At 62.6% G+C, this 83,071-nt stretch carries 65 protein-coding genes, 1 tRNA gene and 3 pseudogenes; 40 read left to right on the top strand and 29 right to left on the bottom strand.

Going from position 1 to position 83,071, the window contains the following annotated elements:
- Positions 1-897: 897 nt before the first annotated feature.
- Positions 898-1,767: a LysR family transcriptional regulator gene (locus CAG22_RS23980; protein ID WP_085706315.1), complete on the bottom strand. Its 870-nt coding sequence runs from the start codon at positions 1,765-1,767 to the stop codon at positions 898-900.
- A gap of 143 nt (positions 1,768-1,910) precedes the next feature.
- Here CAG22_RS23980 and CAG22_RS23985 point away from each other — a divergent pair, with 143 nt between their 5' ends.
- Positions 1,911-3,083 (top strand): multidrug effflux MFS transporter, encoded by a 1,173-nt coding sequence (locus CAG22_RS23985; protein WP_085706316.1) that lies wholly within the window; start codon positions 1,911-1,913, stop codon positions 3,081-3,083.
- A 259-nt stretch (positions 3,084-3,342) separates the two neighbouring features.
- Here CAG22_RS23985 and CAG22_RS23990 read toward each other — a convergent pair whose 3' ends face one another.
- Positions 3,343-4,113 (bottom strand): NYN domain-containing protein, encoded by a 771-nt coding sequence (locus CAG22_RS23990; RefSeq protein WP_085706317.1) that lies wholly within the window; start codon positions 4,111-4,113, stop codon positions 3,343-3,345.
- Between the two features lie 633 nt (positions 4,114-4,746).
- Here CAG22_RS23990 and CAG22_RS23995 point away from each other — a divergent pair.
- On the top strand, positions 4,747-4,974 hold the full coding sequence (locus CAG22_RS23995; RefSeq protein WP_015268870.1) for a hypothetical protein: 228 nt from the start codon (positions 4,747-4,749) through the stop codon (positions 4,972-4,974).
- A gap of 200 nt (positions 4,975-5,174) precedes the next feature.
- Positions 5,175-5,387: a hypothetical protein gene (locus tag CAG22_RS24000; protein WP_139833513.1), complete on the top strand. Its 213-nt coding sequence runs from the start codon at positions 5,175-5,177 to the stop codon at positions 5,385-5,387.
- Positions 5,388-5,477: 90 nt separating this feature from the next.
- Here the strand turns inward: CAG22_RS24000 and CAG22_RS24005 are convergent, their stop codons facing one another.
- A complete protein-coding gene (locus CAG22_RS24005; RefSeq protein WP_085706319.1) occupies positions 5,478-6,755 on the bottom strand; it encodes a flavohemoglobin expression-modulating QEGLA motif protein in 1,278 nt (425 codons plus the stop codon).
- A 174-nt stretch (positions 6,756-6,929) separates the two neighbouring features.
- Between CAG22_RS24005 and CAG22_RS24010 the strand changes: the two genes are divergently transcribed.
- The gene (locus CAG22_RS24010) at positions 6,930-7,859 is read left to right on the top strand and encodes a malate dehydrogenase (protein WP_085706320.1); all 930 of its coding nucleotides are present in this window, start codon (positions 6,930-6,932) and stop codon (positions 7,857-7,859) included.
- Between the two features lie 59 nt (positions 7,860-7,918).
- On the opposite strand, the gene CAG22_RS24015 is transcribed toward CAG22_RS24010, so the two are convergent.
- From CAG22_RS24015 to CAG22_RS24035, 5 genes are all read right to left on the bottom strand, one after another.
- Positions 7,919-8,236 carry a DNA-binding transcriptional regulator gene (locus tag CAG22_RS24015; RefSeq protein WP_075043684.1) on the bottom strand — a complete coding sequence of 106 codons (318 nt, stop codon included), beginning with the start codon at positions 8,234-8,236 and terminating at the stop codon, positions 7,919-7,921.
- Between the two features lies 1 nt (position 8,237).
- The gene (locus CAG22_RS24020) at positions 8,238-8,465 is read right to left on the bottom strand and encodes a type II toxin-antitoxin system RelE/ParE family toxin (protein WP_371916864.1); all 228 of its coding nucleotides are present in this window, start codon (positions 8,463-8,465) and stop codon (positions 8,238-8,240) included.
- A gap of 530 nt (positions 8,466-8,995) precedes the next feature.
- Complete coding sequence (locus CAG22_RS24025) at positions 8,996-9,949, bottom strand: arsenic resistance protein (RefSeq protein ID WP_085706322.1); 954 nt, start codon at positions 9,947-9,949, stop codon at positions 8,996-8,998.
- 167 nt (positions 9,950-10,116) lie between these two features.
- Positions 10,117-11,370: a serine hydroxymethyltransferase gene (glyA, locus tag CAG22_RS24030; protein ID WP_025337620.1), complete on the bottom strand. Its 1,254-nt coding sequence runs from the start codon at positions 11,368-11,370 to the stop codon at positions 10,117-10,119.
- 284 nt (positions 11,371-11,654) lie between these two features.
- The gene (locus CAG22_RS24035) at positions 11,655-15,485 is read right to left on the bottom strand and encodes an EAL domain-containing protein (RefSeq protein WP_085706323.1); all 3,831 of its coding nucleotides are present in this window, start codon (positions 15,483-15,485) and stop codon (positions 11,655-11,657) included.
- A 248-nt stretch (positions 15,486-15,733) separates the two neighbouring features.
- Here CAG22_RS24035 and CAG22_RS24040 point away from each other — a divergent pair, with 248 nt between their 5' ends.
- From CAG22_RS24040 to CAG22_RS24065, 6 genes and pseudogenes are all read left to right on the top strand, one after another.
- On the top strand, positions 15,734-16,141 hold the full coding sequence (locus CAG22_RS24040) for a hypothetical protein (RefSeq protein WP_085592554.1): 408 nt from the start codon (positions 15,734-15,736) through the stop codon (positions 16,139-16,141).
- A gap of 210 nt (positions 16,142-16,351) precedes the next feature.
- A complete protein-coding gene (locus tag CAG22_RS24045; protein WP_085706324.1) occupies positions 16,352-18,082 on the top strand; it encodes a ShlB/FhaC/HecB family hemolysin secretion/activation protein in 1,731 nt (576 codons plus the stop codon).
- Positions 18,083-18,105: 23 nt separating this feature from the next.
- On the top strand, positions 18,106-31,176 hold the full coding sequence (locus CAG22_RS24050) for a hemagglutinin repeat-containing protein (RefSeq protein WP_085706325.1): 13,071 nt from the start codon (positions 18,106-18,108) through the stop codon (positions 31,174-31,176).
- Between the two features lie 14 nt (positions 31,177-31,190).
- Positions 31,191-31,565: a barstar family protein gene (locus tag CAG22_RS24055; protein ID WP_025337627.1), complete on the top strand. Its 375-nt coding sequence runs from the start codon at positions 31,191-31,193 to the stop codon at positions 31,563-31,565.
- Positions 31,566-31,760: 195 nt separating this feature from the next.
- Positions 31,761-31,991: an HNH/ENDO VII family nuclease gene (locus tag CAG22_RS24060; protein WP_256582448.1), complete on the top strand. Its 231-nt coding sequence runs from the start codon at positions 31,761-31,763 to the stop codon at positions 31,989-31,991.
- A gap of 2 nt (positions 31,992-31,993) precedes the next feature.
- A pseudogene (locus CAG22_RS24065) lies at positions 31,994-32,456 on the top strand (SMI1/KNR4 family protein).
- 48 nt (positions 32,457-32,504) lie between these two features.
- Here CAG22_RS24065 and CAG22_RS24070 read toward each other — a convergent pair.
- Positions 32,505-32,792: a helix-turn-helix domain-containing protein gene (locus CAG22_RS24070; RefSeq protein ID WP_200900017.1), complete on the bottom strand. Its 288-nt coding sequence runs from the start codon at positions 32,790-32,792 to the stop codon at positions 32,505-32,507.
- On the opposite strand from CAG22_RS24070, the gene CAG22_RS24075 reads away from it, so the two are divergent.
- From CAG22_RS24075 to gdhA, 10 genes and pseudogenes are all read left to right on the top strand, one after another.
- Entirely contained in the window at positions 32,776-33,606 is an 831-nt protein-coding gene (locus CAG22_RS24075; RefSeq protein WP_139833515.1) for a hypothetical protein, read from the top strand. The genes CAG22_RS24070 and CAG22_RS24075 overlap by 17 nt on opposite strands.
- 99 nt (positions 33,607-33,705) lie before the next feature.
- Positions 33,706-34,011 carry a site-specific integrase gene (locus CAG22_RS24080; protein WP_046616158.1) on the top strand — a complete coding sequence of 102 codons (306 nt, stop codon included), beginning with the start codon at positions 33,706-33,708 and terminating at the stop codon, positions 34,009-34,011.
- Positions 33,989-34,605 (top strand): annotated as a pseudogene (locus CAG22_RS24085) (IS5 family transposase); the annotation flags it as partial. The gene CAG22_RS24080 and the pseudogene CAG22_RS24085, both read left to right, overlap by 23 nt.
- The gene (locus CAG22_RS24090) at positions 34,538-34,852 is read left to right on the top strand and encodes a DNA/RNA non-specific endonuclease (RefSeq protein WP_085706329.1); all 315 of its coding nucleotides are present in this window, start codon (positions 34,538-34,540) and stop codon (positions 34,850-34,852) included. The pseudogene CAG22_RS24085 and the gene CAG22_RS24090, both read left to right, overlap by 68 nt.
- The gene (locus CAG22_RS24095) at positions 34,852-35,181 is read left to right on the top strand and encodes a hypothetical protein (protein ID WP_085618661.1); all 330 of its coding nucleotides are present in this window, start codon (positions 34,852-34,854) and stop codon (positions 35,179-35,181) included. Before CAG22_RS24090 ends, CAG22_RS24095 begins: the two co-directional genes overlap by 1 nt.
- 568 nt (positions 35,182-35,749) lie before the next feature.
- Positions 35,750-35,977: a hypothetical protein gene (locus tag CAG22_RS28270; protein ID WP_139833516.1), complete on the top strand. Its 228-nt coding sequence runs from the start codon at positions 35,750-35,752 to the stop codon at positions 35,975-35,977.
- The gene (locus CAG22_RS24100) at positions 35,977-36,528 is read left to right on the top strand and encodes a hypothetical protein (RefSeq protein WP_085706330.1); all 552 of its coding nucleotides are present in this window, start codon (positions 35,977-35,979) and stop codon (positions 36,526-36,528) included. Before CAG22_RS28270 ends, CAG22_RS24100 begins: the two co-directional genes overlap by 1 nt.
- A gap of 57 nt (positions 36,529-36,585) precedes the next feature.
- Complete coding sequence (locus CAG22_RS24105; RefSeq protein ID WP_075043697.1) at positions 36,586-36,840, top strand: MafI family immunity protein; 255 nt, start codon at positions 36,586-36,588, stop codon at positions 36,838-36,840.
- A gap of 827 nt (positions 36,841-37,667) precedes the next feature.
- Entirely contained in the window at positions 37,668-39,335 is a 1,668-nt protein-coding gene (ettA, locus tag CAG22_RS24110) for an energy-dependent translational throttle protein EttA (RefSeq protein ID WP_015268893.1), read from the top strand.
- A 314-nt stretch (positions 39,336-39,649) separates the two neighbouring features.
- The gene (gene gdhA / locus CAG22_RS24115) at positions 39,650-40,990 is read left to right on the top strand and encodes an NADP-specific glutamate dehydrogenase (protein WP_085592570.1); all 1,341 of its coding nucleotides are present in this window, start codon (positions 39,650-39,652) and stop codon (positions 40,988-40,990) included.
- 139 nt (positions 40,991-41,129) lie between these two features.
- Here gdhA and CAG22_RS24120 read toward each other — a convergent pair whose 3' ends face one another.
- From CAG22_RS24120 to CAG22_RS24135, 4 genes are all read right to left on the bottom strand, one after another.
- Positions 41,130-41,627 carry a GreA/GreB family elongation factor gene (locus tag CAG22_RS24120; protein ID WP_085706331.1) on the bottom strand — a complete coding sequence of 166 codons (498 nt, stop codon included), beginning with the start codon at positions 41,625-41,627 and terminating at the stop codon, positions 41,130-41,132.
- A gap of 67 nt (positions 41,628-41,694) precedes the next feature.
- Entirely contained in the window at positions 41,695-42,051 is a 357-nt protein-coding gene (locus CAG22_RS24125; protein ID WP_085706332.1) for a hypothetical protein, read from the bottom strand.
- Positions 42,052-42,272: 221 nt separating this feature from the next.
- On the bottom strand, positions 42,273-44,126 hold the full coding sequence (locus CAG22_RS24130; RefSeq protein WP_085706333.1) for a DUF4105 domain-containing protein: 1,854 nt from the start codon (positions 44,124-44,126) through the stop codon (positions 42,273-42,275).
- Between the two features lie 74 nt (positions 44,127-44,200).
- A complete protein-coding gene (locus tag CAG22_RS24135; protein ID WP_003256313.1) occupies positions 44,201-44,689 on the bottom strand; it encodes a DUF3015 domain-containing protein in 489 nt (162 codons plus the stop codon).
- A gap of 253 nt (positions 44,690-44,942) precedes the next feature.
- Here CAG22_RS24135 and CAG22_RS24140 point away from each other — a divergent pair, with 253 nt between their 5' ends.
- From CAG22_RS24140 to CAG22_RS24160, 5 genes are all read left to right on the top strand, one after another.
- Positions 44,943-47,381 carry a Lon protease family protein gene (locus CAG22_RS24140; protein ID WP_085619571.1) on the top strand — a complete coding sequence of 813 codons (2,439 nt, stop codon included), beginning with the start codon at positions 44,943-44,945 and terminating at the stop codon, positions 47,379-47,381.
- Positions 47,382-47,542: 161 nt separating this feature from the next.
- Positions 47,543-47,881, top strand: coding sequence for a hypothetical protein (locus CAG22_RS24145; protein WP_003247487.1), 339 nt, complete (start codon positions 47,543-47,545; stop codon positions 47,879-47,881).
- A gap of 200 nt (positions 47,882-48,081) precedes the next feature.
- A complete protein-coding gene (locus CAG22_RS24150) occupies positions 48,082-48,570 on the top strand; it encodes a TIGR00645 family protein (RefSeq protein ID WP_003247486.1) in 489 nt (162 codons plus the stop codon).
- 158 nt (positions 48,571-48,728) lie between these two features.
- Complete coding sequence (locus tag CAG22_RS24155; protein WP_015268897.1) at positions 48,729-49,034, top strand: DUF6482 family protein; 306 nt, start codon at positions 48,729-48,731, stop codon at positions 49,032-49,034.
- Positions 49,035-49,119: 85 nt separating this feature from the next.
- Positions 49,120-49,737 (top strand): FKBP-type peptidyl-prolyl cis-trans isomerase, encoded by a 618-nt coding sequence (locus CAG22_RS24160; protein WP_025337633.1) that lies wholly within the window; start codon positions 49,120-49,122, stop codon positions 49,735-49,737.
- A 118-nt stretch (positions 49,738-49,855) separates the two neighbouring features.
- Here CAG22_RS24160 and CAG22_RS24165 read toward each other — a convergent pair whose 3' ends face one another.
- From CAG22_RS24165 to CAG22_RS24175, 3 genes are all read right to left on the bottom strand, one after another.
- Entirely contained in the window at positions 49,856-50,101 is a 246-nt protein-coding gene (locus CAG22_RS24165; protein ID WP_003256316.1) for a hypothetical protein, read from the bottom strand.
- Positions 50,102-50,185: 84 nt separating this feature from the next.
- The gene (locus CAG22_RS24170; RefSeq protein ID WP_009686103.1) at positions 50,186-50,527 is read right to left on the bottom strand and encodes a zinc ribbon domain-containing protein YjdM; all 342 of its coding nucleotides are present in this window, start codon (positions 50,525-50,527) and stop codon (positions 50,186-50,188) included.
- 187 nt (positions 50,528-50,714) lie between these two features.
- The gene (locus CAG22_RS24175) at positions 50,715-51,683 is read right to left on the bottom strand and encodes a polyprenyl synthetase family protein (protein ID WP_003256318.1); all 969 of its coding nucleotides are present in this window, start codon (positions 51,681-51,683) and stop codon (positions 50,715-50,717) included.
- Positions 51,684-51,927: 244 nt separating this feature from the next.
- Between CAG22_RS24175 and rplU the strand changes: the two genes are divergently transcribed.
- The 5 genes from rplU (at position 51,928) to CAG22_RS24200 (ending at position 55,624) form a co-directional block, all read left to right on the top strand.
- A complete protein-coding gene (gene rplU, locus CAG22_RS24180; protein WP_003247466.1) occupies positions 51,928-52,242 on the top strand; it encodes a 50S ribosomal protein L21 in 315 nt (104 codons plus the stop codon).
- Positions 52,243-52,280: 38 nt separating this feature from the next.
- Positions 52,281-52,538, top strand: coding sequence for a 50S ribosomal protein L27 (gene rpmA / locus CAG22_RS24185; protein ID WP_003247464.1), 258 nt, complete (start codon positions 52,281-52,283; stop codon positions 52,536-52,538).
- A gap of 189 nt (positions 52,539-52,727) precedes the next feature.
- On the top strand, positions 52,728-53,954 hold the full coding sequence (gene cgtA, locus CAG22_RS24190; protein ID WP_025337634.1) for an Obg family GTPase CgtA: 1,227 nt from the start codon (positions 52,728-52,730) through the stop codon (positions 53,952-53,954).
- Positions 53,955-54,039: 85 nt separating this feature from the next.
- Positions 54,040-55,158, top strand: coding sequence for a glutamate 5-kinase (gene proB / locus CAG22_RS24195; protein WP_025337635.1), 1,119 nt, complete (start codon positions 54,040-54,042; stop codon positions 55,156-55,158).
- 22 nt (positions 55,159-55,180) lie between these two features.
- Complete coding sequence (locus tag CAG22_RS24200; protein ID WP_038407896.1) at positions 55,181-55,624, top strand: CreA family protein; 444 nt, start codon at positions 55,181-55,183, stop codon at positions 55,622-55,624.
- Between the two features lie 142 nt (positions 55,625-55,766).
- Here CAG22_RS24200 and mksF read toward each other — a convergent pair whose 3' ends face one another.
- Genes mksF through mksB form a run of 3 tightly spaced genes read right to left on the bottom strand, consistent with a single transcriptional unit; the run spans position 55,767 to position 60,584 of the window.
- Positions 55,767-58,601 carry an Mks condensin complex protein MksF gene (mksF, locus tag CAG22_RS24205; protein WP_015268901.1) on the bottom strand — a complete coding sequence of 945 codons (2,835 nt, stop codon included), beginning with the start codon at positions 58,599-58,601 and terminating at the stop codon, positions 55,767-55,769.
- Complete coding sequence (gene mksE / locus CAG22_RS24210) at positions 58,598-59,305, bottom strand: Mks condensin complex protein MksE (protein ID WP_025337638.1); 708 nt, start codon at positions 59,303-59,305, stop codon at positions 58,598-58,600. Before mksE ends, mksF begins: the two co-directional genes overlap by 4 nt.
- The gene (gene mksB, locus CAG22_RS24215) at positions 59,295-60,584 is read right to left on the bottom strand and encodes an Mks condensin complex protein MksB (protein ID WP_024086237.1); all 1,290 of its coding nucleotides are present in this window, start codon (positions 60,582-60,584) and stop codon (positions 59,295-59,297) included. Before mksB ends, mksE begins: the two co-directional genes overlap by 11 nt.
- A gap of 285 nt (positions 60,585-60,869) precedes the next feature.
- Here mksB and CAG22_RS24220 point away from each other — a divergent pair, with 285 nt between their 5' ends.
- From CAG22_RS24220 to CAG22_RS24235, 4 genes are read left to right on the top strand one after another with little or no spacing between them, the layout of a single operon-like run.
- Complete coding sequence (locus CAG22_RS24220; protein ID WP_085665090.1) at positions 60,870-61,655, top strand: energy transducer TonB; 786 nt, start codon at positions 60,870-60,872, stop codon at positions 61,653-61,655.
- Complete coding sequence (gene rimI / locus CAG22_RS24225) at positions 61,652-62,107, top strand: ribosomal protein S18-alanine N-acetyltransferase (RefSeq protein ID WP_046616794.1); 456 nt, start codon at positions 61,652-61,654, stop codon at positions 62,105-62,107. The genes CAG22_RS24220 and rimI overlap by 4 nt, the downstream gene beginning before the upstream one ends.
- Before the next feature lie 49 nt (positions 62,108-62,156).
- Entirely contained in the window at positions 62,157-62,795 is a 639-nt protein-coding gene (can, locus tag CAG22_RS24230) for a carbonate dehydratase (protein WP_025337641.1), read from the top strand.
- A 46-nt stretch (positions 62,796-62,841) separates the two neighbouring features.
- Positions 62,842-63,417 (top strand): D-Ala-D-Ala carboxypeptidase family metallohydrolase, encoded by a 576-nt coding sequence (locus CAG22_RS24235; protein ID WP_085706334.1) that lies wholly within the window; start codon positions 62,842-62,844, stop codon positions 63,415-63,417.
- On the opposite strand, the gene CAG22_RS24240 is transcribed toward CAG22_RS24235, so the two are convergent.
- Positions 63,357-64,274: a LysR substrate-binding domain-containing protein gene (locus tag CAG22_RS24240; protein WP_085706335.1), complete on the bottom strand. Its 918-nt coding sequence runs from the start codon at positions 64,272-64,274 to the stop codon at positions 63,357-63,359. The two genes, CAG22_RS24235 and CAG22_RS24240, sit on opposite strands and share 61 nt — an antisense overlap.
- 244 nt (positions 64,275-64,518) lie before the next feature.
- Between CAG22_RS24240 and CAG22_RS24245 the strand changes: the two genes are divergently transcribed.
- Positions 64,519-65,133 carry a LysE family translocator gene (locus CAG22_RS24245; RefSeq protein ID WP_075043724.1) on the top strand — a complete coding sequence of 205 codons (615 nt, stop codon included), beginning with the start codon at positions 64,519-64,521 and terminating at the stop codon, positions 65,131-65,133.
- A 98-nt stretch (positions 65,134-65,231) separates the two neighbouring features.
- On the opposite strand, the gene CAG22_RS24250 is transcribed toward CAG22_RS24245, so the two are convergent.
- Together CAG22_RS24250 and CAG22_RS24255 are read right to left on the bottom strand one after the other, a co-directional pair.
- A tRNA-Met gene (locus CAG22_RS24250) sits at positions 65,232-65,308 on the bottom strand.
- A 100-nt stretch (positions 65,309-65,408) separates the two neighbouring features.
- Positions 65,409-65,999, bottom strand: a pseudogene (locus CAG22_RS24255) (FecR family protein); the annotation flags it as partial.
- A 182-nt stretch (positions 66,000-66,181) separates the two neighbouring features.
- On the opposite strand from CAG22_RS24255, the gene CAG22_RS24260 reads away from it, so the two are divergent.
- Positions 66,182-67,396, top strand: coding sequence for an MFS transporter (locus tag CAG22_RS24260; RefSeq protein WP_085592589.1), 1,215 nt, complete (start codon positions 66,182-66,184; stop codon positions 67,394-67,396).
- A 514-nt stretch (positions 67,397-67,910) separates the two neighbouring features.
- Positions 67,911-69,068: an MFS transporter gene (locus tag CAG22_RS24265; RefSeq protein ID WP_025337647.1), complete on the top strand. Its 1,158-nt coding sequence runs from the start codon at positions 67,911-67,913 to the stop codon at positions 69,066-69,068.
- Positions 69,069-69,175: 107 nt separating this feature from the next.
- Here CAG22_RS24265 and CAG22_RS24270 read toward each other — a convergent pair whose 3' ends face one another.
- The 3 genes from CAG22_RS24270 to CAG22_RS24280 form a co-directional block, all read right to left on the bottom strand.
- Positions 69,176-71,644 carry a TonB-dependent receptor gene (locus CAG22_RS24270; protein ID WP_085706337.1) on the bottom strand — a complete coding sequence of 823 codons (2,469 nt, stop codon included), beginning with the start codon at positions 71,642-71,644 and terminating at the stop codon, positions 69,176-69,178.
- 96 nt (positions 71,645-71,740) lie between these two features.
- Positions 71,741-72,697 (bottom strand): FecR domain-containing protein, encoded by a 957-nt coding sequence (locus CAG22_RS24275; RefSeq protein ID WP_085706338.1) that lies wholly within the window; start codon positions 72,695-72,697, stop codon positions 71,741-71,743.
- Positions 72,684-73,199, bottom strand: a complete 516-nt coding sequence (locus tag CAG22_RS24280) for a sigma-70 family RNA polymerase sigma factor (RefSeq protein ID WP_085706339.1) — start codon at positions 73,197-73,199, stop codon at positions 72,684-72,686. The genes CAG22_RS24275 and CAG22_RS24280 overlap by 14 nt, the downstream gene beginning before the upstream one ends.
- Positions 73,200-73,371: 172 nt before the next feature.
- Between CAG22_RS24280 and CAG22_RS24285 the strand changes: the two genes are divergently transcribed.
- The 3 genes from CAG22_RS24285 (at position 73,372) to CAG22_RS24295 (ending at position 77,607) form a co-directional block, all read left to right on the top strand.
- Positions 73,372-73,998, top strand: a complete 627-nt coding sequence (locus tag CAG22_RS24285; RefSeq protein ID WP_085706340.1) for a DNA-3-methyladenine glycosylase — start codon at positions 73,372-73,374, stop codon at positions 73,996-73,998.
- An 85-nt stretch (positions 73,999-74,083) separates the two neighbouring features.
- Positions 74,084-75,139 carry a bifunctional DNA-binding transcriptional regulator/O6-methylguanine-DNA methyltransferase Ada gene (gene ada / locus CAG22_RS24290; RefSeq protein WP_085706341.1) on the top strand — a complete coding sequence of 352 codons (1,056 nt, stop codon included), beginning with the start codon at positions 74,084-74,086 and terminating at the stop codon, positions 75,137-75,139.
- A gap of 56 nt (positions 75,140-75,195) precedes the next feature.
- On the top strand, positions 75,196-77,607 hold the full coding sequence (locus CAG22_RS24295; RefSeq protein ID WP_085617319.1) for a DUF3772 domain-containing protein: 2,412 nt from the start codon (positions 75,196-75,198) through the stop codon (positions 77,605-77,607).
- Between the two features lie 111 nt (positions 77,608-77,718).
- Here the strand turns inward: CAG22_RS24295 and CAG22_RS24300 are convergent, their stop codons facing one another.
- The 4 genes from CAG22_RS24300 to CAG22_RS24315 form a co-directional block, all read right to left on the bottom strand.
- Complete coding sequence (locus CAG22_RS24300; RefSeq protein WP_085706342.1) at positions 77,719-78,936, bottom strand: DUF3422 domain-containing protein; 1,218 nt, start codon at positions 78,934-78,936, stop codon at positions 77,719-77,721.
- Between the two features lie 326 nt (positions 78,937-79,262).
- Positions 79,263-80,693: an aldehyde dehydrogenase family protein gene (locus CAG22_RS24305; protein WP_085706343.1), complete on the bottom strand. Its 1,431-nt coding sequence runs from the start codon at positions 80,691-80,693 to the stop codon at positions 79,263-79,265.
- A gap of 13 nt (positions 80,694-80,706) precedes the next feature.
- A complete protein-coding gene (locus CAG22_RS24310; RefSeq protein WP_046616768.1) occupies positions 80,707-82,206 on the bottom strand; it encodes a cytosine permease in 1,500 nt (499 codons plus the stop codon).
- A gap of 94 nt (positions 82,207-82,300) precedes the next feature.
- Entirely contained in the window at positions 82,301-82,690 is a 390-nt protein-coding gene (locus CAG22_RS24315) for a nuclear transport factor 2 family protein (RefSeq protein ID WP_015268917.1), read from the bottom strand.
- Positions 82,691-83,071: the final 381 nt, after the last annotated feature.

Consider the following 83,071-nt stretch of genomic DNA (forward strand, 5'->3'; position numbering starts at 1 on the left):
AGCGATAATCCACAGGCCAAGCTGTCGGCCGTGATCAACTAAACGGCAAGCTCAATGGCCAAAGCCATGATGAGTTACACCACTTCCCGGGACACGATCTGCCAATTCTGCTTTTGGCCGATCAGGCTACCTTCAGCCCACCACTTCGCTTGAGTGAATGCTCCGCGGCTTTTCACTTCCGATTGCACGGGTTTCAAGATAATGGGTGGCTCGCATTTGGCTTTCGCCCAGTGTTTTAGGGGCGTTTAGCGAATTTTTTTTAGATAGTGCTTTCACCGGTTAGAGATATTTTCAGATTGCCAAGCCTTCCATCCTGATCTACAGCTGCTGACCCCGCCAGGTCACACAACCCGTAGACCCACTGCATACCCTTCGGGAGAGATGGCCCAGCCCTTCGGGCTGCGCCGCGGGCCATGGTCACCACCACAGCAAAGGGATGGTGGATATCATCACGACCTTACGGCAAAGGTGTCTCCGAAACGGAGATACCCTGAACGCTGTGGGCATTGCCTGGGTCTGGCCAGCCTCGACGAAACTACCAATATCGATCGACTCGATACGCGCCAGTGTGTGGAAGACGACACTGTGGGCTGGTTCTCGACGCGGTACAGAGCCGGGCAAGTACGTCCGCCGCCGTCCGCGGGAACCAAGTAGACCTGGCAGCGGAGCAGGGGCAGACCTAGGGCGACCTGACCTTGGCGGCGAACGTGCGTCAGGCCAGGATGGGCCAGCAGGTCTGACGAGAAAGCGCAGGAGCAACGAAAATGTGCAGGTGGCGCAGGCCCAGCAGGTGACCGAGCTGCCTGCCGTGAACTACCCGTATCAGATAATCAGGCGCCCAGCTCTCCAGCCTGAGCATCGCGACTAGTGTCTTCCCGAGTGCTGCATGGGCCGCCATCAGTCACTGAAAGCGGCCATGATTGCGTTCACGACCACACGTACTCTGGTGGTGTGGGCCAAGTCCTGATGTAGAACCAGCCACGCTTCATAGGACTTGGCCCGATGACGATCAGGCCATAACCGCACCAGTTCAGAATCACGCTGGGCTACATATTCTGGTAACTCGCCTAAGGCCAGGCCAGCGCGGACGAAGGTCGCCAGCATCAGGCTTGAATCCAGTTCAGCGACCACGCGGCCTTGAGCTCTGGATTCGCCTGCCAGTGTCTCGTCTTGGCGCACCGTCACACCTTCTTGGTAAAGCGCAATGTCGTGGCCTGCGAAAGCTTCTCCAGGCCTCGGCTCCCCGTGTTGCTCCAAGTAACTCCGGGTTGCGTACAGGCCAACATCCCAGCGAGCGAGTTGTCGCACGATCAGGTCGGGTTGCTCCGGTCGCAAGGTGCGCACGGCTACATCGGCTTCCCTGCGTCCTAGGTCGAGCAGCCGTGTGGTAGTGGTCAAGATCACGCGCACCTCGGGGTGGCTGGCACGTAGCCGTTCGATGGCCGGTACAACGAAATCCACGGCGAGTGCATCGGTGGTTGTCACACGCACCTCGCCAGAGGCGTGCGTGTCGGTTCCTTCACCGCGCCGCTCGAAGGAGACGGCCATGCGCTCCATGCCTTCGGCCATACGCACTACCTGCTGACCGGTGTCGGTCAACACCAAGCCACCAGTGCTGCGCAGGAACAGCCGACTGCCCAGAGCCTGCTCCAACCCGGCCAGGCGCCGGCTTACCGTAGTCTGGTCGATGGTCAGATGTTGGGCCGCACCGCGGAGGGTGCCGGCACGCTGTACCGCCAGGAAAATCCGTATGTCGTCCCAGTTCATCTCCGTTCTTCACCTTGCTGCAAATATGCAGCCATAGAATGCTATTTCATGCATTTTCGCATTTAAGGCAACTCCTTAACATAGTGTTCATTCCGTTGAACCCTTGATCTGCAACTAATCCAAACCGGTTGCTTGGGAGCGCCATGCCTCGTTTATCTTTTATCCTGACCGTTGCCATGCTGAGTACCTTTGGTCTCATTGCTTCGGATATCTACCTTCCCGCCATGCCGAGCATGACCACCGAGTTCGATATCGCCGACTGGCAAATGCCGCAGACGGTTTCTTTCTACCTGCTGGCACTGGCTATCTCGCAACTGGCTTACGGTCCGTTGTCTGACCGTTACGGCCGCAAGCCAGTAGTGCTGGCCGGTGGTGTGCTCTTCCTGATCGGTTCTCTGGGCTGCGCGGCGTCGGGCAGCTATGTAGGCTTCCTGGCTTGGCGTATGGTTGAAGCGGTTGGAGCTGCAGCGGGACTGGTCATCGGCCGGGCGCTTATCGCCGATACCTGCGATAAGCGCATCTCGGCCAAGGTCTATGCGGTGGTTTATCCATTAGTGTCGCTGTCGCCGGCTTTGGCTCCGGCTATTGGCGGGCATTTGGCCGTCGCGTTTGGGTGGCGGGCCGACTTCCTGTTCGTGGCGGCCTTTGGCGCTGTGGCGCTGCTGATGGCGTTGACGTTACTGCCTGAAACGCTGCCCGTGTCGGCGCGCACTCGGACTTCTCCTTTTGCCGGATTTAGCCATGTGCTACGAGACCGGACCTTTCGCCGCTATACGCTGGTGGTTTGCACGATCTACTGCGCGTGGTTCGTATATCTGACGCAGTCGCCGTTCCTATTCGAACGGGCGGGATTGAGCGAAGAACAGAGCGGCTGGCTGTATTTGCCGCTGACGGCAGGCATCGTTGGCGCGAACTTGCTGGCGAAGCGATTGCTTGACCGCTGGCCCTACGACCGCATCGTCACTGTCGGCATTGCATGTTTTGTACTCGGCGGCGCAGCGTTTCTCACTGCCGCGGCATTGGGGTGGTCTGGCGCGGCGGCTGTGGTACTGCCAATGTGCCTGGTCAGCCTTGCTAACGGATCGTCGCTGTCGCTGGCGGTCTCCGGTGCCATCGCCAGCGAGCATGGGTATGCGGCTACCGCGTCGGGATTGGTTGGGTTCTGCCAGATCGGCAGCGCTGCGCTTATGGCAATGGGCGTGAGCGCGGCTTTCGGCACGAGCTTTAGCGTACTCGGCGGCGCGGTACTGGTGTTTAGCCTGCTCGCATTGTCCGCATGTTTACCATTCTCTCTGCAAACAACATCGGACGCGTAGTTGATAGCTCCATGAGATAGCCCTCACAAGGTTTCTTCAGGATGGCCTTTGGTATTGGCTCAGGCGCTTCGGTCTGGCGATACGTGTGGTAGGCACTGGCTATCCCTGCCGCGTGAGTGAGAGGGGTGTCATCCCAGCGGCTGAACATAGCATCAACCCGTGTTCAACCAGCGAATAACCTTGCTGGTAATTCTGTGCTGATGGCCAACGGCAATTCACAGAGCGTAAATGAGGATACCCCAGCAGCCGAAGCACGAATTCATGAGATGGATACCTCAGTTTGGGAATGCAGTACCGGGTTTGATTTCCGAGCAGCTTTGATGAACATCGCCGTTCCGCCATTCCGCATATCGATCTCGAACAGCCCTGAGGTTCGAATAAGATCGCCAAGGGTCCGATGCCCGTAGTTCACGGCTGAAAACGAGCTGTTGTTGCGGATAAAATTACCGACCTGGCTGAGGCGCGACCAACCTGTGTCATCGGCGGTCTTCTCAGCAGCCGTTCTCAGCAAGCGCACTAGCGCCGTGTCACTGCGTAGCTCGTTTCGGGTGCGTTTACTGCATTTCGCTTCGCCTTCAACAACTTTTTCCTGATCATCGCCAAGCAGGTTCTCTGTGTAGATAAACTGCGAGCAGGCATCTACAAAAGGCTTCGGTGTCTTTTTCTCCCCAAAGCCGTAGACCGGCAAGCCGCTTTCCAGCAGCCGAAGCACCAACGGGGTGAAGTCGCTGTCGCTTGTCATGAGCGCAAAGGCGTCGACGTTTTTGCTGTACAGCAAGTCCATCGCATCAATGATCATCGCTGAGTCAGTGGCATTCTTGCCCTTGGTGAAAGCGAATTGCTGCATGGGGCGAATGGCGAACGGGTGAATCTTTTCGACCCAGCCAGCGAGGAGGGGAGAACTCCAGTTCCCGTGTGCATGCCTGATGTTGACCATTCCGTACTTGGCCAACTCATCGAGCACACCCCCGATGGAAGCATGGCTCACATTGTCGCAGTCAATCAGCAGTGCTATCCGTTTCGACTCCACGGTGAATCCCCGTCAGTCCCTGTGTCACCAAACTCTAGCTCAACTGCCCTGGCAGCACTTTCAATGTTTATAGCGTGCACCTCATCCCTCTTTGGCGATTTCAGCTGAGCCTATGTCGCTGCATTCGAAGTTTGAATGGATTTTTTATGCAGATGATCGGATATGGACTTAATCGCTACATTCAACGCTGTTCGCACATAATTCAGAGACGTTTCCTACAACATCGACACTTGCTTGGCCGAGATATATGAGGCTAAATTTCCTCCGTCGCGGAAAATTCCGTGACCGGGCGTAGGAACCCGTTGGTAAACTTGGCGCACGCACTAGGCGCCCCTGCACCACAGCTGGCGCTTTTTTTGTGCCTGCCGTGCTGTGTCATGGCGGCTGTGTGTGGGCAGGCTTCGGCCTGGCCGGGTTTCCAAGTTTCCCGGTATTCCTACCCCATACACAGCTGCCACCCAATCCCGTAGGAAGGATCGTGGCAGCTCCAACTAAAACTTGGAGTGTCATGCATGCTTATCTCAAGTCTGTCCAGGATCCTCGCATTCGTTCTCCACCGTCGTTCCTCGACGGTCCTCAGCGATCTTACCTCCAGTCAATCTCGCTCCGTCTCTGCAGCCAGGGAGGTGCACCATGACTGACCAAGAACGCCTATCCACCATCCAAAGCTACGCCTGGACCCTCGAACTGCTAGGCGAAGCCCTGGTCCAGCACGACGAAATGCTGGAGTGCGAACACAACCCACACCTGAGTTTTCGCAACACTGCCGGTATCCATCAGGCGATCCGGATCATCAGCCGTTTGGCCAGTGAGCAGTGTGGGAAGGTGATGGAGCGAAACGGGCAGGACCCTGTTAGTTAGGCAGGATCATTGATGAGCGGCGGGGCCAGATATAACCATTGCGGCTGGCCCTCTGCTCAAGGCCGCCTGGTGGTTTATTTCTGTCGGGTAGGGTTATGGGGCTGCTGCGCAGCCCATCGCAGGCAAGCCAGCTCCTACAGGGGGCGCATTAATTCATGGATATGTGTTTTACCTGTGGCAGGGTGCAGGTGGTGGTGTGGATGGCACTGGTACCTGAGCACGACAAGCTGGCTTACCGGAAGAAAGTGGATTTTGTTGTTTGGCGGATTCGAGGCTGGCGGATCGTTCTGGCCCAGGTGCGGGTTGGCCTTTTGCTCGGTGGCCGGAAGTATTTCAGATGCGTTGTTGGGGCTGCTGCGCAGCCCATCGCGACGCAAGGCCGCTCCTACAAGTACTGCGTGATTTTTGAATAATGGTCATGGCAAGTGGCGGTGGGGGATGGCACGGGCTTCGCCCGTGTTCGCGAGTGAACTCGCTCCTACAGGAGTAGTGATGGCTCCAGGTCACTGGGCACTGGCATCCGCTTCGTGCTCGTCGGCAAAGGCCATGAACATCTGCAGGTCGAGCACATCCAGTCTGATCTGGGCAATGAAGGCCGAGAAGGCCAGGTTGGCGGCGAGGCGGCGCATGTCGCTGGCCCAGGCTGGTACATAGGTCGGCGCTCGGAGCCAGCCAGACTCGAACAGCGGCGCAAGGCGCACGGTATCGGCCAGGCTCAGGCGCCCTGCAAACAGGTGGCCCACCAGCTCCGGGCGGTTGTCACGGATCGCCACGCGCAGCAGGGTATGCACACCCAGCAAGCCGGTCAGGTAGGCGGCGTCCTTGGTAAAGGCCGAGCCGCCATGCAGATCGGCACCGCGGAAAATCCGTTGGGTGGAGCGGAAGGATTCTTCCGGCGACTGGCCAGCTTGCAGAAAACCCTCGAATACCTGGATGAAATCCGCGCCATCCAGTGCCTGCTGCACCGCGAGCACGCGCAGGGCAACACGGCGCAAGCGGTTGATGTCCATGCTGCCAGTGAACAACTCGGCCAGCGTGGCAATGCCCTCCTGGGTCTGGGTGGTGCGCGGCGCACCAAGGCCCAGGCACTTGAGGTTGGGCTGGTTGGCGCCATTCTGTGCGGTGGCCACATGCACGAAGGCTTCGTGCTGCAACAGTTGCTGCTTGTCCAGTTCGCTGAACAGGGCACTGGCACGCAACCGGATGCGGCTGCTCCCGGCGATCGCCTTGGCGGCCAGGGCCTGGTCCAGCACGATCCTGACCCGGCCGGCACCGAAGAATTGGTCCAGCTGGGGCTGCATCCAGGCGGCGAAATCCTCGGCCGGGATGTCGGCTTCGCTCGGCGGAATCTGGTCACCGCCGAGCAGGGCGTCGGTGGTCGTGAGGAAGAAACGGGCCGCGTCGAGCATGGTCAGTTTCTGCTTGGGGTAGAAAAAGTCCGGGCGGCGGTACAGCGCCGAGGAATATCGAGTAAATGCGGGCGTGCCGATGGCCCCCAGCATGCGCCCGGCAGTGGCGTAGCTACGCGCTGTTGTGGCCAGGAAGTGCCCAGCCGGGTGCCCCTGATCGCACTGCCCGATAAAAGCCTCCAGTGCGGCAATGTCGGTGCTGTGGTCGCGTGGTTGCAGCGCCACCTTGGGCAACTGCGCCTTGCCGGTGCGCCATTGCCTCAGGAATTCCTCTTCGACGCCGTCCGGCCAGGCCAGTGCCTCGAGCACGCGGATTTTGCGAGTCAGCCCTGGCAATGCGGAATCGAGTTCGGGCAGCGAGGCAGCACTCATGGAGGTGTCCTTGGGAGACCAGCTTTGATCGCAACAGCATAGTTGTTGCCGACCCGCTGCGCGGTAGCAGCGAGAGCCTCACATCACCTTCGAGTGGCCTTTTCGCCTCAGCGGGCAATACTTCTGTGTATTGCAGGCGTGTTCCTGGTGGCGCGCGCCGCTGGGAGGTGTCACGTGAACAAACTGACAATCGTGGGTGCCGGCATGGTCGGCGAGGCGGCGGCGCAGATCATCGCCCGGGAAGAGTTGTGCCGTGAGCTGGTGTTGATGGATGTGCAGGGTGAGTTGGCCCAGGGCAAGGCGCTCGACGTGTGGCAGGCGGCAGTCGAGTCGGGTTCCGACACCCGGGTTCACGGCGGCGCCAACGCTGAAATGCTGAGCGGGTCTGAACTGGTGGTCATTACCGCAGGCGTGCCGCGCAAGCCGGGGCAGTCGCGTCAGGACGTGCTGAGCATCAACCTGCCGATTATCGATAGCATCATGGCGGACATCAAACAGCATGCACCAACGGCGACGGTGCTGGTGGTGTCGAACCCGGTCGATGTGCTGACCTATCGCGCCTGGAGCCTCAGCGGGCAGGGGCGCAGCAAGGTGTTTGGCCAGGCAGGGGTGCTAGATACCGCGCGCATGAAGTGTTTCATCGCCGAGCAGACCGGGTTTTCTGCCCGGGATATCACGGCGCTGGTCCTGGGCGGGCATGGCGACAGCATGGTGCCGCTGATGCGCTATTGCCAGATCGGCTCGGTGCCGCTGTCGCACTTCCTTTCCAGCGAGCAGATCGAGCAGATCGTCGAACGCACCCGCAAGGGTGGTGGCGAGATCCTGGGGCTGAAGAAGCTGGGCAGCGCCTGCGATGCGCCGGGCGTGGCGATTGCGCAGATGGTGGATGCGATCGCCAATGGGCGAAACCGCATCTTGCCGGCGGTGGCGATTCTGGAGGGCGAGTACGGGCGAACGGATATCGCCATGGGTGTGCCCTGTGTGCTGGCAGGGGAGGGGCTGGCGCGGGTTATCGAGTTGCCGTTGGATGCGCAGGAGCAGGTGATGTTCGACCATTCTGCAGATCAGGTGGCGCGGGATATTGCTGAGATGAAGGCGCTGTGAATGGGGAAATGCTTGATCGCCGACGCACAGCCGGCGATCAAGCCCAATTGGGCCTGTGGTCAGATCGCGGCCAGCTCCAGTGACAGCTCAGGATGCTTGAGGATCAGGCGCATCAGGCACAACACACCGCCTGGCGGCACGAAGCGACCTTGCTCCCAGTCACGCAGCGTCGCGACCGGTGTTGCAATACGCTCGGCGAATGATGCCTGGGTTAGCCCACAGCGTTCGCGGGCCTGGCGAACCAGAATCTGCTCCGGCGTGGTTACTCGCCCAGCGCCAATCTTGGCTTCCTTGAGCGCTTGGCGCAGGTCAGGCAATGGCTCACCCGCATCAGCCTCAATGGCCTTGGCAACACTTTCTATATCGATGTCACGCATTTCACACCACCTTGCTGATTTCAGCGGGGCTCATGTTGGCACGTTCAGCCTTCGCATAAACCGTAAGCAACAGCACAATTTCATCTTCATTCAGGTTGAAGTAGATCACCCGTGTGCCACCGGACTTACCAGAGCCTGCGCGGGTCCATCGAACTTTTCGTGCGCCGTCCGCACCGGGTACTACATCCCCCGCGAGCGGATTGATCGCAATCCAGTCGATGAAAGCCACGCGTTCTTCGTCAGACCACAATTTGGCAGCGGCTCTTTGGAACGTAGGCGTTTCAATTACTGTATGCATATGAATGTACGGGATTCCCTTATAGCATGCAACGTTGAATGCGGATGCTCAAAGGGCGGAACGGCGATGGGATGAACGCTGTAGCGTGCCAGGTCAATCCTGGCGCCAGCCACTGAACCCGCTCCCTGAGCTCATCGAGCACATGCTGCATGCGCTCGTCCGGATCATTCTCCAGACTTGGTAGCAGGGAGGCCTTGTCGGTTGATTTGCCGGATATGTCCGAAGTGGCGTTCGAGCAGATTTCTACTCGGGCGTTTGAGTGATCATTCGCCTCGCTGTGGCGAAGTGAGGCTTCGACTTCTGGAATCTTGGGGCCGCGTCGCGGCCCTTTCGCGACACAAGGCCGCTCCCACAGGTACAGCGACAACCTCGAGATCAGCGCTGCACCTGTGGGAGCTGGCTTGCCGGCGATGAGGCCAGCGCAGGCAGCACAGACTGTTGCTCTGGCGTGCGCTGGCGGATCAGCGTACGAACAGCGGCACTGCCCTTACGTAAACCAGTTCACACACCAGCTCCACCAGCGTCTGGGTAATCACCGCAGCGGCGGCCAGCCCGCGCATTTCTTCTGGCAGCGCCAGCGCCAATGGCAGCACCACCAGCGAGTTGCGCGTGGCGGCGCTGAAAGTTACCGAGCGTGCCTCGGTCACCGGCAAGCGCAGCAAGCGCGCCGCAACAAACCCAAGCACCGGCGCCAACAGCATGAAGCCGATGTACACCGGAATCACCGGCAGCAAACGGTCGAAGTCATGCAGCACCACGGCAATCTGCGAGGCGATCACTACCACCAGCACCAGGGCCATGGTGGGTACCGGCATCCACGCCCAGGCGTCGTTCCAGGTCGAGACCGTGCGCGAGCGACGGGCACCGGCGCTGGTGAGCACGGCAAGCGCCATCGGCAGCACGATCAGCAGCACGAAGGCTTCCACGAACGGGGTAATGGAGATGGCCACGTTGCTGCTGTCACCCAGCATCAGGGCCAGGTAGAGCGGCAGCAGCACCAGTTGCACCAACAGCAGCACGGGGGTGGCGGCCAGTGTCAGGCGGGAGTCGCCTTTGCCGATGTGGGTGAACACCACCACGTAGTCGATGCACGGCGTCAGCAACACCAGCAGCGCGCCGATGAGGATCGCCGGGTGTTCGACCAGCCCACGGGTGATGGCCCATACCAGCAGCGGCACGAGGATGAAGTTGGCCAGCAGCAGGGCGGCGATGAAGCGGCGGTTGCTCAGGCCTTGGCGCAGGTCGAGGAAGGGGATCTGCAGGAACATCGCGTACATCAGCGCGGCGATAGCGGGGGTGACCAGCGCTTCCAGGAGCTGCGCAGCGTCGCTGGTCAGCAGGCCGAACGTGACGGCGGCGAGCACGGCGACGAAGTAGATCGGGACCTGGTGGGTTTCGAGTTGCTCTCTGGTCAAGGTATGGCCTGTGCTTGCGGGTATCAAAGGGGCACAGGGTAATACGCGCTACCAGCAGAGTGTCGCGTTTTTTTGTAGGAGCGCGACAGTGCTGGAAAATTGCTTATGGCTCGACAACGAAAAAGCCCGGCACTAGGCCGGGCTTTTTCCTGTCAGGCCATCGCCAATCAGTTGCCGTAAACCGGCAGCTTCTTGCAGATGGCCTTGACCTTCTCACGCACGGCGTCGATCACCGCTTCGTTGTTCAGGTCAGCCAGGATGTCGCAGATCCAGCCAGCCAGCTCGCGGCACTCGGCTTCCTTGAAACCACGGGTGGTAACGGCTGGGGTGCCGAAACGCAGGCCCGAGGTGACGAACGGGGAACGTGGGTCGTTCGGTACCGAGTTCTTGTTGACGGTGATGAAGGCTTTGCCCAGGGCGGCGTCAGCGTCTTTGCCGGAGATTTCCTGCTTGATCAGCGACAGCAGGAACAGGTGGTTCTGGGTGCCACCGGAAACCACGTCGAAACCACGCTCGATGAACACGCTGGCCATGGCCTGGGCGTTCTTCACTACCTGCTGCTGGTAAGCCTTGAACTCAGGCTGCAGGGCTTCCTTGAAGCAGATGGCCTTGGCAGCGATGACGTGCTCCAGCGGGCCACCCTGGGCGCCAGGGAAGACGGCGGAGTTCAGCTTCTTCTCGATCTCTTCGTTCTTGCGAGCGAGGATCAGGCCGCCGCGCGGGCCGCGCAGGGTCTTGTGGGTGGTGGTGGTGACCACGTCGGCGAACGGAACTGGGTTCGGGTACACGCCAGCGGCAACCAGGCCGGCAACGTGGGCCATGTCGACGAACAGGTAGGCACCGACCTTGTCGGCGATGGCGCGGAAGCGAGCGAAGTCCAGCACCTGCGAGTAGGCAGAGAAGCCGGCAACGATCATCTTAGGCTTGTGCTCGACAGCCAGGCGCTCGACTTCGTCGTAGTCGATCAGGCCGTTGCCGTCGATGCCGTACTGGATGGCGTTGTACAGCTTGCCCGAGGAGCTTACCGAAGCACCGTGGGTCAGGTGGCCACCGTGGGCCAGGCTCATGCCCAGGATGGTGTCACCGGCCGACAGCAGGGCCAGGTAGACGGCGGCGTTGGCCTGGGAGCCGGCGTGCGGCTGGACGTTGGCGTAGTCGGCGCCGAACAGTTCCTTGGCACGGTCGATGGCCAGCTGCTCGACGACGTCGACGTACTCGCAACCACCGTAGTAGCGCTTGCCCGGGTAGCCTTCGGCGTACTTGTTGGTCAGGACCGAGCCCTGGGCCTCCATGACTGCCGGGCTGGTGTAGTTTTCCGAAGCGATCAGCTCGATATGCTCTTCCTGGCGCAGAGCTTCTTGCTGCATGGCTTCGAAGAGCTCGGCGTCGTACTTGGCAATGGTCAAATCACGGCTGAACATGGCGGTCCTCAAGGATCGGGGTGAATTGGGGGGGCATTCTAACCGATTGATTCGCGGCTGGCATATGAAGTGGCATCAAGTCGCGGACCAATGGGCTTCATGTTGCATCCCGCGCCGTGTCTGGGCTGGGCGGGGGTTGGAGTTGACTCGCAGGTCCGTTTTTGGGGGCGCTTTGCGCCCCATCGCCGGCAAGCCAGCTCCCACAGGTACTGCACAGGGCTTGAGGTCTATGCGGTCGAGGTGGGAGCTGGCTTGCCGGCGATAGGGCCAGTGCAGGCAACTGCTCAATGGAACATGAACAGCGTTTCGTTGGCGAACTGCGCCTCGAACTGGTTTGCCGGCATCGGCCGCCCGAACAGGTAGCCCTGCACCTCGTCGCAACCATGCTCGCGCAGGAACTCCAGCTGCTCGTGGGTTTCCACCCCTTCGGCGATCACCGCCAGGTTGAGGCTGTGGGCCATGGCGATGATCGCCCGGGCAATCTGCGCATCCTGCTCGCCTTCAGGCAGGCCGTCGACGAAGGTGCGGTCGATCTTCAACACGTCGATCGGGAACTGCTTGAGGTAGTTCAGCGACGAGTAGCCGGTACCGAAGTCGTCCACCGCGATGCTCAGGCCGAGGTTTTTCAGGCTGGCGAGAATCTGCATGGCTTCGTTCACTTCGCGCATCAGGATGCTTTCGGTCAGCTCCAGCTCCAGGCACGCCGGTGGCAGGCCGGTTTCTTCCAGAATGGTGGCGATGCGCGTGCCCAGCTGGCCGTCGGAGAACTGCCGCGCCGAGATGTTCACCGACACCTTCGGCACGCGCACCTTGGCCTTGTGCCAGGCCTTGAGCTGGCGGCTGGCCTCGCGCAGCACCCAGTCGCCCACGTCCACCACCAGGCCCAGTTCTTCGATCACCGGGATGAAATCGCCCGGCGGCACCAGGCCGCGGGTCGGGTGGCGCCAGCGCAGCAGGGCTTCGGCGCCTGTCAGGCGCTTGCCGTCGCCGCTGAACTGCGGCTGGTAGTAGAGGATGAACTCGTTCTGCTCCATGGCATGGCGCAGGTCGCTCTCCAGCTCCAGGCGTTCCAGGGCACTGGCGTTCATCTCCGCCTGGTAGAACTGGAAGTTGTTCTTGCCGCGCTCCTTGGCGTGGTACATGGCGGTGTCGGCGTTTTTCATCAGCTGGCTCAGCTCGCTGCCGTCCTGCGGGCTGAGGGCGATGCCGATACTGGCGGTGACGAAGAACTCGCGGTTTTCCAGCACGAACGGCCGCACCAGGCTGCCGAGGATGTTCTCGGCCACGTGGATGGCGCGGTTGAGTGCCATCTCGCGGCTAGCGCGCGGTTGCAGCAGCAGGGTGAACTCGTCGCCACCCATGCGCGCCACGGTGTCGTCGTTGTCCACGCAGGCCAGCAGGCGCTGGGCCATGTCCTTGAGCATGCGGTCGCCGGCAGCGTGGCCGAGGGAGTCGTTGATCGGCTTGAAGCGGTCCAGGTCGAGGAACATCAGCACCACCCAGGCCTTTTGCCGCTCGGCCTGCTGCAGGGCGTTGTACAGGCGGTCCTGGAACAACGTGCGGTTGGGCAGGTGGGTGAGGGCGTCGTAGTAGGCCAGGCGATGGATGCGCTGTTCGCTGGCCTTGCGCTCGCTGATGTCGGTGAAGAAGCACACGTAGCTGGCCAGGTCGCCTTCGTCGTCCAGCACCGCGGTAATACCGACCCAGGCCGGGTAGTGGTCGCCGTCGCGGCGCTTGAGCCACACCTCGCCCTCCCAGCTGCCGCGCTGGTAAAGCTGCTTGACCACGTAGCGTAGGTGGCCTTCCTGCTGTTCGTCGACGGTAAGCAGGCCAGGCAACTGGTCGAGCACCTCGCTGACGGCGTAGCCACTGACGCGGCTGAACGCTTCGTTGGCCTGGACGATATAGCCGGCCGGGTCGGTGATGAGAATGGCCGAGGTGGAGTGCTCGAATACCGTCGCGGCCATGCGCAGGTCTTTTTCGGCGCGGCGTTGCTGGCTGATGTCGCGGCCTACCCCGAGCACGCCTTCGAAGCGTTCTTCATCGTCCCACACCAGCACCAGGCGCAGTTCGATGGGGATCTTGCGGCCATCGGCGCGCAGGCAGTCGAACAGGAACAGTTGGGTGGGCAGCTGGCTGCGTAGCTGGGCCAGCTGGGCCGGGTCGCCCATGGCCTTGCTGACGCGCTCCATCAGGCTGTAGATACCGGTGAGCTGGGACGGGTTGGCGACGATCGACTGCCAGCCGTTGGCAAAGATCCAGTCAGCCTGGTAGCCCAGCACGCCCTGCACCGAGGGGCTCACGTAGTTGAGCTGCAGCATCCTGTCGGTGGAGAAGATCACGTCGCTGATGCTTTCGGCGAGCATGCGGTAGCGCTGTTCGCTGTCGCGCAGCGACTGGCTGGCCTCGATCTGCACCGTCACGTCCTTGCCTACGCCGATGATGCGCGTCACCAGGCCGTCGGCGTCACGGGTCAGCACTTGTTCGCGGATGTCGTAGCAGCGCCAGCCGCCATCACGGTGGCGGAAGCGCAGCTGGCAGTGCAGCGGCTGGTCATGGCCGCTTTCGCGCTGTTGCTGGCGCAGCGCCTGGTAGTGCGCGGCGTCCTCGGGGTGCAGCAGCAGCTCCCAGAAGCGGTCGCCCATCTGCGCCAGCTCGGTACGGTCGTAGCCCAGCGTCTGGCCGAGGTGGCGGTTGCTGAAGATCATGCGCTGGCTGAGCACGTCCTGCACGTACAGCTGGTCGGGCACGGTGCGCACCACGTCCGACCAGAAGCTTTCGCGCTCCAGCAGCGACAGCTCCACCTGCTTGCGGCTGGTGATGTCGCTGATGCTGAGGATGACTGCCTGGTAATCGCGGCGCTGCTGCGGCAGGCGGGCCATCAGCCACAGGTGCAGCTCGCCACCCAGCGGCGCCGGCAGGCGCACTTCCAGCTCCAGCAGCGGGCGCTGCTCGATCAGCGCGTCGATCAGTTGCATGCCAATGCTGTCGCGGCCATCGCCAGTGCCGTCGATCAGGCGCTGCCAGGCGCCTTCGTGGCTGTCGATATTCAACAACTGGCGGGCCACCTGGTTGATCTCGGTGATCTTCAGCTCCAGCAGCAGCGAGCGGCGCAGGCTGGGGTCCAGGGCCAGGCTGTGCTTGAGCGCGGCAGGGTTGCGCAGGTGGTAGCGGTCGAGTTGGCCGGGCAGGCTGGACAGGTCGAGCACACACAAGGCCACGCCGGTGCCTTCGAAGATTTCCTGGTAGCGCCGGCGGTCTTCCTGCAGCGCCCGTTGGCGGCGGCGCATGTTGATCAGGGCCAGCACTGGCAGCAGGGCGCAGAACAGCACCAGCAGGCATTTGCCGAGCAGCGCCGGCAGCAGCTTCTGCTGGGCCAGCTTGGCGTCGAACAGGCCGCGCAACTGCCAGGTACTGTTGTCGATGAAGGCCAGCATCACGCTTTGCAGCGGCTCGTTGCTGGTATCGGCCGGCGCATGGCTTTGCAGTACCTCGCCGTTGCGGCTGTTTTCCAGCAGCCATAGCGGGTGGCCGGCACCATCCAGATGGAGGGTGAGGGTGCGGTAGTAGTACGGCGACAGGCGCAGCAGCCAGTAGCCGCGGCCCTGTTCGGTGGCCTGGCGTAGCAACAGGTAGAGGGTGCGGTTGTCGGCCGAATTGGTGAAGAAGTACGGGCTGCCCTGGTTCAGCCTGAGCAGCTCGTCAAGCAAATGGCGGTCGGGGCTGCCGGCCAGGCTGTCGGCCTGCACCTGCCCGGTAGCGTCTAGCCAGGCCATGCTCTGCAGGGCCGGCAGGCGCTCGCGCAGGGTGCCCAGCAGGCTGGGCAGGGCCGAGGGCGTCGGCGCCTTGACGTAAGGCTGCACCACATTCACGGCCTGCTGGGCCTTGAACGCCATGTTCAGGCTCAGGTGGTCGGCCAGTTCGGCGGTGGCATCCAGGCTCTGTTTGCGCAGGTCGGCCTGGGTATGGTTGAACTGGGCGAACAGCTGCCACAGCAGCAGGCCCAGCAGGATCAGGGCCAGCAGCGCCAGCGCACCCTTGATCGACCCGCGCAGCGAGGCGACGGGCGCCTGTGGCGCGGAACGCAATGACGACGGATGAGTAAGATTGGTCAAGCGTTGATCCTGCGATTGGGCTGGCGATGGCAGGGATGGATCATGCACGGTGTGTGCCGGTGTCTGGTTGCCAGACAGCGGTGGCGCACTATAAGGCCGGACACCCGAAACGAGCTAGCATGCCTAGGATTATGGCAAAGTGCCAGCCAATGTGACCGGTGGTGCCTGCCCGGTGGTTCGGCAAGCCCCTGCAACCTGTGCGAGAATAGCGCCCGCTTCAAATGACAACGCATCGGAGATGTTCGGTTTTGGTTACTCACTTTTCCTCCAATGGCCTCGATTCCGCCTGCGGGCGCAGCAGTCAGACCCTTGTCAGCACTGCCGTGACCGAGGACGTATCCTGCAAGTCTTGCCAGCGTTCGCTGAGCAAACCCGAGGCGGCAACTGTCGCCAAGAGCAAGAGCCCTTCGCTGGCTGAACTGCGCAAGACCGCCAAGGCGGCAGCTGAGCCGGTGGTGGCTGTGGCTGCGGCCAGCAAGCCCGCCGCCAAGGTCGTCGGTACTGCGCCTGCGGCGGTCAAACCTGCCCAAGTGGCCGAACAGCAGCCTGCCCGTAACGGTGGCTTCAGCGTGAAATCGGCCTGGGCCGCGCGCCTGGCCGAGCAGGGCGAGCGCTGCCGGTTGCCGCGCGGCAAGGCCAGGCAGCGTCACGTCTGAGCCATCTCAAGACCTGTGCGGTCCCTGTGTGGGGCTTCAGCCGCGAAGAGGCCGGCACAGGTCATGAGTTTTCCAATCATTCAATCGATCCTGCCTCCACCTTCAACCCTTGCTTACCCTACCGTGCGTCGATGGCTTATTGATGCCATGGGAATGCCCGAATAAACTTGTCGGCTTTTCGCTCTACCGCTCTATTTCGAAGGATCGAACATGTTTTTCCCCTCTCTGGGTCAGCGCGGCATGGGCTGGCTTGCATGCGCGTTTCTTGCCACTTTGGCAAATGTTGCCTCCGCTGCGCCGATGGGGACACCCGGCGACCAGGAGCTGATTCGTGACCGTCAGAACCGCCTGCTTGAAGAGCAGCAGCGGCGTCTGGAACAGTTGCAGGAGCTACCTGGCCGGGGCGCCGAGCCGGTCGCGCCGGTCAAACCCGATGACAGCCGCTGTTTTCCGATCAGCGATATCGTGCTGGAGGGTGCTGATGCGCTCTCCACGTCGGAACGCGAGCGCCTGCTCAAACCCTATCTTGGCCAGTGCCTTGGCGTCACGCAGCTGAACGCGCTGCTCAAGAGCGTTACCGATCTTTATATTCAGAAAGGCCTGGTCACCAGCCGTGCCTACCTGCCCCAGCAGGACCTGTCCAACGGCCGCCTGAAGGTCATCGTGGTGGAGGGCCGTCTCGAAGGCCTGAAGCCGGCAGAAGGCAGCAAGCTTTCCCCTCGTGAGCTGGCCATGAGCTTTCCGGGCGGCACCGGCGAGCTGCTGAACCTGCGCCAGATCGAACAGATGGTCGATCAGCTCAACCGCCTGCGATCGAACCAGGCACAAATGGAACTGACCCCGGGCAAGGCGGTGGGCGGCAGCGAAGTGGTGGTGCGCAACGCCCCACAAAAGCCATGGCGCGTGGGCCTGTCGCGAAGCAACGATGGCCAGCGCAGCACCGGCGAGCAGCAATGGGGCAGCAGCCTGGAATGGGACAGCCCGCTTGGCCTGGCCGACCAACTGGTTTTGCGTGGCAGCCACGATGCCATCAGCGACCACCAGAAGACCTCGCGCAGCGCCATGCTCTACTACAACCTGCCATTGGGCTGGTGGAACCTCAGCTACAGCTACAGCCAGAGCGAGTACCGTTCGCTGGGCGAGGCTTCAGGCTTCAATTTCAAGCAGGACGGTGACAGCCAGAACCACCAGCTGCGGCTGGAACGGGTGATACACCGCGATGCAATGAGCAAGACTTCGCTCAACACCGGCCTGAGCTACTTGCGCACCAACAACTTCATCGAAGACAGCAAGCTGGACACCAGCAGCAACCGCTTGAGTGAAGCGCAGTTCGGCATCAACCACGGGCGGCGGGTCGGCAATGCGTTCGTCAACGTCGACCTGGGCATGCAGAACGGCATCGGTGCCTTCGATGCCCAGGGCGAAGACCAGCGCAGCAGCACCGGCAAGCGCCTGCCCAACGCTCGGTACCGCAAGTACACCGCTACGGTCAGCTACCTCCAGCCGTTCAAGCTGTGGGGTGAGTCGCTGGTGTTCAGCAGCCTGGTCACTGGCCAGCGCAGTGAAGACCTGCTGTTCAGCTCGCAACGCATGAGCCTGGGCAGCCAGTCCTCGATCCGTGGCTACAAGGACCAGAGCCTGAACGGAGACAGTGGCTATTACTGGCGCAACGATGTGCGCTGGAGCCGGCCGGTGGCCTGGGACTGGCTGCAACCCGTGCTGGCCGAATACGGCCTGGGGCTGGCCTACGACGTCGGCGCGATTCGCCATGATCGCTACAACAGCGGACAAAGTGGCCGGCTGTCCAGCGATGCGGTCGAGCTGTTCGCTCGCGGCAAGCACCTGTCCGCCAGCGTGACCTTTGCCCACTCCCTCGAGCGGCCCGCCGCAATCGAAGCACGCGAGGCACCGGTTTACTTCCGCCTGGACATCTTCCTTTAACAGCGCTTTTCCCGAGTACCGACATGGACGTTCGTCAATTCGCCTTCCTGGCCCGTCAGCCTTCGGCTGCCCTGCAAACACGCCGCACCTTCTGGGGCCTGTCCAAGCGTGGGCTGGCTTTCATGCTGGCCAACATGATGTTCTGGCAGCCGCTGGTGGCCATGGCCGACGGCATCGTGGTCAACGGCAGTGGCACCAGCCTCGGCCAGGCAGGCAACGGCGTGCCCATCGTCAATATCGCTGCACCCAGCGGCGCTGGGCTGTCGCACAACAAGTTCAGTGACTACAACGTCGGCCAGCAAGGCGTAATCCTCAACAACGCCACCGGCCGCACCCAGGCCACCCAGCTGGGCGGCATCGTTCTCGGCAACAGCAACCTGGGCGGCCGTGCGGCCAGCACCATCCTCAACGAGGTCAATGGTGGCAACCCGAGCCAGCTCAAGGGTTACACCGAGGTGGCCGGGCAGTCGGCGCATGTCATTGTCGCCAACCCCTATGGCGTAACCTGCAACGGCTGCGGTTTCATCAATACGCCCAGGGCCACGCTGACGACCGGCAAGCCGGTAGTCGAAAATGGGCAACTGCAGCGCTATCAGGTGGAGCAAGGCAGTGTCGCCATCGAAGGCGCCGGGCTCAATGCCAGCAACATCGACCAGTTCGAGATCATCACCCGCAGCGCCAGAATCAACGCCCAGATCCAGGCCCGCCAGCTGGCGGTGGTCGCCGGCAGCAACGACGTCGATGCGCAGAGCCTGGCCGCCACCGCACGTGCCGCCGACTCGGCCCAGGCGCCGCAGTTGGCCATCGATTCCTCGGCACTGGGCGGCATGTACGCCAACACCATCAAGCTGGTAGGTACCGAAGCCGGCGTGGGGGTGAAGCTCGACGGCAAGCTGATTGCCAGCGGCGGCGATATCCAACTCGATGCCAACGGCCAGCTGCGCATGGCCGAGGCCACCGCAGCCAAGGGCTCGGTGGCGATCACGGCCAGCCAGCTCGATGCCCAGGGCGGGGTATATGCCGGCAACGAACTGAAAGTGCGCACCCAGGGCGACCTGAACAATCGCCAGTCGCTCGCTGCCGGGCAACGCATCAGCCTGGACAGCGCTGGGCGGCTGAGCAACCAAGGCATCATCGAAGCGGGCGTCAACGCCGACAACAGCCGCAACACCACCGGCGACGCACGCCTGAACGCCAGGCACATCGATAACCATGGCAACACCGTGGTGGCCAGCCGCGATCTGAGCGTCACGGCGCAGCAAAGCCTGAACAACCAGGGCGGTACGCTCGGCGCCCGGTCTCGCCTCAGCGCAAGCGCCGATACCCTCGACAATCGCAACGCCGGCAGGCTGCTCAGCAGCGGCCAGGCGGACCTCACAGCCTCACGCCTGAACAATGCCCAAGGCGGGCTGATCGACGGCGCCAGCGTGAACGCCAAGGTTGGCCAGCTGGACAACGCCGCCGGTAGCGTGCGCGCGGGCCAGCACCTGGCTCTGACGGCCAGCGGCGCGGTGGATAACCGTGGTGGCCAGCTGACCAGTCTGCAGACCCTGAACCTCAACGCTGGCCAGGTAAACAATAGCGACAGCGGGCGCATTGCCAGTAACCAGGCACTAAGCGCCAGTGTCACGGGCCTCGACCAGCACAACGGCGGCAGCCTGACCAGCGTCAGCGAGCTGAGCCTGAACCTGAACAAAGGCCACCTGAACAATCAGGGTGGCCTGATCAATGCGCCACGCCTGACCCTGAACAACCTCGACACGGTGGATAACCACAAGGGCGAAATCTCCAGCGCCCAAGCGTTTGCGCTGGTGGCGCGCAGTCTCGACAACAGCCTTGGCAAGCTGCTCGGCAACCAGAACCTGAGCCTGCATCTGGACCAGGCACTGAACAACGACGGCGGGCTGGTTTCCGCTAACGGCATCAATGTGCGTGCCGCCAGCCTGGATAACCATGCGGGTACCCTGACCAGCCGTGCCGACCTGGCGCTGCAAGTGACCGGTAACAGCAACAACCAGTCAGGCGAGATTTCCAGCGTCGGTACCACCACCCTCAAAGGTGGCAGCCTCGACAACCGCGGTGGCCAGGTCACCGGCGATGCGGCCTTGCAGGTAGCGCTGGGCGACGCCCTGGACAATCGCCGAGGCCTGCTCGGATCGGCCGGGGGCGTCCACCTGCAGGCCGCCAGCCTGGACAACCGCGAGGCCGGCAACCTGGTCAGCGACGCGGGCCTGAGCGCCGAGGTCACCCGCTTGCTGGACAACCAGCAAGGCGAGATCAGCGCCAAAGGCAACATCGACCTGCGCGCGGCCAAACTCGACAACCGTGCCGGCAAACTGCGCGCCGGCCAGCAGGCGAGCCTGAATGTCGAGCAACTGGACAACCGCCAGCAAGGGCTGCTGAACAGCCTGGCCGCACTCAGCTACAAGGGTTTGCAACTGGACAACCGTGGTGGCCTGCTAAGCGCCGCCGGGCCGGTGCGCCTGCAAGCCGGCAGCCTGGACAATAGCGGCGGTCGTATTTCCAGTCAGCGCACACTGGTGGCCCAGTTCGGGCAAATGATCAACCAAGGTGGCGAGCTGGTTGCCCAGGGCGACCTGTTGCTGGCCGGCAGCCACCTGGACAACCGCGCCAAAGGCTTGATCGGTGGCACCAGCGCGTTACGGCTGAATGTTGCCGAAATCGACAACCGTGGCGGAGAAATCTCCACCACCAAGGCGTTGGCCATGCAAGGCACCCGCCTGGACAACAGCAACAGCGGCAAGGTCCTGGCCGGCAGCGCCCTGCAACTGCAGATGACCGAGGTGCTCAACCGCAACCTGGGCCTTCTGTCGGCCACCGGGCCGCTGACCCTAAGCGGCCAGCAGCTGGACAACGGCCAAGGGCGTCTGGTCAGTGGTGGCGACCTGGACGTTGGCCTGGTTGGCGGGTTAACCAACCAGCAGGGACTGATCAGTGCCGAAGGGCGCCTGGGCGTTACCGTCGGCAAGCTGGACAACAGCAGCGGCAAGCTCTCCAGCGCTGCCGGCCTTTCGCTGACCAGCGCCGGCACGCTGCTCAACCGCAACGGCTCGATCACTACCGACGCCGGTCTGGCGCTGACCAGCCAAAGCCTCGACAACGGCCAGGCCGGCTTGCTCAGCAGCAAAGGCGCGGCCAAGGTCGTTACCGGCACCTTCGACAACGGCGAGGGCGCGCAACTGGTCAGTGGCGACCGCCTCGACCTTGAGGCCGGCCAGCTCAATAACGGCCAGGGCAGCCGCATCGCCAGTGAAAAGGCGCTGGTCGCCAGCGTCACCGGCCTCGCTCAGGACGGTGGCCAACTGTTCAGCAAAACTGCGCTGACCCTCGACCTGAACCACGGCCAGCTGCGCAACCGGCAGGGGTTGATCAACGCGCCACTGCTGGTGCTGAACAACCTTGCCAAGGTGGATAACCAGCAAGGCGAAATCTCCAGTGCCCAAGCATTCACCCTGGCAGCACGCAGCCTGGACAACAGCAACGGCCGGCTGATCGGCCAGCAAGGCCTGACCCTGCGCATCGACCAGGCACTTAACAACCTCAAGGGCCTGGTAGCGGCCAGTGGCCTGGACCTGCGCAGCGCCAGCCTAGACAACAACCTGGGCCTGATCAGCAGCCGCGCCGGCCTGGGCCTGGCCGTCGACGGCGAACTGCGTAATCAGGGCGGTACGCTGATCGCAGATGATCGCCTGCACATGCAGGCCGGCAGCCTGCTGAACCAGCAGGGGCAGGTTTCCGCTGCGGGCGAGTTGCAAGCGCGAATTGGTACCCTCGATAACCAGGCCGGTGTGCTGGTTGCCTCTGGGTACCTGAAACTGTCCGGTGACCAGCTCGACAACCGCCAGGGTGGCCTGATCGGTGCGAGCCAGGGCCTGGACTTGCAGGTGGCGGCGGTAGACAACCGCGCCGGGGAGCTGTCGAGCAAGGCAGACGTCATCCTCGGCGGTACCCGCCTGGACAACAGTGACGGCGGCAAGGTGCTGGCCGACGGCAAGCTGCAAGTCGCCGTCGCCGAGGTGATCAACCGTAGCAAAGGCATGCTCTCGGGCAAGGCCGGGCTGGGCTTGACCGGCAACAGCCTGGACAACGTCGGCGGCCTGCTGCTCAGCCAGCACGCCATCGATGCCACGCTACAAGGCACACTCGACAACCGTCAGGGCCTGATCAGTGCCGAAGGTAGCTTGGGCCTGGCGAGCAACGCACTCGACAACCGCGGCGGCAGTGTTTCCAGCGCGGGGGCGATGACCCTCAAGCACACCGGCAACGTCCTCAACCAGGGCGGGGAATTGGTCACCGATGCGGCGCTGCAACTGAGCGCGGGTCAGGTCACCAACACCGACCTGGGAACCATCAGCGCCAAGGGGCCGGCCAGCATCGACGCCGGCAGTCTCGACAACAGCCGCAAAGGCCGGATCGACAGCGGCGCCAGCCTGGGCCTGATCACCGGCCAGCTGAGCAACCGCGATGGCGGCCGAATTGCCAGCGTCGGCGCCCTGTTGGTCAACGCCAGCGGCCTTGACCAGCAAGGTGGACAGCTGTTCAGCAACAGCGCATTGACCCTGGACCTCAACCATGGCCAGCTGGATAACCGCCACGGGCTGATCAACGCCCCGATGCTGGTGCTGAAGAACCTCGATGGGGTGAACAACCAGGGCGGCGAGATCTCCTCGGCTCAGGCCGTCACCCTGGCTGCTCGCAGCCTGGACAACAGCAGCGGCAAGGTGCTGAGCAATCAGGCGCTGACCCTGCGTATCGACCAGGCCTTGCAAAACATCAAAGGCCTGGTCGCTGCCGAAACCCTGCATACCCGTGCTGCAAGCCTGGACAATACCGGTGGCACGCTGACCAGCCGTGGTGGCCTCGACCTGCAGTTGGCCGACAGCCTGAACAACAGCCAGCAAGGCCTGATCAACGCCGCTGGCCTGCTGGACATTGCAGCCCGCGCTGTCGACAACCAGGCAGGCTCGCTGTTGGGCAACGCCATCCGCATCGATTTCGGCAGTGCCACTGGCGACCTGAACAACGATGGTGGCCTGATCACCACCGATGGCCCGCTGGCTCTCGACCGCCTGCGCGACCTGAGCAACCGCGGCGGTGAAATTTCCTCGCGGCAGGACCTTGCCCTGGCCGGCCGTGCCCTGGACAACAGCGCTGGCAAGCTGATCAGCAGCGGCCAGCTGAATGTCACCGCCCAGCGCCTGCTGAACCAGGGTGGACTGGTCTCGGGCTGGCGAGGCCTGGGCGTAAATCTGGGCAGCCTCGACAACCGCAACCAGGGCACCCTGTCCAGCCGCGATGGCGCGTTGGACGCCGCAGTCAGCGGCGACCTGCAGAACAGCGCGGGTGGCGCGCTGGTCAGCCAGCAAACCCTGAACGTGGCAGCGGCGAACCTCGATAACAGTGGTGCCGGCATCCTGTCCAGTGGCGGCGCGCAGCGCCTGACCATCAGCGGGCTGCTGAACAACGGCCAGGGTGGCCTGATCGACAGCGGCGCGGCGCTGGCCCTCAACGCCATGGCCCTGGGCAACGTCGCCGGCAGCATCAGCGCCCGGCAGGCACTCGAAGTGAATGCCGGTAGCCTGGACAACAGCGCCGGCAGCCTGATTGGCAATGCGGCCGTCACCCTCAAGCTGCTCGGCGCCCTTGCCAACAACAACGGCAAGCTTGCCAGCGCCGGCCCCCTGCGCATCGACAATGCCACGCAAATCGACAACCAGGGTGGCCAGATCGCCAGTCAGGGCCTGCTGAGCCTGTTCGCCAGCAGCCTGGACAACCGCAATCGCGGTACCGTGGCGGCCAGCCAGCAACTGACCTTGGCCGTTGACGGCCAGCTGCTCAACAGCGCCGACGGCCTGATTTACAGCCAGAACGGCGGCGCCGATGTGCGTGCCGCCAGCTTTGGCAACACCAAGGGCACTTTGCAGAGCCAGGGGGCCTTGCAACTGGTGACCGGTGATGTCGACAACCAGAGTGGCCGTATTCTGGCCGACGCTGGCAACCTCGACGTCACGGCCGGCAACCTGGACAACCGTGGCGGCGTGCTTTCCAGCCTGCAAGGCAAGTTGGTCGCCGACCTGCGCGGTGTGCTGAACAACGGTTATGACCTGAACAACAACCGCCAGGGTGGCGTCACCCAGGCCCAGGCCCTCGACCTCAAGGTACTGGGTGGCATCGACAACTATGGCGGGCGAATTGCTGCACAAGCTGGCGATGCCTTGGTCAGCACCGCCGATTTCGACAACCGCAACGGCGGCCTTTATGCCCAAGGGCTGGTCAAGGTTACAGGTGGCAATTTCGACAACAGCGGCGACAACGATGGCCAGATCGCCGGCCAACGCATCGACCTGGACCTCAGCGGTGCGCTGAATAACCGCCTGGGCATCATTGAAAGCGACAGTACCCTGGTCATCAAGGCGGCCAGCCTCGACAACCAGACCGGCCAGTTGCGTGCCTTGGGCACAAGCGGCGCCACCCGCCTGCAGATCGGCGGCCCGTTCGACAACCGCAACGGCACGCTGGAAACCGCCAACAGCGACCTCAGCCTAGGCGTTGGCAGTTTCCTCAACGCTGGCGGCAGCCTGCTGCACGTGGGCAGCGGCACTTTCGACATCAGCACAGCCAATGTCACGGGCGCCGGCGGTAGTATCGTCACCCGGGGCGGCCTCACCCTCAACGCTGACAGCTGGAGCAACAGCAACGTTATCCAGGCCGGGCGCCTGACGCTCAATGTCGGCAACTTCAGCCAGACCGCCAACGGCCAGTTGCTGGCCAGCGAAGCGCTGGTCGGCAGCGGCAGCGACTGGAGCAACGACGGCCTGATCGCCAGTGACGGCAGCCTCAGCCTCGATCTGGCTGGCACCTACGCCGGCAACGGCCGCCTGACCAGCCGTGGCGACCTTGGCCTGAGCGCCGCACAGGTCAACCTGAGCAACACCGGCAGCATCGCCAGCGGTGGCACCACCAGCCTCTCGGTAGTCGGGCAGTTGAACAGTGCCGGCCGCCTGACGTCTGCTACCGGCTTCACCCTCGTGGCAGGCGGCGTCAACAACCAAGGCACGCTGGGTGCCGGCGAAGCGCTGAGCGTGACCACCGGCGCCCTGGTCAACAGCGACCAGGGCCTGATTTTCAGCGGCAGGGATATGGGCCTGCGGGTCGCCAGCCTGACCAACAGCTATGCCGACGTCTACAGCCTGGGCGCCCTGACCATCGACCGGGATGGCCAGGGCGGCTTGGCCAACAGCATCGTGAACCGTTCCGGCTCGCTGCAGAGCGACCTGTCGATGAGCCTGGCAGCGAGCACCATTCAGAACGTGCGGGCGGTGCTGCAGACCGACAACAAGGGCCTCTACACCGCCCGCGTTGGCGAGGTGGCCTGCATCGAGGGCTACAACGCCGGCGACTGCGGCGGCAAGCGCAACCACGTCTGGGAGATCGTCCAGCGTGACAAGTTCGAGGTGACCGACGCCAGTGCCGCCTCCAGCATCACCACCGGCGGCAACCTGACCATCCGGGGCGGCGACCTGCTCAACAGCAGCAGCACCATCGCCGCTGCCGGTAACCTGGTGGCCAGCGTCGATAACCTGACCAACAGCGGTGTGGAAACCGGCGAGACCGAAACCACCCGCATCTTCCGTTCCGAACGTACCCGCAACGCCGGGGCCTGGTACCAGCTGGCCAGCTCGATCACCAGCAAGTACTGGTACGAGAGCGCTGGTTACGACCCTGCCAACCTGGGTGGCTTGCAAGCTGACCTGGCCAGGTTCATCGGCATGACCGAAGCGGAGCTGGTGAGCCTTGGCAGCACCCGCAAACTAGCGGCTGGCGACCAGAGCTATGCCGCCATCATGCAGGCCAATGGCGCGGTGAACATCACCGCCGGCAACGGCATCGACAACAGCGTCGTGCGCCCGGGTTACGCCTACATCGGTAGCGGCGCGCGTACCGATACCACCGCACCCGGTACGGCGTTTTCCACCCGCATCACACTCAACCAGCAGCTGCCGCCGGACCTCGCCCAACAACAGGTCAACCCGCTGGCGCTGCCCGGCTTCAGCCTACCCACTGGGCAGAGCGGCTTGTTCCGCTTGAGCAGCGAGGCCGGCAGCACGACCGCCAGCGGCCCGCAAAGCTGGAGCATGGGCGGCGCCAGCCTGAGCGTCGCGCAGCGCCAGCAACCCTTGCCGCTGGCCCAGGGGCGCACGGTCAGCATCCGCGGTGCCGACCAAGCGGCAGGCAGCAGCACCACGCTGAATACGGCCGATCGCACCCAGGCGAACGTCGCCGGTAGTGCCAGCGCCGTCGACACCAGCCTGCCCGGGAACGCCGGTAGCCCCGCGCTGCCCGGCCGCTCGGCGGTGGACGACCGCATCAGCCAGGCCTCCACGCTCAACGGCCAAGGCCCGCTCACCATCGAGCGCGTGCAAGGCCTGCCCGACAGCAGCGTGCGCAGCAATCCGCACAAGTATCTGATCGAAACCAACCCGGTGCTCACCGACCTCAAGCAGTTCATGAGCTCCGACTACCTGCTGGCGAACCTTGGCTACGACCCGGATGAAAGTGCCAAGCGCCTGGGCGATGGCTTCTACGAGCAGAAGCTGATCCAGCAGGCCGTGGTCGCCCGCACCGGGCAACGCTTTATCGATGGCCAGAACAGTGACGAACAGCTGTTCAAGTACCTGATGGACAATGCCATCCAGAGCAAGCAACAGCTCAACCTGGCAGTGGGCGTGAGCCTCACCTCCGAACAGGTGGCGGCGCTGACCCATGACATCGTCTGGCTGGAAACCGCCGAGGTGAATGGCGAGCAGGTGCTGGTGCCAGTGCTCTATCTGGCGCACGGCAACAACCGTCTGGCCCCCAACGGCGCTCTGATCGCCGGCAACGACGTCAACCTGATCGCCGGCCAGAACCTCGACAACGTCGGGACCCTGCGCGCCAGCAACAACCTGTCGGCCAAGGCCGGCAACAACATGGTGAACAGCGGCCTGGTCGAGGCTGGCAACCGCCTCGACCTGCTGGCTGGCAACGATCTGGTGAACAAGGCCGGCGGCATCATCGCCGGGCGCGACGTCAGCCTCGCCGCCGTGCGTGACGTGATCAACGAACGCACTTTGACTTCGCACCAGAGCAGCAACGGCAGCTACGCCCAGCAGCGCGACTTTGTCGATAACGCCGCCCGGGTGGAAGCCGCGAACAACCTGGCGATCAACGCCGGGCGCGACCTGAGCAACAACGGCGGCGTGCTCAGCAGCGCTGCCGACACCAGCCTGAAGGCCGGCCGCGATGTGAAGCTGACCTCGGTCGAGCAGGTGGTGGTCAACGACCGCGGCGTGCGCCACACCGACAGCAGCGTGACCCAGAACGGCTCGAGCGTGCAGGCCGGGCGTGACCTGAGCGTCAGCGCCGGGCGCGATATCAGCGCGGTGGCCAGTGCGATCGAGGCCAAGCGGGATGTGGCCATGGCGGCGACGGGCGATCTGCAGCTGGCAGCGGCCGCCAACGAGCAGCACTCGGCGAGCAAGACCCGGAAAGTCACCAGCCAGGAGGACCATGTCCAGCAGGTGGGCAGCACCGTGGTGGCTGGCGGCTATGTGGCATTGAAGGCTGGCGACGACCTGGCACTGAGCGCCAGCCGCGTGACGGCGGGTGATGAGGCCTACCTTTATGCCGGTGGCGATGTACAGCTGGTCGCTGAGGAGAACAGCGACTACAGCTACTACCGCAAGACCAAGACCAGCCACTCCGGGCTATCCAGCAGCCAGAAGACCCGGATCGACAGTTCGAAGGCCATCACTCAGCAGGGCTCGTCGGTCAGTGGTGACACGGTGGTCGTTCGCGCCGGGCAGGATATCGGCGTGTCGGGCAGCAGCATCGTGTCCACCAACGACACCAGCCTGCTGGCGGGCCGTAACGTGCAGATCGATAGCGCGACCGAAACGTTCGAGCAAAGCCACTCGAGCTCGAAGAAGAAATCGGGCCTGCTCAGCAGTGGAGGCATCGGCTTCACGTTGGGCTCGACCAGCCTGGAGAAAACCTCGACCAGCACCAGTGAGAACGCCAAGGCCAGCACCATTGGCAGCGTGCTGGGCAATGTCACCATCGAGGCGGGCAAGGACCTGGGTATCAAGGGGTCGGAGGTTGTCGCCGGCAAGGACATCACCCTGGTCGGGCAGAACGTCGAGATCGTTGCTGCTGAAAACCACAACACCAGCGAGCAGACGTCCAAGAGCAAGAGCAGCGGCTTGACCCTGGCGCTGTCCGGTACGGTTGGCAGTGCCATCGACACCGCTTACCAGACTACCAAGCAAGCGACCCGGGAAGAGGACAGCCGGCTTTCTGCACTCCAAGGTATCAAGGCCGGGCTGACCGGTGTTCAGGCCTGGCAGGCTGCCCAGCAGAGCGGTGGCATGACGGCGGATAATGCTGGCCAGTTCGTAGGTATCGCCTTATCGCTGGGCGGGCAGAAGTCGAGCTCGCGGCAGACCCAGGAACAGACCGTCAGCCAGGGCAGCAGCCTGACCAGTGGCAACGACCTGAGCATTGTGGCCACCGGCAACGGGGCCGGCAGCGGCGGGGATATCCGGGTACAAGGCAGTCAACTCAAGGCCGGCAATGACCTGCTGTTGTCCGCCGAACGCGACATCCAGCTTGAGGCTGCTGCCAATACGCAAAAGCTCGATGGCAAGAACAGCAGCAGTGGCGGCGCCATCGGCGCCAGCATTGGTGTAGGTTCCGAAGGTGCCGGTCTCAGCATCTTCGCCAATGCCAACAAGGGTGCCGGCAACGAGAAAGGCAACGGCACGACCTGGACCGAAACCACACTGGACGCCGGCAATGAGGCGACCCTGCTCAGCGGGCGGGACACGGCGCTCAAAGGGGCCCAGGTCAACGCCGCGAAAATCACCGCCGACGTAGGGCGCGACCTGACGCTGCAAAGCCTGCAGGACACCGACAACTACAAGTCCAAACAGGCCAATGTCAGCGGTGGGTTGAGCGTCACCATCATCGGCGCGGGCGGGGCAAGCGGCAGTCTCAGCGTCAGCAAGACCAAGCTCGACTCCAACTACCAGAGCGTGCAGGAGCAGACCGGTCTGTTCGCCGGCAAGGGCGGTTATCAGGTCGATGTGGGCAAGCACACCCAGCTTGACGGCAGCGTCATTGCCAGTACTGCCGACGCCGACAAGAACCGCCTGAGCACCGGCACCCTGGGCTGGAGCGATATCGCCAACAAGGCCGAGTTCAAGAGCCAGTTGGCCAGCGCCAGCATCAGCGGTGGCAACGGTGGTGCTGACACCTTCACCAGCAACATGCCAAGCGGCACGTTGATCGCCTATAACCACAGCGGCAGCGCCAGCGGCACCACATCTTCGGCCATTTCCGAAGGCACGCTGGAAATCCGAGACCCGGGCCGGCAGCAGCAGGATGTGACCAGCCTCAGTCACGACGTCGAGCATGCCAACGACAGCATCAGCCCGATCTTCGACAAGGAGAAGGAACAGCGGCGCCTGCAGCAGGTTCAGCTTATTGGCGAAATCGGCACACAGGTATCGGACATCGTCCGCACCCAAGGGCAGCTGAAGGCTGACCAGGAGGCGCGTGCGGAACTTGAAGCACACGGCATCGTGGCGCCGGGTGAAGGGGCAAGCAAGGAGGCGGTGAAGGCGTACCAGAAACAACTGGTCGCCACCGAGGCTTACCAGCGAATCATGGGTAAGTATGGCACCAGTGGTGATTACCAGCGCGTGACCCAGGCCGTGACAGCGGCACTGCAAGGGTTGGCGGGTGGTGATATCGGTTCTGCGCTGGCAGGCGCATCGGCACCGTACCTCGCGCAGGTGATCAAGAAATCCACTGGTGACAATGCTGCACTCAACGTCATGGCCCACGCAGTGTTGGGTGCCGTTGTCGCCCAAGCGCAGGGCAACTCGGCGGCAGCCGGGGCAGCGGGTGCGGCCGGCGGCGAACTGGTTGCCCGCCTGATCACTCAGCAGTTGTATGGCACCAGCGATAGCAACTCGCTCAGTGAAGAGCAGAAACAGACCGTTTCGGCGCTGTCGACGCTAGCGGCCGGGCTTTCGGGCGGTCTGGTGGAAGGTAATAGCGCTGGGGCTGTCGCGGGTGCCGGTGCGGGCCGTAACGCGGTTGAAAACAACCTGCTGGCGAACAAATACGGCGTTGAACGGCTGGATGCCGCCAGCCGGGCGTTGTATGAGAAGCTCAAGGCCGCCGGTATCGGCAGTATTGATGAGTTGCACGAGCGGTATAAAGCCTGTGGTGGAAATGGCGGCTGCGAGGTTGGTATTCGTGATGAGTACCGGCAGCAGGAGAAGCAGGCTGGGGAAAAGCTGGTTGAGCTGTACCAGAGCGGCAGGCTGAGCAAAGCGGAATATGACCTTCTGGTAACGGATTACGCCCTTGCGATGATGAGGGGGGTAGTGGACGCGCAGAAGAGCGACGCGGACGCGAGCTTCCTTGATGTCTACGCGCTGTCGGGCAGCGATTGGTCGCCAATGGGCGTTGTTGCGAATCCGTATGTGAACGCGATCAGAGCGAGTGAGCTGATTGCGGAATGGAGACGGCAAGGGTTAACTGAAGAGGCAATCAATGAACGGGCACGTCAGGACGGCTTGCTCGGCTCGACCTTGGCGCCGGTGGATGTGCCAGGGATCATTAGCCTTGTCGATAAAGGTGCTACGCGGGATGATGTAGTAAAATTAGCGGCGGTGGTGATACTAGGCAAAGCTACCAGCGGTGCAAAAGACCCCACCCGCTTTATTGATGGAGTGAAGGTCGTTGATCAAAAGACCGGAAATGTTTTACAAGGCACTGTTGATCTCGGCCCGACCATAGACCGGATAAAATCAGGTGGTTCGTTCCCTCATCGAAACGATGGGTCTATATTTCAGAATCGTGGCGGGGATTTGCCGCAAAAACCTGCTGGCTACTATACAGAGTACGTACATCCTACCCCAGGTGTTTCAGGGCCAGGGCCTCAGCGGATAGTTGTTGGGAAGGGTGGTGAGATGTACTACACTGCAGATCATTACAAAACATTTATCCCAGTCAATAAATAAAACAAGGAGTGGAAATGCTGCCATTCAAGTACTCCGATCTCACGCCTTCATTCGACGCTGCGGAAGTCTTTTATGTCCGTATTGATCCGAAAATTTCTCTCTCGGAAGAGCTGCTGAGCGCGCTATATTACCAGCTATGGCTTCCAGGGTATTTTGGATTCAATTGGGATGCACTCTACGACTGTTTGAGAGATCTTGAATGGATTCCATGCCGCAAGGTGGTTCTTGTGCATGAAGTTACTCCAAACGTGCCAGTAGATGACCTGAAGGTTTATCTGGAGGTGTTGCGCGACGCGGCTCTTGACTGGGGGCGAGATGAGGCGCATCAATTGGAGGTTTTCTTCCGGTCGACTGACCGAAGTGCCGTAGAGGCACTTTTAATGAGCTAATTCAAGTGGTGCAAAAGGAATAGGGAACGCTACAGAGGCGGGCTCTGTTTTACTCAGTAACGTAATTTTTGGTCAAAAGATCCTATTCAGTTTAGTGGAAATAAGGTCTATCAGCGGAATGATTTATTTGATCCTAATTTGCAAACTGGTTGGCGTGAAGGTGGCAAAGTCATAACAGGTAGTAATGTTGAGGGTATGGCCTCTGGTCGAGCGCCCATAGGTGTAGATGGCAAGTCGGTGAACCTGCACCATATGACGCAAACACAGTCAGGGCCTATTGCAGAAATGACGCAAAGTTTTCACCAAGCCAATAGCGCAACTATTCACATTAACCCTAATGCAATTCCTTCTGGTATTGATAGGGCAGCTTTTGATAGGTGGAAGGTGCAGTACTGGAAGCAACGATCTGCAGACTTTAGGAATTGAGAATGAGCCAAGTTACGACGCATCAAATTGAGGATTTAGTATCACTGCATCCTGATATCGTGTGCTTTGGTAGCCAGGCCGATTGCGTGGGTGATGACTGGATTGAGAAGGCCGAGCAGCGGCTAGGACTTGAACTGCCAGGGTCGTACAAGTGGTTTTTTAAAGACGTATGCGGGGGGCGAGATTGGTACTGAAGAAATTTACAGTATCTATGGCGTGGACTTTGAGGGTGTCAATGGAGGGGATATTGTCTATCAGCATATTGTGGGCATAAAAAATAATCTGGTAGATGGCAAAAAGCTTGTGATTAGCGAAACTGATATGGGGGAAGTCTTTTTCTTTGACTATTCAAAGTTTAAAGATGGTGAGTGTCCCGTGAATCTTCGACTTCCGTCTGGTGAAGATGTTAATTACGCTTCAGATTTTTATGAGTTTTTATATAAACGAATTTCTGCTCATATTTGATAGGTGTCCTCATTCTGCACCGGCCATGCGCCGTGTTGTTTTATCTGCTTACTGCAAAATCTCCTTTCCTTCGCTGCTTGCTTTGGTCGTGGCCTGAGCGATCAGGGCATCGAGCATCTGCGCAACGAATTTCTGTTGGCTTTTAGATAGCTGCTCAATGGCTTCCAGTTGCTGTTGCCATTTTGGAGCAGGCCCACGTTTACGCACAGTGGTTTCCTTCTGCTGACCAAACAGCTCTTCGAATGTGGTCGAAAGCAGCCTGGCCAGCTCCGGCAACGCCGCTACCTGGATACGCCGCTTGCCGGACTCATAGGCTTGGATGGTCTGCTGGGACACGCCCAGCCGTTCAGCCAAGTGGGTTTGGCTGCTGGCCGACGCCGAAAAACAGGCGATTACGCGCCTGCATCAGAATGCCCAGCGGCTGATCAAAACCGTGGCGTTCGCCGATCAATGGACCTTTCTTTCGGACAAAACCCGTACCCGGCGCGACCACATGAAATACCTGACGCTGATTCGCTGCATTGCCTTGCTGCATCAGCATCAACGCCCAGTCAAACACATTGAGCACCGAGGCAAGTCGTTGGCTTACATCGAGGTCACGAAGGGCGACATCGTGTTGGCCAATCGGCTGGCCCACGACATTCTTGGGCGCACCCTGGACGAACTGCCGCCGCAAACGCGGCGTTTGCTGGAGTTATTGCAGGGCTGGGTCGAAGCCCGAAGCCAGGCGCAGGGGCTTAAAAAGAATGAGTTTCGGTTTGGTCGCAAGGACGTGCGCGAGGCCACCGGTTGGGGGAATACCCAGTTAAAAATCCATTTGGGCCGACTGACCGAACTGGAATACCTGCTGCCGCACCGCAAGGGGTTAGCGCATGAATACACCCTCACGTATGACGGCAAAAGCGGTCATCAACCGCATTTGATGGGCCTGATCGATGCCGACCAACTCGACAACACATCCGCTCGGTCGGGGGATTCAGAAAAACGATCGGACTCAGGTCGGGCCATGGTCGGTACTCAGTCGGACACCCTCAACCATGCGCAAAGCCACGCCGTTTCTGGCGTTGAGGCCGAAGCGGTCGGTCTGAACGAAAAACCACTGATCCAGCATCCACAAAACAACCACTCCGCGTTGTCCAGCGCCGTCTAAGTCGAGGTGGTTATGCCGAAAAAAGACGAGAGCAAAAAACAGCGTGTTTCGGAACAAATCATTGGCCCACTAGGCGATCCCGGCAGCCTGTATTTTCAGATGAAACAGTTTCTGCAATACCAGCGTGAGCGTGGTTATTCCGAGCGCACCGTGGGCAACCGCGAAAGCCTGTTGATTGCGTTTATCCATTGGTGTGACGAACGCGGTTTGACCCGGCCCCAGGAAATCACCCGACCCATTTTAGAGCGCTATCAGCGTCATCTTTTTTTGTATCGAAAAGCCGATGGCGAACCGCTGTCGACCCGCAGCCAAACGGTGCGCATCACGCCGATTCGGGTCTGGTTCAAGTGGCTGACCAAGACCAATCGCATCTTGTACAACCCGGCTTCACCTGAGATTGAATGAGCAAGGCTTGATTGATCTGCAAACCTGGATGATCGACTCAACCGCAGTACGTGCAACCCGAGCCTCATCTGGCGCTCGGAAAAAAGGGGGCCTGACGAACCTGCCGATCACGCTCTAGGCCGCAGTCGCGGTGGCCTGACAACTAAGATTCACATGCTCTGCGACGCCAACGGGACACCGTTGCGCTTCCTCCTCTCTGGCGGTCAAGCCAGTGACATCAGCTACGCACAACCACTGCTGGACGAAGTCAGCATTCCATCAAACCAACCTGGCCGCCCGCGCAAGCGCTGCAAATGGTTGCTCGCCGACAAGGGCTACGACGCCGAAACGCTGCGCCGATACTGCGACCAGTACCGTATGCAACCCGTCATCCCGATGCGCTCTATGAAGCGCAAACCCAAGCCTGGCTTACCCAGACTGTTTGATGGGCCCAAATACTGACAGCGCAACATCATTGAACGCATTTTTGGCTGGCTGAAAGAGAATCGCCGCATCGTCACACGCTTCGACAAGCTCGCGAAAAGCTATGCCGCCATGGTCTCACTGGCTTGTTCCATGCGGTGTTTGCGACATCTCTTTTCGTACGGAGCCTAGTATATTCAACGGACCTGGGGAGAGGTTGAACCTCCTTCCCATGAATGGGAGCTTGAATAAAGGTACTTGGAAATCTATGGGGGATACATGGGCGTCCGCACTCAAGGAGGGAAAGCAAGTTAACGTAAAGATTGAGGCTATTTATTCTGGCAATAGTGTTCGGCCAGAAAGCTTTAATGTGCAGTATTCAATAGGTATTGCTCGTCCAAAAGAGATTTTATTCAAAAATTCACCGGGTGGAAATTGATGCGTAGTGATGATGATATCTACAATGACATTGGGGGTATTCTGTTTGAGATTGCTCCCGATGGAGCCTGTAAAGTTATTATGCGTGCACAACTATCCCAGGAGCTAGATAGCTGTGAGTATGAGTATGACTACATTGATGTACAAGGTAACGTTGCCTGGTTTACGGCAGGCGGGCGAGTCAATACAGATATTTTAGATCTTTTAATAGAGTTGCGTCGTTGGTATGTTGAGAATAAACTGACAGGAGGACTGCCAGCGTGGAGTGGCTGTGAGGTGGCCTTGGACTTGATTAAATTTAAAATTTGCATCGACTTTATTTATCCTTGAGAATTAAGTGGCAAGTTTAGATGTAGAGGCTTAGGCTGAATGTGGTGTGCTTTTGGGAAGTGTCAGCCTTTTTGTGTGCGAGCCGGTAACGGCCTGCCGTCTGGCAGGCCCTGATTTTCACTGGGTCGGCCTGATGAACCGATCTCCGTACAAATCGCGAATTTGATTCATCGCACTTTTCCAATCCTGCGCCGCTGAGCCCCAGTTCGCCGTCATGTTTCGCAGGCCCAGCCAGATCAGCAGAGGCAATCAATGAACGGGCACGTCAGGACGGCTTGCTCGGCTCGACCTTGGCGCCGGTGGATGTGCCAGGAATCATTAATCTTGTCGATAAAGGTGCTACGCGGGATGATGTAGTCAAGTTAGCGGCGGTGGTGATACTAGGCAAAGCTACCAGCGGTGCAAAAGGTACTGCAACAGATCCGAAGGCATCAAAGATCACTATGATCATCACTTGAATATGGTGGATGACATAAAGGATTAACTTTCGTCTCAAGGGTTGAGAGTCAGCGAAAAGGAAATGTCATTCGGTAGCTCCTGCGGAACTGGTCGTTGTAGGCCAGATATCGTGGCCGAAGCACCTGATGGGACCTTGAGAATTATTGAGGTTAAGACAGGGGGCGCGGACTTCAGTATTCGTCAGTCAGAATTTTTCCCTCAAATAAAAGATGGGGCTTCAATTCCAAGAGGGAAAGTTTCCGAAAGTTTTGGCCTCACGCCAGGCGTACCAATAAAGGATCAAGGTTATCCTAACGGTATCCCTATTGAGATAATGAATTTTCCTGGTGCTAAGTGATGAAGGAAAAAGATGTGGCTTCAATTTTGACGGAGCAGGGCTGGGTTTGTAGCAAGGATGAAGTCGGGGATTATTTTTGCGTGACAGATGTTGATGGGGTTAAAGTTCAAGTAATCCCGTCTGTGAAGAAGCGCTCGGATCATTTTCGGGTGTCACTTATGCCATCGGTTTCGACCAAAGAATTCTCGGAAACTGTTGCGTTTGTGTGGGGAGAGGGGAGCGGATATTCGCCGGTAATAGTTAGTAATGAGCCTCCGGAGAAGTTGCCTGAATTTTCTAGTGATGATGTTCTCAGGATGTCTGAGAAAGCCATGTCTTGGGCACGCTCTCAAAATATTGAGTCCGGCCTGATGGGTTATAGAAGTCTGCCGACTGACAGTAAAGGCGCGATGCCCCTTCGGCACTTGGCTGCATTGGCAATAGCTGGTGACGTTGAACGATTGAACGGTTACAAGAAGAGCTTTGAGATGGGAGACAGGCTTGGTTTTGTACCCTGCATTACTGATGGCATGATTGATCGGGCAGTCTTGAAAGCCAAACTTGCAAAATAGATTTTTTCTTGAGCGCTACACGCTGAAGCGTCGCGGCTGATCAATGAGGTAAATTTTATGTTTGCAGATCGTATTATTGAATTCGGGAAGAAATTCGACGGCCGATTGGAAGCTGGCCTGCTCCAAGGGGCTTTGGACTATGTCGCGTACAATGAGGAAGGCCTAGCCTTTGAGATACTATGCGATCACATTTGTGAATTTGATATTTCTATTACGGACGACGAGTACCAGGAGGCAGTTAGACTTATCACAGATCTAGGGTTTGATTTAGATGAGGGTCCATTTAAGCACTTGGTGGGATTGAAGAAATAAAATCCTAGGGGTCGGTTGGTGCAAAAGGCGCAGGTGAGGTTGCCTCTATTGGCGGAAAGACCTGTGTTTATAACTGCGTTGTTGATGGCATGACGAGATTAATTTAATTGGTCATGAAATGAAGTTTGGTATTGAATTTGTATATAGTAATTAGATTAAGTTCATATTCATCCAGGCACCGGCTTCGACCAAAGCCAGCAGCGAAGGAAGGGAGGCTTGGCTTGAGCGATCAGGGTATCGAGCATCTGCGCAACAGAGTGTGGGTGATGCCGTGTTCTTTGCGCAGGCGGGCAATTCGCTCGCCCACGGCAATGAAAAATTCACGTTTTTCGCTGGTGATGCTCAGTCCGCAGGCCAAGCCCCGTCTTGGTCTATACCAGCGTACTCCGCTTTGCTCAGCCTCCCTTTGTCCAATGATGAACATGACTACCTTTCTGCCACCCAGCAGGCGAACAGTTGAGCGTGTCGCACGTAGTTGAGATGATAGCCAGCTTGGCAGCGGCGACGACTGGCGCAGGCGCCACAGGAGCGAGCAGCCTGCCGGCTCTGAGCGTCATGGCGAGGTCGATTTTTTGAAGCGAGAACATGAGGTAGGGCGGAAAAGGCTGCTTCACTGCGTTGCACCACCCAGCGACCGCATCCAGACCCCCGGCCAATCCTCGCCAGCTGCGCAACGGATCATTTTCATGGCGAGAAGGCTGTTTACGCGTTTTTGCAGCCCCAATTAACAGCGCGACGCCAGACAACGAATTTTTTGGCAATGGCAGCCCGGTCAAATTCACGTGGGCTGCCCGGTATTTCTTAACCTTTAGACTGGGGTATCCAGAATGGCTCAATACGTCTACACCATGCATCGGCTGAGCAAGGTCGTGCCGCCGAAGCGGGAAATTCTCAAGAACATTTCCCTGTCGTTCTTCCCGGGCGCCAAGATCGGCGTGCTCGGCCTGAACGGCGCCGGTAAATCGACCCTGCTGCGGATCATGGCGGGCGTCGACAAGGAATTCGACGGCGAAGCCCGTCCGATGCCCGACATCAACGTTGGCTACCTGCCGCAGGAACCGCAACTGGACCCGAACAAGTCGGTGCGCGAAGTGGTCGAGGAAGCGGTCAGCGTGATCAAGGACGCCCAGGCGCGCCTGGACGAGGTCTATGCCGCCTACGCCGAACCGGATGCCGACTTCGACAAGCTGGCCGCCGAGCAGGCCAAGCTGGAAGCCATCCTGCAGGCCGCTGACGGCCACAACCTTGAGCGCCAGCTGGACGTTGCCGCCGACGCTCTGCGCCTGCCGGCCTGGGACGCACGCATCGAGCACCTGTCCGGTGGTGAGAAGCGCCGCGTGGCCCTGTGCCGCCTGCTGCTGTCGGCCCCCGACATGCTGCTGCTGGACGAACCGACCAACCACCTGGACGCCGACTCGGTGGCCTGGCTGGAGCGCTTCCTGCACGACTTCCCGGGCACCGTGGTAGCCATTACCCACGACCGTTACTTCCTCGACAACGTCGCCGGCTGGATCCTGGAACTGGACCGCGGCGCGGGCATCCCGTACGAAGGCAACTACTCGGGCTGGCTGGAAGCCAAGTCCGAGCGCCTGGCGCAGGAATCCAAGCAGCAGTCCGCCCACGAGAAGGCCATGAAAGAGGAACTGGAATGGGTGCGCAAAGGCGCCAAGGCCCGCCAGTCCAAGTCCAAGGCCCGTCTGCAGCGCTTTGAAGAAATGCAGTCGCAGGAATTCCAGAAGCGCAGCGAAACCAACGAGATCTACATCCCGGCCGGTCCGCGCCTGGGCGACAAGGTCATCGAGTTCAAGAACGTCACCAAGGGCTACGGCGATCGCGTGCTGATCGACAACCTGTCGTTCTCCATGCCTAAAGGCGCCATCGTCGGTGTGATCGGTGGTAACGGTGCCGGTAAGTCGACCCTGTTCCGCATGCTGATGGGCAAGGAACAACCGGACTCGGGCAGCATCGAGATCGGTGAAACCGTGCAGCTGGCCTGCGTCGACCAGAGCCGCGAGGACCTGGACGGCGGCAAGACCGTGTTCCAGCAGGTTTCCGACGGGTCCGACATGATCCGCATCGGCAACTACGAGATCCCGTCGCGTACCTATGTGGGCCGCTTCAACTTCAAGGGTGGCGACCAGCAGAAGTTCGTCAAGGACCTGTCCGGTGGTGAGCGTGGCCGCCTGCACCTGGCCCTGACCCTGAAGGAGGGCGGTAACGTCCTGCTGCTCGACGAACCGTCCAACGACCTCGACGTCGAAACCCTGCGTTCGCTGGAAGAAGCCCTGCTGGACTTCCCGGGCGCGGCGATCGTGATCTCCCACGACCGTTGGTTCCTGGACCGTGTGGCTACCCACATCCTGGCGTACGAAGACGACTCGAACGTGGTGTTCTTCGAGGGTAACTACACCGAGTACGAAGCCGACCGCAAGAAGCGCCTGGGCGATGCTGCTGCCCAGCCGCACCGTGTACGGCACAAGAAGCTGGCCCAGTAAGCCGGTGTTCTGATGCACAAGAATGGGGCCCTTTGAGGCCCCATTTTTGTGCCTGGCTGGAAAGTGGTGCTGGCTTCATTCGCGGGCATGCCCGCTCCCACAGGAGCCCCTGGAACCCAAGGCCTGTGGTGAACCTGTGGGAGCGGGCGCGCCCGCGAATGAAGCCGCCGCCGCCCCGGGTTTTGTATACACTTATAGAAAACGCACCAAATAATTTCAAAAAAACGACATTTCGCCCTATTCCGGTGCGATTGCTTCTTGGTACATTCGTGAAAAAAACCAATAAGTCCAATCCTCTTGGTGAGATGTCTACCATGATCGAATCTGTCGACAATTTCCTCGCGCGCCTGAAGCAACGCGACCCGGCCCAACCTGAATTCCACCAGGCTGTGGAAGAAGTGCTGCGCAGCCTGTGGCCATTCCTCGAGGCCAACCCGCATTACCTGCAGGCCGGCATTCTGGAGCGCATGGTCGAGCCCGAGCGCGCCGTGCTGTTCCGCGTGTCCTGGGTCGATGACCAGGGCAAGGTGCAGGTCAACCGCGGCTACCGCATCCAGATGAGCAGCGCCATCGGCCCGTACAAGGGCGGCCTGCGCTTCCACCCGTCGGTCAACCTGGGCGTGCTGAAGTTCCTGGCCTTCGAGCAGGTGTTCAAGAACTCCCTCACCTCGCTGCCCATGGGCGGCGGCAAAGGCGGCTCGGACTTCGACCCCAAAGGCAAGAGCGACGCCGAAGTCATGCGCTTCTGCCAGGCGTTCATGAGCGAGCTGTACCGCCACATTGGCGCAGACCTGGACGTCCCTGCCGGCGACATCGGCGTGGGTGCCCGTGAAATCGGCTTCATGTTCGGCCAGTACAAGCGCCTGGCCAACCAGTTCACTTCGGTGCTGACCGGCAAGGGCATGACCTATGGCGGCAGCCTGATCCGCCCGGAAGCCACCGGCTACGGCTGCGTGTACTTCGCCGAGGAAATGCTCAAGCGCCAGGACAAGCGTATCGATGGCTGCCGCGTGGCGGTTTCCGGTTCGGGTAACGTGGCCCAGTATGCCGCGCGCAAGGTCATGGACCTGGGTGGCAAGGTGATTTCGCTGTCCGACTCCGAAGGTACCCTGTACGCCGAAGCTGGCCTGACCGATGCCCAGTGGGATGCGGTGATGGAGTTGAAGAACGTCAAGCGTGGCCGCATCAGCGAACTGGCCGCGCAGTTCGGCCTGGAGTTCCGCAAGGGCCAGACCCCGTGGAGCCTGCCGTGCGACATCGCCCTGCCGTGTGCCACGCAGAACGAGCTGGACGCCGAAGACGCCCGCACCTTGCTGCGCAATGGCTGCATCTGCGTGGCCGAAGGCGCCAACATGCCGACCACCCTGGAGGCTGTGGATATCTTCCTGGAAGCGGGCATTCTGTATGCCCCGGGCAAGGCCTCCAACGCCGGCGGCGTGGCCGTGTCGGGCCTGGAGATGTCGCAGAACGCCATGCGCCTGCTGTGGACTGCCGGTGAGGTGGACAGCAAGCTGCACAACATCATGCAGTCGATTCACCATGCTTGCGTGCATTACGGTGAAGAGGCGGATGGCAGCATCAACTACGTCAAAGGTGCGAACATCGCAGGCTTCGTGAAAGTGGCTGATGCGATGCTGGCGCAGGGCGTCGTTTGATCTGAGGCCGTTGGGGCCGCTTTGCGGCCCTTTCGCGACACAAGGCCGCTCCTACAGGTACCGCGCATGTTCAGAAATGACGCGGTCCTTGTAGGAGCGGCCTTGTGTCGCGATGGGCTGCAAAGCAGCCCCCAGGTCCTCAATCTTCACCCAAAACCTCAACCACTTCGATCACCTGCTCCCCCACCGGCCGCCGCCAGACCACCTCATCCCCAGGCCCTGCCCCGAGCAAAGCCCGCCCCAACGGCGAACCCCAGTTGATCAACCCCCGCCCGGCATCCGCCTCATCCTCGCCCACCAGCCTTACCACTTGCTCCTGGTCCTGCCCATCGACAAACCGCACCCGGCTACCAATCTGCACCTTGCTGCGCGATGTCGCCGCCGGCACCACCTGGGCACTCTGCACCCGCGCGCTGAAGTAGCGCAGGTCCCGTTCGGTATCCGCCAGCCGCTGCTTGTCGCCACGTTCGCCCTGTGCCTGCAGTTCGCTGCGCAGGGCGTTCAGTTCGGCCACGCGCTCCTGCAGCTGGCGCAGGCCACTGGCGGTCACGTAGTTGGGTTGTTCGCTGACCCGTCGCTCGACCGGCTGATCAGCCTGGGCGGCGGCCTGGTCTTCGTTGACGAATGCTCGGCTCATGCGTGGCCTCCTTGTGCAGGAGACCATCATCGCAGGCCGCCGGTTTCAAGGGATGTCCGTTTGCGACTCAGTTGTGGCGATAGGCGCGTGCGGCGTCGCGGTCCTTTTCCTGCTCCCAGTCGCGCTCGCGCTGGTCCCAGAAGCGCTCGTGGTACTGGCGCTGTTCTTCGCTGTTCTGCATGGCGTGGCACTGGCGAAAGCCGTCGTCCCAGCCGCTTTCGTACTGGCGCTCGTGCAGGTAGCGCGGCACGTCCTTGCGAAAGCCGCCGACCATCAGTCCTGCCGCCTGGCGGCCGCTGCTGCAGCCATCCTGAAAGCCATCGGCATAGGCGGGGGGATAACCCTGGTGGACCATCTGCTCGTGGGTGGTTTCGCAACCAGACAGCAACAACGCCATGCACACGCCGAACCAGTACCGCGACATAACCACAAAACCCTCCGGTTGATACTGGAAAGTCTAGGTGGCGATTTGTCGGGGGGGCGTTAAAACAGTGTCAAAGAGTCGGTTGGTTCACACTGTGGCCTGTACCGGCCCTATCGCCGGCAAGCCAGCTCCCACAGGTACTGCACATGCCTTGAATCCTGTGATCATCCTGTGGGAGCTGGCTTGCCGGCGATAGGGCCAGTGCAGACAACCGATGCTTTTCAGTAGTGATACCACTTCAACTCCAGCATCACCTCGTTCTGCGCCGTAGCCAGGTGGCTGAATTCCCGCGAAGCACTCAACCGCACCCCCAGGTTCTGGCTGATCTCCCACTGCTGGTTCAAACTCACACTGCGCCGTACCTCGCCATTGGTGAAGTAGTCGCCCTTGGCCTCCAGCGTCATGTTGCCCAGCCCGTTGCGCCACAGCAGCCCGCCATTGAAGCCCGCCGCCGGGGCGATGAACTGGGCAAAATCATTGTGGTGCTCGATCCGCACCGTGCCCAGGGCAAAGCCCAGCAACCCGTCGGCCAGTTGCCAGGTGCCGCCGGCCCCGCCGTTCACATGGCTCACCAGCACTTCGTCATCATGCTTGCCCGGCACGCGCTCCAGCCCGCCGGCCACCTGCCACGACCAAGGCTTGAGCAGCTCGTTGCGCGGCGTCAGCGAGCGGATGGTGGCCAGGTCCAGGCGCTGCACCTGCCAGTCATTGCCTTCGTACTGGCGCAGCTTCAGCTGCAGGATCTCGATCTGCGCCCCCAGCGGGAAGCCATAGGCGTTGTCATTCAGGTCGTGGTAGGCCATGCGCAGGCCGTACTCGGCGTAGGCGCGGTCTTCGCGGGTGCCCACGCCAAGCTGCCAGGTGCGTGAATCATGGCCGTCCTCGGGCAGGCCCGGGCGCTCGATCTGCAGGGGCGGTGGCGGGTTGCTGTTGATCGCCCGCAGCAGTTCGAAACTGCGCTTGGCTTGCCCTGGGTCGCGCTCCTGGCCATTGGCGCGGTAACGCTCCAGGCGGTACGCGGCATCCTGCACCAGCGCCTGGCGCTGGCGGGGGAGGGCCTTGAACTCGGGGCTCTGCAGGTGAGTGGTGTCGGCGCTTGCAGCCAGCACCTGGCGCTTTTCGCCGTGATCGAGTGGCTCGGCCCGAGCCAGCAGTTCACGTTCTCGAGAGGGGCGGTACGTCTCGCTGGCGACCATGCCGGACTGCTTCACGGCCTTCACCGTGTCGGTCGGGATGGCGGTCAGCGGAAACTGCGAGGTCAGGTCCAGGCTCGGGCGGGCCACCTGCAGCAGTTCCAGCAGGCGGTACGAGCAGTTTTCGTCGAAGAAGAAGTAGTCGAACTGGATCTGCTTCAGCTCCCACACATGTTCGACCATGCGCCCGGTTTCTTCCGGAGTCAGGTCCAGCTGGTACTCCCACAGGTCGCGGTTTTCCAGGCTGCGGTATTCGGACAGTTTTTCCTGGTAGGGCATCAGCGCGAACAGGCCCGGGTAGCCGCCCATCAGGCCCTTCCAGGCGTACAGGATGCTGTTGTCGCTGCCTTCGATGTAGGCGCCGAAGTTGATCGCGTAGCTCAGCAGCGTGGTGTCGTCGCTGCGGGTGTTGGACTGGTCGATGCGCAGCAAGGTGTGGCCGAACATCGATGACGGGCTGTTCAGGTAGGCCGCCGGGAAGATCAGCGCCGCACTGTGCGGGTCGATCGACTGGTACCAGGTGGTGAATTCCTGGCAGTCCGGTTGCGGCAAGTCTTGCAGGTCGAGCTGTTCGCGCAGCCAGCGGGTGCGCGCCGGGAATACGCACTGGGCATGCTTGTCGCCGAGGCTGGCCGGGGCGTACAGCGCTTCGACCGTGGCTTGCAGCTCTTGGTCGGGGTGGTGCGCGCCATCCTCGGCGAGGAAGAACGCATCATCGTCCACATAGCTGCGCCAGCCACCCAGCTTGGCGGTTTCGTAATGGCCCAGGGCAATCCAGTAAGGGGTGTTGGCCAGTTGCTGGACACGGCCTTGGTCCAGCACGGGCGCGGCATGAACAGGGGCGCAGGCACACAGCGCCAGGGATACGAAGCGTTTGAGCATGTCGGGCAACTACTTCTTAACGATGCCGAAAAAAGGCGAAACCCGCCCCGGGGCCGGGGCGGGAGCAGCTGCACTCAGGCCTCGGTTGCGTATTTGGCTAGGCGTGGGTCGTTCTTCAGAACAGCCAGGGTGTTGCTGTGGACGGTTTCGGCAGTGACGTCGGCGCTGCTGAAGATCTGGTTGAAGTGCTGGTGGGTGACCGATGCGAAGTAGCCACGGTCTTCCGGGGCCACGCCGAGAACCACGGCATAGGTGGTCAGTGCTTCGCCCTGGCCCATGGCCATGTCTTCGGAAAGCTCATTCATCATGCCGTTCATGGCGAACCACGACTTGCCGCCGTAGGTCAGCGACGCCTTGGTCGAGCAGCCGTTGGTGCCGGAGGTCATGCCGAAGGTGGCGTTACCGGAGGTGCCGTTGGTGGTGGAAGCCAGGAAGTGTGCCGGAGTGCCGCGCTGGCCTTCGAACAGCATGTTGCCCCAACCGCAGTTCGGGCCGCCAGGCGCTTCGGCCATGGCATTGATCGAGACCACGGTGAACAGAGTACCCAGAAGAATCCGTTTCATAGCATTTGTTCTCTATTTGACTTAACCAAGGGTCAGGGTTTCTGGCAACTCGGTTGCCAGGTCGGGAAAGCTTTTCACCCACCCGCGCAGCTTGGAGTTTAGGCACGATCTAAGAGTTGCGTTGTTGATTGCGAAAAATTTGCGGTTACATGACCCGCACCGGCTGCGACATAAAGTCCCGTGGAGCCTTGCAAGGCGCGCGCGGGCAGCGCCAGAATGCTGCGTATCTGCCCCGCCGAAGTAAGGAAACCCAATGCCCGATCCTGTCGCTGCGCGCCTGCGTCTCGCGCCTGAAGCCCTGACCCGGCGTTTCTCCCCCGAGCAGTTTGCCTTTACCAATACCGACGATCTGGAGCCGTTTCGCGGAGTCCTGGGCCAGGAGCGTGCTGTCGAGGCCCTGCAGTTCGGCGTGGCCATGCCGCGCCCTGGTTACAACGTGTACGTGATGGGCGAGCCCGGCACCGGCCGCTTCTCGTTCGTCAAGCGCTACCTCAAGGCCGAGGGCAAGCGCCAGCAGACCCCGGCCGACTGGGTCTACGTCAACCACTTCGATGACACCCGTGAACCCCGCGCACTGGAGTTGCCGTCCGGCAGCGCCGGGGCGTTCATCACCGACATGAACGGGCTGATCGACAACCTGTTGTCGACCTTCCCGGCGGTGTTCGAGCACCCGTCGTACCAGCAGAAGAAAGGCGCCATCGACCGCGCCTTCAACCAGCGTTACGACCGCGCCCTGGATGTGATCGAGCGCGCCTCGCTGGAAAAGGACGTGGCCCTGTACCGCGACGCCAGCAACGTCGCCTTCACCCCGATGGCCGACGGCAAGGCGCTGGATGAAGCCGAATTCGCCCAGTTGCCGGAAGAGGTGCGCGAGCAGTTCCACGAGGATATTGCCCTGCTCGAGGAACGCCTGAACGAAGAGCTGGCCAGCCTGCCGCAATGGAAACGCGAGTCGAACAACCAACTGCGCCAGCTCAACGAAGAAACCATCACCCTGGCCCTGCAACCGTTGCTGGCGCCGCTGTCGGAGAAGTACGCCGAGAACGCTGCGGTCTGCGCCTACCTGCAGTCGGTGCAGCTGAACCTGCTGCGTACCGTGGTCGAGCAACTGGTCGATGACAGCAAGACCGACGCGGCCGCGCGCAAGCTGCTGGAAGAGCAGTACGCCCCAAGCCTGGTGGTCGGCCACCACGCCGACGGCGGTGCGCCGGTGGTGTTCGAACCGCACCCGACCTACGACAACCTGTTTGGCCGTATCGAATACAGCACCGACCAGGGTGCGCTGTACACCTCGTACCGCCAGCTGCGCCCGGGCGCACTGCACCGCGCCAACGGCGGCTTCCTGATTCTGGAAGCCGAGAAGATGCTGGGCGAGCCGTTCGTCTGGGACGCGCTCAAGCGTGCGCTGCAGTCGCGCAAGTTGAAGATGGAGTCGCCACTGGGCGAGCTGGGCCGGGTGGCCACCGTCAGCCTGACACCGCAGATGATCCCGCTGAACATCAAGCTGGTCATCATCGGTTCGCGCCAGCTGTATTACGCGCTGCAGGACCACGACCCGGACTTCCAGGAGATGTTCCGGGTGCTGGTGGACTTCGACGAAGACATGCCCATGGTCGACGAGAACCTGGAGCAGTTCGCCCAGCTGTTGCGCACCCGCACCAACGAAGAGGGCATGGCGCCACTGACCAGTGACGCGGTGGCGCGCCTGGCCACCTACAGCGCCCGCCTGGCAGAAAACCAGTCGCGTCTGTCGGCGCGTATCGGCGACCTGTTCCAGCTGGTCAGCGAAGCCGATTTCATCCGCCAGCTGGCCAGTGACGAAATGACCGACGCCGGGCACATCGAGCGTGCGCTCAAGGCCAAGGCCACCCGTACCGGGCGTGTTTCGCAGCGGGTGCTGGACGACATGCTCGCCGGCATCATCCTGATCGACACCGAAGGCGCTGCCATCGGCAAGTGCAACGGCCTGACCGTGCTGGAAGTGGGGGATTCGGCGTTCGGTATGCCGGCGCGCATCTCCGCCACCGTGTACCCGGGCGGCAGCGGTATCGTCGACATCGAGCGCGAGGTCAACCTCGGCCAGCCGATTCACTCCAAGGGTGTGATGATCCTCACCGGCTACCTGGGCAGCCGCTATGCCCAGGAGTTCCCGCTGGCGATCTCGGCGAGCATCGCCCTGGAACAGTCCTACGGCTATGTGGACGGTGACAGCGCCTCGCTGGGCGAAGCCTGCACGCTGATCTCGGCCTTGTCGCGCACACCGCTCAAGCAGTGCTTCGCCATTACCGGCTCGATCAACCAGTTTGGTGAAGTGCAGGCGGTGGGTGGGGTCAACGAGAAGATTGAGGGCTTCTTCCGCCTGTGCGAGGCGCGTGGCCTGACCGGCGAGCAGGGGGTGATCATCCCGCGTGCCAACGTCGCCACGCTGATGCTCGACGAGCGCGTGCTGCAGGCAGTGGAGAACGGCATGTTCCACGTGTACGCCGTCAGCCAGGCCGACGAGGCGTTGAGCCTGCTGGTGGGCGAGGAGGCCGGTGTGCTGGATGACAAGGGCCAGTTCACCGAGGGCAGCGTCAACGCCCGGGTGGTGGAGCGCCTGCGTGAGATTGCCGAGATGATCAGCGAGGAAGAAATCGAGAAGGCGGAGAAAGAACGCCTGGAAGAGGTAATTGCCCAGGCCAAGCCGGCCTGAGTCAAGAAACCGGCGCTAGCGGCGATGTGCTACCGTTCAGCGCCGGTTTTCCATCTTTCTATGCCGTTCTTCTATGCTGGAACTTAAGGACGGTATCAGCGTTCAGGATGGAAACAGCCTGAGGTTCAGGCTGAACAAGGCTTTTTGGAGGGGGCGCGGCCATGCGCAATCTCAGCCTCACACGCCAGTGCCTGGGCCTGGTGACCCGCATCGAATGCAGCATCCGTCCGCTGGCCGGGGACAACGGCATGTGGACGCTGCTGTTCGCCGCCGGCATGGCCGGTGAACAACCGTCCGCGATCAAGGCCCAAGGGCCGTTCCATGGGCCGTTGGTGGCCGAGTCTGTGCTCAATGCCATTGTCGACAGCCTGACCTTGCATGGGTATCAGGTGGCCGAGGATCCGCAGATCTGGTGTTTGCATTTGCAGGCGCAGTTGCGGCGGATCAATGGTGAGCGGTGTCGGAATCTGGGGGATTACCAGTTTCATCCTGAGACCTGAGTAACTTTTACTGGCCTCATCGCCGGCAAGCCAGCTCCCACAGGTAAAGCAAAGGCCACAGGTCGGTGATCAACCTGTGGGAGCTGGCTTGCCGGCGATTGGGCTGCAAAGCAGCCCCGATTCACCGGGCTTTTGCTGTAACAGGTGGCTGGCTATACTCGCCGTCGCTTTTTTAGTCACCTGATGAGTCCCAACCCTCCATGGAACGTATTCTCGAAAATGCGATGTATGCCTCGCGCTGGCTGCTCGCCCCCATCTACTTCGGCCTGTCCCTCGGCCTGCTGGCCCTGGCGCTGAAATTCTTCCAGGAAGTGGTCCACGTCCTGCCCAACGTCTTCGCCCTCAGCGAAGCCGACCTGATCCTGGTGATCCTGTCGCTGATCGACATGTCGCTGGTGGGCGGCCTGCTGGTGATGGTGATGATCTCCGGCTACGAGAACTTCGTCTCGCAACTGGACATCGACGAGAGCAAGGAAAAGCTCAACTGGCTGGGCAAGATGGACTCTTCGTCGCTGAAGATGAAGGTTGCCGCGTCGATCGTGGCCATTTCGTCCATCCACCTGCTGCGGGTGTTCATGGATGCACAGAACATCTCCACCGATTACCTGATGTGGTACGTGATCATCCACATGACCTTCGTGGTCTCGGCATTCTGCATGGGCTATCTGGACAAGCTGACCAAGCACTAAGCCTGTCAGGCCTCTTCGCAAACCCTGTGGGAGCGGGCAAGCCCGCGAAGAGGCCGGCACGGTCCACCTGACGAGCGGCGTCAGTCATGCCTTGTGCATTCTCCCTTTCTGTACAAAAAATGAGCTCTCATGCGTGGTTCCCATCGCGAGGTGCTCTCATGAACCTGCATCAGCTCAACACCGAGGCCAGGGCTGGCCATGTCGACGAACTGAACCTGATCGCCATCGAAGGCGGTGACTACCTGCTCGAGGCCCGGATCAAAGGCCACCCCCACCCCCTGTCCGATGCCCGTGGTGAACGCTTGCGCGTGCATTCGGTGGAGGATGCGCGCAAGTTGCTGCAAACCATCCCCATGGTCTCGATGAACCTGGTGCACTGGTCGGTGCAGGACGAAATGTGCGGTATGGGCACGCACCCGGAAGAAGACTTGAAGGTACCGATTTCCCAGCGCTCGGCCTGGTAGCTGCTCGCAGCGCCCCAGTGTGCTAGGCTGCTCGCCCTTTTCATCAAGGGCGCGGCTTCACTGCGCCCTGCAGTGGAGCACGACAATGTCCGAACTCAACCTGTCCACCGACGAAACTCGCGTCAGCTACGGCATCGGCCGTCAGCTGGGCGGCCAGCTGCGCGACAACCCGCCACCAGGCGTCAGCCTGGAAGCCATCCTGGCCGGCCTGACCGACGCCTTCAACGGCGCCGACAGCCGCGTCAGCGAAGCCGACCTGTCGGCCAGCTTCAAGGTCATCCGCGACGTGATGCAAGCCGAAGCAGCCGCCAAGGCTGAAGCCGCTGCTGCCGCTGGCAAGGCATTCCTGGTCGAGAACGCCAAGCGTGATGGCATCACCACCCTGGCTTCGGGCCTGCAGTTCGAAGTACTGACCGCAGGCGAAGGCGCCAAGCCGACCCGCGAAGACAACGTGCGCACCCACTACCACGGCACCCTGATCGACGGCACTGTGTTCGACAGCTCCTACGACCGTGGTCAGCCGGCTGAATTCCCGGTAGGTGGTGTGATCGCTGGCTGGACCGAAGCCCTGCAGCTGATGAACGCTGGCAGCAAATGGCGCCTGTACGTGCCGAGCGAGCTGGCCTACGGCGCCCAAGGCGTTGGCAGCATCCCGCCGCACAGCGTGCTGGTGTTCGACGTCGAGCTGCTCGACGTTCTGTAATGCCGCTGGGGCCGCTTTGCGGCCCATTCGCGACACAAGGCCGCTCCTACAGGGGAACGCATGCACCTGTAGGAGCGGCCTTGTGTCGCGATCGAGGGCGAAGCCCTCGCCAGGTCCGTCAGTTCCAGTCTGTCCCCCCGGGGCGCAACGCCCGCGCATAGCAGAACAGAAACAGATTCCGCACCAGCTCCTTGAGCACCCCCGGTTCACTCGAGTTCAGCCCGCTCATGTCCAGGTCGCCCTGGTCGCGCAGCTCGTCGAGCGCTTCTTCTTCAAGCACCGCGCACACTTCGCCGGTTTCCCGATGAAGAATGCGCAGGTAGGGGTGAGGGCGGTCCAGCCAGGCGTCGATCAGATAAGTCATGGCTATTCTCCTTGGATAGCAGTCCCATTGAGAATAATTCTTATTACCTGAATAGCAAGCGCCAATTGCCGGTTTTTTGGAAAATCAGACCTTGCGTACGAACTCGGACTTCAGCTTCATGGCGCCGATGCCGTCGATCTTGCAGTCGATGTCGTGGTCGCCATCGCACAGGCGGATGTTCTTGACCTTGGTGCCGACCTTGACCACCAGGGACGAGCCCTTGACCTTGAGGTCCTTGATCACGGTGACGGTGTCGCCATCCTGCAGGATGTTGCCGACCGAGTCCTTCTTCACCACCTCGTCGCTGGCCGCTTCGGCGTCGCCGCTGGCCGACCACTCGTGGGCGCATTCAGGGCAGATCAGCTGAGTGCCATCCTCATAGGTGTATTCAGAGTTGCATTTCGGGCAGGGTGGCAGAGTGCTCACTTCGGTTCCTCAAACAAACAGACGGGCGGTTAAAAACCCGAATTGTATAAGGTATTTTTTCAGAAGTGATTATGTCCGGACAAAAGCATTCGCGGGCTTGCCTACTCCCACAGGATCTGCGCTACCTTTGAGGCTTGCGCGGTCCCTGTGGGAGCGGGCAAGCCCGCGAAGAATACGACTCGGTCTATCAGTGAGTACGCGCGACCGCAAACTCGCTAAGCTCGACCAGCGCATCACGATATTCGCTGGCCGGCAGCACTTCCAGGCACTGGATGGCACGCTTCACATAGTCACGCGCCAGCTCCGCCGTGTACTTCAGCGCACCCGACTCCTCGACCGCCACGCGAATCTGCTCCAGGTCTTCCAGGCCACCCTTCTGGATCGCCTGGCGCACCAGCGCAGCCTGTTCGGCGGTGCCTTCGCGCATGGTGTAGATCAGCGGCAGGGTAGGCTTGCCTTCGGCCAGGTCGTCACCGACGTTCTTGCCCAGGGTCTGCGAGTCGCCCTTGTAGTCCAGCAGGTCGTCGACCAGCTGGAACGCCACGCCCAAGTGGTCACCGAAGGTACGCAGGGCCTCGCGCTGTTCGTCGGTGGCTTCGGCCAGCGCGGCGGCGCTGTGGGTCGAAGCTTCGAACAGCATCGCGGTCTTGCCGCGGATGACCTCCATGTAGACTTCCTCGGTGGTGCTGGCGTCGCGTACCCGCGACAGCTGCAGCACTTCACCCTCGGCAATCACGCGGGTGGCCTTGGACAGGATCTGCATGACCGGCATCGAGCCCAGTTCGACCATCATCTCGAACGAGCGCGAATAGAGGAAGTCGCCCACCAGCACGCTCGGCGCATTGCCCCACAGGGCATTGGCGGTGGAGCGGCCACGGCGCATGCCGGACATGTCGACCACGTCGTCGTGCAGCAGGGTAGCGGTGTGCAGGAATTCGATGGTGGCAGCCAGCAGGCGCAGGTCGTCGCCTTCGCGGCCCAGGGCCTTGCCACACAGCAGCACCAGCAGGGGGCGCAGGCGCTTGCCACCGGCGGACGTGATATAGTCGCCGATCTTCGATACCAGCGGCACGCGCGAGGTCAGCTGCTTCTTGATGATCTCGTCGACGGCGCTGAAATCATCAGCCACCGCGCGGTAGAAGGATTGGGGTTGCATCGGCTGCTCCAGTGAGGTTGCGCGGCATGCTAGGTCGCAGGTCCCGGTGTGTCAAGGCGCGGTGCCAGCGCCCCGGGGGCGGTACTTGCAAGCAAAACCGCGGTTGCGTACAATCGCGCACCCTAACTTCCTGGGCAGCACCTGCCTTACGCAATTGCGCCGGGCCGTTCCAGCCCTGTGCAGCCATGCCAGCCAATACTCATCATATAAAGCGCTGGGTGAGCAGGATTATCGGAGAAATACCATGTCTTACGCAGTAATCGTTACCGGCGGCAAGCAGTACAAAGTCGCTGAAGGTGAATTCCTCAAGATCGAAAAACTGGAAGTCGCCACTGGCGAATCCGTGACCTTCGATCGCGTCCTGCTGGTCGCCAACGGTGAAGAAGTCACCATCGGTGCTCCAGTTGTTGCTGGCGCCAAAGTAGTGGCCGAAGTCGTTTCGCAAGGCCGCCACGACAAGGTTCGCATCATCAAGTTCCGTCGTCGTAAGCACCACATGAAGCGTATGGGCCACCGCCAGTGGTTCACCGAGATCAAAATCACCGGTATCCAGGCTTAATCCCCTAGATCCCCTGAATTTATTTGGAGAATTGAACCATGGCTCACAAGAAGGCTGGTGGTAGTACTCGTAACGGTCGCGACTCAGAATCGAAACGCCTTGGCGTGAAGATGTATGGCGGCCAGGTTATCAAGCCAGGCAACATCATCGTCCGTCAGCGCGGCACCGAATTCCACGCTGGCTACGGCGTTGGCATGGGCAAGGATCACACCTTGTTCGCCAAGATCGAAGGCGTGATCAAGTTCGAGAAAAAAGGCGAGTTCATGCGCCGTTACGTGAGCATCGTCGCCGCTTAATCGCGACGTCGCTCCAGAAGCCCCGTCATGCGACGGGGCTTTTTCGTTTGTGGTGAGCCTCTTGCAAAGCTGTTTGTATGGGCTGCCGGCGTGGGTTTCTACGGTCGTACGGGGCCGCCGCGCTCATTTTTGCAAGAGCCTCAGGTTTTTCAGGTATTCAACTCGCCAGCAGGCGAGAGGCGGTTTTGAATGAAGTTTGTTGACGAAGTATCCATTCGGGTCAAGGCCGGTGACGGTGGCAACGGTTGCATGAGCTTCCGTCGCGAGAAGTTCATCGAGAACGGTGGCCCCAACGGTGGTGACGGTGGCGACGGTGGTTCGGTGTACATGATCGCCGACGAAAACCTCAACACCCTGGTCGACTATCGCTACACCCGTCACCACGAGGCCCAGCGTGGCGCCAACGGCGGCAGCACCGACTGCACCGGCAAGAAAGGCGACGACCTGTTCCTGCGTGTGCCGGTCGGCACCACCGTGATCGACGCTTCCACCCAGGAAGTGATCGGTGACCTGGTCACCCCGGGCCAGAAGCTGATGGTCGCCCAAGGCGGCTGGCACGGCCTGGGTAACACCCGCTTCAAGTCCAGCACCAACCGTGCACCGCGCCAGACCACCCCGGGCAAGCCAGGTGACCAGCGTGACCTGAAGATGGAAATGAAAGTGCTGGCCGACGTCGGCCTGCTGGGCCTGCCGAACGCCGGCAAGAGCACCTTCATTCGCTCGGTTTCGGCCGCCAAGCCGAAAGTGGCCGACTACCCGTTCACCACCCTGGTGCCGAACCTGGGCGTGGTCAGCGTCGACCGCTGGAAGAGCTTCGTCATCGCCGACATCCCCGGCCTGATCGAAGGTGCTTCCGAAGGCGCCGGCCTGGGTATCCGCTTCCTCAAGCACCTGGCGCGTACCCGCGTGCTGCTGCACCTGGTGGACATGGCGCCGCTGGACGAAAGCAGCCCGGCCGATGCCGCCGAAGTCATCGTCAACGAGCTGACCCGCTTCAGCCCGTCGCTGGCCGAGCGTGAGCGCTGGCTGGTGCTGAACAAGGCCGACATGGTCATGGAAGACGAGCGCGACGAGCGGGTCAAGGAAGTGGTCGAGCGCCTGCAGTGGGAAGGCCCGGTCTACGTGATTTCGGCCATCTCCAAGCAAGGCACCGAAAAGCTCAGCCACGACCTGATGCGCTACCTCGAAGACCGCGCCGACCGCCTGGCCAACGACCCGGCCTACGCCGAAGAGCTGGCCGACCTCGACCAGCGCATCGAAGACGAAGCCCGTGCCCAGCTGCAGGCCCTGGACGACGCCCGTACCCTGCGCCGTACCGGCGTCAAGAGCGTGCACGACATCGGCGACGATGACGGTTGGGACGATGATTTCGAGGACGACGAAGACGGCCCGGAAATCATTTACGTGCGCGACTGACCGGTTGCAGTACACTAAACGCCGCTCTTTGGAGCGGCGTTTTTGTATCCACGGTATCTACAGATTCGACATAGGTTGGAAGAAGATGCGAAGCAAGGTGACGGGCGCCAAGCGCTGGGTCGTGAAGATTGGCAGTGCTCTGCTGACCGCCGATGGCAAAGGCCTCGACCGCGGTGCCATGGCCGTTTGGGTCGAGCAGATGGTCGCGCTGCGTGAGGCAGGCGTGGAGTTGGTACTGGTCTCCTCCGGGGCCGTGGCTGCCGGCATGAGCCAGCTGGGCTGGACGTCGCGACCGAGTGCGATGAACGAGCTGCAGGCGGCTGCCTCGATCGGCCAGATGCGCCTGGTGCAGGCCTGGGAGTCGAGCTTCGGCGAGCACGGCAAGCACACCGCGCAGATCCTGCTGACCCATGACGACCTGTCCGACCGCAAGCGTTACCTGAACGCCCGCAGCACCCTGCGCACGCTGGTCGACCTGGGCGTGGTGCCGGTGATCAACGAAAACGATACCGTGGTTACCGACGAGATCCGCTTCGGCGACAACGACACCCTGGCGGCGCTGGTGGCCAACCTGGTGGAGGCTGACCTGCTGGTGATCCTCACCGACCGCGATGGCATGTTCGATGCCGACCCGCGCAACAACCCCGACGCCCAGCTGATCTACGAGGCCCGCGCCGACGACCCGGCACTGGACGCCGTGGCCGGCGGTACCGGTGGCGCCCTGGGCCGTGGCGGCATGCAGACCAAGCTGCGCGCCGCGCGCCTGGCAGCCCGTTCCGGTGCCCATACCATCATCATCGGTGGCCGCATCGAGCGCGTGCTGGATCGCCTCAAGGCTGGCGAGCGTCTGGGTACCTTGCTGTCGCCCGAGCGCGGCATGCTTGCCGCGCGCAAGCAGTGGTTGGCCGGTCACCTGCAGACCCGTGGCACCCTGGTGCTGGACGCCGGTGCCGTGCAGGCGTTGCGCCAGGCCAACAAGAGCCTGCTGCCGGTTGGCGTGAAAACCGTGCAGGGCAGCTTCCGCCGTGGCGAGATGGTGGTGTGCGTCGGCCCGGACGGCCATGAAGTGGCGCGCGGCCTGGCCAACTACAGCGCCCTGGAGGCGCAGAAGATCATTGGCCAGCCGTCGGATGCCATCGAAAGCATCCTGGGCTATATCGCGGAGCCTGAGCTGGTGCACCGCGACAACCTGGTTCTGGTCTGAGGGCGCGCACGTGCTGAAAAGGATGATTGCCGTGGCGGCACTGGCGTTGCCGATGCTGGCCGGGGCCGAGGAAATCGGCCAGGTGTCCACCGTGTTCAAGTTCCTCGGGCCGAATGACCGTATTGTGGTCGAGGCGTTCGACGACCCCAAGGTCGAGGGCGTGACCTGCTACCTGTCGCGGGCCAAGACTGGCGGCGTGAAGGGTGGGTTGGGGCTGGCGGAGGACCGGGCGGAGGCATCGATTGCCTGTCGTCAGGTCGGGCCGATCAGCTTCAAGGGTGAGCTGAAGGATGGCGAGGAAGTGTTCAAGGAACGCACCTCGCTGGTGTTCAAGACCATGCAGGTGGTGCGCTTCCTGGACAAGAAGCGCAATACGCTGGTGTACCTGGTGTACAGCGACCGCATGATCGAAGGCAGCCCGCAGAATGCGGTGACCGCGATTCCGATTCTGCCTTGGGCTCATTGATAGCCTGGTAGATCCTGGGAGGCCTTCGGCCTCCATCGCCGGCAAGCCAGCTCCCACAGGTACATTGCAGGCCTCGGGGCTTGTGCAATATCTGTGGGAGCTGGCTTGCCGGCGATAGGGCCGCAACGCGGCCCCAATTACCTCAGGCCAATTCCTCGGCCTGATGATCCTCACGCACAACCGCCTTCACCTCATCCCGACGGCTGATGAACTTCCAGTCCGCCTCGTCGATGTAGATGCCATTCGGCCCGCTACCACCTTCCAGGTCGATCGCCACGCGCGCAGATACCTGCGGCTTCACGCTCGCCAGGATCGGCACGAAGCCCAGCTGCAGGCTGGTTTCCAGCAGCGCAGCCTGGTTGCGTTCGTCGATGTCCGCCGCTTCGTCCAGGTAGTACGGCAGGCGGATGCGCCCGGCCAGGTCGCGGTCCATCAGGTGCAGCAACAGGTACATGTTGGTCAGCGCCTTGATGGTCATGGTGGTGCCGTTGGATGCCGCGCCGTCGATGTCGGCATGGATCACCGGCTGACCGTTGACCTTGGTGATCTCGAACGCCAGCTCGAACAGGTCCTTCAGGCCCAGCTGGTTGTGGTTGGCTGCCACCAACCGTGCCAGGTATTCCTTGGCCTCTTCGTTCTTGTTGTCCTGCTCGGCGCTCTGGGTCAGGTCGAACACCGACAGGGTTTCGCCTTCTTCGTACTGACCGGCGCTGTGGATGATCTGGTCAATGTGCTTGAGCGCTTCCTTGTTCGGCGCCAGCACCACGCGGAAGCTCTCCAGGTTGGATACCTGGCGCTTGTTGATCTCGCGGTTGAACAGGGCCAGCTGGTGCTCGAGGCTGTCGTAGTCGCTGCGGATGTTGCGCAGGGTCCGGGCGATGTCGGTGACCGCGGCGCGGCGTGCCTTGGCCAAGGTCAGGGCTTCGTCGGTGCGGTGAGCGTAGGCATTCACCAGCAACTGCAGGCGGCGTTCCATGTCGTCTTCGCTGTCGAACTTGGCCACGCCTTTCAGGCGCACCTGGGCGTACAGCGCCTCGATCTGGTTGTCCACCCGCTGCAGGCTCTGCCAGCTGTCCTGGTAGTCGTTGAGCAGTGGCAGCAGGTTGTCCATCGAGTCGTCGATGGCTTCCATGTACGGCGTGCCGTAGGGCAGGTCGGCCGGCAGCAGCTGGCGACGGCGCAGGGCGTCTTCCAGGGTGCGCTGCTTGGCCTCGAGGTCGCCGATCTGCCGGCCGACCAGTTGCAGCTTGGCCGACAGCTGCTGGACGCGTTCGGTGAAGGCGTCGCTGGAGCGCTTGAGTTCGTCCTGGGCGGCTTCGAGCTGCGACAGCTGCTCCAGCTTCTCGGGCTCTTCGGCGGCCAGGGTTTCGCTGCGGCGGAAGTCTTCCAGCGCTTTCTGCGCGTCCAGTACTTCCTGGTACAGGGCCTCGGTCTGCGCCTTGGAGGCGGAGCGGTCGGCGGCCACGGCCTGTTGGGTCTTGAGCTGCTTCAGCTCTTTTTCCAGGCGCTCTTTCTGGTCACGCAGGGCCGCACGGTCGGCCAGGGCCTGCAGCGCCGGTGGGTCGATGTGCGACAGGTCGATGGACAGGCCCGGGGCTTCGAAGCGTTCGCCCTTGAAGCCGTCGAGTACCGCTTCCAGCGATTTTACCCACAGGTCGCTGTCGTCCAGTTCGATACCGCGGTCACCCAGCGGCAGGCTGAACAGCGCGCCATTGAACAGGCGCATCAGGCGGTCGACGTCCTGCTGGGAGAACTCTTCGCGCAGGCGGGCGTAGCTGTTGTTGTCGGCGTGGTCGAGCTGCTGCTTGACCTGCTTCAGGCGCTTTTCCAGGTCGCGGACGCGTTCGTCCAGGTCTTCGGCGCTGAACTGGCGCGACTGGGCCAGGGCGCCGGCCAGTTCGTCGTGGGCGTCCTTGGCCGCCAGCAGTTGCTGCTCCAGCACCTTGACGTCATCGACCAGGGCGAAGCGGTGCTTGAGCACCGACAGCTCGCCCAGCCAGCGCTGGATACCGGTGATTTCACGCTCCAGGCGCATCAGCTCCTGAGTACCGCCGCGCTGGTCGTTCTGCAGGCGGTCCTGCTCGCCACGGTAGTGCTCGGCCTGGATCACCAGCTCTTCCTTGCGCGCCATGGCGTATTCCTGCCAGGTGCCCAGCAGGGTGTCGAGCACTGGCGAAATGCGGTGCAGCTTGCCGCGCAGGATGTCGCGCTGGGCCACGCCACCGGCCAGGGCCTCGACCAGCGGGCCGGCGGCGACCAGAGCGTTGTAGTCCTGTTCCATGCGGCGCACGTCGCGGAAGGCTTCCTCGCACGCGGCGATATAGTCGACGCTACCGGAGCGCAGGCTGTGCTCGAAAGCGTCGAGGAACAGCTGCTTGAGCTTGGCGGCGGTGATTTCGCGCATATGCAGCAGGTTGATGAACAGTGCGCGGAAGGTTTTCAGGCTTTGCTCGCTGGTCGAGCGCAGCGGGATCATGGTCAGGTCCAGCGGCACCGAGGTGTGGCCACCGACCAGCAGACGACGCAGTTCGTCCGGCTTCAGCTCGTAGGCCTTGATCCCCAGGCGCTCGAGGTTGGTGAACAGCTCTTTCTGGCGCAGGCAGGTGTCGTTCTTCTGGTAGTGGGCCAGGTCCAGTTCGCCCTTGTAGGCAAAGAACTGGTGGCCGAAACCGCCGCCCGGGCCGCGGCCGACAACGCCGATGACGTGCGGGCCGTGGGGCAGGCTCAGTTCGCAGAGAATGTACGAGGTGTCGCTGGCGAAGTAGAAGCGGCGCGACTGCTCGAGGCTGTACTTGCCGAAGCTCATGTCCGACATGCGCGCCAGGATCGGGAACTGCAGGGCGTTGATCGACGCCGATTTACCCAGGTTGTTGGCACCGTATACCGACAGTGGGTGCTCCAGCGGGAACAGGCCAAGGCTGTAGCCGGCGGTGTTGAGCAGTGCGAAGCGGCGGATGCCGTAGCGTTCCTGGCTCATGCGTCAATCTCCTGTTGCTCTTCGCGGATCGCCCGGGCCAGGGCTTCCTCTTCGCTTTCCTCGCCCTCGAAGGGGGTGAGGTCGAGCGGGTCGTCGGTGCGGTTGAGTTCTTCTGGGCTTTCTTCCTCGACCAGTACCGGGGTCGGCAGCGGCAGGTCGCTGTGCAGGGTGGCTGCCAGGTCGCGGTCCTGCTGCACGGCCAGGCACACGTCGAGGAAGCGATGCATCGGCGGCAGGAAGCGGTAGATGCCGCCTTCCTCGAAGGCGAAGCCGAGCTGGGTCATGCGGCGCAGGATTTTTTCTTCCAGCTCGTCCACGGTCTGCACTTCGGCCTGCAGGAACAGGTCGCGGTACTTGTCCAGCAGCGAGGGCAGTTCGTCACGGCCGATGCTGCCGCCATCGAGCACGGCCATCGGGTCGCGGCCCTGGTCGGCCAGGTGTTCGACCAGGATGAAGGTGAACAGCGACAGGCGCTGCGCGGTCTTGTTGACCTGCGCGGCGGTCATGTCCGGCACGAAGTAGTAGAAGCCACGGGTGTCGCACACCAGTTCGAAGCCCAGGGCCTTGAACAGGGTGCGGTACTGGTCCTGGAAGTTCGACAGCTGGGCGTACAGCTCGGGGTCGCGGCGGCTGACGTGGAAGCCTTTGAACAGCTCGCGGAAGATCGGCGCGAGCTGGGACAGTTCGGAAAGATCAAGATGCATGGGCTGGGCTCGCGTTGGATTCGGTAGGCGCGCTGGCGGCGTCTTCGCGGCTGGAGGTCAGGGCGAACGAGCGCAGGCTGACCAGGTGTTCCTGGGTGATGTACTCGCGGCGGTCGAGGCGTTCGCGCTTGAAGCGCTTTTCCCGCGACAGGCGCGAGAACCAGTACAGCAGCTCGTCGGTGGCGCCTTCGGGTTCCTGCTCCAGCAGCCAGACCATCAGGTCGGGCAGCGGCAGGGCCTGTTCGCAGCGTTCGGCCATTTCCTTGACCGTGCGCGGTGCACGGGGCAGGGCGCCGGACTGGGTCTTGTGGGCCTTGGGGAAGCGCGCCGGCTTGGGCTCGAAGCGGGCCAGGGCGTAGACATAGGCCTCGACCTGGCTGGCGCTGCCGAGGAAAGTGCTTTGCGGGCGGGTGAACATCGGCATGGCCGCTTGCGGTACGGCGTCGATGCCCTTGCGCCGGATCACCGACAGGGCCAGTGCGGCGCCACGGGTCACGGCGTTGTGCCGGCGGGCTTCCTCACGCAGCGGCAGCAGCAGTTCGCGGGCGTGGCGCAGGGTCAGCTGGGCGCTGGTCTGCATTTCCAGGATGCGCGCGTGGGTGCGCAGCAGCATGTCGTCGTCGACCAGGTGGCCCAGGCGCGCCTGTTCGCCCAGCAGCTTCAGCAGCACGGTCTCGACCTTGCGCACGCCCTGTTCGAAGGCGCCGTCGGCGTTGACCAGCTGGATCATCGGCTCGACGTACTCGTCCCAGGTCGCCAGTACTTCGGCATAGCGCTGGCGCAGCGGGATCTGGCGGTTGCTGGTCTTGGCCCGCTCGGCCACGGCCACCAGTGCCTGTTCGTCGTTGTCGAGCTTCTTCAGTACATCGCGCACGCGCATGTCGAGCAGGCGCAGCTGGCGCGCCAGGTCGTCGCTGTCGCGGTTGTCGAAGGCGTCCTGGATATGCCCGGCCAGGCGTTCCAGGTGGCGCAGGTAGGCTTCGATCTCCAGGCACAGGCCCAGCCGGTGTTCGCGGCGCAGGTAGGCGAGGAAATCGTGGATCTGCGCGTTGAGCTCGAAACGGTTCGGGCTCTTGGCCACCGGGACCAGGATATCCAGGCGGATCCACACGTCGAGCAGCTGGGTGATGTCCTGCGGGGTGCTCTCGACCTGCTGGCGGGCCACATGCTGACGCAATTCGACCAGGCTCAGGGTGCCCTGGTCGAAACGCTCGCACAGCGGCTCGATCAGGGCCCAGTGTTCGGCTAGGGCGCGCAGGACGCGCTTGGGTTCGATCATTGGCTTCGACTCGTTGCCAAGAAAAAGGGGGCGATTGTACTGCATCCGGGGGGGAGGTTTTCACCCCTTGGTCTGTAATGAGAGATAACCTTTGCCGTTGTAGGGGATTCACTGGCCCTTTCGCGGGCACGCCCGCTCCCACAGGTACTGCGCAAGGCCCTGTGGGAGCGGGCGTGCCCGCGAAATGGCCGGTACAGGCAATAAAAATCCGCCGACCAGTTGCGGCACACGAATGCCAACGGCGTTAGAATGGCCCTTTGTCTTCACCCCTCGGAAACCCGCCCCTTGCTCACCGAACCCCGTCGCCGCGCCTACCTTTCCGCCATGCAAGTGGTGCACTGGCTGCCGCGCGCCGAACTGCCGTTCGCCGCACCGTCGCGGCCCGAGCTGCTGCTGCCGGTGGCGCCGGTCGAGGACCTCGATTTCGACGTCAGGCCGGCACCGGCTGCCAACGAGGCGCCAGTCACCTCCCAGGCCCGCTCCGGCGAGCGACCGAAAATCGAGATTCCGCGCCCGGGCAGTGTGCCCAAGCCGGCCGCCAAGCCCGCCGAGGCCGAGGAGCAGGCCGCGCCACCGCGCCCGGCCCCGGTGCCACCCCCGCGCTTCTCGCTGCAGTTGCTGCGAGCCGGCAGCTGCCTGCTGCTGGTGGAGTTGGCCACCGGCCAGCCGTTCCAGAGCCGCGACCCGTCCTACCTGCTGCTCAAGGACATGCTGCGCGCCGCCGGCCTGCCCGACGCCCCGCAGATCATCGGCGAGCCGGTGCGCTGGCCGCTGCTGGTGCGCGGCAACATGGACCAGGGACCGGAGGCGGCGCGCGATTTCGTCCAGGGCTTTGTCCAGGCGCGCCTGGAAGACGCCCCGTGCACCTGCCTGTGGCTGGTCGGCCTGCCGGCGCTGCGCTTTGCCGCCAATGTCGACGGCGAAGCCTATTACCAAACCCTGAAGCTCGAGGGCCTGGGCGAAGCCTGGGCCTTGCCGGGCCTTGAACTGTTGATGGACGAGCCGCAGCGCAAGGCGGACGTCTGGAAAGCCATGCGCCAGCTGATGGCGCGCTGGAAGAGCGTTGAATGAGTGACTCGATCAGCTTCCGCCCGATGACCGAGGCGGATCTGGATGCCGTACTTAAGATCGAATATGCCGCGTTCAGTCATCCCTGGACCCGCGGGATCTTTCAGGATGCGCTCAAGTCGTACGAAGTCTGGCTGATGTTCGACGGCCAGCAGCAGGTGGGCCATGGCGTGATCAACGTGATCATCGACGAGGCGCACCTGCTCAACATCACCGTCAAGCCGGAAAACCAGGGTCGCGGCCTGGGCCTGCGCCTGCTCGAGCACCTGATGGCCCGGGCCTACCAGCTCAATGGCCGGGAGTGTTTCCTGGAAGTGCGCGCCAGCAACCAGTCGGCCTATCGTTTGTACGAGCGCTACGGTTTCAACGAAATCGGCCGCCGCCGCGACTATTACCCGGTTGCCGGTGGCCGTGAAGACGCCCTGGTGATGGCCTGCACCCTGCTCGAGGACTGATGCAGGGGCTGGCGCTGTCACGCAGGCAAACCCTGATGAGGCAACGACCATGCACGACCTGCAGGAACTGATCGACAACAACGCCCGCTGGGCCGACGCGATCAACCAGCGCGACCCCGACTTCTTCGCCAAGCTGGCCCGCCAGCAGACTCCGGAATTCCTCTGGATCGGCTGCTCCGACGCCCGCGTGCCGGCCAACGAAATCGTCGGCATGCTGCCGGGTGATCTGTTCGTCCACCGCAACGTTGCCAACGTGGTGCTGCACACTGATCTCAACTGCCTGTCGGTGATCCAGTACGCGGTGGAAGTACTGAAAGTGCGGCACATCCTGGTCACCGGCCACTACGGTTGCGGTGGCGTGCGCGCCGCCATGCAGGATCGCCAGCTGGGCCTGATCGACGGCTGGCTGCGCTCTATCCGCGACCTGTATTACGAAAAGCGCGCCGAGCTGGCCAAGCTGGACAACGAAGAGGCCAGAGTCGACCGCCTGTGCGAACTGAACGTCATCCAGCAGGTGGCCAACGTGGCTCACACCAGCATCGTGCAGAACGCCTGGCACCGTGGTCAGGAACTGTCGGTGCATGGCTGCATCTATGGCATCAAGGATGGCCGGTGGAAGAGCCTGGACACCACCATCAGCGGCTTCGCCCAGCTGCCGCCGCAGTATCGGTTGCGGGCGTTGGAGTAGTAACGTTTGCCAGTTTGACGCGGCCCCTTGCAGGGATGGTCAAGGAATGAAAAAACTGCTTCTGGCTGCAAGCCTTCTGATAACGGCCACTGCCCACGCCGACGAACGCGACCGGTGGATGTTCGCCCAGTGGGCTGGCGACCATCACACTCGTCCCTTCCGTGAAATGCTGGTGGATGCCCGCCTTTACGGCATAGTGCCTATCCATCAGCTGCTGCGTTCGGCTTCGGACTGGAAGCTGTGCCACGCGTCCCCCTTCGCCGTGCCGCCTGCCAGCAACTGGCCGGCAGTGCGTTCTACGCTCTCGCTGATCAAGGCGCTCGACGACCAGGGCATCCTGCGCCAGTTCGAGGTGGTTTCGGCCTATCGAGACCCACGCCTGAATGTCTGCGCCGGCGGGGCTGCCAACAGCGCCCATACCCGGGCGTTCGCCGTCGATATCCTGCTACCCGACTGGGCGGACCCCAACCCGCTGTGCCGTTTCTGGCAGCAGTATGGCCAGGCCTGGAACATGGGCCTGGGGCGCTATCCGTCCGGGCGGATTCATGTGGATACCGCGGGTTACCGCACCTGGGGTGGTGACGGCCGTGCAGGTTCGTCGTTCTGTATCAAACCCAGATGAGCCAGGCAGCTCCTGCATTCGCCCATCACCCACGTGGCGAAGCGCTGGCGCTTGCCGTCGTCTTCCAGCGGCTGAGGGCTGAGCAGGTGGTAGGCCGAGCCGTCGCGCACAAAGCTGAACGGCGCCTGCAACTGCCCGCTGTCGAGTTCGTCGCGCACCATGAGGGCTGAGGCCATGGCCAGGCCCAGGCCGGCGCTGGCGGCCTGAATCGACAGGTAGAAGTGCTCGTAGTCGCTGCGCTCGGTATGCCGGGCCTGCTGGCCGCTCAGGCGCAGCCAGTTGGGCCAGGCGCCGGGGCGGGTGGCGCTGTGCAGCAGGCGTTGGCCTTCAAGTTGGATGGGGGCGGTTGGGTGGCAGACCGGGCCGATCCATTCGTCGCAGATCTTCTGGTTGTACAGCTGCTTGTCCCAGTGGAAGTCATCGCGGCGAATTGCCAGGTCGACACTACTGCGGGCGAAGTCCAGTGGCCCGCCTGCGGCCACCAGGTGCAACTGCAGGTCGGGATGGGCGGCATGGAAGCGGGGCAGGCGCGGGATCAGCCAGCGCATGGCGATGGTCGGTTCGCACGACAACACCAGCACGTTGTCGCGGGCCTGTTGTTGCAAGCGCTGCACGGCGCCTTCGAGCTGCTCGAAAATCGCCTGGGTGGTGCCCTGCAAGGCACGGCCGGCAGGGGTGAGGAAAATGGCCCGGTTGCGGCGCTCGAACAACTCCACACCAAGGCTTTCTTCAAGCAGGCGCACCTGGCGGCTGACTGCGCCATGGGTGACGTGCAGGTGCTCGGCGGCGCGCACGAAGCTCTCGGTTTCGGCGGCGATGTCGAAGTAGCGGAAGGCATTGAGTGGCGGCAGTTTCATGGCATTTGTGTTGCCAGTACCGGCCTCTTCGCGGGCTTGCCCGCTCCCACAGGGTTTCACACCAACTGAGAGTTGTGGGTTACCTGTGGGAGCGGGCGAGCCCGCGAAGAGGCCGGCACCGGCACTACACCTCTGTGAAGAAAACTATCAGATTTGCTTCACTATAAATCGATTTTTTCTGGGCTATAAGCTCTCGATAATTACCTGGTCTGTGCATTTCCATCGCCTATCGAGAGCCACCAGCATGACCGAACTCATTGCCGTCGCCCTGTTCACCCTGCTTGCCGTCATCAGCCCCGGTGCCGACTTCGCCATGGTCACCCGCAGCAGTTATGCACAGGGCCGCAAGGCCGGGCTGGCTGCCGCCGTGGGCATTGCCCTGGGGGTGCAGGTTCACGTTCTGTATACGGTGCTGGGCATCGCGGTGATCATCAGCCAGAGCCCGGCTCTGTTCCTGGGCATGAAAGTGCTGGGCGCGGGTTACCTGGTCTACCTGGGTTACCAGTCGCTGACCAACACCCGGCGCATCAGCCTCGACGGGGTTGCCGCATCCGCAGCCAGCGTAACGCAGGCCCTGCGCACGGGCTTTCTGACCAACGCCCTCAACCCCAAGACCATGCTGTTCGTCATCAGTGCCTTCACCCAGGTGGTGCAGCCTGGCAGCTCGCTGGCGCTGGACTTTGCCTACGGCGCTTTCATGTCCGTTGCCCACTGGCTGTGGTTCAGCCTGGTGGCGGTGTTCTTCTCCAGCACGGCATTGCGCAAGGCGATGATCGAGCGGCAAAGGCTGGTGGACCGGGTAATCGGCCTGGCGCTGATCGGGTTGGGCCTGGCTGTGGCGGTGACCGGCATGCGTTGAGGTAGCGATTGCATGCCCTGTGGGGGAGGGGCGGGCCTGTGGTATTTTTCGCAGGCAAAGAAAAAGGGCTTACCTTGCGGTAAGCCCTTCGTCTTGTTTGGTGGCTACACAGGGACTTGAACCCCGGACCCCAGCATTATGAATGCTATGCTCTAACCAACTGAGCTATGTAGCCGATGGCGCGCATTATTCTCTTGAACGGCCCCCCTGTCAACACTCATTTCAAAAAAAATTTGCACGCTTTCAAAAACTTAGCGGCCAGGCCCCGGTTCTGCCTTGCCCAACGGCATGTCGCCGGCTTTCTGCTGCCCGCTGCGCCAGCCATCGGTGGCCTTGAGGTCGGCTTTCTGTAACGGGCCGATACGCCCGCCATCGAAGGTTACCCGCTCGCCCGCCGATACAAGGCGCTGTTCGCCACCCTGGATAACCATGGCCTTGCCACTGAGCACCACCAGTTCGTCATGCCCGGCATGGCGGGCGACCTGCAGGCGGGTACCGAACACCTGGATGCGCGCATCGCCCACTGTCACCTCCATGGCCCGGCCGTCGAGCATCACTTCCAGGTATACCCGGCCCTGCACCAGCTGCAGCTGGCGCGTGCGGCCGCGCAGGTCGGCGTTCATCGCGCTGGCGCTGCCCAGGTGCAGGGTGGTGCCATCGGCCAGGCGGATGCTGCGGCGTTCACCTGCATCAGTGTGCAATTCGCTGCCCAGGCGCTGCATCAGCGGCCAGTACAGGTAGGCTGCAGCGCCCAGCCCCAGCAGGAATAGCAGCGCCAGCCATTTGCCCATGTGGCTGCGGCGCGTGTTGATCTGCCGTGGGCGGGGGCGGTCAGGCTGCAGCTGATTGGCGAGCATCTGGCTCATGGGTTCGATCTGCTCGCGATAGGGGCCGTTTCGCCCAACGATGACAGGGGTATGGGCCAAGGATGCTAATTATATTGATAACCATTTTCAAGTGCGTCACGACAGAGGGATAAAAAAGGTAGCTATCTATCTATTTGTTTCCCGATAATCGGATCCCAAACTGCTGACGGAGATTCAGGCACATGGCTATCAGTAGCGCCTCAACGGCGCCCACCAGTGCGGCGGCGAGCCAAGCCACGCCGCTGGTGATGCGCATCATCGGTTTCTGCGCCCTGGCGCACCTGATCAATGACCTGATCCAGTCGGTGCTGCCGGCGATCTACCCGATGCTCAAGGCCAACTACGACCTGAGCTTCGCCCAGATCGGCATGATTACCCTGACGTTCCAGATCACCGCCTCGCTGCTGCAGCCTTGGGTCGGCTTTTTCACCGATCGCCGACCGGCGCCGAACCTGCTGCCGCTGGGCACCCTGTGTACCCTGGTGGGTATAGTGATGCTGGCCTTCGTCGGCAGCTTCCCCATGATTCTGCTGGCCTCGGCGCTGGTGGGGATCGGCTCGTCGACCTTCCACCCGGAAACCTCGCGTATTGCGCGCCTGGCCTCGGGCGGGCGCTTCGGCCTGGCCCAGTCGACCTTCCAGGTCGGCGGCAACACCGGCTCTGCGCTGGGCCCACTGCTGGCGGCGGCCATTGTCATTCCGTTCGGCCAGAGCTATGTGGCCTGGTTCGGCCTGGCTGCGCTGTTCTTCCTCGGCGTCACCCTGATGCTGCGTGGCTGGTACAAGGAGCACCTCAACCAGGCCAAGGCGCGCAAGGCAGTGCAGGCGACCCACGGCATTTCCCGCGGGCGGGTGGTCGCGGCGCTGATCGTGCTGGGCCTGCTGGTGTTCTCCAAGTACTTCTACATGGCCAGCTTTACCAGCTACTTCACCTTCTACCTGATCGAGAAGTTCGATGTGTCGGTGGCCAGCTCGCAGCTGCACCTGTTCCTGTTCCTCGGTGCGGTGGCGGCAGGTACCTTCTTTGGCGGGCCAATCGGTGACCGCATCGGGCGCAAGGCGGTGATCTGGTTCTCGATCCTCGGCGTGGCGCCATTCACCCTGGTACTGCCGTATGCCGACCTGTTCTGGACCACCGTGTTGAGCGTGGTGATCGGCTTTATCCTGGCTTCGGCGTTTTCCGCGATCGTGGTGTATGCGCAGGAGCTGGTGCCGGGCAGCGTGGGCATGATTGCCGGGATCTTCTTCGGGCTGATGTTCGGCTTTGGTGGCATCGGTGCAGCCTTGCTGGGATATGTGGCGGACCTGCGTGGCATCGAGTACGTGTACGAGCTGTGTTCGTTCCTGCCGTTGTTCGGGTTGTTGGCGGTGTTCTTGCCAAGTACCGGCAAGCGCTGATGTCGCCGGGGCTGCTTTGCAGCCCATCGCCGGCAAGCCAGCTCCCACCTCGAGCGCATCGGCCTCAAGCCATGCGCAGTCCCTGCAGGAGCCTGGTTTGCCAGCGATGGGGCCAGTACAGGTAGTACAAGTCAGTTGCCCCCGCCTTGACCTCATTGGGCTCAGGCTGGTGCAATCCCTGTGGGAGCTGGCTTGCCGGCGATGGGGCGCGCAGCGGCCCCCGACGATTGACGGCCTGACACCCTTGGCCTAGAGTCCGCCTTTTCCCAACCACCTGCGTAGTAGTCAAAGCGATGTGCCGTAACCAGTCCCTGCCAAACGCCCGCCAGCCTGCCTTCCAGGCCCTGCGTCGCGCGTGGCCGAGCGATACGGTGCTCAAGCGTCGCCGCAGCGTGCTGTTTGCCTTCACCTTCTCGCCACACCTCGCCTGAACTGATCTGCGCTTTCGCGTCGCTCGCCACCCTGGCGTGCGCGCCTGTGTCTGCACGTCTTTTCGGTTTGCAAGGAGTGGTACATGAACATGCGTTTGCTGGCGGGCCTGTTGTTCGCCGTTTCGGTCGTGGGTTTCAGTTTGGGGGCCAGCCTGCCGCTGGTGTCGTTGCGCCTGCATGAAGCCGGTGCGAGCACCCTGGAAATCGGCATCATCTCGGCCATCCCCGCTGCGGGCATGATGCTCTCGGCGTTCCTGGTCGACGCCTGCTGTCGCCACCTCACCCGGCGCACCATCTACCTGCTGTGCTTCAGCCTGTGCACGCTCAGCATCGGCTTGCTCGAGTCGGCGTTCGGCTCGCTGTGGCTGCTGGCGCTGTTGCGCCTGGGTCTGGGGCTGGGCATGGGTATCGCCATCATCCTCGGCGAGTCGTGGGTCAACGAACTGTGCCCGGAGCACAACCGCGGCAAGATCATGGCCCTGTACGCCACCAGCTTCACCGGCTTCCAGGTGCTCGGCCCGGCCATGCTGGCGGTGCTGGGCGCCGACAGCCCGTGGATCACCGGTGTGGTCACCGCCTGCTATGGCCTGGCGCTGCTGTGCATCGTGCTGACCGTGCCCAACGACCATGTGGAACATGAAGAGGGTGAAAAGAGCTTCGGCCTGGCCGGTTTCTTCCGTGTGGCGCCGGCGTTGTGCGTGGCGGTGCTGTTCTTCTCGTTCTTCGATGCCGTGGTGCTGTCGCTGCTGCCGGTTTATGCCACCAGCCATGGCTTTGCCGTGGGCGTGGCGGCGCTGATGGTGACCGTGGTGTTTGCCGGTGACATGTTGTTCCAGTTGCCGCTTGGCTGGTTGGCCGACCGGGTGGAGCGCACCGGGCTGCACCTGGTATGCGGGCTGCTGGCGATGGCGATCGGTATCGGCCTGCCCTGGCTGCTGAACCTGACCTGGCTGCTGTGGCCGCTGCTGGTGCTGCTGGGCGCCGTGGCAGGGGGCATCTATACGCTGGCGCTGGTGCTGATCGGGCAGCGCTTCAAGGGGCAGGACCTGGTTACCGCCAATGCCAGCGTGGGCTTGCTGTGGGGTGTGGGTAGCCTGGTCGGGCCGCTGGTCAGCGGTGCGGCGATGGATGTGGCGCCGCATGGTCTGCCCATCGCGCTGGCGCTGATGGCCGGGTTGTTCGTGTGTTTTGCCCGGCAGTCGTACCGGCGCGCGGGGCGGTTGCGGGCGGTGGCGGACTGAGGTTTTCCAGGGCTGCGCGGTCCCTCGGCCCGGGGGCCGCTTTGCGGCCCTATCGCGACACAAGGCCGCTCCTACCGGGACCGCGCAGCCGGTCAGGCAAATGCCTGTCAGAAACTCCCGCGCAAGGTCACCGACACATTGCGCGGCTCCCCCCAGTAGTACCCCGTCGCCGTGGTACCGATCTGCCGGTAGTACTTCTTGTCGAAGATGTTGTTGGCGTTCAGTTGCACTGAGTAGTTGTCGTTGATGCGATAACCGAGCATGCCGTTGTACACCGCATACCCCGCCTGGGTCGCCTTGGCCGTGCCGCTTTCGGAATAGATGTCGCTCTGCGCCTGCACGCCGCCGCCAATGGTCCAGGCATCCAGCGTGCCCGGCAGGCGGTAACTGGTGAACAGCCGCAGCATGTGCTCCGGGTCGGTGGTGCGGATCGCGTTGCCATTGGTGGCTGCCGAGTTCTTCAGGTACTCGGTGGTGTTGTAGGTGTAGCCACCGGTGACCTGCCAGCCCGGCAGCACTTCGCCGGAAATCTCCAGGTCGATGCCCTCGCTGCGGCTCTTGCCCGAGGCGATCTTGCAGCGGCCGGTGGTGCCGTTGCAGCCGATTTCCGTGGACATGTCATCCACCGGCGTACCCACCTGGTTGATACGGAAAAACGCCAGGCTGGTGTTCAACCGGCCATCGTAGAACTCGCCCTTGATGCCCGTTTCGTAGGCTTCGCCGATGATCGGGTCGAGCACCGAGTTGTTCTTGTCCACCACTGTTTGCGGGCTGAATATCTCGGTGTAGCTGGCGTACACGCTGAAGTTGTCATTCAGGTCGTAGATCAGCGCCGCGTACGGCACGATCTTCTCGTCGATGCTGAACTTGCCGTTGGCACCGGTGTTGTTTTCCTGCTCATAGTCGTACCAGTTGGCCCGCGCGCCGATGATCGCGGTCAGCGGTTCGGCCAGCGAAATGCGCCAGGTGGCGTGCGCGGCTTGCTGGGTTGTCCGGGTGCGCACCGGGTGTGCGGTGATGTCGATGTCCGGCTCGGGCAGGCTGGTTTTCGGGTCCCAGTAGCGGATGTCGTACAGCCCGGAAATTACCCGGTTGGTGGCCGACGCGTAGGAATCGTTGCGAATCCGTTCGACGCCGACCATCAGCTCGTGGGTGCGGCCAAACAGGTCGAACGGGCCGTTGAGGGTGGCGCTCAGGTTGTTCTGCAGGCTCTCGCCGCCGTCGCCTTCGGTAACCTGGTATTGCATCAGGTACGGGTTGCCGGTGGGGTTCAGGTTGGCCGGTGCGCGCTCCATGTAGGTTTGCTTGAAACCATGGTCGTCCAGCTCGAAGTGGGTACGCAGGGCCATCAGCTTCAGCGTCCAGTCGTTGTCGAAGCGGTGTTCCAGTTCGGCAAAGGTGTTCAGGTTGCTGCGGTCCCAGCGGTTCCAGTCGGCGCCCAGGTAGGTGCTGCGGCCGAAGGGCAGGGGGGCGCCGCTGGCGTCGGCGGGCAGGTTGCCCCAGGCGCCAGTGGCGTCGAGCTTGGTCCACTCGACACCGGTGGTCAGCGTGGTGCTGTCGTCCAGGTCGAAGGCCAGCGAGCCGCCGAACGCTTCCTTGCGCTCCATGCGCGAGTCCTGGAACAGGTCGCGCTCGTCATGCACGGCGATCACCCGCCCGCGTACGTTGCCGGTTTCGGTCAGCGGGCCGGAGATATCGGCCACATAGCGCTGGGCATTCCATGAGCCCAGGGTCACGCTGCCCGTAGCCTGGAAGTCATGAGTCGGGCGCTTGCGCACCAGGTTCACCGTGCCCGACGGGTTGCCGGCGCCACGCAACATGCCGGTGGCGCCGCGCAGCACTTCGGCGCGGTCGATGAACGCCGAGTCGGTCTGAATGAACGAACCGCCACCGCTGCTCTGCACCACGGTGGCGCCGTCATACTGGATGGCATCGATGGCAAAGCCACGCGAGTAGTACTGCACCCGCTCGCTGTCGGTGTAGTTGACCACCACGCCGGGTGTCTGCTCCAGCAGGTTGGTCAGGTTGGTGATGTTCTGGTCATCGATGCGTTGGCGGGTTATCACGCTGACCGATTGCGGGGTATGGCGCAGGGTTTGCGGCATCTTGCCGATGGTCACTTCGCCGGTAGTGTAGGAGCCGGTGTGCTCGGTGGTTTCGCCCAGGCGGTCGCTGGAAATGCTGGTCGCGCCCAGCTCAAGGGCGTTTCCCACATCCAGCGCCGGGATCAGCAGGAAGCTGGTTGCGCTTTCCTGCTGGACCTGCACGTTGCTGCCCTGCAACAGGATCGACAGCGCCCCCGCATTGTCATGCCGGCCCTGCACGCCGCGGGTGGTCTTGCCCTGCAGGCTGTTCGCGTCGAACGACAGGCTAAGGCCGCCCTGGCGGGCCAACTGGTCCAGCGCCGGGGCCAGCGGGCCGGCCGGGATGTTCCAGTCGGTCTGCTGGCTCTGGCTGGCCGCTGCAGCCTGGGCCATGGCCGGGAAGGCACCGCCAGCTGCCAGGCCAAGGCCGAACACGGCCGCGCGCACGGCACGGCGCAGCCTGTCGTTGCGAGGGGAACACGGGGCAATCATGAAGCGCTCCTGAAGGTTGTGAAGACCACTTTTCGGGTTTTGTTCCTTCAGGCCGGACGAGAATGAGATTCCACCTCATTTATTTTTAGAAATTTTTCAGGCCGCACCGATGCTCACCCAATAACGCGTGCGGTAGTCGACCCGCACCGGCAGGCTGCGGGTGAGCAGATGCAGGATCTGCGCGGTGTCGGCCAGCTGGTAGGTACCGGACACCTTCAGGTCTGCCACTTCCGGGGCACAGCGCAGCAGGCCCGGGCGGTAACGCGCCAGCTCGGCGATGAACTCGCCCAGCGGCATCTGCTGCACGCTGAGCACGCCGTCGGTCCAGCCCCAGGGGTCGCTGTGCAGCGTCACCGCCTGGAAGCTGCCGCTGGCCCACACCTGCAAGGTTTCGCCTGGCAGCACCCGACGTGGCGAGGCCGAGGTGGGGAACAGCGTGACGTCGCCCCGGCGTACCGCCAGCAACAGGCCCTGGTCGTTCTCGCGCAGCAGCAGCTGGCCGTCGAGTGTGGCCAGTTGGCCAATGCGGGTGTCGATGCGGAACGGGCGATTATCGTTGGGGTTGCTGTCCAGGCTCACCTCGCCACGCACCAGTTGCAGCCGGCGCTGCTCGGCGCTGTAACGCAGGTCGATGGCGCTGGCGGTATTGAGCTGGATGCGGCTGCCATCGCTGCCTTGCAACTGGCGGCGTTCGCCGGTGGCAGTGCTGCTGTCGGCCAGCAGCTGGGGTATGCCCAGCGGTTCGCGCGCGGCCCAGCCCAGGCTGCCGCCCACGGCCAGCACGGTCAGCAGCTTGAGGTGGTCGCGACGGCTGATGCGCTCGCGCTGGCTGCCATCCAGAGTGCGGCGGCTCAGGCCCTTGGGCAGCCCGGCCAGTTCGTCACTGAGATGGCTGACCCGCTGCCAGGCCAAGGGGTTGTGCGGATGGCTGGCCAGCCAGTGCTGGAACTGCTGCTCGGTACGCGGGCAGGGGCTGTCGAAGCGCAGCTTCACCAGCCAGTCGATGGCCTGGTCGACCTGCGCCTGCGCGGGCGCGCTGTCAGACGTCGGCATAGCGCAACCGGTAGCAGACGCCCAGGGCCTTGGCCAGGTCCCGCTCGACGGTGGCCCGCGACACACCTAGGCGCAGGGCGATCTGCACGATGCTCAAACCATCGAGCTGAGCCAGCAGGAAAGCCTGGCGGGCACGCGGTTTCAGCTGGTGCAGGGCACGGTCGAGGCGCGCCAGGGTATCCAGGATGACCAGTCGATCTTCTTCGCTGGGGACTTCGGCTTCGGGGAGGTGAGCCAGGCTTTCCTGGTAGGCCCTCTCCAGCGCGCGGCGGCGGAACTGGTCGATCATCAGGCCACGGGCGATGCTGCTGAGGTAGGCGCGTGGCTCCTTCAGCGGCGAAAGCTGGCGGGCCCGCAACAGCCGCACGAAGGTATCCTGGGCCAGGTCGGCGGCGTGCTCGCTGCAACCAACCCGGCTGCGCAGCCAGCCGCTGAGCCAACGGTGGTGGGCCTGGTAGAGCAGAGCGACCTCGGTCGGCTTGAGCGTGTCGTTGATCTGCATCTTGGCGAAGGCCCGGTCCTGTGGATATATGCGATTGTTAATAGTTCTCAATTCTATGCGGGGACGATGACGCGGAGCAATGGCATGCCAGGAATTAGCCGCGCAAGAACCGGCGTTTGCCCGATGAACGGCTGCGCTAAGCTGGACCTGCAATCGACTTGATGGAGGTGTCATGATCCGGGCCGACCTTTCGCCTGACGCGTACCGCGAGGCCACCGAATACCTGGCGGCGCTCGACCCGGACTGGTCGCGGCATATCGCGGCGACCGGGCCTTGTCTGCACCAGGCCACGCCGGGGCGTGAGCCTTACGAGGTATTGGTACGGGCGATTGCCTACCAGCAACTGCATGCCCGTGCTGCCGAGGCAATTCTTGGGCGCTTGCTGGCGTTGTTCCCGGAGGCTGCGTTCCCAGGGCCGGAGCAGTTGTTGGCGGTTACACCAGAAACCCTGCGCGCCTGTGGTTTTTCCGCGAGCAAGATGGCGACGATCCAGGGTATTGCCCAGGGCCGGCTGGATGGCCTGGTGCCGAGCCGGGACGAGGCACTGGCCATGGCTGACGACGCGTTGATCGAACGGCTGGTGGCATTGCGCGGGGTAGGGCGGTGGACGGTGGAGATGTTGCTGATCTACAGCCTGGCGCGTTCGGACGTTCTGCCGGTCGACGATTTTGGCGTGCGCGAGGGGTATCGGCGGCTGAAGGGGCTGGACAAGGCGCCGACGCCGGCGCAAATGCGTTCGCTGGGTGGCGGCTGGCGGCCATACCGTACCGTGGCGGCCTGGTACCTGTGGCGGGCCTGAGGTATTGCACCGCCTGTGCCGGCCTCTTCGCGGGTTTACCCGCGAAGAGGCCGGCACAGGCAACAACCTATCTGGACATTTACCAATGAACCTCTACACCACCCCCGACCAACGCTGGCAAGCCGTAGAATCCCGCGAAACCGCCGCCACCGGCCACTTCGTCTACGCCGTGCGCACCACTGGCATCTACTGCCACCCCGGCTGCAAATCGCGCCTCGCCAAGCGAACCAACGTCGAGTTCTACGACACCCCAGCCGCCGCCGAAGCCGCCGGCTACCGCGCCTGCAAACGTTGCACCGCCACCACCACCAGCGCCACCCGCCACAGCCAGCTGGTCACCCGCGTCTGCCGGCTGATCGAAGCCAGCGACCCCGCGCCCAGCCTCGATCAACTCAGCGCCCAACTGGCCGTCAGCCCTTTCCACCTGCATCGCCTGTTCAAAGCCGAAACCGGCCTCACCCCCAAGGCCTACGCAACCGCTTTCCGTGCCCGGCGCCTGCGCGCGCACCTGGAAGATGGCCAGCGCTCTGTCACCGATGCCATCTATGACGCCGGCTACAACTCCAACAGCCGTTTCTACGAAAGCGCCGACCAGCGCCTGGGCATGCGCCCGCGGCAATACCGCGCCGGCGGCGCCGGGGCAACCATCCACTTCGCCCTCGGCCAGTGCTCTCTGGGCGCGATCCTGGTGGCCCAGAGCGAGAAGGGCATTTGCGCGATCCTGCTGGGCGACGACCCCGAGGCCCTGCTGCGCGACCTGCAGGACCAGTTCCCCAAGGCCCACCTGGTCGGTGGCGACAGTGCCTACGAACGGTTGGTCGCCGAGGTGGTGGGCTTCGTCGAAGCCCCGGCGCTGGGCCTGGCTTTGCCCCTGGATGTGCAAGGCACTGCGTTCCAGGAGCGGGTGTGGCAAGCCCTGCGCGAGGTGCCGGCCGGCAGCCGGGTCAGCTACACCGACATCGCCGAGCGCATCGGCGCGCCCAAGGCGGTGCGTGCGGTGGCCATGGCCTGCGCGGCCAACCACATCGCTGTGGCCATCCCTTGTCATCGGGTGGTGCGCCGCGACGGCGACATCAGCGGCTACCGCTGGGGTGTCGAGCGCAAACAGCAACTGCTCAAACGAGAAACGGCACTCTCCTGATCGCGTGAAGCCGCGTAGAATCCCCCGCCAAATCGAATTGTAAAGAGGAATATTCGATGAGGCGTGTCAGCCTTGCCCGTTTTTGCCCAGGCCTGATGGTTTTCATGGCCTTGATGCTGGCCATTGCCAGCCCGGCCTGGTCGGCCCCGGCCACGCCGTTGTCCAATCTGGCGGTTGCCGAAGCGAACGTGCTGGATGAAAACGCCAGCATCGAGCAGTTGAGCGATCGACTGGACCAGATCCGCCAGGGTGTCACCAGCGAGGCCAACGACGATCTGCTGTCGCAACTGCGCCTGGGCGCCATGCAGGTCCAGCGCCAGGCCGATGCGTTAAGTGCCCTGCGCACCACGGATGTGGAGAAAGTCGACGACAAGCTCAAGGTCATCGGGCCGGTCCAGCCGGACGAGGCCGCCACCCTGACCCAGCAGCGCAAGGAGCTGGAGGCCGAGAAGAAGGCCTTGGTAGCCCAACGGGACCAGGCAACCAAGCTGACCCAGTCGGCCCGCGACCTGTCCACGCAAATCGTCAACCTGCGCCGCAGCCAGTTCAACTCGCAGATCACCAGCCGCGCGGCCTCACCGCTGAGCCCGGCGTTCTGGCAGAGCATCATTCGCCCCACCCAGGACGACGTGGCACGCCTGCGTGACCTGCGTGGCGAGACGGCCGATGCCATCGGTAGTGCCTTCAGCGCCGAAAATCGCTGGCTGTTCATTACCAGCCTGGTGGCGGCAATCCTGGTCTGGACCTTGGTGCGCCGCGTGCTCGAGCGCCTGCTGGCCGACGCCATGGTCAGCTGGCTACCCGAAGGCCGCCTGCGCCGCAGTGCGTTGGCGCTGGGCGTGAGCCTGGCAACCTTGGGTACCATCGCCGGTTCGGTCTCGCTGCTGCGATGGGGGCTGGAGAGCAGCGCCGAGCTGGGCGCCGATATCGCCAGCCTGGCCAACCATGTACTTGCCCTGGTGGTGTTCAGCGCCTTCATCACCGGCCTGGGCCGCGCCATGCTGATGCTGCAGCGTCCGTCCTGGCGCCTGCCGCCTATTCACGATGAAGTGGCCAGCGCCCTGGGCTGGTTCCCCAAGGTGCTGGCGTTGGCGCTGATGGTCATGATGACCATGGAACGCATCAACAGCGTGATCGGTGCCAGCCTGGCGCTGACCGTGGCGGTCAACGGCCTGACCGCGCTGGTAGTGGCGGTCACCTTCGCCGGTGCGCTGCTGCGTTACCGCCGCACCCTGCGCAAGCATGACCTGGAGCGCCCCACGGGCCTGGCCGGGCTGATCCCGTTCGTGATGGTGATCTGGCTGACGTTGATCCTGCTGGCCCTGCTCGCCGGTTACCTGACACTCGCCTACTTCCTCACCGCCAAGCTGCTGTGGGTCAGCCTGGTGATCACCTGTGCCTACCTGCTGACCACGTTCTTTGGCGACCTCTGCGAAACCCTGCTGTCGCCCCGCCAACCCGGCGGCCTGGCGCTGGCCTCGACCCTGGGCCTGGCGCCACGTCACCAGGCGCAGGCCAGCACCATCCTGGCCGGCATCGGCCGCACCGTGGTGCTGTTCCTGGCGTTGTTGCTGGCACTGATGCCATCGGGCACCAGCCCCAGCGAGCTGTTGCTGAGCCTGGGTGATTGGGACGAGACCGGCGGCAAGCTGCTGGGCAACATGAACATTGTCCCCCAGGACATCCTGCTGGCAGTGGTGATGTTCCTCGGCGGCCTGTTCGCCATCCGCGTGGTCAAGCGCTGGCTGAGCGATCGCCTGCTGCCGGAAACCGACATGGACGCCGGCATGCGTGCCTCGCTGGTGACCCTGGTGGGTTACCTGGGCTTCATCTTCCTGGCCATGCTGGTGATGTCGACCCTGCGCATCAACCTCACCAGCCTGACCTGGGTGGTCAGTGCCCTGTCGGTGGGTATCGGTTTCGGCTTGCAGCAGATCGTGCAGAACTTCATTTCCGGCCTGATCCTGCTGACCGAGCGCCCGGTCAAGGTGGGCGACTGGGTCAGCCTGGCGGGCGTCGAGGGCGACATTCGCCGTATCAACGTGCGCGCCACCGAGATCCAGATGTCCGACCGCTCGACGGTTATCGTGCCCAACTCACAGTTCATCTCGCAGAACGTGCGCAACGTGACCATGGGCAATGCCCTTGGCGTGGTCGGCATTACCCTGACCATGCCGCTGGAGACCGATGCCAACCGCGTGCGTGAACTGCTGCTGGCGGCTTACCAGGAGCACGAGGCGATTCTGGATGCGCCGGCCACCTCGGTCACCTTCAAGGACCTGACCAGCAGCGGCATGGTGATAGGTGTGAGTGGTTACGTGGCGGGGCCGCGGCAGGTATCCGGTACGCGCAGTGACCTGTTGTTCACCATTCTTGGGCGCCTGCGTGATGAAGGTATTGCCCTGTCGTCGCCGCAGAGCATGGTGTTGGTGCAGGAGGGCGCTCGCTCGGCTGACGAGTCGGTGTGAAGCCAATCGCCGGCAAGCCGGCTCCCACAGGTACTGCGTATGGCTTGAAGTCGACGCGGTCCTTGTGGGAGCTGGCTTGCCGGCGATTGGGCTGCAAAGCAGCCCCCAGCCTCAATGCTGCTTGGCCTGCCTGATCCTCAGCAAAATCACCAGCAGCACCAACAGCACAGGCGGCGCCATGGCCAACAGCCCATCCCGCGCCGTCAGCCCCAACCCCAGCACATTCAGCCCGCCATACAGCAGCTTGAACAAGTTCAGCAGGTAGTAGGTGATGGCGATGATCGACAGCCCCTCCACCGCCCGTTGAATCTTCACCTGGGCATCGGCCCGGGCGTTGAGGCTGCGCAGGATCTCGGCGTTCTGTTCTTCCATCTCCACCTGTACCCGTGCCTGCAACAGGTCGCCCAGGTTGGCCACATTCTTCGCCAACTGCTCCAGGCGCTGCTCGGTGGCCGCGCAGTAGCGCACGGTCGGTTTGAACCGTCGTTCGATGAACACCCCCAGGCGCTGGCAGTCGCCCACATGGCTTTCCCGCAGCTCGCCCAGGCGCTCGAACACCAGTTGCGCATAGGCTTGCGTGGCGCCGAAGCGGTGGCGGGTTTTCACCGTGCGGCTGACCACCTGGCGTGACAGGTGGGCAATGGCCTCCAGCAACCCTTTGGAATCATGGCCATCGACCCCGGCACTGCGCTCCGAGAGGCTGACCAGGGTCTTGTCGAAGGCATCCAGTTCCTGGCTCAGGTCCTTGGCCGTGGTCAGGGTCAGCGAGGCCATCATGCGGTAGGTCTCGATCTCCAGCAGACGGCGGATCATGCGGCCCTGGCGGTAGGCATTGAGGCGACGGTTGATGAACAGGAAGCGGTTGGTGCCGTCCTCGGTCAGGCGAAAATCGCTCCACACCACCGCATCGCCACCGCCGACGCAGGAGCCGCACGGGTCCTTGAAACCGTAGTGGGGCAGGTCCAGTTCGTGTTCGTCACGGACCAGCACCTGCACGGCGTTGATTACTTGCGCCGCTTGCGGAGCGATAGCCTCGGCCAGCACCGGCGGCAGCGTTTGCCACTCGGTGTCGGCGGCAGTGCAGGGCACCACCAGGGTCAGGGTGAAGAACTCGGTGTGCCGTTCCCACTTGAACGGATGGCCATCCAGGCGGGTGATGCCTTGGGCGGCAGCGGTGTCCAGGGCATCCGGGCAGCAGCGTTGCAGCAGTGCCGCACAGGCAGCATCGCCGCCGAGCAAGGCCAGGTGGAAGACATGCGCCGGGCCGTCGAAATACAGCGACGGGCGGGCGTGCAGTTCGTTGTGCAAGGCGTTGCGTTGAGGGTGCATGGGTGGTCCGGCCTGGTGTTGTGATTGTGGGGGTACCAGGAAGTGGGACTTTGCGGTGGGAGGGGAAAGTCACGCGGGCGCAGAGTTTTGTATCGCCTGTGCCGGCCTCTTCGCGGGTAAACCCGCTCCCACAGGGATAGCGCAGGCCTGAAGGGCAGCGCGGTACCCGCGAAGAGGCCGGTGAGCCCGGCATCAATTCCAGGCCTTACTCGCGGTTCAGCAACTAGTTGAGCGCCCGGGTCATTTGCACGTTATGCACGGTCATACGCGGTCCTTGTAGGAGCGGCCTTGTGTCGCGAAAGGGCCGCAAAGCGGCCCCGGAAATCTCAACCCAGACAGCGTGTCACATGCTTGACCGACTGGTAGGCCGACAATCCCCAAGGCCCCAGCTCACGCCCGATCCCGCTACCCTTGGTGCCACCCCACGAGGTCTCGACGAACACCGCCTGCACCGAGTTGATCCACACATGGCCAACCTCCAGCGCATCGGCCACCCGCTCGGCGCGCTCCAGGTCGGCGGAGCACACCGTAGCCACCAGCCCGAAGCGGCTATCGTTGGCCTCGGCAATCGCCTGTTCCTCGGTCGCAAAGCGACGCGCGCACAGCACCGGGCCAAAGATTTCCTCGGTCCACAGGCGGCTGTCTTTCGGCACATCGGCATACAGCGTCGGGCTGACGAACCAGCCATCCCGGTCCAGCGCCTTGCCACCGGCCAGGCACTGCAGGCCTTCCTCCCGCGCCGTGGCAAAGTAGCCGGCCACCTTCAGCCACTGCGCCTGGCTGGTCAGCGGCCCCATGTCGACTTCTTCGGTCAACGGATTACCGACCCGTAGCTGTTCCAGTGCGGCCTGCAAACGCGGCAGCAATGCATCGGCAATGCCGTCCTGCACCAGCAGCCGCGAAGTGGCCGAGCACATCTGCCCGGTGTTCCAGGTAATGCCGGCGACGATCCACTCCACCGCCTGGCCCACGTCGCAATCATCGAACACCACGATCGCCGACTTGCCGCCCAGCTCCAGCGTCACCGGCCGGCACTGCGCCGAAGCGCTGCGCATTACCTGGCTGCCGACACTGTTGCTGCCGGTGAACGACAGCTTGTCCAGGCCATTGTGGTTGCTCAGTGCAGCGCCGGTCTCGGCCTTGCCGTTGACGATGTTCAACACCCCGGCCGGCAGCCCCAGGGCATCGGCGATCTGGCCGTAGGCCTGTTCGATCAGCGGGGTGACTTCCGATGGCTTGAGCACCACGGTGCAACCAGCGGCCAGGGCCGGGGCGAGCTTCCAGGCGCTGGTCACCAGCGGAAAGTTCCATGGCACGATCAGGCCGACCACGCCCACCGGTTCCAGGCGGGTGCGAGCGCTGAAACCCGGCGCAGCCAACGGCACATCACGGTTCTTCGATGGCAGTTGCTCGGCCAGTTCGGCGTAGTAGCCGAAGGTGGCGATGGCGTCGTCCAGGTCGATTTCCGCCTCATGACGTGGCTTGCCGTTGTTGCGCATCTGCAAGGTGATCAACGCTTCACGGCGCTGCCCGAGCTGTTCGGCAAAGCCGCGCAGGTAGGCGGCGCGTTCGCTGGCGCTGGTGTTTTTCCAGGCGGGCAGGGCGCCACGGGCAGCGGTCACGGCCTGGTCTACCTGGGCGACGCTGGCAGCCATCAGTTCGGCAAACGGTTGCCCAAGGGCCGGGTCATTGACGCTGATGCAGTCGCTGCCCTGGCCTTCGACCCAGCGGCCGGCAATGTAGTGGGAAGTGGTCATGGTCGTTTTCCAGTCAGGCCATTTCGGCGGTGGTTACCGGCGTGTGCGCGGTGCTTTTGCAACGCACCCAACGCGGGCCCTGGGGGCCATACACGCCGGCAGGTTCGGGGAACAGGTTGAGCAGCAGCAGGTACAGCACGCCGGCCAGCCCCAGGGTGACCGGCAGGCTCAGGTCGATGCCGCCGGCCAGGTCGCCCAGCGGGCCGACGAACTGCCCTGGCAGGTTGACGAAGCACAGGCCCACCGCCGCGCTGGGGATCCACGCCCCCATGCCGCGCCAGTTCCAGCCATGCAGGAACCAGTAGTGGCCGCCACGCTGGCCGCGGGTGAACACCTGCAGGTCGTCGGCATGGTAGAAGCCGCGACGGGTGATCAGGCCGAGGATCATGATCACCATCCACGGGCTGGTGCAGGTGATGATCAGCACGGCGAAGGTCGACACGCTCTGCACCAGGTTGAAGGTGAAGCGGCCGACGAAGATGAAGCCGATCGCCAGCACGCCGATCAGCAGCGTGGCGCCGGCACGGCTGAGCAGGCGTGGGAACACGCTGGACATGTCCAGGCCGGTGCCGTACAGCGCCGTGGTGCCGGTGGACATGCCGCCGATCACCGCAATCAGGCACACCGGCAGGAAGAACCAGCTTGGCGCCACCGCCAGCAGGCCACCGACGTAGTTGTTGGCGGCGATGTAGTCCGGCGCCTGGGTGGCCACCAGGGTGGCGGTGCACAGGCCGAACAGGAACGGGATCAGTGTCGCGCCCTGGGCCGCGATCACCGCCAGCATGATGCGCGCCTTGGGCGTTTCACGCGGGATGTAGCGCGACCAGTCGCCGAGGAACGCACCGAACGACACCGGGTTGCTCATGGCCAGGATCGCCGCACCGACGAATGCCGCCCAGAAGCCCGCCTGGCCGAGGTTTACGCTGCCCGCATAACCGGCATCGAACGGCCCGGCAAAGGCAACGATGCCCAGCAGGAACAGCAGGCTCGAGGCCCACACGGCGATCTTGTTGACCCACAGCATGAAGCGGAAGCCGAAGATGCACACCACCAGCACCAGCACCGCGAACAGGCCATAGGCCAAGCCCAGGGTCAGGTCGGTTTCCGGCAGGCCGGCGAGGCGCTTGGCGCCGCCGACCAGGGCGTCGCCCGAGCTCCACACCGACAGCGAAAAGAACGCCACCGCGGTGAGCAGCGACAGGAACGAACCGACGATGCGCCCGTGCACGCCAAAGTGCGCACCCGACGACACCGCGTTGTTGGTGCCGTTGAGCGCGCCGAACAGGCCCATGGGCGCGAGGATCAGCGCGCCTACGCCGACGCCGAGCAGGATCGCCCACACGCCGGCCTGGAACGACAGCCCGAACAGCACCGGGAAGCTGCCCAGTACGGCCGTGGCGAAGGTATTGGCGCCGCCGAAGATCAGGCGGAACAGGTCCAGCGGGGAGGCGTCGCGTTGATCGTCGGGGATCTGTTCGACGCCGTTGGTCTCGATACCGGTCGAGTGGCTCATGGTGATGCTCCAGCGCGGTTGTTGTGGGCCGGCGCAGTACGCGGGCCTTATTGTGGGTGCGATGGCAGGGCGGCAGGGCCGCGTAAATGGATGATCAGGCCGGCGATACGACCGACAGGTGCTCGTGGCAGGCCAGCCACCTTTCGCCGTGGCGGCGGAAGACGATGGTCTCGCGCTCGCTCAACTGGTGTTCTTCGCCGGCGATGCGGATGTGCGTGGCCACATCATGCATGAAGATCGCCACGTCACCTTGCAGGCTCACCTGGGCATTGCCCGACTCGCAGGCGAGCACCGCAAACCCGTCGGCCTGCCACTGGGCCCAGAGTTGCTCGTAGGCATGGCGCGACAGCAGCGGTTGCGGCAGGGTGTGGAAAAGGAAGGTGGCGTCTTCGCTGAAGCAGGCGAAATAGCGAGCGGTGTCGTTGCTGGCGAACGCCGCAACGAGGTCGGCGGCGGCTTGCCGTACCTGGAGTGTCTGGTCCACGGGAGTGGCCTCACGGTTCTTGTGATTGTGGTGAAGCGATTCTGGTGGCGGTTGGCGAGGGGAAAAATCGCTGCGGGCAAATAATCAGTTCAGGATTTTGTGAAGTGATGGCTGCGCTTTCTCAGGTTTCGCACTGCGCACCCTGTGGGAGCGGGCGTGCCCGTTCTCATAAGGCTGCACATAACTCATTGAATTAGCAGGGACCCTGTGGGAGCGGCTTTAGCCGCGAACACCGGCGCAGCCGGTGCCAGGCACCGCGTTGGATTCTTCGCGGCTAAAGCCGCTTGTATGGTGATACTCGAAGGGGTGGTGGGACGAAAAAGCCGAATCTGACTGTTCACAGCAGTACAGACCGTGGGAGAACTCGCCCCACCCCTTCAC

Origin of the sequence: Pseudomonas sp. B8(2017), from assembly GCF_002113575.1 — a bacterium.
Classification (GTDB): Bacteria; Pseudomonadota; Gammaproteobacteria; order Pseudomonadales; family Pseudomonadaceae; genus Aquipseudomonas; species Aquipseudomonas putida_Z.

Coding starts and splice junctions, on each gene's coding strand:
- CAG22_RS24005 (WP_085706319.1), bottom strand. CDS start 6,755: ATGAGTGCTGCCTCGCTGCCCGAACTCGATTCCGCATTGCCAGGGCTG.
- CAG22_RS24235 (WP_085706334.1), top strand. CDS start 62,842: ATGAAAAAACTGCTTCTGGCTGCAAGCCTTCTGATAACGGCCACTGCC.
- CAG22_RS24050 (WP_085706325.1), top strand. CDS start 18,106: ATGGACGTTCGTCAATTCGCCTTCCTGGCCCGTCAGCCTTCGGCTGCC.
- CAG22_RS24140 (WP_085619571.1), top strand. CDS start 44,943: ATGCCCGATCCTGTCGCTGCGCGCCTGCGTCTCGCGCCTGAAGCCCTG.
- cgtA (WP_025337634.1), top strand. CDS start 52,728: ATGAAGTTTGTTGACGAAGTATCCATTCGGGTCAAGGCCGGTGACGGT.
- ada (WP_085706341.1), top strand. CDS start 74,084: ATGAACCTCTACACCACCCCCGACCAACGCTGGCAAGCCGTAGAATCC.
- rpmA (WP_003247464.1), top strand. CDS start 52,281: ATGGCTCACAAGAAGGCTGGTGGTAGTACTCGTAACGGTCGCGACTCA.
- CAG22_RS24160 (WP_025337633.1), top strand. CDS start 49,120: ATGTCCGAACTCAACCTGTCCACCGACGAAACTCGCGTCAGCTACGGC.
- CAG22_RS24130 (WP_085706333.1), bottom strand. CDS start 44,126: ATGCTCAAACGCTTCGTATCCCTGGCGCTGTGTGCCTGCGCCCCTGTT.
- rimI (WP_046616794.1), top strand. CDS start 61,652: ATGAGTGACTCGATCAGCTTCCGCCCGATGACCGAGGCGGATCTGGAT.
- CAG22_RS24145 (WP_003247487.1), top strand. CDS start 47,543: ATGCGCAATCTCAGCCTCACACGCCAGTGCCTGGGCCTGGTGACCCGC.
- gdhA (WP_085592570.1), top strand. CDS start 39,650: ATGATCGAATCTGTCGACAATTTCCTCGCGCGCCTGAAGCAACGCGAC.
- CAG22_RS24045 (WP_085706324.1), top strand. CDS start 16,352: ATGTTTTTCCCCTCTCTGGGTCAGCGCGGCATGGGCTGGCTTGCATGC.
- CAG22_RS24150 (WP_003247486.1), top strand. CDS start 48,082: ATGGAACGTATTCTCGAAAATGCGATGTATGCCTCGCGCTGGCTGCTC.
- mksF (WP_015268901.1), bottom strand. CDS start 58,601: ATGAGCCAGGAACGCTACGGCATCCGCCGCTTCGCACTGCTCAACACC.
- mksE (WP_025337638.1), bottom strand. CDS start 59,305: ATGCATCTTGATCTTTCCGAACTGTCCCAGCTCGCGCCGATCTTCCGC.
- CAG22_RS24075 (WP_139833515.1), top strand. CDS start 32,776: ATGGTCTGCTGGGACACGCCCAGCCGTTCAGCCAAGTGGGTTTGGCTG.
- CAG22_RS23995 (WP_015268870.1), top strand. CDS start 4,747: ATGACTGACCAAGAACGCCTATCCACCATCCAAAGCTACGCCTGGACC.
- CAG22_RS24165 (WP_003256316.1), bottom strand. CDS start 50,101: ATGACTTATCTGATCGACGCCTGGCTGGACCGCCCTCACCCCTACCTG.
- can (WP_025337641.1), top strand. CDS start 62,157: ATGCACGACCTGCAGGAACTGATCGACAACAACGCCCGCTGGGCCGAC.
- CAG22_RS24055 (WP_025337627.1), top strand. CDS start 31,191: ATGCTGCCATTCAAGTACTCCGATCTCACGCCTTCATTCGACGCTGCG.
- CAG22_RS24295 (WP_085617319.1), top strand. CDS start 75,196: ATGAGGCGTGTCAGCCTTGCCCGTTTTTGCCCAGGCCTGATGGTTTTC.
- CAG22_RS24240 (WP_085706335.1), bottom strand. CDS start 64,274: ATGAAACTGCCGCCACTCAATGCCTTCCGCTACTTCGACATCGCCGCC.
- CAG22_RS23985 (WP_085706316.1), top strand. CDS start 1,911: ATGCCTCGTTTATCTTTTATCCTGACCGTTGCCATGCTGAGTACCTTT.
- CAG22_RS24105 (WP_075043697.1), top strand. CDS start 36,586: ATGTTTGCAGATCGTATTATTGAATTCGGGAAGAAATTCGACGGCCGA.
- CAG22_RS24175 (WP_003256318.1), bottom strand. CDS start 51,683: ATGCAACCCCAATCCTTCTACCGCGCGGTGGCTGATGATTTCAGCGCC.
- CAG22_RS24300 (WP_085706342.1), bottom strand. CDS start 78,936: ATGCACCCTCAACGCAACGCCTTGCACAACGAACTGCACGCCCGCCCG.
- CAG22_RS24095 (WP_085618661.1), top strand. CDS start 34,852: ATGCGTAGTGATGATGATATCTACAATGACATTGGGGGTATTCTGTTT.
- CAG22_RS24000 (WP_139833513.1), top strand. CDS start 5,175: ATGGCACTGGTACCTGAGCACGACAAGCTGGCTTACCGGAAGAAAGTG.
- mksB (WP_024086237.1), bottom strand. CDS start 60,584: ATGATCGAACCCAAGCGCGTCCTGCGCGCCCTAGCCGAACACTGGGCC.
- CAG22_RS24260 (WP_085592589.1), top strand. CDS start 66,182: ATGGCTATCAGTAGCGCCTCAACGGCGCCCACCAGTGCGGCGGCGAGC.
- CAG22_RS23980 (WP_085706315.1), bottom strand. CDS start 1,767: ATGAACTGGGACGACATACGGATTTTCCTGGCGGTACAGCGTGCCGGC.
- CAG22_RS24015 (WP_075043684.1), bottom strand. CDS start 8,236: ATGCGTGACATCGATATAGAAAGTGTTGCCAAGGCCATTGAGGCTGAT.
- CAG22_RS24245 (WP_075043724.1), top strand. CDS start 64,519: ATGACCGAACTCATTGCCGTCGCCCTGTTCACCCTGCTTGCCGTCATC.
- CAG22_RS24080 (WP_046616158.1), top strand. CDS start 33,706: ATGAAACAGTTTCTGCAATACCAGCGTGAGCGTGGTTATTCCGAGCGC.
- proB (WP_025337635.1), top strand. CDS start 54,040: ATGCGAAGCAAGGTGACGGGCGCCAAGCGCTGGGTCGTGAAGATTGGC.
- CAG22_RS24275 (WP_085706338.1), bottom strand. CDS start 72,697: ATGCCGACGTCTGACAGCGCGCCCGCGCAGGCGCAGGTCGACCAGGCC.
- CAG22_RS24090 (WP_085706329.1), top strand. CDS start 34,538: ATGCCGCCATGGTCTCACTGGCTTGTTCCATGCGGTGTTTGCGACATC.
- CAG22_RS24120 (WP_085706331.1), bottom strand. CDS start 41,627: ATGAGCCGAGCATTCGTCAACGAAGACCAGGCCGCCGCCCAGGCTGAT.
- CAG22_RS24125 (WP_085706332.1), bottom strand. CDS start 42,051: ATGTCGCGGTACTGGTTCGGCGTGTGCATGGCGTTGTTGCTGTCTGGT.
- CAG22_RS24200 (WP_038407896.1), top strand. CDS start 55,181: ATGATTGCCGTGGCGGCACTGGCGTTGCCGATGCTGGCCGGGGCCGAG.
- CAG22_RS24155 (WP_015268897.1), top strand. CDS start 48,729: ATGAACCTGCATCAGCTCAACACCGAGGCCAGGGCTGGCCATGTCGAC.
- CAG22_RS24280 (WP_085706339.1), bottom strand. CDS start 73,199: ATGCAGATCAACGACACGCTCAAGCCGACCGAGGTCGCTCTGCTCTAC.
- glyA (WP_025337620.1), bottom strand. CDS start 11,370: ATGTTCAGCCGTGATTTGACCATTGCCAAGTACGACGCCGAGCTCTTC.
- CAG22_RS24310 (WP_046616768.1), bottom strand. CDS start 82,206: ATGAGCCACTCGACCGGTATCGAGACCAACGGCGTCGAACAGATCCCC.
- CAG22_RS24265 (WP_025337647.1), top strand. CDS start 67,911: ATGAACATGCGTTTGCTGGCGGGCCTGTTGTTCGCCGTTTCGGTCGTG.
- CAG22_RS24270 (WP_085706337.1), bottom strand. CDS start 71,644: ATGATTGCCCCGTGTTCCCCTCGCAACGACAGGCTGCGCCGTGCCGTG.
- CAG22_RS24135 (WP_003256313.1), bottom strand. CDS start 44,689: ATGAAACGGATTCTTCTGGGTACTCTGTTCACCGTGGTCTCGATCAAT.
- rplU (WP_003247466.1), top strand. CDS start 51,928: ATGTCTTACGCAGTAATCGTTACCGGCGGCAAGCAGTACAAAGTCGCT.
- CAG22_RS24100 (WP_085706330.1), top strand. CDS start 35,977: ATGAAGGAAAAAGATGTGGCTTCAATTTTGACGGAGCAGGGCTGGGTT.
- CAG22_RS24305 (WP_085706343.1), bottom strand. CDS start 80,693: ATGACCACTTCCCACTACATTGCCGGCCGCTGGGTCGAAGGCCAGGGC.
- CAG22_RS24285 (WP_085706340.1), top strand. CDS start 73,372: ATGATCCGGGCCGACCTTTCGCCTGACGCGTACCGCGAGGCCACCGAA.
- CAG22_RS24060 (WP_256582448.1), top strand. CDS start 31,761: ATGGCCTCTGGTCGAGCGCCCATAGGTGTAGATGGCAAGTCGGTGAAC.
- ettA (WP_015268893.1), top strand. CDS start 37,668: ATGGCTCAATACGTCTACACCATGCATCGGCTGAGCAAGGTCGTGCCG.